Below are 115343 nucleotides of genomic sequence, written 5' to 3' on the forward strand. Positions count from 1 at the left end.
ACCGCCTCAAGGCCATCGAGCGAGAGAACGACGTGGCCTGACACCTGGGGACGTTCGTCCGTACGCAACTGGGGAGAAAAGTCCGTACGCCGACAGCTGATTTCGTGCGGAACGTGGGAAGACATGCTTCGATGCCTCAACTCTGTGTTTTTCACGCAGTGTTGTGAAAGGGAGCCTTCCAAGCGGACAACCCGTGAGGAACTGAGTACCGATGCGAAGTGTGTTGGCGGACCGGTTCGTAGTAGCCGTGAACCTCCTGCTGGGCGCGGTGGGAGCGGAGCGAAGGGACCGGATTGTCCGTGGTTCGTTTGTTCGGTCAACCAGGAGTTCCCTGGGAGGAGCTGCGTGGGCGAGCTGAAGTCACAGATCAAGCCGTTCGAGATATCAAAGAAGGAGGTCTGGGAGGCGTACCTGAAGGTCAAGGCCAATCAGGGTGCTCCGGGGGTGGACGGCTGCACGATCGAGGAGTTCGAGAAGGATCTGAAGGGGAACCTCTACATGATCTGGAATCGAATGTCTTCGGGCAGCTACTTTCCCCCTCCGGTGAAAGGTGTGGAAATCCCGAAGTCGCATGGCGGCGGGGTTCGTTTGCTCGGTGTGCCCACGGTCGCGGACAGAATCGCCCAGACGGTGGTGGCCGCTCATCTGGAGAAGCGTGTGGAACCGGTGTTCCATCCCGACTCCTACGGCTACCGTCCGGGCAGGTCGGCTCTGAACGCGGTCGACGCATGCCGACGGCGGTGCTGGAAGAAGAAGTGGGCCGTCGATCTCGATGTCGCAAGATTCTTCGACAGCGTCCGCTGGGACCTCGTCATCAAGGCGGTGGAAACCCATACCGATGCCGCGTGGGTCGTGTTGTATGTGAAGCGGTGGCTTGCCGCTCCACTGCAACTTCCCGACGGCCATTTGCGGTAGAGAGACCGCGGAACCCCACAGGGATCAGCGGTTTCTCCCGTGCTGGCGAACCTGTTCCTGCACTATGCATTCGACCTGTGGCTCTCCCGGAACTTTCCGGACGTCCAGTTCGAACGCTATGCGGATGACGCAGTCGTGCACTGCGACTCCGAACGCCGGGCCCGTGCGGTCCTGACGGCGATCGGGGACAGGATGGAAGAGGTCGGCCTGCAACTGCACCCGGCCAAGACCCGGATCGTGTACTGCTGAAGAGACGGGCGCCACGATGATGTCGCGGCAACGTCGTTCACCTTTCTCGGTTTCACGTTCCAGCGTCGTCCAGCGCGAGACCGGAACGGAAAGATCTTCACTTCTTTTCTTCCGGCGCCCAGCAAGGACGCCCTCAAGAAGATGAGCACGGAGGTCCGTTCCTGGAGGCTCCACATGCACATCGGCTACACCCTCGGCGAGTTCGCGCGATGGCTCAACCCCATCATTCGTGGCTGGATGCAGTACTACGGTGCGTTCTATCGCACCGAGTTGTATCCCCTCCTCAAGCGCATCAACTACTACCTGATGCGCTGGGTCCGCAAGAAATACCGGCGGCTGAAGACCTTCAAGGATTTCCACCGGCGATGGAAGCAGGTCACCACCGCGTACCCGCTCTTCTTCGCTCACTGGAAATGGGTCCAGTCGATCTGGTGATCAGGATAATAGGAGCCCGGTGACGGGAGACTGTCACGCCGGGATCTGTGGGAGCCCGGGGGTGAATTCCCCCCCGGGCCACCCGACCGCGGGCTGTTTCGCGGTCCACGCGCTCCGAGAGGCGTCGCAAGGCGGTGGCGCCGCAGAGCAGCAAGCCGTCGGCGGCGGCCTTGCGGGCTCCCCGCTCCAGGCAGAACCACAGGCGCGGGTGGCGCACCAGAACCTCGGGGTCGATCTCGGCACGGTTTCCCAGGCGATCGCGCAGCAGGAGCCGTTGAGAGACCCCGTCAAGGCAGCGGACCGACACCAGCAGATCCGTCCGGACCCGGTGCGTGCGGACCAGGCCGCGCGTGGTCAGCCAGTGGTTGCCCGCGGACACGCGCTGGGGGTAGAGCACAGCGTAGAGCAGTCCGGTGAGGGCGGACCACAGCACGGCCCGCCATGGCGTGATCAGGCCGGAGCCCCAGTCGAGGAGGAGGAGGAAGGCCAGCAGTACGCCGGCGTAGTAGGCAGCGCTGCGCAGTTCATGTGCGCGCTCGAGGTCGTTCGTCGCCTCACCGGTTCCGTCGGGGTCCTCCGGCCGGGCGTCGAGTCGTCCTCCGTGTGCATCGTCACGGCGTCCCATGACCTGGACGCTAGTGAGCCCGGGCTGTCGACCGGCGCGCCTTGACGCGGCTCTGACGGATGCCGAACGGCATCTTGCCCCGACGTCGCCTCTCACCGGCCGAGCCGTCAGGCAGCCGGGGCGAGGCGCTCGGTCGTCGCCCACGTCACTCGCGTATCAACATCCCGTCAAAGTTGGCCGCCCGGGCGCGAAGAAGGCGCAAGGAACGGTCGGATGCGATGGGAACCGGACAGAACCTGGGTGCACTCGCACACTTCCCGAAGGAGCACCCGTCCATGACCGCAGTGACCGCCCAGCCGGATGCCGCGCCCGCCGGCGAGGAACCACCCGATACCGGTGAGCGCCACCGGCTGACCGCCGTCACCGGCCTGGCCGCCCTGTCCCTGGACGCCATGGCATCAGTGGCCTACGGGCCCGAGGCCATCGTCCTGGTCCTGGCCGCCGCGGGTGCTCACGGTCTGGGCTTCACCCTGCCGGTCACGCTGGCCATCGCCGCGCTGCTGGCGGTGCTGGTCGCCTCCTACCGTCAGGTGATCGCGGCGTTTCCGGACGGCGGCGGCTCCTACGCCGTCGCCAAGGCGCATTTGGGCGCGCGCACGAGCCTGGTCGCCGCCGCCTCGCTCGTCCTGGACTACGTCCTGAATGTCGCGGTCGCCGTCACCGCCGGAGTCGCCGCCCTGACCTCGGCCTTCCCTGCCCTCCACGACGACCGGCTGTAGCTGTGCCTGGCCGTGCTGACGCTGATCACGGCAGTGAACCTGCGCGGCATCATGGAGTCGGCGAAGGTGTTCATCGTGCCGACCGTCGTCTTCGTCGGCTCGATCGTCGTGCTGATCGCCGTCGGCCTGTTCCGGTCCGAGCCGGTGAGCACGGCGACCGCGGCGGGCCACCCCTCCGTACTCGCCGACAACGCCACCGCCGTGGGTGCCCTGCTCCTGCTGAAGGCTTTCGCTTCGGGCTGCTCCGCCCTGACCGGCGTCGAGGCCATCGCCAACGCCGTTCCCTCCTTCCGCGTCCCCCGTGTCACGCGCGCTCAGCGCGCGGAGGTCGCGCTCGGAGCCGTCCTCGGCGTGATGCTGACAGGGCTGTCGGTGCTGATCACCCGGTTCCACCTCCAGCCGGTCGAGGGCGTCACGGTCCTCGCCCAGCTCGCGGACGCCTCCCTCGGCCACAACGGGGCGTTCTACGTCGTCCAGTTCGCGACCATGATCCTGCTGGCCCTCTCCGCGAACACCTCGTTCGGCGGGCTGCCGGTGCTGCTGAAGCTACTGGCCCGCGACAACTACCTGCCGCACGTCTTCGCCCTGAAGGCGGACCGCCAGGTGCACCGGCACGGCGTGCTCGCGCTCGCCGTGGTCGCGTGCGCGCTCCTGGTCTTCTCGGGCGGTGACACCAACACCCTCGTGCCGCTGTTCGCCATCGGTGTCTTCGTCGGCTTCACCGTCGCCCAAGTCGGCATGGTCCGGCACTGGCGCCTCCAGCGAGGTCCGGGACGGCGGGGCAAGGCACTCCTCAACGGCTTCGGCGGGCTGCTCACCGGAGTCTCGGCCCTCGTCGTCACCGCGACCAAGTTCGAGGAGGGCGCCTGGCTGATCGTCATCGCCCTGCCCCTGCTGGTCGTGGCCTTCCAGACCGTGCACCGCACCTACGCCCGCATCGGTGAGCGTCTCGGCCTGGGCCGGATCCCCGAGATCCCGCACCGCGACCGCTCGGTCGTGATCGTGCCTGTCTCCTCGATCTCCCGTCTGACCTCCGAGGCGCTGACCGCCGCGGCCTCCCTCGGCGACGAGGTCCGAGCGGTGACCGTCTGCCACCCCGACCCGGAGGACCGCGCCGCCCTGTACGCGCTGGAGCTGGCCTGGACGGAGTGGGACCCCGGGGTGCCGCTGGTCAGGCTGAACAGTGAGCACCGGTCACTGGGCCGTCCCATCGCCGCGTACGTCCGCGAGGTAGGCGCCGCCGAGCCCGGCGCGCGCGTCACCGTGCTGATCCCGGAGACCGAGCCGGAGCGGCTGTGGCAGCGGCTGCTGCAGAACCAGCGCGGCGCCGTCGTCGCGCACGCCGTGCGGCGGGAGACGGACGCGGTGATCTGCCGTCTCCGTTTCCGGCTGTTGTGAGGCCGGATCTCCTGCCTCAGGGCGAGTCCGATCGCCCGGTCGGACCGGGCGGCGTCAAGGTTCCGTCAAAGCCGTCGGCCTCGCCGTCAGGGAGGCGTCAACGACCGGCCTGATCCGGCCATCGATGCGCTTTCCTCGGATCGTCCGTATCAACCGAACCTCACTCCAGGAGTTCGCGATGGCCGATCTGGCCTTCGTCGTCGTCACGATCGCGGGTTTCGCACTCGTGGCTCTCGCAGCCAAGGGGGTGACGAAGCTGTGACCGCCGAGAACATCGTCGGCCTCGTCGTGGCCGTCTCCCTGCTGGGTTATCTCGTCCTCGCCCTGATCTTCCCGGAGAGGTTCTGAGACAAGAGATGGGTCCCGTACTCGCCGGCGTGCTCCAGCTGCTCGCGCTCGTAGCGGCGCTGGCGCTCGCTCACAAGCCCCTCGGCACCTACATGGCCAAGGTGTACTCCTCCGACAAGCACCTGCGCGTCGAGAAGTGGATCTACAAGGGCATCGGTGCCGACCCCGACACGGAGATGCGCTGGCCCGCCTACCTGCGCGGCGTCCTCGGCTTCTCCCTGGTCGGCGTCCTGTTCCTGTACGCCCTCCAGCGGCTCCAGGGGGTCCTGCCCGGCTCGCTCGGCTTCGCCTCGATCGACCCGGACCAGGCGTTCAACACGGCCGTGTCGTTCGTGACCAACACGAACTGGCAGTCGTACTACGGCGAGCAGGCCATGGGCCACGTCGTGCAGACCGCCGGCCTGGCCGTGCAGAACTTCGTCTCCGCCGCCGTCGGCATAGCCGTCGCGGTGGCGCTCGTGCGCGGCTTCGCCCGCTCGCGCACCGGTGAGCTGGGCAACTTCTGGGCCGACCTGGTGCGCGGGGTGGTGCGCATCCTGGTGCCGCTGGCGTTCGTCGCCGCGATCGTGCTGGTCGCCTGCGGCATCATCCAGAACTTCTCCGGGATCCACGAGGTCGGCCAGTTCATGGGCGGCACGCAGCAGTGGAACGGCGGTGCGGTCGCCTCGCAGGAGGCCATCAAGGAGATCGGTACCAACGGCGGCGGCTACTTCAACGCCAACTCCGCCCACCCCTTCGAGAACCCCACCCCGTTCTCCAACCTGTTCGAGATCTTCCTGATCCTGCTGATCCCGTTCTCGATCACCCGGACCTTCGGCCTGATGGTCGGCTCGGTCAAGCAGGGCTACGCGATCCTCGCCACCATGGCCACCATCTGGCTCGGCTTCGTCGCGCTGATGATGTGGACCGAGTTCTCCCACCACGGTCCGGCCTTCGAGCTGGCGAACGGAGCGCTGGAGGGCAAGGAAGTCCGCTTCGGCGTCGGCTCCTCGTCGATCTTCGCGGTGTCCACCACGCTGACCTCCACGGGCGCGGTGGACTCCTTCCACTCCTCCTTCACCGGCCTCGGCGGCGGTATCACCATGCTCGGCATGATGCTGGGCGAGATCGCGCCCGGCGGTGTCGGCTCCGGCCTCTACGGCATGCTGATCATGGCGATCATCGCGGTGTTCATCGCCGGTCTGATGGTCGGCCGCACGCCCGAGTACCTGGGCAAGAAGGTCGGCTCCCGGGAGATCAAGCTCGCGGCCTGCTACATCCTGATCACCCCGGCGCTGGTGCTCGTCTTCACAGCGTTCGCGATGGCGCTGCCGACCCCGGCGAACTCGATGACCAACAGCGGGGCGCACGGGTTCTCCGAGATCCTGTATGCCTACACGTCCGGAGCCAACAACAACGGCTCGGCGTTCGCCGGCCTGAACGCGGACACGCAGTGGTTCAACACCACGATCGGCCTGGCGATGCTGCTCGGCCGCTTCCTGCCGATGGTGTTCGTGCTGGCGCTGGCCGGCTCGCTCGCCGAGCAGAAGCCGGTCCCGGCCACCGCGGGGACCTTGCGCACGGACAAGCCGCTGTACACCGGGCTGTTGGTCGGCACGATCATCATCATCACCGGTCTGACGTACTTCCCCGCCCTCGCGCTGGGACCGCTGGCCGAAGGGCTGGCGTGATGACCACCGACGTAAAGAAGCAGGACTCCATGTCCACTCCCACCCTCGCTCCCCACCAGGACGCCCCCACCGGACACAAGCCCGCCGAGGGGCGTGTGGGCGCCGGCCTCTTCGACCCCAAGCAGCTTCTCAAGTCGCTGCCGGACGCCTTCCGCAAGCTCGACCCGCGGGTGATGGTCAAGTCCCCCGTGATGTTCGTGGTGTGGATCGGCTCCGTGCTGACCACGGTCTTCTCCTTCACCGACCCCGGCGACTGGTTCGGCTGGACCATCAGCGCCTGGCTGTGGCTGACCGTGCTCTTCGCCAACCTGGCGGAGGCCGTCGCCGAAGGCCGGGGCAAGGCCCAGGCCGACACCCTGCGCAAGGCCAAGACCGACACGGTCGCCCGCCGCCTGGTGGGCGACCGCGAGGAGCACGTGCCCGGCACCGAGCTGAGGATCGGCGACCCGGTCGTCTGCGAGGCCGGCGACATCATCCCCGGTGACGGAGACGTCATCGAGGGTGTGGCCTCCGTCGACGAGTCGGCGATCACCGGTGAGTCCGCGCCCGTGATCCGCGAGTCCGGCGGCGACCGCTCGGCGGTCACCGGCGGCACGAAGGTCCTCTCCGACCGGATCGTCGTCAAGATCACGACGAAGCCCGGCGAGACCTTCATCGACCGGATGATCAACCTGGTGGAGGGCGCGGCCCGGCAGAAGACGCCGAACGAGATCGCCCTCAACATCCTGCTGGCTTCGCTGACCATCGTCTTCCTGCTCGCGTGCGCCACGCTGCCACCCCTGGCGGACTACGCGGGCACCCACCTGACGATGGTCGTGCTGGTCGCTCTCCTGGTCTGCCTGATCCCGACCACGATCGGTGCCCTGCTCTCGGCGATCGGCATCGCCGGCATGGACCGCCTGGTGCAGCGCAACGTGCTCGCCATGTCCGGCCGCGCGGTCGAGGCCGCCGGTGACGTCTCCACCCTGCTGCTCGACAAGACCGGCACCATCACCCTGGGCAACCGGCAGGCCGCCGAGTTCGTGCCGGTACGCGGCACGACCGAGGCACAGGTGGCCGACGCGGCACAGCTGTCGTCGCTGGCCGACGAGACACCCGAGGGCCGCTCGATCGTCGTCCTCGCCAAGGAGAAGTACGGCCTGCGCGAGCGCCACCAGGGCGAACTGGTGGGTGCCGAGTGGATCGCCTTCACCGCCCAGACCCGCATGTCGGGGGTGGACGTCGACGGGCGCAAGATCCGCAAGGGCGCGGCCGGTTCGGTCATCTCCTGGGTCCAGGAGCAGGGCGGCACCATCGCCGAAGACGCCGACGAGATCGCCAACCGCATCTCCGAGGCGGGCGGTACGCCCCTGCTCGTCGCGGTCGAGGACGCGCCCGGGGCCCGTGTCCTGGGCGTCATCCACCTCAAGGACGTCGTCAAGCACGGAATGCGGGAGCGGTTCGAGGAACTGCGCCGCATGGGCATCAAGACTGTCATGATCACGGGCGACAACCCGCTCACCGCCAAGGCCATCGCCGAGGAGGCGGGCGTCGACGACTTCCTCGCCGAGGCCACCCCCGAGGACAAGATGGCCCTCATCAAGCGGGAGCAGGCGGGCGGCAAGCTGGTCGCGATGACCGGTGACGGCACCAACGACGCCCCCGCGCTCGCCCAGGCGGACGTCGGCGTGGCCATGAACACCGGCACGTCGGCCGCCAAGGAGGCCGGCAACATGGTCGACCTCGACTCCAACCCCACCAAGCTCATCGAGATCGTCGAGATCGGCAAGCAGCTCCTCATCACCCGGGGTGCGTTGACGACGTTCTCCATCGCCAACGACGTCGCCAAGTACTTCGCGATCATCCCGGCGCTGTTCGCCGCGGTCTACCCGGGCCTGGACAAGCTCAACATCATGGGCCTGTCCTCACCGGACTCCGCGATCCTGTCCGCGGTGATCTTCAATGCCCTCGTCATCATCGCCCTGGTGCCGCTGTCCCTGAAGGGCGTGCAGTACCGGCCGGTCAGCGCGGACAGGCTGCTGCGGCGCAATCTGACGATCTACGGCCTGGGCGGACTGGTCGCCCCCTTCATCGGCATCAAGCTCATCGACCTGCTCATCTCCCTCATCCCCGGGCTGTAACTTCTTGAAAGCGTGCTGAAGGCCATGAACAACTCCGTATCGAACACCGCCCGGCTGCTCGGGGCGGGCCTGCGCGCCCTCCTCGTGCTGACCCTGGTGACCGGCGTCCTCTATCCGCTGGTCGTCACCGGCATCGCGCAGGGGCTGTTCAACGACAAGGCGAACGGCTCCGAGATCAAGGCGGACGGCAGGGTCGTCGGCTCGTCCCTCATCGGGCAGGCGTACAACCTGCCGCTGAAGAAGGGGCAGGAGACCCCGGCACCGGACCTGAAGTGGTTCCAGGGCCGACCGCAGAACGGCCTCGGCACCAACAGCGTCAACACCCAGTACAAGCTCATCCTGTCCGGCGCGACCAACCGGTCAGGGGACAACGAAGAGCTCATCCAGTGGGTGAAGGACGCCAAGGCCGCCGTCGTCAAGGACAACTCCACTGGCACCTACCGGGTGAAGCCGTCCCAGGTGCCCGCGGACGCGGTCACCTCCTCCGGCTCCGGACTGGACCCGAACATCTCCCCGCAGTACGCGGACCTCCAGGTCCACCGGGTCGCCGAGAAGAACGGCCTGTCCACCGCCGAGGTGCACAAGCTCGTCGACGAGCACACCGAGGGCCGCACCCTCGGCTTCATGGGCGAGCCGCGCGTGAACGTCCTCGAGCTCAACATCGCCCTCAAGGAACTCGCGGCGAAGAGCTGATGACGTTACGCGATGTCCTCGGGAGCCGGCGGCTTCGGGAACATCCCGGACCCGCCGGCTCCCGCAGCCGCGACGTCGGGCGCCCCGCTTCCGGGCGTGCACGGCACGACGTACAGGAGAGGCAGACACCCATGACCCGGGTGCTCGTGGTCGAGGACGACCCGCAGCTGGTGCGGGCCCTCGTCCTGAACTTGCAGGCACGTCACTACGGCGTGGACGCGGCTCCCGACGGGGCCACGGCCCTGCGGCTCGCCGCCGCACGGCAGCCCGACGTGGTGCTGCTCGACCTCGGTCTGCCCGACATGGACGGTGTCGACGTCATCAAGGGCCTGCGCGGCCGGACCCGCGTGCCGATCCTGGTCCTTTCCGCCCGCCAGGGGTCGGACGAGAAGGTGGCCGCGCTGGACGCCGGTGCCGACGACTACGTCACCAAGCCGTTCAGCATGAACGAACTGCTGGCCCGGCTCCGGGCCGCCGTACGCCGTACCGAGACAACCCCCGCCGGTCCGGCGGCGACGCTCGTCGAGACCGACGACTTCACCCTCGACCTGCTGGCCAAGAGGGCGGTGCGCGACGGGAAGGACGTGCGGCTGACGCCGACCGAGTGGCACCTGCTGGAGATCCTCGTGACGAGTCCGGGCCGGCTGATCACACAGAAGCACCTGCTGAAGGAGGTCTGGGGCGTCTCGCAGAGCAGCAAGACCAACTACCTGCGGGTCTACATGGCCCAGCTGCGGCGCAAACTGGAGAAGGACCCCTCCCACCCCCGCTATCTGATCACCGAGCCCGGCATGGGCTACCGTTTCGAAGGCTGACCGAGGAACGACATGGCACGCGGCAAGCTCCGGATCTACCTCGGCGCGGCACCCGGCGTCGGCAAGACGTACGCGATGCTGTCGGAGGCGCACCGCCGCATCGAGCGGGGCACCGACTGCGTGGTCGCCCTCGTGGAGCACCACCACCGGCCGCGCACCGAGGTGATGCTCCACGGTCTCGAACAGGTTCCGCGCACGGAGCTCGACCACCGTGGCGCCAGGTTCACCGAGATGGACGTGGACGCCGTTCTGCGCCGCGCCCCGGCGGTCGCCCTGGTGGACGAGCTGGCCCACACCAACGTTCCCGGGTCCCGCAACGCCAAGCGATGGCAGGACGTCGAGGAACTGCTCGCCGCAGGCATCGACGTGATATCGACCGTCAACATCCAGCACCTGGAGTCCCTCGGCGACGTCGTCGAGTCGATCACCGGGGTCCGGCAGCGCGAAACCGTACCCGACGAGGTCGTCCGGCGTGCCGACCAGATCGAACTGGTCGACATGTCCCCGCAGGCGCTGCGCCGCCGCATGGCACACGGCAACATCTACAAGCCGGACAAGGTCGACGCGGCGCTGTCCAACTACTTCCGGCCGGGCAACCTCACCGCCCTGCGCGAACTGGCTCTGCTCTGGGTCGCCGACCGGGTCGACGCCTACCTGACCAAGTACCGCAGCGAGCACCGGGTCTCCGCCATCTGGGGTTCGCGGGAGCGGATCGTGGTCGGCCTCACCGGTGGTCCGGAAGGGGGCACCCTGATCCGTCGCGCCGCACGACTGGCCGAGAAGGGCGCCGGCGGGGAAGTCATGGCCGTCTACATATCCCGCAGCGACGGCCTCACCGCCGCTTCCCCGAAGGAGCTGGCTCTCCAGCGCACCCTGGTCGAGGACCTGGGCGGCACCTTCCACCACGTCATCGGCGACGACATCCCCGCCGCCCTGCTCGACTTCGCCCGCGGCGTGAACGCCACCCAGATCGTCCTCGGTGTGTCCCGGCGCAGGAGCTGGCAGTACGTCTTCGGGCCCGGCGTCGGCGCCACGGTCGCCCGCGAGTCCGGCCCCGACCTCGACGTCCACCTCATCACGCACGCCGAGGCCGGCAAGGGCCGCGGCCTGCCCGTGGCGCGCGGCGCACGCCTCGGTCGCACGAGGGTGATCAGCGGCTGGCTGGCCGGTGTTCTCGGCCCCCTCCTGCTCGCCTGGCTCCTGAACAGCGCCGTGCCCGACGTCGGCCTCGCCAACGACATGCTGCTGTTCCTGTCCCTGACGGTGGCGGCGGCCCTGATGGGCGGACTCCTGCCGGCGCTGGCCTCCGCCGTGGTCGGATCGCTGCTGTTGAACTGGTTCTTCACCTCGCCCGTCCACACCCTGACCATCGCCGACCCGCAGAACATCGTCGCCATCGTCGTCTTCGTCGGTGTGGCCGTGGCGGTGGCCTCGGTCGTCGACCTCGCCGCCCGCCGCACCCAGCAGGCCGCCCGGCTGCGGGCCGAGTCGGAGATCCTTTCGTTCCTCGCGGGGAACGTGCTGCGCGGCGAGACCGGGCTGGAGGAATTGCTCGAACGAGTCCGCGAGACCTTCGGCATGGAGTCGGTGGCGCTGTTGGAGCGGACCGGCGAAACAGCACCTTGGACCTGCGCCGGCAGCGTAGGGCCCCGGCCCGCCGGCACACCGGACGACGCGGACGTCGATGTCCCCGTCGGCGACCACATGGCCCTGTCCCTGCGCGGCCGGGTACTGCCGGCCGCCGACCGGCGGGTCCTGGCCGCGTTCGCCGTACAGGCCGCCGTCGTCCTGGACCGTCAGCGACTCAAGGGCGAGGCGGACCGGGCGGAGGAACTGGCCGAGGGCAACCGCATCCGCACCGCGCTGCTCGCCGCCGTCAGTCACGATCTGCGCACCCCGCTGGCCGGAATCAAGGCCGCCGTCTCGTCACTTCGGTCCGACGACGTCGAGTGGTCCGAGGAGGACGAGGCGGAGCTCCTGGAGGCCATCGAGGAAGGGGCCGACCGGCTCGACCAGCTGGTCGGCAACCTGCTCGACATGTCCCGTTTGCAGACCGGCACGGTCACACCCGTACTGCGCGAGACCGACCTCGACGAGGTCGTCCCCATGGCGCTCGGCGGTGTCCCCGAGGACAGCGTCGAGCTGGACATCCCCGAGACACTGCCCATGGTCCAGGTCGACCGGGGACTGCTGGAGCGGGCCGTCGCCAACGTCGTCGAGAACGCCGTCAAGCACAGCCCGCCGGGGGAGAAGGTCCTGGTCTCCGCCAGCGCCCTCGCCGACCGGGTCGAGGTGCGGATCGTCGACCGCGGCCCCGGGGTGCCGGACGAGGCCAAGGAACGCATCTTCGAGCCGTTCCAGCGTTACGGCGACTCACCCCGCGGTGTGGGTGTGGGCCTCGGCCTCGCGGTCGCACGCGGCTTCACCGAGGCCGTCCGCGGCACGGTACACGCCGAGGACACACCCGGCGGCGGCCTCACCATGGTGCTCAGCGTCCCCATGGCCCCCGGGCGGCTGGACCAGCCGGCGCTTCCGGCCACGGCCGGGTCCTGAGGGCCCCGGGGCAGCGAGGTCCCGAGGGCGTGTGACCGGACGGTGTTCCGCCGGGACGGCCGGATGCCGCCGGCGGCACCGTCAGTGACCCCTGAGCAGTCACCGCACCGGCCGCGGTCCGCCGCGCGGCACCGGGCCTTGTGGAGCGCGCGGGGCGCGGCGGTGTCACTGCCCGCTGAGCCGCCAACCCCAGGACGGTCGCGAGCTGCCGAGCGCGGGCGGACCCGCCGACGCTTCCACACTCTGGCTGCCGAGGGGCACCCGTCGGCCATCAAGCGCGCACCCGCCTCCCGCGCCTGTACCGCACGGTGTCCGACGGCCGTTGGGTGACATCCCGGTCCCTCCGCACACCGGCTCCGTGGCCCCTCCCGCCGACCACCGCGTCAGCGATCCGTACGGGTCGACGGCACTGGCGTCAGCGTCCCGTCAGGACCGGACCGGACCGCGTGGCACCGGGCATAACGTCGATGACGGGCCCCGGACCGCCTCCCCGCGTTCCGGGGCCTCCCGGACTCCGCGCTTCGCGCAAACCTCTCAGGAGACACCCCATGGCAGAACTCCTCTCCGACGACGACCCCGACCCCTCCTGTCGTGTTCCGGCCGGACCCCTGTACGTGCCGGTCGGCCGGGGCCCATCGGGTGCGCGATACGGGTTTTCCGCACCTCGATCGGCGAGCGCACCGCCCTCGGCTTCACCTCCTGGCGCCGGCTGAACTAGTCCGGCACAGGCACGGCATGGGACGCCGCGAACTCGGACCCACCCACCACGCCGCATTACGCCACTCGCCCTGCCCCGTGGCCCTCGTGGGCGGCTACTGTTTTTTCCCCTGAAGGTCGGTGTCGTGATCAGGCGGACCCGTGACGCTCGTTTGACGCTCCGAGTCCCGACGGCCCCTCATGCGAGCACGTAGACCGCCTCTGACCTGCTGTTTCCTTATCCGTGCCCAGGGTGACGTGTTTCCGATGACGCATCATGTGGAGTGTGTGGCGATTCTGGAGCCGGTGAAGAAGGACGCCTGACCTGCGGCTTTGCATTTCAGGTGGTCAGCTCGACCTGTTTTCGCTCGCGGAATGCATCGACTGAGGTTCGTTTGTGCAGAACGGTCTGAGCTGCAGCGTCAAGGGCTGGCGCGGGTCTCGCGGCGACGTGGCGATGATCGGATGACGCTCGAGCATCGGAAATCTCCACCTCGCGGACCTCCCCGGCCCTGGGCCGCGCGGACCGGGGCCGTCGGCACGGGCAAGGACTCCGGTTCGGGGGTCCGGCTGCACCTCACCCGCGGCGGCGTGTGCTGCTGCCTCGGCGCACCCACCTTGGAACCGAGACCGCGGCCCGACGAGGCACGAAGGACGGCGTTGTGGTCCGAGCGCTTGAGTGGCTGGTATCACCTCGCCACCCAGATACCAGTCCGGTATCATTCCTGTATGGCGATGACACTCCGACTCCCCGACGACCTTGACGCGAAGCTCACCGAGCGAGCTCGTCGGGAGCGTCGCAGCAAGCAGGAACTTGCCATTGAGGCCATCCGTGACGCCCAGAATCGGGCCGAGCTGAGGGTCGATGACGTCCTGGCCGAACTCATGGACAGCGATGCGGAGATCCTGGACTACCTGAAGTGACCGAAGTGCGCTACATCCAGATCGACGAGATCCTGGCCATCGCTCGCACGGTCAACGATACCGAGCACAGCGTGCGTGACATGGGACTTTTGGTGTCAGCGATCGAACGGCCCCGGACGAACGTGTTCGGGGCCGAGCTGTATCCCACGCTGCACGAGAAGGCGGCGGCACTGCTGCACTCCGTTGCCCGCAATCACGCGCTGATCGACGGCAACAAGCGCACAGCCTGGCTCGCCATGCGTGTCTTCCTGCGGCTCAACGGCGTCAGCGCCGATACCGTCCCGCCACCCGTCTCCATTGCCGGCCCGTTCGTCGAGGAAGTCGCGCAGGACAACATCGATGTACCGGCCATTGCCAAGCGCCTGTCGGCCTGGTTCCCCGTTTCCTGACGTTCGACGTCGTGGGTACGGGACGGGATGCAGTTCCGGGAGCGGTGCTGGCCCCTGGCAGCCCGCCGGGCGGACTGATCCCGTTCTTGTAGGACCCGTTCGTTCAGCGGGCTGATTCGTATGCTTTCGCGAGATGGGGCAGCGGGTCCGATCGGCGCGACATGGCGTCCTGAGAGCGCCTTCCCGTTTGGACGGCAGGCAAGGTCCACATTGGCTACGGCGGTCTCTTCTCAACCAACACCCGCCCCTGCCTTCCCAGCGGTCACGGAACGCGCTGTCCGTGCCCCTCGCGCGCCCCGTGCGCACTGAGCCGGTCCTTTCGCCTCGAACAAGCTGTGTCTGCGGTGATCCACCGTCCACGTCCACAGCTTGGAGGGGGGCAAGATGCCGGAGGAGTGGATACGTGAAGTTTCCCCGTGATCTCGGATACTCGTTCGTTATGCCGCGAGGGCGTGCTGGTGTCGTTGTCTGGTCTCGGCCGGGGTGAGGTAGCCGAAGGTCTTGTGTTTGCGTGGGCGGCGGCGGTTGTAGAAGGTCTCGATGAAGGTGAAGACCTCGGCTCGGGCGGTGGCCCGGTCGGGCCAGGTCCGGGTGCCGATCTCCTCTTTGAGCAGGGCCCAGAAGCTCTCCGCGGCGGCGTTGTCGAAACAGGATCCGGTGCGTCCGCAGCTTTGCCGAAGCCCCAACTCGCGTATGCGGCCGCGGAATTGGGTCGAGGTGTACTCGCTGCCGCGATCGCTGTGGATCACGCAGCCGGGCTCCAGTCCGCTGCGGCCGTGGGCCATGTCGAGGGCGTCGACGACGAGTTCGGCGCGGTGGTGGTCGGCCATGGCATAGCCGACGACCTCGCGGGTGGCCAGGTCCAGCCAGCAGGCGAGGTAGAGCCAGCCCTCGGCGGTGGGCAGGTAGGTGATGTCGCCGACCAGCTTGGTGCCGGGCCGCTCGGCGTGGAAGTCGCGGCCGATCAGGTCCGGGGCCGGCTTCGCCTTCTTGTCCGGCCGGGTCAGCGAGTGGTGCTTGCGGCGGGTGACGCCGCGGATGTCGCGTTCGCGCATGATGCGGGCGATGCGCTTGCGGTTCACCCGCTGCCCCAGGCGCCGAAGTTCGGCGTGGATACGCGGGACGCCATAGGTCTTCCGGGAGGCGATGTGCAGCACGGTGATCTCGTGCGCGAGCGCATCGTCGGCCGCCTGGCGCCTGCGGCGGGCGGCCTCGCCCTCGCGCCAGGCGTAGTAGGAGGAGCGGGCCACGTGCAGCACCCGGCACAGCAGGCTGATCGGGTAGTTCGCCTTCTCCGCATGGATGAACCGGTACAGCTCGCTCACCGGTCGTTCTCCTTCACGAAGAAGGCGGTCGCCTTTTTCAAGATCTCGATCGTCTGCTGCTGTTCGCGGTTCTCCCGCCGCAGCCGCTTGAGCCCCTCACGCTCGGCGCTGGTCAGCTCGCCGGAGGCGCCCTCTCCCCGGTCGGCCTTGGCCTGGCGGTACCAGCCGCGCAGGGACTCGGAGCTGATGCCGAGTTCCCGGGCGACGGCTGTGACCGTCTTGCCCGAGGAATCGACGAGCGCGATCGCGTCCCGCAGGAACTCCTCGGTGTACCGCTTCGTGTACTTGCTTCCCACCTGGTGCTACTTCCTCTGGAACCTCAGATCCCAGTCTCCAGGTGTCCACGATCAAGGGGAAGCTTCAGACTCGCTGATTTCTTGATTCCCCAGGTTGCGGGGCGGGTCGTGCCGACATGTTTCCGTAGGTCCACCGTGTAGAGCATGCTGCGGGTCCCCCGCCTCGTGCCTCACCCGCGGGTTCGCAGCGGGGGCCTGGGCGACGACGCCGTGGTCGTCGCCGACCGCTCCTCGGCCAGGACCTTCTACTCACCGTCCGGCGGCACGCTCTACGCCGGCACCGACGGTGGCGCGACCTTCACCGCTCGCGCCACCGGCCTGCCCTCCGGCCGGCTCACAGCGGTGCCCGGCATCGCCGGAGACCTGTGGATCGCCGGCAGCACCAAGGGGCTGCTGCACTCCACCGACGGCGGCCGCACCTTCACCACGCTCAAGACGGTGCAGGCCGCCTCCGCCCTCGGGTACGGCAAGGCCAAGCCCGGCGCCCGCTACCAGGCCCTGTACCTGGTCGGCACCGTCAAGGACGTCACCGGAGTCTTCCGCTCCACCGACAAGGGCGCCACCTGGCTCCGCGTCAACGACAAGGGCGCCACCTGGCTCCGCGTCAACGACAAGGCACACCAGTGGGGCGCCATCGGCGGCGTCGGTGTCATCACCGGGGACCCCGACACCTACGGCCGCGTCTACGTCGGCACCAACGGACGCGGCCTGCAGTACGGCGACCCGTCCTGACCTTGACACCCGAGCGGGGCCGCAGGCACTACCGTCTGCGGCCCCGCCATGGCCGGTGTACTTCGTGAACCTGCCAAGCCGGCCTGAGCGGTGACGGGTTACGGGAGCGTGGTCCACTTCTGGTTGTTCTGGCCGTTGCAGGTCCACAGGATGACCGGGGTCCCGTTGGCGGAGCCGGCCTCCTTGGCGTCGAGGCACAGCCCGGCGCGGACGTTGCGGACCGACCCGTCGGAGCCGACCGTCCACTTCTGGTTGTCCTGGCCGTTGCAAGGCCAGATGACGACCGGCGTGCCGTTGGTGGTACCCCGGCCGGAGGCGTCCAGGCACTTGTCGCCGTAGACGCGGATCTCGCCTGTGGCCCAGCTGCTCCAGAGCTGGTTGGCGGCGGTGTGGCAGTCCCACAGCAGCGTCTTCGACCCGGCCGCGGTGGCCGCGCCGTCCACGTCCAGGCAGCGGCCGGACCCGCCACCGCGCAGGCGCCCGGTGGTGGAGGCCAGCGGGCTGCCACCGGTCATCTTGTACACGGCGACACCGTGTGCCGGGACGCTCGCGGAGATCTGCCCGGAGGTGCTCGACGTGCCGCCGGTCCACAGGTCGGTGAGGGTGAACGACCCCCCGGTCAGGCCGACCTGCGTGGCCGCGGCCGTGATGGTCGCGGTGCTGCTCCCTCGGTTGAACAGGCCCACGGCGACCGAGCCGTCGGACAGGCGCTTGGCGAACACCTCGGTGTCGCCGTCGTCGCGCACCCGGCGACCGCCCGCGCCCAGCGAGTCCTGGTTCACCGCCAGCAGACGCTGGTTGCGCAGGATCGCGCTCACGTCACCGGACATGGTGCGGATGTCGTTGCCCGCGATGAGCGGGGCGCCCATCAGCGCCCACAGTGCGAAGTGGGAACGGGACTCGGTCAGTGACAGACCGGGGCGGCCGACGACGAGCATGTCGGGGTCGTTCCAGTGGCCCGGGCCCGACTGTGCCGCCAGGGGCGCGGTGATGTCCAGGACGTTGCCGACGCCCATGGGGTAGCTGTTGGTGTTGCCGTTCTGCCAGATGTCGAGCAGGTCCTCGGTCGTCCGCCACAGGTCGGCGACCTGTCCCCAGTCGTAGGTGGCGCCGGTGGGGGAGTGGAAGCTGTTCGGGTTGATGCTGTAGACGATCGGACGGCCGGTGGCACGCAGGGCGTCGCGCATGGTCGTGAACTGCGCGATCTGCTCGCTGAGACTGCCGCTGCCGGAGCACCAGTCGTACTTGAGGTAGTCCACGCCCCAGGAGGCGAACGTGGCGGCGTCCTGGGCCTCATGACCCTTGCTGCCGGTGGAGCCGGGGTAGGTGCCCACGCCCTGGGCGCATGTCTTCTCGTTGGGCGCCTGGTAGATGCCGAACTTCAGGCCCTTGCCGTGGATGTAGTCCCCGAGCGCCTTCATGCCGCTGGGGAACTTGGTCGGGTTGGACCGCAGGTTGCCCGCCGCGTCGCGCTGGGGGTCGAACCAGCAGTCGTCGACGACGACGTACTGGTAGCCCGCGGCCTTCATGCCCGAGGACACCATCGCGTCAGCGGCCTGGCGGACCTGGGCCTCGGTGATCCCGCATCCGAAGCTGTTCCAGCTGTTCCAGCCGAGCGGCGGGGTGAGCGCGGGGCTGCCCGGCGCGGCCTGGGCGGTCGTGCCGACGGAGGCCGTGGCGCAGGCGCTCAGCGTCAGCGCGGTCGCCGTGAGGAGCCGCAGCAGTCGTCTGTGCAGGGGAACCATGGGGGGTTCCTTCCTGGCCCGCAAGCGGTAGCCGCTTTGCGGGCCTGATCGGCGGGTCAGGAGTGTGTGATCACGTGCGCGCGGGTCAGCGTCGCAGGGTGAGGAGCCCCGGCCGGTACGGCAGTTTCAGGTAGTCGGTGCCGTCCGATGCGGGGGTCCTGCCCTGGTAGAGGAACTGCAGGTTGCAGGGGTCGACGGTCATGGTCTGGTCGGGGTTGGCGCGGACCAGGTCACCGTGGCTGATGTCGTTGGTCCAGGTGGCACCGCTGTTGGCCTTGCCTGCGAAGGGGCTGCTCTCGCTGCCGGCCTGCAGTGTCCACGGGCCGTTCAGGCTGGAGGCGGTGAAGGAGCGGAAATAGCGGCCGTTCGCACCCATCGCCTCAACGATCATGAGGAACTGGTTCTGGCCCTTGACCTTGTAGACCTCCGGCGCCTCGAACAGCTTCTCCTTCGTGTCGCTCATGACCGTGGTGTACGACGAGCCGAAGCTGCCCGGGAAGTTCCCGAGCGGCATGGTCGACTTGTAGATCTTGCCGTTGTCATCGGCGAAGAACATGTACATGTTCTGTTCGTCGGCGATCATGGTCGGGTCGATCGGGCCGCTTTCGGGGAGGCTGCCGGTGAACAGCGGCTGCGGGGCGGACCAGCCGTTGGGGTTGGTGGGGTCGCTGGACGTGCGATAGGTGAAGGGCCAGGCGGTACCCCACCCGTTGGAGGTCAGCACCCAGACGTTCTTGGGCGCGAAGTAGAACAGTTTGGGCGCCACCGCCAGGCCCGGGCTCATCCCGGTCTGCGTGGCCGTCGCCATGTCCGACCAGTTCGTGAAGGGACGGAACGCCATCGTGCCCCACGACGATCCGTCAGAGGTGGTCGCGTAGACCAGCTGCTTGCCGTTGTACGGCACGGTGGTGAAGTCCTTCAGCGCGACCCAGCCGTTCGACGGCTGCGCCAACGGGCCGGTCGACGACCAGCGGTACGCCGACGGAAGAGCACACGTGTCGCCCGGTGGCGCGGACAGCCCCGTCCACTTCTGGTTGCTGCCGCCGTTGCAGTTCCAGAGCTGCACCGCCGTGCCGTTGCCCGTGGCACCGCCGCTGACGTCCAGGCAGAGCCCGGACTCCACTCCGACGATCGTGCCGTCGGAGTTCACCCGCCACTGCTGGTTCGCGCCGCCGTGGCAGGCCCAGATCTGCACCCGCGTACCGGCCGAGGTGGCGTGGCCGGGCACATCCAGGCACTTGTTGCCGTACACGGTCAGCTGGTTGTTGTCCGTCAGCGTCCACCGCTGGTTGGTCCCGCCCGTGCAGTCCCAGATCTGCAGGTTCGTGCCGTCCGTCTGGCCGGCGTTCGGCACATCGAGACACCGGCCGGAACCGGCGCCGCGCAACGAGCCGCTGGTGGCCGCCTGAGCCGGGTTGGCGACGAGTGTCGCCGCCGAAGCGACCAGGGCCGCGAGCACCACAGACAGATGCCTGGGGCTGAAACAACGTCCGCGCATAGGGGTCTCATTCCTCGAGTGAGCGGTTCCGGTCGGCCCCGTCAGAGGCTGTCCGGACTGTTGATGCGCTATGACCTGACCTCGGCGTTCGCCGTATCGGACGCCGAACGTCCGATACGTCGAACAGTGGTCGAAGTCTCGCGCAGGCGGGAGCGGAGAGAGTGACCACGATCTGTTTGCGGGGGCGTCAGTTCCGCACGAGGCGCCAGCGGTTGTCGGCGGTACCGTCGTCCGGATCCTGGACCGCGAACGCGCCGACAGCGGTGGAGTTGTTCGCGATCGCGAGCAACTTGCCGCTGTGCACGTTGCGGATCTTGTAGGTCCCGTCTTGCTGGTCGATCAGCGTCCAACGATGGTCGGCGGTGCCGTTGTCCGACCACTGCAGAACGGTCGCGTTGTCCGCCGTGGACATGTCCTGGAGACCGAGCACCTTGCCGCTGTGGGCGTTGCGGAAGCGGAACCCGTTTCCGTCTGGGACCATGTGCCAGTCGTGGTCGGCTGTGCCCGAGTCGTTCCACTGCAGAGCGCGGCCGCCGTCGGCCGTGGACATGTTCTGGATGCCCAGCACGAGACCGCTGCCCACGTTGGCGAGACGGACGGTGCTGCTGGTGCTCCAGTAGACGGTGTAGTTGTGGCCGTGTGCGTCGTGGAAGGGGCCCAGGTTGACGGTGGAGCCGTTGGCGGTGGCGGTGAAGGCGAGCGACGTGTTGCCGGTCCGTCTGATCGAGGACGTGTCCAGTGTCGGCAGGGAGTCGAGCGCGGAGTTGCCGTAGTCGCCGGACAGGATCACCGGACCGTAGGTGATCGCGGCGACGTTCGCGTCGTCGTTGGCCGCTCGCATGACGACCCGCATGGGAAGGCGGACGGTGACCGTGTCGCCGGAGGTCCAGGAGCGACTCAAGGTGGCGTAGCTGCCGGGCGTGGTGGTGATGTTCTGCGCCGCGCCGTTGACGCTGACGGTGGCCCCGGAGGTCCAACTCGGGATGCGGATGCGCATCGCCCAGGTTCCGCTGACGCTCCCGGTGACCCGCAGGGTCGTGGTGTCGCTCACGGGATAGGTCGTCGTCTGGGTGACGGTGATGCCACGCTCCGACCAGTCGAGCACCGAGGGCGCGAACATGTTCACGATCAGCGTGGTGTCACTGCGGTAGTAGAGGGAGTCCATCAACCTGGTGTGCATCTCCAAGCCTGTGCCCTGGCAGCACCAGAAGGTGCTGTAGTCGGTGCTCCACGTGCCGCCGCCCCACGCCGGGCCCACACCTCGTCGGCCTCCAGGGTTGAGCGGGGTGAAGTAGGTGACGTGGCCGTGGTCGTCTGCCGGGTTCTGCTGGCCGATCATCTGGTTCAGCCACGCCCGCTCGTAGTAGTCGAACAAGGCGGCCCGATTCGGGTCCAGCGCGAACAGTTCCCGGGTGAGGGTGAGCATGTTGAAGGTATTGCAGCTTTCGCACGTGTCCTTGTTCAGGTAGTCGGCGATGGCGTTCGGGGCGCGGAAGTGCTCCGCCTGGCTGTTGCCGCCGATGGCATAAGTGTGGTTGCTGACACAGAAGTTCCAGGCATGGGTGGCGATATCCCGGTACCGAGTGGTGCCGGTGGCCTTGAACTCCCGGGCGGCCCCGATCCACTTGGGTACCTGCGTGTTGGCGTGCAGTCCGCTGAGCTGGTCCTGGTTGGACGCCAGAGGGTCGAACACCGCTGCGTGATCGAACCGTTGGGCGACGGTGAGCCACCGCGCGTCGCCTGTCTGCTGGTAGAGATCGGTCAGCACGGCGTTCATGCCGCCGAACTCCGTCTGCAGCATGGCTTGCATCTGCCGGCCGCTGAGCCGGCCGGTACGCCGGTCGACCCACCCTGCCAAGGAGAGCAGGACGTCACGGGCTTGTGTGCTGCCGATGTGGCGCCACACATCCAGCAGGCCGGCCAGGGTCTTGTGGATGGTGTAGTACGGCACGTTGCCGTTGCTCAGTGTCCGCTGCTCGAGAGCGGCGAAGTCGGACTCGGGGTAGCCGGAGAGATACCCGGCGCCGAAGCCGGCGGCACTGTTGTTGGCCTGGCATTTGGATAACTCCGCAACCATATGGGTTGCCTTGTCCCGGCAGACGGTGTCCCCGGTGACGGCGTAGAGCTGTGCCCAAGCCGTGAGGAAGTGCCCTTGGGCGTGGGTGCGGAAGGGGAACGTCGGCGCGTCCCAACCGCCGTTCGCAGTCGCGCCGTTGGTGGACAGACGGTGGTTGGCGCGGAAGTTGTACAGCAGCCGGTCGACATCGACGAACCGCAGGTAGTTCCGCGTACGGTCCTGGTTCTCCAGCCAGCGGCTCGCGGTGAGCCGGACCTGGCCGAGCGCGAAGGGATGCGCGGACACCCCGATGGCGGCCCTTGCGGGAGGGACGGCCGCTCGGGCAGACGATGCGTCGATGAAGGAATCGGTGGCGGAGGCGGCGGCCGTGGCCCCGACTACTTGCAGAAGACGCCGTCTGCTGACGGAGGAAGACATCTCGCACCTCTCGGTGGGGGAAGGTGACTGCTTGGTCTCCGGCGCGTTCGCTCACAGGTCGGGCGGTCGGGCGGTCGGGCGGTCGGGCGGTCGGGCGGTCGGGCGGTCGGGCGCGACGCGTCACGTGCTCATCCGTTGGGGTCTCGGTTCGATCAACCCTCGCGAGTGATACCTGGGATGGATTAACGGATACGGACGTTGCTCCTGTCTAGTCTCGCGACACGGAAGACTTGCCTCCTTGCGGGTTTCGTCTGGCTCACGCCTCTGACGTCGCGTCACATATGGGAGTACCGGGCCGGCCAGGGCGCGCAGCACATGCCACAACTGGAGGAGCAGGTCTGGGCCTGGTTCAGGTAGCGGGGCAGGTCGTCGCGCAGTCCCTCGTGCAGGACAGTGCGGTACAGGCCCATGCGCTGGCGAGGCTTGCTCATGTCATACGAGGTCATCCCCGGCCAGGCCATGTGCGGAGGCGGCTCTACGACCCTGGGCCGTGCAACTCCCCCAGCGACTCCGGCGGGCGCCGCCGGAACTTTTCCCTGTGCAGCGCGAGATCCTCGCCTCTCCGCCCCCGAGAGTTCATGATGAGCCAGCCAAAGCCGGCCAGCCGACCGGCCAGCCGGCCAGCCTCACGAGTGAGCGGAACGGAGCCTGCTGGGGCAACGGGGTCGTGCCAGCTCGGTCTGCCCCGAGTGGGCGGGATGCTGTCGACCGTGACGCTCACTCGACGCTCCGGGAGCACTCACGCTGCGCGGCAACCCGAGTGGCTGACCAACTTCGCCCCCAAGTGCTGAGAGGGTTCAGCAGTTGCTCGACGGCCTCCATATCATCTCGGAGACGACATTCTGGCAAGGGTTACTGGAACATCTGAGATCGGTCCTAGTCGGTGAAGTCACCGGGGAACATTGCTTCGTCAAGGAAGGCGGGGCGGACCCCTCGCGGATCGTCATGGGGCGGCCTTCCGTTTCCGGGGGAGCGGGGGAGGCATCAGATGCCGACGGGCCACGACCGCGAGCAGGACATAGGCGAGCACCGCCAGCACGACCGTGATGATCCACGCGCGTGATCCGGTCGGGTTATAGACCCGCCCCGCGTTGCCCACGTCCACGGCGGGCGCCGTCTGTCCGGCCTCGAACGTGTCACGGCCACTGCCGTACAGCTTGACGCCCTCAAGTTCCACGGTGCCGTCGTCGGACTGGAACGTTCCCAACCACTCGCAGGTGGTGTGCCCAGCGTGCCCGAAGCACATGAGGCGGGTTGCGGTGAAGGTGCCCCGTGGCCCGTCAGTCGTGGCGGCCCTGGCGGCGGTGCCGAGATTCGGCACCGACATCCAGAAGAGAAGGATGCCTGCCAGCAGGAGCAGCAGGGACACGAACCCGGAGGGCTTCCTCCCGTTCGTAGCCATGCGTTCAGTCCTTCGGCGCGCAGGCGCACCGTGCGGTGACGTTGTCCGGCCGGTTTGCGCTGGTGTGCAGGTACATCGCCACCACCATGGGCACCGTCACCAGGGTGTTGTAGAAAAGGTGCAGTTCCACCCGGGGCAGGATCAGCTGAACCAGGCTCGTCGGGGCGGCCTTGCCCAGCAGGTGCGCGCCCGCGAGCACCTGGATCAGGAGCAGCAGGTGCTCCAGGTGGTGCCACACCTGCATGCCGAGCGACACCTTCCACCAGGTGCCCGAGCGGCCGGTGAAGCCAGGACGCAGGAGGAACAGGCCGACCATCATCACCAAGGCGTAGCCGTAGTGCATCCATTCCGAAGTGACGAGCCACGGGAAAGGAACCCCGAGCACGCCGCGTGCTTCCGGGATGGGCCAGCCCAAGACGTAGATCTGGTACGCCTGGACCAGGTGCTCCGCCCAGTGCGCGACGACGATGACCAGGAAGACGCGCAAACCGAGTTGATGATGACGGCTGTTGAGAGAGTCGAGCCCCCCGCGCAGAGTGTGCGGTGACGCTCCCGTGCTGATGGCCATGCCTGAACCTCCGCGGTCAGGGAACGGTGGCTCATTACATCAGGATCGTGCACGGGAGGGCTTCTTCCGCTGTGCTCTCCTTGAGGGACTGGTTCGCGGACACCTGCGCCCTGCCGTACGGCCCGGCGGCACGCCCGCGGTGTGCGCGATGCCGGCCATCCCGACCCTCACCGAACAGGCGCCGCTGCTCAGGGGCTTGAGGGCAGGAGGACCGATCGTCCTGTCCTCTCGGTCGGCCGGAGGCCCGGTCCCGGCACCGGCAGTTTTCCTGCTGCGGCGGGCAGTTGCCACCGACGGGACGGTTCATTAGCTTCCTGGCATCACGAGGCCCCCGTCGTTCCGCGGCCACTCGGCCCTCGCCGGTCGTCTGTCTCCCCCTTCTCCTGGAGGAAGAGCCATGCCTCATATCGCACTGAACAACGACCTCCCCGGAATCATCGGACTGATAGTCCACCGTCCCGACACCGGCGGACCGCTGGGCGACCTCGCGGATGCTCTGCTGCGGGCCCCGTCCTCGCTCGAACCGGGAGAGCGCGAGCTGATCGCGGCGTACGTCTCGCGGCTCAACGGCACCGAGTTCTGCTCCTCCTCGCACGGGGCCTTCGCCGCCGCGCAACTGGCGGGAGGCCAGGAGCTGGTCCGGGACGTGCTGGCCGACCCCGGCACCGCGCCGGTCAGCGGCCGACTGCGTGCGCTGCTGGGCGTGGCGGCCGAGGTGCAGAGCGCCGCGCGGCCGGTCTCCGACAAGGCGGTCGCGGCAGCCCGCGCCGAGGGCGTGGACGACACGGACCTGCACGACACCGTTCTGATCGCCGCGGCGTTCTGCATGTACAACCGCTACGTCAGCGGCCTCGACACTGAGCTGCCCAAGGACGACGGGTACTACCAGCACGCCGCCCGGCGGATCGTGGCCGACGGCTACCGGGCCGGGATCGTCCAGGGCGACTGACACCACCCGCCCAGGAAGGGACGTCGCAGGGGCACCCGGCGCAGCTGGAGCACGGACGACGTTCCGGAGCGGCGCCACCGCGGTGGTCACGGCGCGAGTCTCTGTCGGTGGCCGCCGCGGCGGCGCCGTCGCCCCTTGAAAGGAGTCTGCCGTATGACCGAAAAGACCGCTGAACCGCTGGCGGACGCTGTCCACCACCTCACCTACCGCGCCTGTCGGGAGAACATCACCCGACTCGTCACCTCGGGCCCCTCGGTCGCGGATCTCCCCGTGCCGGCCTGTCCCGGCTGGAGCGTGCGTGATCTCGTCGGACACCTCGTTCTGGTCTGCCGGATGGTCGTCGACGAGGAGCCGGGTGAGATCAGCGAGCCGCCGGCCCCGGCCCCGGGTATCCCCGTCGCTGAACTCGTCTCCACCTGGGTCGAGTTGGAGAAGGAGTTGCCGCGGGCGCTCCCGCGCGCGGACTGGCTGCGCCGCCGCATCCTTCCGCTGGACGCGTTCTCGCACGAGCTCGATCTCCGTACTGCCCTCGGCATACCCCTGCCCGACCGTCACCCCGCCCTCGCCGACGCGCTGGATCTCGCCGTCATGGGCTTCACCCTGTCGCTGCACGAGCACGGCCTGCCGGCGTTGCGTATCCAGACGCCCGACCGGGCGTGGACGGCGGGGGAGAGCGAACCGGCCGCCACGTTGCGCGGAGAGAGTTCGGAGATCTTCCGCGCGCTGACCGGGCGGCGCACGGCCCGGCAGATCGGCGAGCTGTCCTGGAGCGCCTCGTCGGCAATGTGGCTACCCGCTTTCACCTGGGGTCCGTTCACGCCACCGACGCATCCCGTCGAGGAGGCGGTGCCCACCGGTCCGGCAGTGGACCGCCACACCCGTAACTGACGTCGTCGCCACCCGGGAGGCCGAGTGGCGAGGATCATCAGAGCCTGGGGCCGGGTGTTCTCGTCGGCTCTCGCTCAGCCCGCGGTCTCAAGCCGGCGGCGGCGCTCGCCGGCGGGGCGGCCCGACGCGGCGCGGAAGACGATGGGGCGGGCGATGGCCTGGAAGTCCACTTCGGGGTCGAGGCGGCGGACCGTCTGCTCCACCATGAGGAGGGCGAGGAGGGGGAACACGAACTCCGACGAGGCGTAGATGCCGTTGCGCCGCTGGCTGGCGAACAGTTCGGTGGAGAACGCGATCAGGTCGAAGTCGCGGGCGGTGGTGCCGCCGTACCGGTCGACGAGGCGGGTCATGTCCGCGGTGAAGGCGGCGGTGTCGCTGTGCCGGTCGACTTGTTCGGCGCTGGCCAGGACCGCTTCGGCGCACCGGGGGCCGTTGCGGAAGCCGAGGTTGAGGAAGAACAGGGCCAGGTTCTCCCGTACGACTTCGGGGACGCGGTAGACGAACCCGGCGTCGAGCACGACCACGGAGCCGGTACGGGTGAGGCGCAGGTTGCCGGGGTGCAGGTCGCAGTGGACCAGCCCGGTGCAGAACAGCATCTCGAAGATGGCCCGGAGCGTCTGGTCGGCGAGCGCCCGGCGGCGCTCCGGGCTCAGTTCGGCCACCTCGACGTGGTCGCGCACCCCGGGCACGAAGTCCATGACGACGCAGGACTCTCCGCACAACGCCGTGACGGGTGCGGGTACGGCGATGAACTCGAGGGTGGAGAGGTCGTCGCGGAGCAGGGCGAGGTTTTGTGCTTCGGCTTCGAGGTCGAGTTGGCGGAGCACGCTCGCCCCAACGGCGTGCGCCATGTCGGCGAGCGGGGCTCCGCTCAGCCCCGGCAGGCGTCCCGCGAGCGCGAAGACCGTGCTGAGGATGGTGACGTCGCGGCGGACCATGTCGGTGAGGCCGGGCCGACGGAGCTTGACGGCCACCTGGGTCCCGTCGCTCAGACGGGCCGGATAGACGCAGGCGATGCTGCCCGACCCCAGGGGTTCGGGATGGAAGTCCGTCAGCAACTCCGCCCGTTCGGAGCCGAGATGCTCCGTCAGCGCCAGGTGGGCGTCCTGGGGCCGCATGGGTTCGACGTTGTCGTGGAGGCGTTTGAGCGCCGCGCAGGCGCGGGGCGGCAGGACGTCCTCGCGGGTGCTGGCGATCTGGGCGAACTTGATGAAGGCCGGGCCCAGTCGCTCGACGATCCGGCAGAGCTCCTCGGGCCAGTCCGCGGCCGTGGTCGGTCGTCCCTTCAGGCGCCGCCAGGTGTGTCGCGCCAGGTGGCGGGCGGTGCCCGCGGAGACGGTCGACAGGATCCGGCCGAGGCGCAGTAGGGCTGCGGTGGTGGTCACGTAGGGCAGATCAGGACGGTCAGCTCGTTCCATATGGCCACACGTTCCTTAAGTGGATGATCTACGACCCCCAGTATCCGCCAAGGGAAACCAGGAGGCACCGTGCTTGACAGGTAGATCTAACTTAGTTTTCATATAACTACCTCGCATGGGGTGCACTACCTAACTGCGGAGGAAAGATGACCCAATCGATCGAATCCCGGTTGCAGGAAGGGCTGGTGGCTCTCACGCCGCCGCCGGCCGCCCGGTACAACGACCCGGCGGAGTACCTGGACTTCGCCCGGCCGATCACCGAGAAGTTCCTGCCGTACGACACCCGTAGCGACAGTGAACTCCGAGAGGTCTCCGAAGGACACGAGAGCCCCCTGGAGCGCGAGCGCGCGCTGTGGGAGCTCGCCGACCGCAACCCGGAGGAGAGCCTCGCGTTCATCTCCGACACGATCGGCACCGAGAAGGACCGCCTGGTCCGCTCGGGCGCGCTGTGGCTGGCCCTGCGTTCGGCCGGCCCGAGGGCCCTGAGCGTCCTCGAGAAGTACGCGACGGACGACGACCCCGAGGTCGCCGACTGGGCTCGCGTGCTCACCGGCGACATCACGGGCGTGAAGCCGCAGCGGGTGTACAGCGAGGCCGAGGTCGAGGAGACCGGGTACTTCGACCAGACGGTGCCGCTCATCATCGGCGGCCGGGTCGTCATCATGACCCCCGGCGTCGGCGCGGTCCGCGCGGTGCTCTCGCCGCTGTGGTTCGACTCCATCCTCGGCCGTGTGCTCGCGAGCACCAACGTCTCGACGATCCGTACCGACCTCACCGTCGAGAAGGAGCTCAAGGGCCTGAACGAGGACGGCTCGTGCCACTACGAGATCTTCCCGTTCCGCGGGCTGAGCGTCGAGTACGACGGCAACAACCTGGAGCACAACTACCTCTCCGAGACGCTGCGGCCGTTCTACCCGAGCGGCTTCGTCGGCAAGGGCGAGATGGTCGAGGTGCCCGTGTCGCTCGGGCGTATCGCGCTCACCTCGCTCGCCCGCAAGGGTGAGGTGGCCATCCATGGCGACGGTCCGCGTGCGCAGCGCCTGCGCGACGCCGACATGCCGTTCGTGGAGAGCGTGCGCGGCCGGTACTACGGCTGGGCCGCGGTCAACCTGGACCGCACCTTCGACCGTGGCACCGTCGGCGCCGGCGACGTGCAGCTGTCGAACCCGACGGACCCGATCGCGGGCCCGATGACCAACGCGAAGCTGTACGGCACGTTCCGCGGCAAGACGGGCGACCACACCGGCGCGGGCCGCTACACGCTCAACTCGATCAAGTGCCACGGCCGTCCCGACGGCAAGATCGACGTGGTCCAGGGCGGTGCCGAGCTGGCCGCCGAGTGACCTGAGTCGTGACATGACGGTGCGCCCCCACGCGAGTGGAGGCGCACCGTTGCGTCGTGCCCGCCCGGTCCGGACCGGGCGTCGAACGACGAAGCGGGAGGGCGCGTCGGGCGGCTCAGTCCAGGCCGAGCATCACGGAGCAGCGGAGCACGGCCTCCGGGTCGCCCTTGATCCGGACGTCCCCGGTGGCGATGGCCTGAAACGGGGAGAGCATCCGCGCGCCCACCCGGACGAACGTGCCGGCGTCGCACTCTATGGTCAGCGCGGGCTCCGCCACCGCGCCGCGCTCGAAGGACACCCGGCCGTCGCGGACCAGGATCTGGAAGGTCTGCTCGCTGACCCTGAACTCGTAGACCTCGTCCACCTCGGGGACGGCGTCGTCGACGATCATCGCCTGCACGGCGAGGAATCCCCACTCGGCGCGGGTCGCCCCGTCGGCGTCCGACTCGTCGAGGAACTTCAGGCCCCAGCGCGCGAGCGCGAGGACGGGCTCCCGCAGCTCCTGTCCGGACTCGGTGAGCCGGTAGAGCCGGGCGCGCCCGTCGTCGGCCACGGACATCTGCTCCACCAGGCCATGGTCGCCGAGCATCCGCAGCCGGTCGGTGAGCAGGTTGGGGCCGATGCCGGGAAGGTTCTCCAGCAGGCTCTTGAAGCGGGCGGGACCGATCAGCAGCTCCCGCACGATGAGGAGGGTCCACCGCTCACCGATGACGTCCAGCCCGGCGGCCAGACCGCAGAACTGTCCGTATTCACGCTTCACGGCGGCCTCCTTTACTCTCGTTGTCGATAGTAACATTCGTGCTCTTGCAAGGGAGTGCGGGGCGGCCGGTGAAACGGCCGGCCGGGCCGGTGCGGCCGGCCCCCGGGCCGGTGGCGGGTGGGCGGCGCGAGGTGGGGACGGGGCCGGGGGGTGTCGGCCGACCGCGCGGGCCAGGTCCTGACCCCACCGCCCCGATCGCGTGCGGCGGGAGCCTGCGTCCGCCATAACCCCTGCTGAAAAAGGCAGTTCGGAGATTGAGCGGAGGTTGGGTGTGCTCCGGGTCCGGGTCGCCCGAGGCGACCCGGGACGGCGACTCTCCGTCGATCCGCCGCGGCGCGGGCAGGTGACGGCGGACGTCGGCGGGGCGCGTGGAGTCGGCGCGGATGTGGTGCCGCACGGGTCGTGGGGCGCCCGACGTGATCCTTGCCACTCACTACGTATTCGTATAGCCTCCTGCCGGACAGCTCGATTCACAGGACCCTTTTCGGGGGCTCAGATCTCGCTGGGTGGTGGATTCCGTGTATCTCATCTGGTTCCTGCACAGGGTGCCCAGGTCACGCGAAGAGGATTTCCGCGCCGTCGTCTATGACGCCGTCGAGGTGTTCCGCCGGCACGGCGCCATCGGGGGCACCCTCATGGAAGTGAGCGACCCGGCAGCGAAATACGGCTGCTCGGACATCGAATCCGGCGTCGACGTGGCTCCGGACGAGGTGATCTACGCCGAACTCACCTACTTCCACGACCGCGCGCACTACGACGAGGTCATGCCGAAGGTCGACGCCGACCCCGAGTTGGCGGAGCTCTACGAAAATCTCGTGGAAACAGTCGATATCTCGAGAATCCTGCGCAGCGAGATGAGCACTGTATTCGAGCTGATGAACACCGACGAGTACACCAAGTACCGGCGTACTCCGTATAGGCAGTGGCATCCGGCGCACCAGGAGACAGCGTGACGACTGAACACCAGGACGAGGCCGGTTCGGCGAAAGCCGAACCCACATGGAACTTACGGGCCGTCACCTGGCTGTCCGGAACCCAGTTCTTCATGTTCGGCATCGCCATCGGCGTGATGACGGTCGCCTGGGCGGAGGTCATCCGCTCCCTCGATCTGAGTGACGGGTTCTTCGGCACCGCGCACCTGTTGCTGCCGGTCGTCGGACTGCTGACGCTGCTCGCCGCCAAGCGGATCTACCGCTACCTGGACCACCGCTGGATCGGCATCTACGGCCAACTCGCGCTCATCGGACTGCTCGTGATGCTGGCCGTGAGCGACCACTTCGTAGGTCTGCTGATCGCCTTCGTCCTCGCCGGTCTCGGGTCCGCGCTGGTCGACACCGCCGCCAACAGCGTGTTCATGGAGATCCAGTCCCGCGGCGGCCGCGAAGTGATGAACATGATGTACGCGATCAACAGCGGCGGCACGGTCATCAGCGCCCTCGGCGCGGGCGCGCTGATCAGCCTGGGCATGGATTACCGCTGGGTCGCGGTGCTGTTCGCCGTCATCATGACCCCGGTGCTCCTCGCCTCCTTCGTGATCACATACCCGCCGGTCAACCGGGACGAGCCCGAGGGGGCGCCGGTCGGCGCGGAGGCCGAAGGCGACATCGGCCTCATCAAGCTGATGCGCAACCCGCTGTTCCGCGTGGTTTTCGTGATGACCGTCCTCGGCATCGCGGTCGAGAGCATCGTGCAGGTCTGGTCGGTCATCTACGTCGACCAGCTCCTTGAGGCCCCCATCGTCTACGGCGGCGCGGCCTTCGCCCTCTTCAGCCTCACGATGATGATCGGTCGGATGATCAACGCCTGGCTGGTGGCCGCCCTCGGCATCCGCAGGTCGTTCCTGATCTCCGCGGCCGGAACCGCCCTGTCCGGGGCGCTGCTGATGGCCGCGCTCGACCTGTGGCTGTCCGTCTTCGCCTTCCTGCTCATGGGCATCGCCATCGCCGGCGTGCAGCCCACGTGCCTCAGCGCCGCCGCCCGGGTGGCGCCCAGCCGCGTCAACATCGTCGCGGCGGCCATGATGGTGCCCGCGTACGCCGCGTTCATCGCGACGCCGACCGCCTACGGCTGGCTCTCCGACGCCACCTCCCTGAACACCGCCATGGTGCTCGTCGTGGCCGCGGGCGTCGGGGTCGGCGTGCTCGCCCTGGGCCGTCCGATCGCGGAGGCCGACCGGGCGGCGGCGCCGGCCGAGTCCGGGGACTCCACGCTCACCGCCCAGACCTGACCGGCCCGTCCCCGCCGCGTACCGCCCGCACACCTCCACCACGCCCGGCCCCGCGCACTCCCCCTCCCCGCCCACGCACAGAAGCGGAGTCCATGATGAGCGGATCGCTCAGCGCCCTCGGAACGGCATCGCGCACGGCGCGCACGGCGAAGCTGGACCGGGTCCTTCCGGCGACGCCCGACGAGGTGTGGCGGGCCTGGACCGAACCGGACCGGCTGCCCCACTGGTTCGGCCCGGTCCTCAAGGGCATACCGGGGCCCGATGTGGAGTACGTCCTCGAAGGCCGTGGGGAGCACGGCGACACCATCGTCTGCCGCGTCCTTGTCTGGGAACCGGCCACCCGGCTGCGGGTGACCTGGCGCTACACCGGCGAGGCCGAGTCCGAGCTGCGGCTGGACCTGTCGCCCACGGACGACGGCGGCACCCGACTGCTCCTGGAGCACGTGGGGTTCGGCCCGGAGGCCGACCCGGTCGACTACGCGGCCGGCTGGCACATGTACACCGACAACCTGGAAGCACACCTCGCCGGCACACCCGGCCTGGCGGACTCCGACGCGCGCTGGATGGAACTGATGCCCGTCTACGCCGCATCGGCCGACTGAGTTCACAGAACCGAGCAAGGAGAGAGCACGGCATGAGCGCCACCGACGAGAACAGCACCCCCCAAGGCGCTGTTCAGGTCCCCGACATCCTGCATTCCACGCTGGTCCGCGCGGCGCCCGAAGCTGTGTTCGACCTGCTGTCCAGTGGCACCGGCTGGGACAAGTGGTTCACCAACGGCTCGACCTTCGGTCCGTCCGAGGGCAGCCCGGTGCACTTGGTCTGGCGCGGGTGGACCGACGACGGCAGTGATGTCACCGACGACGGGGTGGTCATGGAGTGCGTGCCGAACGAACGCTTCGCGTTCACCTGGGGCACGCCGCCTTCGCTGGTCACCTTCACCACCGCCGAGCACCCGGACGGCACTTGGCTCACGGTGGTGGAGACGGGGCTGCCGCAGACCGCGGCCGGTCTCGCCCGGTTCGGGGAATGCGCGACCGGATGGGGCGAGGCACTGACACTCGTCCGCTGCTACGCCGAACACGGAATCCGCCTGTCCACCTGAGCGGGCACCGCCCCCGCCGACACAGGAGCTGATGTTCATGACAGACCCCCGCATACCTTCGCGCGTCGCTCTGGTCACCGGCGCCAGCACGGGGCTCGGCGAGACCATCGCCGAGTTCCTCGGCGGCGCCGGCTGGCGGCTCGTGCTCACCGCGCGGACCGAGTCCGATCTGACGGCGGTCGCCAAGCGGCTCACCGACCGGGGCGTCACCGTCGTCGCGGTGGCGGGGGACGTGGGGGAGGCCGCCCACCGGGAGCGGCTGATCGCGGAGGCCGGCTCGCTCGGACGCCTCGACTGGCTGGTGAACAACGCCTCCCAGATGGGGGTCAGTCCGATCAGGCCGCTGCTCGACCACCCGGTGGACGTGTTCGAGAAGGTGCTCCGCACCAACGTGGTCGCTCCCGTGGCACTGGCGCAGCTCGCGCTGCCGCTTCTGCGGGAGACCGGTGGGCTGGTGGTCAATCTCTCCAGCGAGGCGGCCGTGGACGTGTTCCCGTGCGCGGGCATCTACGGGGCCAGCAAGGCCGCCCTCGACCAGGCCTCGCGCATCATCGCGGCGGAGCTGGCCGACACCGGCGTAGGGGTCACCTCCGTCGACCCTGGCGGCATACGCACGCGCGGCTACGCAGAGGCGGAGCCTGGATTCGATCTGTCGGGCGTGCCGACACCGGACGTGACGCTGCCGTTCTGGAAGTGGCTGGCACAGACCTCGTCCAAAGAGGTCTCCGGCCAGAGGTACATGGCGCAGGCCGGTCCGTGGGACGCCCGGTGAGCCCCCGGCCGGAGGCGGACGACGGGTACGGGGCTCCGTACAGCGCGCTCGCCCAGGTCTACGACCGGTGGATGGCCGCCGATCGCGTCCCGTACGACCAGTGGCTCAGCTTCACAGAGAAACGATTCGCCGAGGCCGGCCTCGAAGTGCGGAGCGTGCTCGACGTCTGCTGCGGCACCGGTATGACGATCAAGGCACTGCAGGACCGCGGCTACGAGGTTACCGGGGTCGACGCGTCCGCCTCGATGCTGGAGGTCGCCCGCACCCGCACCGCCCCCGGCACCGAACTGCTCTGCCTGGCCGTGCCTGACGAGCGCCTCGCGGAGCTGGGCCCCTTCGACGCGGCCCTCGTTTGCTTCGACGGGGCGAACTATCTGACGGGAGAGGACGCCCTCGCCGCTACCCTGCACCAGCTCGCCCGGGCGCTCCGGCCCGGCGGGGTGCTCGTCTTCGACCTGAGCACCCGGCGCACCTTCGAGGAGATCGCTGCCCTCGGCGAGTTCGGCGAGGACTTCGGCGACTTCGCCTACATCTGGAACACCCGGCACGAGCCGGACACACCCGCGTACGAATACCTCGTGTCCCTCTTCGTGCCCGAGGGAGAGCTGTTCCGGCGATCGGTCGAGCAGCATGCGCAGCGCCACTTCACCCGTGACGAGGTCGGGAACGCGCTCCGCGCCACCGGGTTCACCGACATCGCCGTCTCGGACAACTACACCGAGCGCGAAGCGACCGACACCACCCGGCGGGAGACCTGGAGTGCCCGCCGCTCGACCGGCTCCGTACCACGATGACGCCCAGGGGGCTCTGATGTTGCGCCGTTTGTGCACCGCCACGGTGGCCACCGCCATGTTCTGCGGACTGATGACCGGCGCCGCCTCCCAGGCCGGGGCCGGCGGACGGCTCGACGTGGTCGCCGACAACCTGGTGACCCCGCGTGGGCTCACCTGGGACGCCCGCGCCGGGCGCGTCCTGGTCACCGAGGCCGGCCGGGGCGGACCCAGCCCGTGCGCGCCCGGCGTGGGCGGATACCCCGCCTGCTTCGGCGCCACCGGGGCCATCACCTCGTACACCCCGGGGAAGAAGGGAAGGACCGAGCGCATCGCCACCGGTCTCCCCTCGGTGATCAACGAATTCAGTGTGCTCGGACTCCACGACATCGACGCGAGCCACGGGCGGATCTCCGTCGTCTTCGGTCTCGGCGGCGAGATGGCCACCCGCAACGGTCTGGGCCCGGCTGCGCGGGGGCTCGCGCAGACCGGCACCATCGACCGCCGGGGCCGCCTCCACCCGGTCGGGGACCTCCTCGCGTTCGAGCAGCGGTACAACCCGCACCGCGCGGACGTCAACGCCAACGCATACGGGATCGTCCGGGTGCCGGGCGGAACCCTGGTGGCGGAGGCCGGCGGCAACGACATCCTGTCGGTGACCGATGACGGATCGGTCCGCATGGTGGCCCTGATGCCCGACCAGATCGTCGACGGCAAGCCGCTCGAGTCGGTGCCGTCTGCCATCGTGAAGGGACCCGACGGCGCCTTCTACATCAGCGAGTACAGCGGTGAGCCGACCCAGCTGGGCAAGGCCCGGATCTGGCGCATGGCACCCGGACGGAAGCCGGTCGTCGTGACGAGCGGGTTCACCGGCATCATCGACCTCGCCTTCGACCGCCAGGGACGGATGCTGGTGCTCGAACTGGCCGAGAAGGGCTTCGACTCGCCCGACCGCACCGGGCGGCTGGTGCGCGTCGAGCGGGACGGACGACGGACAATCCTGGCGCGCGAGGGACTGGAGCATCCCGGCGGGGTCACCGTGGCCCCCAACGGCGACATCTACCTGACCAACCACACGACGTCGCTCGGCGAGGCCGACGGCCAACTGCTGCGCCTGCGCCCGGGCCGGTCGTGATGCCGGGGGCACGCCGGGGACGGATCAACCGTCGCAGTGGCCGCAGCCGTCCCGGCCGGTCCGGTCGCCGTAGTCGTCGTGGTGGCGGACCCAGTTCATGATCCCCGCCTCCTCCTGGCGCCCGAGCGGGGTCAGGTCGAGGTAATTGAAGGTACCGTTGAGGAGATCCGTACCGCGCGAGTACGTCGAGTACGTGTGGAACACCCTCTCGTCCTCGCGGAGAAAGACGCTCAGGCCGTGCTGCTCTCCGCTCAGGGCCCAGGAACCGATTCCGGCCTCCCGCAGTTCGTCCTTCGTGCGGAAGTTGAAGAGAACGGGCGCCACAGATTCATCCATGGTGACGTGGAAATCGTAGTTGAACGACGTTCCGTGGGACGAGTACCAGGGGAACGTCCACCCCATGCGTTCACGGAATTTTGTGATGGTCGCGAGCGGTGCGCGGGAAACCGCGGCGAATGATGTACGGGCCGCGTGCAGATGTGCCAAGTGGCCGATGTTGTCGGCGAGGAGCGAACACCCGGTACAGCCGGCTTCCCAGTCGGGGTCCAGCATGAAGTGATAGACGATGAGTTGACGGCGGCCGCCGAACAGGTCGACGAGGGTGGACGTCCCATTCGGTCCGTCGAAGACGTACGGTTCGGTGATCTCGACCATCGGCAGCGCCCGGCGCTGGGCGCTGAGCGCGTCCCGTTCCCGGTCGAACTGCTTCTCCCGTACCAGCAGTTCCTTGCGGGCCGCTAACCATTCTTCTCTGGATACAATCGCCGGACTGTTCATTTCCGATCCTCACCTTCGTCGTGCTTTCCCAGCAGGGGTACCCTACCGGAAGAGCGGCGGCCACAGTGTTCGACGCCTGTGGTGGCACCCGGTGCATTCGCATCCTCCCCGGGCGTCGAGACCCGGGCTCCCCCGATCCGCCGGACCGGGCCTGGAATAGGGTGCGCACATTTCGAGTAGACAGAGGGCCCGAACCGCCGGGTACATTCGGCAGGTCTTTCCGCACCGCTTGAGGCACCCAAACGAGGGGGTACCGAACAGTGACGGCTGCATTACGTGCGCTCCGGCGCCGAATATTGACCCCCGCCCTGTCCAGCACGAGTCTGGATGTACGCGGATTCCGGAAAAAGAATCCGGCGGCACAGGAACTGCTGGAAACCATCGGCCGCAGCTTCCTCGAGGGCTACGGACAGATCGTCTCAGCCTCGGACGTGCAAGCCGTGGAGCCCCGACTGGAAGCGATTCCCAGGCAGTTCCGGGGTTTCGCCTACGAGGGCGCGGCCATGGGCTGCTCCATCATGGACGCGCTGCCCGGCAGCGGGGGACGACGCATGAGCGGTCTGCTGGCCGGACACGGCGACGCGCACAGGTACATGGCCTACGTCGGCATCGGCTGGGCCATGGCGCGGCTGCCGCGAGTCCTGCACCCGGACGTCCAGGAGACGGACCCGCTCCTGAGGTGGTTGATCCTGGACGGATACGGGTTTCACCAGGCCTACTTCCACACCGACCGCTATGTCCATGGGCAGCGGCGCGAGCGGAGGCTGCCGTGGCCGCAGGACCAGGCCTGGTACGCGCACCGTGCGGTGGACCAGGGGATCGGCCGGGCGCTGTGGTTCGTCGGCGGCGCCGACGTCGACGCCGTTCTGGCGCTGGTCGGTGCCTTCGCGCCGGCCCGGCGCGGTGACCTCTTCAGCGGGGTGGGACTGGCCGCGACCTACGCCGGCGGCGCCGGTGCGGACGAGCTGCTGCGCCTGCGGGAGAGCGCCGGGGAGTACCGGCCGCAGCTCCTCCAGGGCTCGGCGTTCGCAGCGGAGGCGCGCGAACGCGCCGGTCTGACGGTGCCTCACACCCAGATCGCCACCGAAGTGCTGTGCGGCATGGAACCGCACGAGGCGGCACATGTCTGCCGGGAGCTGCGGCCGGGCGCGTCCGACCGCGTGGACGCGCCCGCGTACGAGACATGGCGTCAACGCATAGCCGGAGCACTCGTTTCCGAGGGAAGGTGCTAGCCAGGTGACCACCGTGCGATCCCGCCTCTACCTGCAGCTTCCTGGAATCGTCGCCGTCCTGCTCATGGTGGTGACCTACATCGTGGTGCGTCCCGCGACGCCGTCCGCCGCGCAGACGGACGAGCTGGCGAGCGCCTTCGCGTTCGCCCCGAAGACCATCGCCATGCCCGCCGGCCACGACCAGCAGGAGATCCGCAAGGTCAACAAGGCCTACCAGCACATCGAGGCATGGATCTCCTCGGTGGGCGCCGGTATCGCCATGAACGACGTCGACGGCGACGGCTTCTCCAACGACCTGTGCGTCACCGACCCCCGGATCGACCAGGTCGTCCTGACGCCCGCGCCCGACGAACGGGGCGACCGCTACGCGCCGTTCGTCCTCGATCCCGCCCCGCTCCCCATGGACGACGTGATGGCCCCGATGGGATGCGTCGCCGGTGACTTCAACGAGGACGGGAACAGCGATGTGCTCGTCTACTACTGGGGCCGCACCCCGATCATCTTCCAGGCCCGGTCCGGCCGCGACGACATGACCGCCGACGCCTTCGAACCGGTCGAGCTGGTCGCAGACGTGGGCCAGGCGCGCTACACAGGGCCCCGGTGGCACAGCAACGCGGTGACGATCGCCGACTTCGACGGCGACGGCCACGACGACGTCTTCATCGGCAACTACTTCCCCGACAGCCCCGTCCTCGACCCCTCCGTGCGGGGCGGCGTGGTCATGAACGATTCGCTGTCCAACGCCCTCAACGGCGGCGAGGACCACATCCTGCGCTGGACCGAGGACGGCTTCGTCCAGGCCGAGGACTTCATGCCCCGCGACATGCGCATCGGCTGGACGCTCGGCGCGGCCGCCACCGACCTGGACGGCGACCAGCTGCCCGAACTGTACGTCGCCCACGACTTCGGCACCTCGCGACTGCTGCACAACAGGTCGAAGCCCGGCAGCATCGAGTTCGGCGAGGTCAAGGGAGCGCACCACCCGATGGTGCCCAAGTCCAAGCGCTTAGGCGCCAGCTCCTTCAAGGGGATGGGGATCGACTTCGGGGATCTGAACCAGGACGGGCTGTACGACATGTTCGTCTCCAACATCACCACCTCCTTCGGTCTCCAGGAGAGCAACTTCTCGTTCATGAGCACCGTCGACCGGACGGAGGACATGCGCGCCCGGATGAGCCGGGGCGAGGCGCCGTACGTGGACCGCAGCGGTCCCCTCAACCTTGCCTGGTCGGGCTGGGGCTGGGACGTGAAGATGGGCGACTTCGACAACGACAGCCAGCTGGAGATCACCCAGGCCACCGGCTTCGTCAAGGGCCGGAACAACCGCTGGGCCCAGCTTCAGGAGCTGGCCACCGCCAATGACGGTCTGGTCGCCCACCCCGGCTGGTGGCCCCACGTCAGGAAGGGCGACGACCTGGCCGGCTCCCAGACCATGCGGTTCTTCGCCAGGACCCCGGACGGCGACTACGCGAACCTGTCGGACCGGCTCGGCCTGGCCGTGCCCATCCCCACCCGCGGCATGGCCGTCGGGGACTCCAACGGCGACGGCAGGCTCGACCTGGCGGTGGCACGGCAGTGGGGCGAGCCCGGCTTCTACCTGAACGAGAGCCCGACCGCCGGCGACTTCCTGGGCCTGAAGCTGACCCACCCGTCCGGATCACCGGTCGTCGACGCCCAGGTGTCCGTGACCCTGCCCGACGGCACCCGGCGGGTCGGCCGGGTCGACGGCGGCGGCGGTCACTCCGGCAAGCGCAGCCACGACGTACACATCGGCCTGGGCGAGCAGGGCGACGCACCCCTGCCTGTGCGCCTGAGGTGGCGCGACCGCTCCGGCGCGGTCCACGAGAAGGACCTGCGGCTGGCCCCCGGCTGGCACGACCTCCAGCTTGCGTCCGACGTCAAGGAGAAGTGACCGAGATGACCGAGGCACCCACCACACCCCCACGGCACGACCCGAAGATCGTCACCGCGCTGCGTCGGTTCGCCATCTCGATCACCGTGCTCAACGTCGCCGGGTACACCGTGCTCGGTTTCGAACAGCCCTGGCTGTGGCCCTTCATCGCGGTCGCCGTCGGCTACTGCGTCGAAACGGTCCTCGAGTTCATCGGCGCCCGGGTCGAGAACCGCCGGCCGCGCTTTGCTGGGGGCGGGGCGAAAAGGGTCATGGAGTTCCTGTACCCCAGCCACATCACCGCGCTCGCCGTCAACATGCTGCTCTACGTGAACGACCGGCTGTGGGTGATGGTCCTCGGGGTCGTCATCGCGGTCTCCGCCAAGTGGGTCCTGCGCGCACCTGTGCGGGGCAAGCCGCGGCACTTCATGAACCCGTCGAACTTCGGCATCGCGGTGGTGCTGCTGCTGTTCCCCTGGGCCAGCATCGCGCCTCCGTACCAGTTCACCGAGTACACCGACGGGGCGGTCGACTGGATCATCCCCGCAGTGATCGTCACCCTGGGGACCCTCCTCAACGCGAAGCTCACCGGACGGATGTGGCTGATCGGCGGATGGCTGGTCGTCTTCGTCCTTCAGGCCGTGCTTCGAGGGGTCCTCTTCGACACCGCGATCCCGCCGGCCCTGGGCATGATGACCGGGGTGGCCTTCGTGCTGTTCACCAACTACATGGTCACGGACCCCGGGACCACTCCGTCGCGGCCTGTCGCGCAGGTCGCCTTCGGAGGCGGCGTCGCCGCGACGTACGGGATCATGACCGGGCTGGGCATCGCGTACGGGCTGTTCTTCGCCACCGCCGTGGTCTGCCTGGTGCGCGGCGGCTACCTCTGGCTGGTGTACCTGCGCACCGAACCGAGCGGTACGAAACCGGCACCGGAGTCGGCCATCGAGGCCCGGGGCGTCTCCTCGGGGGCGGCCGGGAAGGCACCGGTGGCGGCATGACCCGCGTAGCGATCGTCGGCATGGCCTGCCGGTTCCCGGACGCCGCTTCCCCTCGCGAACTATGGGAGAACGCGGTGGCCGGTCGGCGCGCCTTCCGCCGCATCCCGGACGTACGGATGCGCCTGGACGACTACTGGGACCCGGACCCGGCCGCCCCCGACCGGTTTTACGCGCGTACGGCCGCCGTCCTGGAGGGCTACGCCTTCGACCGCGTCGCGCACCGGGTCACCGGTAGCACCTACCGCTCCACCGACCTCACGCACTGGCTCGCCCTGGAGACCGCCGGCCGGGCGCTCACCGACGCCGGATTCCCCGAGGGCGGCGGACTGCCGCACGCCCGGACCGGTGTCGTCGTCGGCAACACCCTCACCGGGGAGTTCACCCGGGCGGGCGGCATGCGGCTGCGCTGGCCGTACGTACGCCGCGTGCTCGCGGAGGCGCTGCGCGGCCAGGGCTGGGACGACGACCGGCTCGCCGTGTTCCTCGACGGCGTCGAGAAGACCTACAAGCAGCCGTTCCCTCCGGTCGACGAGGACTCGCTCGCGGGGGCCCTGTCGAACACCATCGCCGGGCGGATCTGCAACCACTTCGGACTGGGCGGCGGCGGGTACAGCGTCGACGGCGCCTGCTCCTCCTCGCTGCTCTCAGTCACCACCGCCGCTGGCTCCCTGCTGAACGGGGACCTCGATGTCGCCGTCGCCGGCGGCGTGGACCTGTCCATCGACCCGTTCGAAATCGTCGGCTTCGCCAAGACCGGCGCCCTCGCCCGGTCGGAGATGCGCGTGTACGACCGGGGCTCCAACGGGTTCTGGCCCGGCGAGGGCTGCGGCATGGTCGTGCTGATGCGTGATGAGGACGCCCGCGCTGCCGGCCTGCGCCGCTACGCGACGATCGCGGGATGGGGCGTCTCCTCGGACGGGCAGGGAAGCATCACCCGCCCCGAGTCGGGCGGCTACCGGCTGGCCCTGGCACGCGCCTACGAACGGGCCGGGTTCGGGATCGACACGGTGCCGTTCTTCGAGGGGCACGGCACCGGCACCCCGGTGGGCGACGCGAATGAACTCGGCGCCCTCACCGCCGCTCGCGCTGAGGCCGATCCCGGCGCACCGGCCGCCGCCATCGGCTCCGCCAAGGCCATGATCGGCCACACCAAGGCCGCCGCCGGGGTGGCCGGACTGATCAAGGCAGTGATGGCGGTGGACGCGGGGCTGATGCCTCCCACCATCGGCTGCCAGGAACCGCACGAGCTGCTCACCGGACCGGGAGCGGGCCTGCGCGCGCTGCGCACCGCCGAGCCGTGGCCCCGGGACATGCCGCTGCGCGCCGGGGTCACCGCGATGGGCTTCGGCGGCATCAACACCCATGTCGTCCTCGACAAGGAGGCGCCGCCGCGCCACCGGGCACCCAGTCGGCGCCACCTCACGCTCGCCGCTTCCCTCCAGGACTGCGAACTGCTCCTCCTGGACGGCGCATCGCCGGCCGAGCTGCGCGAGCGCTTGACCAGGGCGGCCGACCTCGCGCCCCGGCTGTCCTACGCGCAACTCGCCGACCTGGCCCATACCCTCCAGCGCGACCTGCGCGAACTGCCATGGCGCGCAGCTGCGGTGGTGACCTCGCCGGAGGACGCCGAGCGCCGACTGCGGCAGTTGACCGACGCGCTGGAGCAGGACCCGGGCCCGCTGGTCACCATAGACGACCGGGTTTTCATCGGATGCGCGGAAGGCGAGGCCGGGCGCATCGGCTTCCTCTTCCCCGGCCAGGGTTCCGGCCGGGGCACCGACGGCGGCGCGCTCCGCCGGCGCTTCGCCCAGGCCGCCGAGGTCTACGAGCGGGCCGGGCTGCCCGGCGACGGCGACCCGGTCGCGACCGACGTGGCGCAGCCGCGGATCGTCACCGCCGCCACCGCCGGACTGCGCGTACTCGACTGGCTCGGCGTGGAGGCCGAGTCGTCGGTCGGGCACAGCCTGGGCGAACTCGTCGCCCTGCACTGGGCGGGAGCCCTGGACGAGGCGCTGCTGTCGGAGGCGGCCCGGGTACGCGGCGAGGCCATGGCCTCGCACGGCGAGCCCGGCACCATGGCGTCGCTGTCGGGGAACCCCGAGCGGATACGGGCGCTGACCGACGGCCTCGACGTGGTCATCGCCGGGTACAACGGACCCGAGCGGACGGTCGTCGCCGGACCGGCCGACTCCGTGGCCGCCGTCACCGAGCGGGCCGCCCGGGAGGGCGTCGCCTGTACGCCGCTCGCGGTGTCCCACGCCTTCCACTCCCCGCTGGTCGCGTCGGCCGCCGACGTCTTCGGGGGCTGGCTGGACGACACGCGGTTCGGGCCGGTGCGGCGCCGGGTGCTGTCCACGGTGACCGGGCAGGAACTGGCCGAGGACACCGACCTCTGCAAGCTGCTGCACCGGCAGATCACCGAGCCCGTGCTCTTCACCCGGGCGGTCCAGGAGGCGGCCCGGGACGTCGAACTCTTCGTCGAGGTGGGCCCGGGGCAGGTGCTCAGCTCCCTGGCCACTGGTGCGACCGGCGTTCCGTCCGTCGCGCTGGACACGGACGAGCGGTCCTTGCGCGGTCTGCTCCGGGTCGCCGGGGCCGCGTACGTGATCGGCGCCCCGCTGATGCATGAGCGGCTGTTCACGGACCGGCTCACCCGGCCCCTGGACCTCGACGCCGAGTTCGACTTCCTGGCGAGCCCGTGCGAGAGCGTCGCGCCGGACGGGTTGTCGGCCGTGCCGTCCGCGGGGGAGCGGGACGCGAACGGAGCCCCGTCGACCGGCGGGGAGACGCAGGCGACCGGCGACGGCGGGCCCGCCGTCGAACCGGACGGCAGACAGGGGCCGTCGGGCATCGAGGTGCTGCGCGCCCTGGTGGCCGAGCGGACCGAACTCCCCGCGGAGCTGGTGCGGGACGACAGCAGCCTCCTGGACGACCTGCACATGAGCTCCATCACCGTAGGGCAGATCGTCAACCAGGCGGCCACCCGCCTCGGACTCGCCACCGCACACGCCCCGGCCAACTTCGCCACCGCCACCCTGGCCGAACTCGGCGAGGCTCTGGACTCGTTGGCCGCCACCGGCCCGGACGGGGGAGCCGGGACGACCCCGGCCGTGCTGGGCGCCGCCTCCTGGGTTCGGGCCTTCGCCGTGGACCTGGACGAGGAGCCGCTCCCAGCGGCCCGGGCCGAAGCATCCGACGGCGACTGGGAATTGTTCGCGGCGGAGGGGCACCCGTACGCCGAGGAGCTGTGCAGCGCGTTGCGCAGCGCCCGAGTGGGGCCCGGCGTCCTGGTGTGTCTGCCGCCGCGGTGCCCCCGCGACCGGCTGGCGCTGGTGCTCGACGGTGCGCGGCGTGTCCTCGCGGGCGAGGCGGGGCAGCGGTTCGTACTGGTCCAGGAGGGTCTCGGCGCGGCCGGTCTCGCCAAGTCCCTTCATCTGGAGGCTCCTCACCTGCGGACCACGGTCGTGGACACCCCGGCGACCGACGGCGTCGTGGACCGGATCGTCGCCGAGGTGGCGGCGACCACGCGGTTCACGGAGGCGTCCTATGACGCCGCCGGGACGCGCCGGGTGCCCGTGCTGCGGGTGCTGCCGGTGCGTGGCGGGCGCACCGACGAGGTGCTGGACTCCACCGACGTCCTCCTGGTGACCGGGGGCGGTAAGGGGATCACCGCGGAGTGCGCGCTCGCGGTGGCAGCACGGACCGGGGCCGCCGTGGCGGTCGTGGGCCGCTCCGACCCGGCCCGCGACGAGGCCCTCGCGGCGAACCTGCGGCGCATGGCAGACCGGGGCGTCCGGGTGGGGTACGCCCGCGCGGATGTCACCGACCCGGAGCGGGTGAGCGCGGCGGTCGCCGAACTGACCGCCGAACTCGGGCCCGTCACCGCGGTGCTGCACGGCGCCGGACGCAACGAACCGGCCGCGCTCGCCGATCTGACCGAGGAGGACTTCGAGCGCACCCTCGCGCCCAAGGTCGACGGGCTGCGGGCCGTCCTTGCGGCGGTCGACCATGGCGCCCTGAAGCTGCTGGTCTGCTTCGGCAGCGTGATCGGGCGTACCGGACTGCGCGGCGAGGCGCACTACGCAACCGCCAACGAGCGGCTCGCCGACCTCGCCGAGCGGGTGGCCGACGCGTCGCCGCACTGCCGTGTGCGGTGCGTGGAGTGGTCCGTGTGGTCCGGTGTCGGCATGGGCGAGAAGCTGTCCGTCGTCGAGTCCCTGGCCCGCGAGGGCATCACGCCGATCTCCCCGGACCAGGGCGTGGAGGTTCTGCTGCGCCTGATCACCGATCCGGACGTGCCACCGGTCACCGTCGTCACCGGCCGTACGGGAGAGCTGGACACGCTGCGCCGGGAGCGCCCCCCGCTGCCCCTGCACCGGTTCACCGTCGCCCCGCTGGTCCGCTACCACGGCGCCGAGCTGGTCACGGAGGCGGAGCTGAACGTGGGCACCGACCCCTACCTCGGGGACCACCTGCTCGACGGCAACCTGCTGCTCCCCGCCGTGATCGGTATGGAGGCCATGTGCCAGGTGGCCGCCGCGGCCACCGGGTGGAGCGGCGTCCCGGTCCTGGAGGACGTGCGGTTCCTGCGCCCCGTCGTGGTGCCGCCCGACGGTACGGCCCGGGTGCGGATCGCCGCCACCGTCACGGACGCGGACACGGTGGAGGTCGTCCTGCACACGGAGGAGTCCGGATTCGTCGCCGAGCACTTCCGGGCGCGGTTGGTGTTCTCCGGCCAACCGGCGCCCGAGGGGCCGCCCACGCTCCGCGGGCCGGGCCTCGGGGACGTACCGCTGGACCCGGCGGCGGACCTCTACGGCGATGTGCTCTTCCAGGGCGACCGGTTTTGGCGGCTGCGCCGCTTCCACCGCGTCTCGGCGCGGCACGTGGACGCGGACCTGTCGGTGGCCGAGGCGTCGGACTGGTTCGCCCCCTACCTCCCGGGCGGGCTGCTGCTGGCCGATCCCGGAATGCGGGACGCGCTGATGCACGGCAACCAGGTGTGCGTGCCCGATGCCACCCTGCTGCCGTCGGGCATCGACCGGTTGTACCCGCTCGCCGCGGGCGCCGACGTACCGAAGGAGCTCCGCTACTGCGCGGTCGAGCGGGAGCGCGAGGGCGACACCTACGTGTACGACATCGCCGCCCACGCCCCCGACGGACGCGTCGTGGAACGGTGGGAAGGATTGCGCCTGACGGCGGTGCGCAAGGGGGTGCGGAGCGGTTCGTGGGCCGCGCCCCTGCTCGCGTCCCACCTGGAACGGACCGTGGAAGAGCTGACCGGGCAGCGGGTGGCCTTCGCGGTGGAGCCGTACGCGGGGCAGGGGCCGGACGAGGCATCGGCGGACAGCGGGGTGCGTCGTTCCTCGACGGCGCGGGCCGCGAGCCGTGCTCTGGGCGCTCCCGCCGCTGTCACCTACCGGCCGGACGGCCGGCCCGAGCTGTCCGAGGGCCTGGTCGTGTCCGCCTCGCACGCGGCCGGGTGGACGCTGTGCGCGGTGGCTGACGCCGCCGCTGTGGGCTGCGACATAGAACGCGTCGTGGCCCGGCCGACGGCCGAGTGGGAAGGGCTTCTCGGCGATCATGCCCCGCTGGCTGCGATGGCGGCAAAGGAGACGGGAGACAGTTACGACACCGCCGCCACCGCCGTGTGGGCCGCTCTGGAATGCATGCAGAAGGCCGGCCTCACCACGCACGCCCCGCTCTCGCTGACACCGCGCACCGTCGAGGGCTGGACGGTGTTCGCCTCGGGTGGGCTGCGCGTGGCGGTCCTGGCGACCCGGCTCAAGGGCGTGCCCGATCCGGTGGCGGTCGCGGTCCTTGTCGCGGCGCAGCCACGCCCATGACAGTGGCCCCGCACACGCGAGTACCTGCCGCACTCGTGCGGCAGGCTCCGCACCGCTCAGGAAGGAAGGACAGGTTCGTGGCGGACCACTTCGAGTACCGGCATGTCGTCGGCTTCGAGGAGACCAACCTCGTCGGCAACGTCTACTACGTCAACTACCTTCGCTGGCAGGGGAGGTGCCGTGAGATGTTCCTGAACGCCCATGCCCCGGAGGTGCTCGCCGACATCCTCGCCGATCTCAAGCTGTTCACCCTGAAGGTCGACTGCGAGTTCTTCGCCGAGATCAGTGTGTTCGACGAGCTGTCCATCAGGATGAGACTGACCGAACTCCGTCAGACGCAGCTGGAGTTCACCTTCGACTACGTCCGACTCGACCCCGAGGGATCCGAGCGGCTTGTCGCCCGGGGCAGGCAACGGGTCGCGTTCATGAGAGGTCCGAACACGGCCACGGTCCCTGCTCCCGTGCCCGAACCACTGGTCCGGGCGCTGGAAGCGTACGCTCCGTCGCCTCGCCCCCGGACCGGGTGGAGCGCATGACCGGTCTTCGCGAGACCGCCCTTCCGCCCCGGCGCGACACGGACGCGAAGGAGCTGCGTCACGCGTTCGCGGAGTTCGCCACCGGAGTCACCGTGGTGACGGTGGGCGGGCCCTCCCCGCGCGGGATGACGGCCAATTCCTTCACCTCTGTGTCCCTGAGCCCGCCGCTGCTGCTCGTCTGCGTCCACAACGACGCCGTCATGCAGCAGGCTCTCCACCCCGCGCCTCACTTCGGGGTGTCGGTGCTCGGCGCTGCCCAGGAGGCCGTGGCCCGGCATTTCGCCGACGACTCCCGCCCTGCGGGTCTGCAGCAATTCGACCCGGTCGGCTGGTCCCCCGGCGCCACCACCTCGGTACCCCTGATCGGCGGTGCGCTGGCGTGCTTCGAATGCGAGAAGTGGCGTGTGTACGACGGCGGCGATCACACGATCCTCGTCGGCGCGGTGGTCGGCTGGACTCGGTCACCGGCGGCGAACGCAGGGAGCACCGGGCCGGGAACGGCCAGGGACGCTCTGCTCTACTTCCGCGGCCGGTTCCAGATGCACGGCTTTGCGGCCGAGGGGCCGCCCCGGTGAAACACAGGCCGGGGCGGGACAGGTCATGAACCGAGCGGGGCCGGGCGTAGTCCCCCGTGGGGCACCGAGCAGAGACGAAGAGTGGCCGGCTTCACCCGGTGCAGGCGGATCGCGACCGGGCCCGGTGCGTGGTCCGCAGACGTGGTGACCGGCCCGACGCCGCCGACCGCCGGGGCGTGCCCCACCTGGCGCCCTTCGCGGGTTCTCTGTGTCACGGAACGTGCCAGGACATGCCAGCTCCCCGTGGGCACGTTGTCGAGTACGAAGGCCCCGGGGCGGAGCAGCACCTTACAGCGCACCGGGTGACCGTCCGGGACGGGGGAGGGGAAGAGTCCCACGAAGACCACCCCGGACTGATCCGCAGAGGGCGCTTGCACGTGTCCGTGAAGCGGCATCAGCGCCGTCGGGGTGCCGTCGCCCCGCTGCGGGCCTGCCGAGGCGAGGGGGTCCGCCGAGCGGAGCCGCCGGTACGCGGACGGGGTGACACCCGTGCAGGACTTGAAACATGAGCTGAAGGTCCCGACGCTGCTGTATCCGACGGCGTGGCTTATCTCGGCTATGTTGAGCCGGGAATCAGAGAGGAGCCGCTTCGCCTCCTCGAAGCGGACGGCTCTGAGGAAACGTCTGGGAGAGACTCCTATCAGGTTCGTGAACTCCCGGGTGAAGTGGAATCTGCTGAAGCCGGCCGCCTGGGCTATGCCGTCAATGGTCAGGTCTTCCCTGAAGTTGTGACACATGTCCGCTATCACATGAAAAGCGGCTCGCGTAATTGCAGTCTCCAAAACCTCTCCCTCACCAGGAATTGCAGTCAGCGACTGGACGACACCAGTCAGCGACTGGACGATGCCAGTCGCAAAAGGGGTGATGCAGTGTCACGGCCGGTGGGGTGACTCATTCACGGACGAGATAGTTGAACATACAAATATATGCTCCTCGGCTCGAGAAAAGAGACGGTGGGTTTCCGGACGATTCCGTTCCTGCACCCGGTCTGGTCGATGTGAACACTCGAATCTCTAACATCGTGAACGGAACGGATCGGCGGCGACAGGCTGCCCCATGGTCGTCGGCTGGTTTCGGTGGGTTCTGTGCCCGGCTCGCCCCGATACGTAGCAGGAATTGGCTGGGAAGCGCCGGGATGCGGAGTCTTCGAGGGCTTTGGGCTCATGTGGCGGGAATGACGGAGGTGGCAGGTGAGGCGGAGGAGTGGAGTAGATATCCGACTACTTCAGGCCGGTGCGCCGGCGGTCGCGCTCCTTGGACGCCCGCTCGACTGACCCTTGTCCTCGCGGCAGCGAGATACCCCTTCGAGGCCGACGGTCGCCGGCGTGAGCCAGTGGCCGCCCCGTACGCAATGCATGCGGAAGGTGTGCGGTGGCCCTGGTCGCCAGGCGATCGGGGCGGGTTGCGTCCTGGGAAGTGCTGTACGGGTTGGACCTGATCCCGGGGTTTGCTCCGGCATCGGGCTGATGCCCGCATGGGCGAACGGCCACCGGCTGATCGTCGAAGTGTCGAAGCCTCGAAGGAGATCAGCACGATGCCGGGCACGCCGCTGCAGGACCGAGCTTTTGAGGCCCTGTCAACTCGAAGCGTGCCCTCTGTGGAGTGTCGGCCGTGCGGTCGCAGGCGCGGAGGGAGGGAAGGGGGGCCTGCGCCGTCTTGCGCCGTAACGCCTGCGTGATGGCGCGCGCTTCGATGCCCGCCTGGTGAAGGACACCCGTGAGGGGATTGGTGTGCCCGGTGAAGTGCAGGCGCGGAGTTGCGGGATGTGGTCTCTGGCGTTGGGGCGAGGGGGTGCCCGTCCTCGTTGATTACGCCCAAGGGCTCGACCAGGTCGTGCAGGTTGGGCTGGTACCCGGTGGCGGCGATGACCGTGCCGGGTCGCCGTGGGCTAGTAAGACGTGACACCGACGGGGCGCGGAAATCACCGACCGTGGTGTCAACCTCATTTGACTGCATCACTGGTTCGGGCGCATCAGGGTCGGGCCGTGCTTAGCGGGTGCGTCTCCCGAAAAGAATCATGTGGACCACACCCTGCCGAAAGGACCAATTCATGCGCTGCGCCTCGGTCTTCATGTTCGCCGCTGCCGGTGCGCTGCTCGCGGCGAGCGCGGCCACCGGCACCGCTGCCGCGGCGGCGCAGGGCGACGTTGTGGTGTTCAGTACGGAAGCGACGCCACTGACGGTCTATCGCGATCCGCACGGGTGCCAGAAGCTTCCGCCCGACGCGCATGTGCTGACGAACCGCACCGACCGTCCGGTCACCGTCTACGCCGACCCGTTCTGTCTGACCCCCGGCCTCACCGTGGAGCCCGGATACGGCTCGCACGTGGCGCCCGGCAGCGGCAGTTTCTCCGCCTGAGCCACCTCAGTTCCCGTTCCCCCCCACACTCAGGAGAACGTACGCACATGGCCGCCGATCTCGTCGTCATCGGGCTGGGGCATGTCGGGCTGCCGCTCTCCAGAGCCGCGGTCTCGGCCGGTATGGCGACCGTGGGGTACGACGTGTCCGGCACGGTGGTGTCCGGACTCGCCGCAGGCCGTTCCCATGTCGGCGGCGTCCGCGACGCTGAGGTCGCGGTCATGCTGGACGCGGGCTTTCATGCCACGACCGACCCAGCGGTCCTGGACGGCGCGCAGACCGCGGTGATCTGTGTGCCGACCGGACTCACACCGGAGGGCTTACCCGACCTGTCCGCGGTCGAGGACGCAGCCCGGGTCGTCGCCGCCCGGCTGCGCCCCGGCATGCTCGTCGTCCTGGAATCGACCAGCTATCCCGGCACCACGGAGGACGTCGTGAGGCCGCTGCTGGAGCAGGGCAGCGGGCTGCGGGCGGGCGAGGATTTCCACCTGGCGTATTCGCCGCAGCGCATCGATCCCGGCAACGAGACGTGGACCATCCGCAACACGCCGAAGGTCGTCAGCGGTTGCAGTTCCCTGTGCGCCAAGTACGCCGTCGCGTTCTACTCCCGGTTCGTGGACCATCTCGTCGTCGCCCGCGGCACGCGGGAGGCGGAGATGGCCAAACTTCTCGAAAACACCTACCGGTACGTCAACGTGGCCTTGGTCGACGAAGTGGCGCTGTTCTGCCACGAGACCGGCATCGACATCTGGGACGTGCTGCACTGCGCCGCGTCGAAGCCGTTCGGCTTCGCACCCTTCAGGCCCGGACCCGGCGTCGGCGGGCACTGCGTTCCCGTCGACCCCCGTTATCTCGCCGCGCGGGCTGAATCCCAGGGCTTCGCCTTCCGTACGCTGGCAGCCGCACACGAGGTTCTCGGCCGTATGCCGAACCATGTCGTGGACCGAGCGCTAGCCCTGCTCACCGAGGTCCGGGGCCGCCCTGAGGGCGCACGGGCCCTGCTGCTCGGAGTCACCTACAAGGCGGATGTGGCCGATGTCCGGGAGACGCCGGCGCACCCGGTGGCGGCAGGCCTGCTCGCCGCCGGTGCCGAGGTGTCCTACCACGACCCGTACATACCCGAGTTCACCGTCGGCGGCCGGTCATTGCCGCGCGCCGAGAACCTCCGGGAAGCCATGGCCCAGGCCGATGTGGCGATCCTGTTGCAGGACCACGCCTGTTACGCGAGGGAAGCACTGGGTCAGGCCCGCTGCGCTCTGCTCGACACCCGCGGCAAGGCCGTGGGCAGCCGGGTCACCCTTCTCTGATCCCCGCGCGCCGGCCTGAGTCGGTGCCTCCTCGCGCCGGCCTGAGTCGGTGCCTCCCCCTGCCGGCCTTCGCCGGCCCCAGAGCCCGCGCAGCGGAACCGCCCTGCGCGGTCGCGGCCCTGCCCAGGTGCCGCGGTCCGTCATCCACCCGACACCACTCGACATCAACGGACACCGTCCGAGACTAGGAGAGACACATGAGCACCGCTGTCGCCAACGACCGCCTGGTGAAGCGCTTCGAGAAGTGGGACACCGACGGCAACGGCGTCCTGGAAGCGAGCGACTTCCAGAGCGAGGCCGCCCGGATCGCCCAGAACCTCGGCAAGAGCGCCGGCTCCCCGGAGGTGCAGGAGCTCCACAGTGCCTTCCAGGGACTGTACGAGCACCTCGCCCAGAAGGCCGGCGTCCCGGCCGGTGGCGCCATCAGCCGGGAGCAGTTCCTCGACGCCACGGGGGAGTTGCTGTTCAAGGAGGGCGAGGCGAGTTTCAACCGTGCGCTCTCTCCCATCGTGAAGGCGTTGGTCCGCCTGTGCGACGACAACCACGACGGAGAGATCGACGCCCGCGAGTTCCAGGCGTGGCTGTCCGCCGTCGGCGTGCCGGCCTCCCAGGCCGGGGAGATGTTCCAGAAGGTGGACACCAACGGCGACGGAAGGCTTTCCGAGGACGAACTGCTGCAGGTCGTCCGTGACTTCCACTTCGGCAGCCTGAAGGTCGACCTGCTCGGCTGATCTGCAGCAGCGGCAGCTGTGACCCGGGTGGGCGACCGCCCGGGTTCCACCGCCACCGGATGGCGCCGCCCGTTGACCGGGCCGGGGCCATCCGGTGCGCCACCAGAGGCCTTCAGGCACCGGGCGGCGCGGGACCCGTGCCCTGGTCCCCGGCCCGGCCCTGGACGAAGGTGACGGCGGTCTCCGGCCGCAGGCCCAGGTCCGTGCCGCTGACCGGACGCGCCGCGTGGATCAGGATGTTGTAGTGGTTCGGTAGGTGGCAGGCGTCGAAGCCGAGCACCGTGCCGACCGTCGTGTCCCCGATCCTGAGCAGATCACCCCGGTCGATCACACCACCGCACAGCAACTCGGTGAAGCCCAGGAAACCGACCCGGTCGATCCGTGCGCCGGGGCGCGGGTCCCACTGGTCCGTGGTGACCAGTTCATGCACCTCGCCCCGGCGTACGCAGCGTGCCTCGTGCTCCTCCACCCGCATGCCGCGGTCCGTGCGGCGGTGCACGAGCACCTTGACCAGTGATCCGCGCACCACACGCTTCGGGCCGTCCTCCGCCGGATTCACCGGGCCGCCTCCGCTGCGGTCGTATCCCGTCCGGACCGGGCGCAGCGGTAGGCCGCCTCCACCAGTTCCAGCGAGGCCAGGCCGCTGTGCGCCCCCGGGCCGGCCGGGACACCGAGACGGACCAGCGAGGCGAACTCGGTGAGGATCGCCTCGTACTCGTGCCACAGCGACGCCTTGAAGCCGGTGTGTCCGGCCAGCATGTCGGCGTGCAGGACCTCTCCGTCGGCCATCTCCACCTCGATGTCCTTGAGTTCCCCCGGGTACGACCAGTCCAGCTCGACCGAGGCCGTGGTTCCCGTGCGGCCGCGCAGGCGGATCACCGCCTGACGGTCGATGCCGGAGCCGTCGCGGCGGATGTCGCAGCCGGTGACGGTGAGTTCGCCGAGCAGCAGCCGCACCAGGTCGAGGGCGTTGGGGCCGTTGTCCGCCACACAGCCGCCGCCGCAGCGGGCCGGGTCCAGATACCAGTCCTCGCCGCCGAGGTGCTCCTCGATGCGCTCCAGATAGCGCACCCGGACGGAGCGGATCTCCCGGCCCGTCGTCCGGCATGCCAGGGCGCGGACGGCGTCGTTGTACCGGCGGTGGAACGCCGTCATCAGCGGGACTTCGGAGCGCCGCGCCAGATCCACCAGCAAGGACCCCTCGGCTGCGGTGAGGGCGAGGGGCTTCTCCACGCAGACCGGGACGCCGGCGGCCAGGGCGTCCCGGCACAGGGGCAGGTGAACGTCGTTGGGCACGGCCACGACGAGGGCGTCCGGTCGCGCCCGGTACAGCAACGTGCGGTGGTCGCTGAAGCGTGCCGCCGGGCCGGGGAACTGCTCCAGGGCTTCGGCCCGGGCGTCGCACACGGCGGTCAGCCGCCACTCGGGCAGCCGCTCCGCGGCGGCCAGGTAGTAGGGGGAGATGGCGCCGAGACCGACGACGCCGAGTCGCAAGGGCCGCGTCATCGCGGGCTCCCGGGACCGCCGAGGAGGCCGAGGTCGGTCAGCTCCGCATGGAGGTGTGCAGGCATGGGGATGCCGTGGCGGCGGCGCTCGGTGGCGAGTTCCGCCTCCCGCCAGCCCGGATAGCGCACCGGTTCACCGCCGGGCACCGGCGGGCAGTCGGCGAGCGTGCCGAACAGGGACCGGGTCGCGGCGGCCACGTCCGCGCCCGGGCGCAGCACCTCCGGGGCGATCGCGAGGAGGAAGAAGCCGATGCCGTCGTCGCTGCCGTGCGGCCGGCCGTCGCCTTCCAGCGCGGCGGGCGCGGGCCCCACGGCCGCGCCGGACACCACGGCGGCCAGCAGTTCCACGGCGATGCCGAGCCCGTAGCCCTTGTGTACGCCCGTCTCGGCCGTGCCGCCCAGCCAGCGTAGGAAGGCCTCGCCGCGGTCGAAGGCGGACGGGTCGGTCACCGGGGCGCCCGCCGTGTCCTCCAGCCAGCCGGCGGGAACCGGCGTACCGCGGCGGGCGGCGACGCGGACCCGCCCGGTGGGGGCGACGGTGGTGCTCATGTCCAGCAGGAAGGGGTGTCCGTCGAGGGCCGGCGCGGCGACGCTCAGCGGGTTGGTGCCGAGCATCGCCACCGCGCCGCCCGGGGGCCGCGCGATGCGCTGGCCGCCGCAGTTGCTCGCGACCACACCGATCATCCCGGCGTGCGCGGCGCGTACGGCGTGGAAGCCGGCGCACCCGAAGTGGGTCGCCCCGCGCACCGAAACAAGCCCGACCCCGTGTCGTCCGGCCCGTGCCACGGCGTCGTCCATGGCCTCGGCCGCGGCCCACAGGCCCAGGGCGCGACGGGCGTCGACGACCACGCAGGCGCCCAGGTCGGTGAGGGTCTCCGGTTGGGCGCGGGGGTCGCAACGGCCGGACTCCAGCAACGGCAGGTAGAGCCGGGTGAGGTTGAACGCGCCGTGCGAGTCGAGCCCGGTCAGATCGCCGTGACACAGCGCGTCCGCGGCGAGCCGGGCCCGCGCGTCGGGGATGCCGTGGCCGGTGAAGAGGCCGGTGAGCGAGGCGTGCAGCTCCGCGTGGTCGACGAGGACGGTTGCGCGCTCGACCGCCGCTCGCGGGGCGGGGGGTGCCGTCATACGGGTTTCCTTACGGGGCGGGCCAGTTGTTTTCGCAGGTCGTTCGGTTGGCGATGTGGTGCTCTACGGAGGTCGCTGCGCCGACGCCGCCGGCAGTGCCTCGGCGAAGAGCGTGACGAGCCGGCGAACCACGCCGGCGAACTCCTCCAGGTCGGCGAGGTCGATGAACTCACCGGGCGCATGGGCGCGGTTGGCGGCGAGACAGCCGGGTCCGAGTACGGTGGTGAAGGCGTTGTCCAGGCCGGCCGCCCAGATGGCGTCGCACGTGAAGCCGGGGTCGCCGGCCGCCGGCCGGGCTCCTGCGCGGGCCAGGAGCTCCTCGGCCCACGGGTCGGAGTCGTCCAGCGCGGGCAGGCCCTGTTTGTCCCAGCCGAGCCGGGTGATCCGTGCCGCGTCCCGCGCCGTGCGGGCGAACTCCCGCGTGGGGGCGAAGCGTTCGGTGAAGTAGCGCACACCGTTGGCGAGATGCCGGGTGACCTCGGTCTTCAGGCGGTCGCCGTCGGCGGTGCGGCGGTACGACAGGTTCAGCAGCAGCGTGCCGGTGCCGTGGACGCGGTTGTGCGTACGGCCGGTGTGCAGTCCGGCGACGCACACCCGCGTACCGGGTACGGTCCCGTCCAGGCGGGCGGCGAGGTGCTGGGCCAGGAACCCGAGCAGCACAGTGGCGTTGTGTCCGGCGTCCGGGTGGTCGTCCACCGCGTCCTGGCCCGCGACCGTGATGCGCGCGGTCATCGCGGCGGTGGCCCGGGGCAGCGCGCGCATCCCGGTCGGTTCACAGAACACGTTGAGGCGGCCGTGGTGCCCGGCCTCCAGCAGCGGGCGGGTGCCGTAGGTGCCCAGGGCGCCCCCCTCCTCCCCGGCGACGGCCTGGAGCAGGACGGTGACGTCCCGTCCGACGGCGGGGTGGGACGCGGCGGCCCGCAGCCCGGCGAGGAGGGCCACGGCGGGTCCCTTGGCGTCGACCGCGCCCCGGGCGGTGAACCGCACGCCGTCGAAGGCGGGCGGGGCGTGTCCGCTGACGGTGTCCAGATGGACGTTGAACATCACGGTGTGCGCACGGGGACGCTCGGGTCCCAGTCGCAGCAGCAGACTGGGTTGGCCCGCGAGGAAGCGCGGATCGCGGGCGGCGGCGCGGACCGTGGACGGCACGCCCGGGCGGTCCAGGCAGGCGGCGGGCGGACTGGCGAGGCGGAGGGTGCGGAATCCGGCTTCGGCGGCGGCCGTCGCATACCGCTGGAGGATCTCGGGCAGCCGGGACGGCGGATCGTCCGGGCCGGCCTCCAGGGGGTTGACGCTCGGTAGGCGCAGCAGGTCCAGCAGCAACTCGCGGTGCCGGCCGGTGAACAGTTCGCTCACACCGGGCCGTCCAGCGGGCCGGTGACCGGCTGTCCGGCGCCCAGCAGCTCGGCGAGCGCCTGTCCGGCCCGTACGAACAGGTCGGCGGCGTCCTCACCGGCCCGAACCAGCCCCTCGTGGGGGCGCACGGCGAGATGGGGTTCCAGGGAGAGCGCTCCTGTGTAGCCATGGGCGGCCAGCAGCTCCAGGCATTCCGCCACGCCGGCCTCACCCTCGCCGGGCAGGGTGTAGGCGGTGCCGCCGTCCGGCGTGCGGACGGCGTCCTTGATGTGCACGTGGACGACGTATGGGGCGAGGTCACGGAGCAGGTCCGGGGCGCGATAGCCGTACGGGACGCCGTTGCCGGTGTCGAACAGCAGCCGCAGGGCCGGACTCTCCACGGCGCGCAGCAGTCGCAGCGCGCGGTCGGCCCGGTCCCCGGCCCAGCCCGCGCAGTTCTCGTGCGCCAGCACCAGGCCGGCGCGCGCGGCGCGGTCCGCCAGGACTGCGGTGCGGGCCAGGGCGCGGTCGGCCCACTCGGTCTCCGTCAGACCGTCGTTGGGGTACGACATGATCCGCACCAGACGGCAGCCGAGGGCGGCGCAGCGCTCGGCCAGGACATCGAGTTCAGCCAGATCCAGGCCGAGGTCGCCGGTGATGGGACGGGACCAGTTGCCGATCCGGGACGCGACGGCGGTCACAGTGACACCGGCGTCCGTGAGCCGCCGGGCCAGTGTGCCGAAGGCGGCCGGGGAGAGGTCGGCGAGGGCCGTGCCGTCGACCGTGCGCAGTTCGATGGCGTTCCAGCCCAGGCGTCGCAGGGCGGCAAGCTGTCCGTCGGTGCCGGTCGCCGCCTCGTCGCCGATACCGGCGAGCGGCCCGAACTCTTGGAAACGGGGTCTGTCGGTGCTGTGCCGGGACATGTCAGAGGCTCCCGGCGCGGGCGGGCGAGGTGACGGCGCAGTGTTCACGGGCCGCGCACAGCAGCCGGGCGGTCGCGCAGGCGAGCTGGAAGTTCCCGGCGTCCTCGGTGCCGGAGACGAAGCCGCGGTAGGCGCCGTCCAGGAAGTCGGTCAAGGCGTCGTCCCGGAAGACGTGGTGCCCGGTCCCGGGCGCTCCGTCCGCATCGCGGACTCCGGCCGACGGGGCCGCCGTACCGCGGTCGAACGGGGCGATCACCAACTGTGCGTGGTCGTCGTCCTCGCTGAGCGGGAAGTGGGCCGTGGCCGTCCCGCCTTCGAACTCGCAGACGACGCTGCGTTGCCGGACGGGTGCGCCGAGGTCGGAGCGCAGCAGCGTCACCACGCCCGAACGGTGCTCCAGTTCGACGTGTGCGCCGCCCAGGCGGGGCAGTCCGCGATCCTCGTAGCGCAGGTCCCAGCAGTGCGCCGACCGGAGTTCGGCCGGTCCGGCCAAGTCGAGGGCGAGTGCCAGGGAGTGGGGGATCTCCACGTCCAGGGCGGACGGATGCCCGTGGGTCGCCAGGGACCGCAGGAAACGAGGTTTGTGCTGGTCGACGGTGATACGGCGCAGGGAGCCGAGCCTTCCGCCGCTCACCAGCCGACGCAACCGGCCGGCGAGCCGGGAGGTGATCCAGTGGGCGACGGTCACGAGATCGAGCCCGGTCTCGTGACGCAACCGGATCAGGGCGTCGAGTTCGTCCATGGATGCGGCGAGGGGTTTCTCCACGATCATTCGGCGAAAGCCGTGTCCGGCCAGCTCCGCGAGGAGGTGGTAGCGCAGCCGGGGTGGTGTGCACACGTGGACCACCGCGGTGGCGGGGTCCACGTACCGCAGGGCCTGTTCCAGCGTGGTGACGGCCGTGACCTCGTGGGGCGTGCCGTGGAGCCGCAGACTGTCGGCGCGTGGGTCGCAGCCGACCGCGGGCAGGGCGACGAGCGGATCTCCCGTGGCCGCGGTCCGTCGGGCCAGACTGCCCAGCGTGTTCAGATGCAGTCCTGATCCGGACCGGCCGAGCCCGACCACGAGGGGCTGCAGCACAAGGCCTCCTGAGAGGGGGAAAGGGAAGGAAACGCGCGTGCTCATTGGCTTCGCCGCGCACAACTTGGGGGCGCTGCACCACAGTTGCGGCTACCCGCGGAAATGGTCAAGACGTCCTGAACGTCATTCCCTAGAACGTGTGAAGATGATCCTTTCCTTTCTCCGGCGACCGGGCGTCTGGTTAGTGTGGGCATTCCGCTGACACGACGGAGACAGGTGAGAGATTGCCTTCCAGTGGACAGATTTCGGCGCGCGCCGTGGGTGCGTTATCGACTGAGTCAGGAACGCCTGATCGAATTCCCTTCTTCTCTCAGGCCGCGACTTTCGAACGCCTGTGGCCGTCCATCGAAACGGCGTTGGACGATGTTTTCCACAGCGGTAAGTTCTCCCACGGAAAACAGGTCGGGCAGCTGGAGGCGGCGCTCACGGACTACACCGGCGCCCGGCATGTGATCGGCGTCAACAGCGGCACCGACGCGCTGGTGTTGCTGCTGCGCGCCTGCGGAGTGCGCCCCGGCGACGGTGTCCTGGTGCCGGCGTACTCGTTCTTCGCCACCGCCTCGGCTGTCGTACTGGCGGGCGGGACACCGCAGTTCGTCGACATCGACCCGGAGACGTACGCGATGGACCCCGCGGCCCTGGAGGCGGCCGTCACTGCGCGGAGCCGGTTCGTGATGCCGGTGCACCTGTTCCACACGATGGCCGACATGGCGGCCGTCACCGCCGTCGCCCGGCGGCACGGCCTGACAGTCGTCGAGGACAGCGCCGAAGCGATCGGCATGCGCCGGCACGGAGTGCACGCAGGCCTGCACGGGGCCGGCGGCGTCCTGTCGTTCTTCCCCTCCAAGACGCTCGGCGCGCTCGGCGACGCGGGAGCCGTGCTCACCGACGACCCGGAGGTGGCGGCCACCGTCGCGGCGCTGCGCCACCACGGCAGGACGGGCCGCACGCTCGACAACTTCCCGGCCATCTCCACCGAGAGCGCCCTGCCCGGCGCGAACAGCAAGATGGACGACATGCAGGCGGCCGTCCTGCTCGTCAAGCTGTCCCTTCTGGAGGAGCACATCGCGCGCCGGGCCGAACTGGCGGAGGCGTACACCGCCCGTCTGCGGGACGCGCCGGGGATCATCCGCCTGCCGCGGACCACCGCGGGGAAACCGGACGACCGCGACGTGTACTACGTCTACCTGATCGAGACCGAGCACCGGGACGCCCTCGTCGGCCACCTCGGCCGGCACGGCATCGGCACCGAGGTCTACTACCCCGTGCCGCTGCCCCACCAGCCCGCCCTCGCGCACCTGGGCCACCGGCAGGGCGAGTTCCCCCGCGCCGAGGCGGCGGCCCGGCACGCCGTCGCCCTGCCCTTCCACCCCGATCTGGGATCAGGCGACCTGGACCGCGTCTGCGACACCATCCGCTCCTTCCTCGCCGGAACGAGGACGACCGCATGACCGCATCGCTCCCTCCCGCCGTCCCGTTCTTCCCTCCCGCCCTCTTCGAAGCCGACCGCTCCGCACTGATCGGGCTGGTCCGCGAGGTGGGACTCGACCCGGAGCAGCGGTTCATCCTGGGCAGGCGCACCGCCGCCTTCGAGGACCTCATGCGCGAGGACCTGGGGGCCGCCGACGTGGTCGCCTGCTCCAGCGGCACGTCTGCGCTCTCGCTGGTGCTGCGGGCCATGGACGTAGGCGCCGGTGACGAGGTGATCGTGCCGGCGTTCGGCTGCGCGCCCCTGGCCGCCTCGGTGGTCGATGTCGGGGCCACACCGGTCTTCGCCGACATCCGGCCGGACACCATGACCATGGACCCGGACGAGGCGGAGCGGCTCGTCACCGAGCGGACCAAGGCGGTGATGCCGGCCCACATGTTCTCCGTCATGGCCGACATGCCACGCTTCGCCGAACTGGCCCGGCGGCACGGACTGCGCCTGCTGGAGGACTCGGCGGTCGCCCAGGGCGGCGTACTGCGGGGCGTCCCGGCCGGACTGTGGGGCGACGCGGGGCTCTACTCCTTCGTGCAGGTCAAGACCTGCGGCATGCCCGGCGAGGGCGGCGTGGTCGTCACCCGGGACCCGGCACTGGGCGAGAAGGTGCGGATGCTGCGCAACCACGGTCAGTACGCCGGGCGGCGGTTCGTCCACCACGCCGTCGGACTCAACAGCCGGTTCGACGAGATCCAGGCCGCCTTCCAGACGCACCGCTACCCCGGTTTCCCGGCGCGGCTGGCGCGGCGGGCAAAGATCGCCGCGTACTACACCGAACGCTTCACGCCCCTGGCCGACCGTGGTGTGGCACCGCCGCCGCCCGGCCCGGACGGCCGGTGCTTCTACGTGTACACGGTCCTTGCCGAGGACCGGGAGGCTCTCGGCGCCCACCTGGCCGAGTGGGGGGTGGCCACGCACGTCTACTATCCGCAGCCCCTCCCCGCCCACCGTGCGTTCGCCCCCTACGCGCCACCCGGTGCCCGCTGGCCGCGCGCCGAACAGGCCGCCCGCCGTCATCTCGCCCTTCCGGTGCACCACCTGCTGACCGACGCACAGGTCGAGCATGTCGCCGACCTCGTGTGCGCCTTCGCCAACGAGCACCGCTGACGCGCGGCTGCCCGCCGCGGCCACCGTCGGCCCGCGACCGCCCGCCTCGCCCATCCCGCTGCCCGGGCGAGCGGCACCCCCCTTCGGACGCAGACACCCCCAAGAGGTCACCCATGACGGACAGCATCGCGGCCGGCCGTCCCGCCGCGACCGCCCACGGCCACAGCCGGCTGCGCACGTACGCGCGGCTCGGCAAGCTGGACGTGTACGACTACTACCTCGGCATCTTCCTCGCCCTGACCGCCGCGCTGTTCCCCGCCGGCGCCTTCACCGCCCGTCAGGCACTGGTGATGGCGGCGTTCCTGGCCGGCGAAGTCGCGGTCCTCATGGCGATGGTCGCCCTGGACGACGTCACCGGGTTCCGGGACGGCAGCGACCTCGCCAACTACGGCCCCGACAACCCGCTGCGCAGCACGGCACGCAAACCCCTGGTCGCCGGGGCCCTGACGGTGCCCCAGGCACTGCGCTTCGCCTGGGTCTGCGCGGCGGCCGGGGCGCTGCTCTGGGCGGGCGCCGCCGCGCTCGCCCCGCACCACCCGCTGTGGGCGCTGGTGACGGCGGGCGCGCTGTTCGCGGTGTCGCTGCAGTACTCGTACGGGTTGAAGATCAGCTACCACGGTTTCCAGGAGGTGTTCCTGGTCGCCCTCGGCGCCGTGCTGGTGGTCGTTCCGTACGGCCTGGTGACGGGGAGCTTCTCCGAATTCCTGATGGTGCAGGCCGTGCTGTTCGGGTTCGGGCCGCTGATGTTCGGCGTCTACTCCAACACCAACGACGTGGCCGGCGACCGGGCTGTGGGCCGTCCGACCGTGGCCGCCCTGGTCTCGGAGCGGGGCAACGCCGTCTTCATCGGAGCCCTGTCGGCCGCCGAGTTCCTCATCGGCGCGGTCGCCTCGGCCACCGGGGTGGCCCCCTGGTGGTTCGTGCTGTTGATGCTGCCGGCGACCGTGCTGCGGGCCCGTCAGTACCTGACCGGATTCGTCCGCGGTGACATCATGACCGCCCGCCGGACGGGCTTCGCCGTGCACCGGCTCAGCGTGGTGCTGATGACCGTGGGCAACGTCGTCGTCGGAACGGGAGCCGCCCGGTGAGGCCCGAACTCGACGTCGCCGTCGTCGGCGCGGGCATCGCCGGTCTGACCGCCGCCCACGAACTGCGCCGCGCCGGGCTGGCCGTCCGGGTGTACGAGCAACTTCCGGATGTCGGCGGCCGGATGCGCAGCATCCGCCAGGAGGGCTGGACGGTGGACACGGGCGCCGAGCAGGTCCCCTCCCGTGGTTACCGCGCGACCTGGGAGCTGCTGCGCCGGCTGCGCGTCGCCCCCGCGGACGTGCCCCGGGTCGGCGGCGCGGTGGCCCTCTGGCGCGGCGGACGAGCCCACCTGGGCGTCGGCGAGAGCACGGCGGTGGTCACCGGAGCGGGCCTGTCCCCCCGGGCGCGGCTCGACCTGGCCGCCTTCTCCGCCCGGACCGGCCGCCGCCGCGCCGGATTCGACGGCGACCGTCCCGAGAACAGCTCGCTGGGCGCCGCCACCGTGCGGGAGATGACCGCCCGCTACCACCGCGACCTGCACGACTACCTCTTCCAGCCGGTCGCCGGCTGCTTCTTCGGCTGGGACACCGCCCGTTCGACGGCCGCTCCCCTGGTCAGCCTGCTTCTGGAGGCCGGTTCCACCGCCTCCTGGCGCACCTACCGCGACGGCATGGACTTCCTGGCCCGCCGCCTCGCCACCGGCACCGAGGTCGTCACCCACCGGACCGTACGCGAGGTCACCGACGCGGGCGGGCACGCCGTACTGCGGTTCGACGACGGGCAGGTCACCGCGCGTGCCGCCGTGCTCGCCGTTCCGGCCCCCGTCGCGGTGGCGCTCCGCCCGGACGCCCCCGCCGACGAGCAGCCGTTCCTCACCGCCTGCACTTTCACGCCCATGATGAAGGTCAGTTGTCTGCTGGACCGCCCCCTGGCCCCAGCCGCCCGGCGGCCGGTGCACATCCTGCTCACTCCGGCCGCCGAGGAAAACGTGCTCTCCGGCGTCGTCGTCGACCACGCCAAGCACCCCGGCCGGGCACCCGCGGGCCGGGGCCTGGTCACCCTCGTGGCCGGTCCGCACCGGGTGCCCGAGCTGCTGGAAGGCCCTCCCGAAGAGGCCGCCGAACTCCTCGTGCGCGCGGCGGAACGCTATGTCCCGGGCATCGGCGACGCCTGCCGCCACCGTCTCGTGCACGCCTTCCGCCACGGCCTGCCGGAAGCCACACCCCAGGCCCTGCGGGAACGCGCCGGCTTCCTCTCCCGGCCGGTGCGCGCGGTGGAGTACGCCGGCGACTGGCTCATGCTGCGACCCGCCTCCGAGGGCGCCGTCCGGGCGGGCGCGCTGTCCGCGTCCCGCGTCCTGAGCAGGCTCGGACGGAACATTCCGGCCGGCCACGACCGAGCGGAGGAGATTCATGCGACCGCATGACATGGGCACCCTGTTCGACGAGGCGGCGGCAGGCGGCGCCCGGACGGTGGTCCACTTGGACCGGCCCTTCGACATCGCCCCGCACGCCGGCACCCGGTGGACCGTCACCGAACTCGCCGGCCTGGTCCGCGCCACCGCGGCCCGCCTCGCCGACGCCGGTGTCGGGCCGGGGGACCGCGTGGCGATCGTGAAGGACAACCACTGGGACTACGACCTGCTCGCCTGCGCCGTGGTCCGCCTCGGCGCCGTACCCGCGCTACTGTCCGCCCGGCTCGACACCGCGGACCTCGTCACCCTGCTGGAGCGGCTGCGGCCTGCCGCGCTGGTCACCACCTCGGCGGTGCTGGCCCGCTGCCGGGACACCGCCGCCCGCGTACCGGCCCGGATCCTCGTCACCGTCGACTCCGCCGCGCCCGGCGCGGTCCACCTGGCCGCGCTGGACGCGTCCCGCCCCGGCGTACCGGCGCGGCGCCACGACGACGAACCCCTGATCATCCACCACACCTCGGGGTCGACCGGCCTGCCCAAGCTGGTGGTCCACTCCACGCGGACACTCGTGCACAAGCTGGCCCGCTTCGAAGCGGTGCGTTACCCGGGCATCGGCATCCGCGGGGACGACGTCCTGGCCAACGCCAGCGCGTACGGCCACGGGCGCACCTTCTGCTGGACGGCCGTCGTCGTGTCACTCGCGCCCGCCGGCATGCTGATCCTCACCGGGAACGACCCGGAGGCCGCCGACCCGCTCCTGCGGGCCCACCCGCCCACCGTCGTCGAGGCCCTGCCCGCCTCCTACATCCGGATGCGGCCGCTCACCACCCGGCTGGACAACCCCTTCCGGGACGTCCGCCTGTACATCAGCACCTACGACGCCGTGCACCCGCCCACCCTGCGCGCGTACCTGTCCGCCAGTCGCCGCGCCCGCCCGCTGTGGATGCAGGGCTGGGGCCAGACCGAGACCGGGCCGCTGACCTTCCGCTTCCACACGCGGCGTTCCGCGCTCGCGCCGGACGCGGAGACCACGGCGCGGCGGCTCGGCCGTCCCGTGCCGGGCCGGACCCGGCTGCGCGCGGTGGACCCGGACACGCTGCGCCCGGTGCCGCGCGGCCGTCCCGGCCTGCTCCTCGTCCGCACCTCCGCCCTCGCTTCGGGGTACGTCGGCGAACAGGACCGCTGGGACGCCAAACGCGTCGGCGACTGGTGGTCCACGGGCGACATGGGCGTGCACCACCGCGACGGCAGTGTCAGCATCCTGGACCGCGCCGTCGACGCCCTGCCCGGTATGAGCTGCCTGCGGACCGAGGACGTACTGGAGCAGCGACTGCCGCAGGCCCTGGAATGCGTGATCCTCGGTGCCCCGGACGGCGACCCGCTGCCCGTCGTGGTCACCGCCGACGGCCGGCTGGACCCCAATGCCTGGAAGCAGGCCACCCATGGACTGCCCGCGCTGCGCGACCCGACCGTCCTCACCTGGGACGAGGTGCCCCGCACCGGGACCGGCAAGGTCCGCCGGGCGACCCTGGCCCGGCAGCTCACAGGCGCCGCACCTGCCGGCACCGGCCGGTGGACGTGACCGGGGCGCCGTCCGACGCTGCCGGCCGGTCCGGGCCGCTCTACGCTGCCGGCCTGCCGGGGCCGCTGCCCGGCGGCGGCTGTCCGGGCCACTCCCTTGACAGGTCTCGCCGGAACGACCGGCTCCCGCCCCGGCCGGCGGTCGCCCACCGGGCGCATGCCGACGGTGTCGACCCCACCGGTGCCGGCCGCAGGGCCCCGTCCGGGCCGACCCTGACGACGCCGGGCCTGACCGGGCAGCGTTCTCACGAGAGGAGCCACACCGTGTCCCAGCCCGCTCCCGTCCGGGAGGGCACCCACGCGGTCTTCCGAAACGGCACCGCGCACAGCCGCGACCAGCACTCCTGCCTGGCTGCCGCCTACGATCCGGTGACCCTGCCGCGCCTGGCGGCCGCCGGTGTCGGCCCGGGCTGGCACTGCCTGGAGGTCGGCGCCGGCGGCGGCAGCATCGCGCGCTGGCTGGCGGGCCGCGTGGCACCGGGCGGCTCGGTGCTCGCCACCGACCTCGACCCGCGCGACCTGGCACCCGGCCCGCGCCTGGAGGTCGCCGCCCTCGACCTGGCTCGCGACCCGCTGCCGGAGGCGGCCTACGACCTGGTGGTGGCCCGCCTGGTCCTGCAGCACCTACCCACCCGGGACGCCGTCCTGCACAAGCTGGTGCGCGCTCTCACACCAGGCGGCCTGCTGCAGATCGACGAGCTCGACGCCTCCTACGAGCCGCCGCTGCTGACCCCGGACGCGGAGGCGGAGGCGCTCTACGTCCGTTTCCTGCGGGCCAAGACTGAGGCGCTGCGCGCCGCGGGCGGCGATCCGCACTGGGGACGGAAAGTGCCGGCGGCACTGCGGGCGGCGGGGCTGACCGCCATCGACGTCCACCTCCACATCGGAGTGCGGCACGCCCAGGACCCCGGCCTCGGACTACAGTTGAACCACACCCGCAACCTCCGGGACCGGCTGACGGAACAGGGCATGACCCAGGGGGACCTGGACCGCGTGGGACGGCTGATGCGGGACCCGTCCTTCCGCGCCGCATCCAGCGTCCTGTACTCGGTGCAGGGCCGCCGGCCCGGCCGGGGGCGATCGTGACGCCACACCTGCGCGCCGCGGCCCGGCCGGACGTCGCTGCCGCGATCGCCGGCCGGCTGCTGCGGCACGCCGCGCGGGACCTGCCGGAGACGAGCGGCCCAGGCCGGGACACGCCGCGGTACACCGTCGACTGGGCGGGGCCGGTCGGTGCGGACCTGCCGGACGAGCGCGCCGTAGAGGCCGCCTGCGGTCTCATGCAGGTCCACGGCCGGGCGACGGGCGGGCCGCTCCCGCTGGCCGTCGATTACGCCTCGGTGGTGGCGGGGGTGCTCGCCGCCCAGGGCGCCACCGCTCTGCGCGTCGCGCGGGCCCGCGGCCTGGACCTGCGCGAAGTGCGGACCTCTGTGGCCCAGGGGGCGCTGCTGGCGGTCGGTCAGTACCTCGCCGCCGAGACGGCCCGCGACAACTCGGGTCCGCCCGAGCCGGGTTCGCCGGCCGCGTCGACGGCCGGACCGGACGCGCTGCGGACGGGCGGTCTGGCGACGCTGGAGACGTCCGACGACGCCCGAGTGGAGGTCGAGACCCTCGACCCCCTGGCGTGGCGGGAGTTCTGGGCCCGGCTCGGCGTGGCCCCCGCGCTCGCCGGCCGTGGCTGGCTGCCGTTCCAGCAGCGGTTCGCCACCGCCGTCTGCCCGCTGCCCGACGAACTGCGCCGGGCCGCCCGCCGCCGCACGCTGGCGGAGCTGCGGGCCGCCGCGCACCATACCGGCGTCAGCCTCCTCACCGTCGGCTCCGACCCGGCCCCCGCGGTCCGCCCGGCCGCCTGGTGCCTCACTCCGGGACCGGCACCGTTCCCCAGGGCCCGGGCGCACCCTGACATCGCCGTGCCCGGCCCACGCCCGGCCGTCCCGCCCTCCGGTGCCGTCCTGCCGCTGACGGGCCTGCGGGTGGTGGAGTCCACCCGCAGGGTGCAGGGCCCGCTCGCCGGGCACGTCCTGCGGATGCTGGGTGCCGAGGTGGTCCGGATCGAACCGCCCGGCGGTGATCCGATGCGCTGGCTCCCTCCGCTGGCAGGGGGCTGCTCGGCCCGGTTCTCGGCTCTCAACGCGGGCAAGCCGGTGGTCGAGGCCGACCTCACCACCGCGCCGGGCCGGGACACGGTACGCGCGCTGACCGCCGAGGCCGACGTCTTCCTGCACAACTGGGCCCCCGGAAAAGCCGCGCGGATCGGCCTGGACGCGTCCGACCTGCTGCCCGGCCACCCCGCCCTGGTGTACGCCTGGGCATCCGGCTTCGGGGACGCCTTCGGCGACCGGCCGCCGCCCCTGGGCACCGACTACCTCGCCCAGGTGCACAGCGGCCTCGCCGCGGCGGTACGGCCGGCGGACCAGCCCCCGGCCCCCTCCCTGATGACCCTCACCGACGTGCTCGGCGGGTTGGTGTGCGCCCAGGGGGTGCTGGCCGCGCTGGCCGCTCGGGAGGCGACCGGCCGGGGCAGCCGCGTCGACTCCTCCCTGGTCTCGGCGGCCGCTCTCGTCCCCCGTCCCGCGCACCGGCCCCGCTGGACGGCACTGGACCGTCCGCTGCGCACAGTGGACGGCCATCTGTACCTCGGTCCCGAGGCACGGGCGTGCCCCGAGGCGGTGCTCCGCGTGGCGGACGGCGCCGGCCCCACAGCCGCCGAGGACCTCGCGGCTCGCTTTGCCCGCCGTACCACGGAGGAGTGGACGGCACGGCTGGCCGAGGCCGGGCTGACCGCCACCCCCGTACTCACCGACCTGACGGCTCTGGCCCGCGACCCGGCCTTCCGGGCGGCCGTCACACCACCTGATCCGTCCACCGGCCACGCACGCCCGTACGCTCCCTGGGAGTTCGCATGACAGCCGCCCCCGCGACCCGGCACCGTACTGCCCCGTCCGCGAGCCGGGCCGGGCAGCCGGTGTGGACCTCACGCGCCGGAGTGCGCTTCTCGGATCTGGTGCCCCGCGCCCGACGACGTGCCTGGGTGAGAGCGGGCCTGTGCCCCGACACCGACCTCTACGCACTGTTCACCGCTCAGGTCCGCGAACACCCGGACCGCCAGGCGTTGGTGGACGACGTCGGAGTGCTCTCCTACGCGGCACTGGACGCCGAAGTGCGCCGGATCGCCGCCCTGTTCGCCCAGGAGGACCTGGGAGACGGGGACGTGGTGGCGCTTCTGCTGCCCAACGGACGCGACGCCGTGGCCGCGGAACTGGCCGTCTACGCGATCGGCTCGGTGGCCCTCCCGATCCCCGCGGGCGGCGACGACCGGGACGTCCGGGCGCTGCTCGCCCGCTCGCGGGCCCGTGGCGCCGTCCTCCCATCGGCCCGCCGGGCACGGACCGTCGCGGATCTTCCGCATCTGCGCACCGTGTTCGCCCCCGGCCCGGGTGACGGACGGACGCACGTGCTGCACTCCGCGCCGACCCCGGCCCGCCCCTGGCGGCCGCGGCAGGCCGACCCGTACGGGCCCGCCCGCATCCTGGTGTCGTCCGGTTCAGAAGCCGAGCCGAAGATGGTCGCCTACAGCCATCACGCCCTGGCCGGCGGCCGGACCCGGTACGTCGGGAGCCTGCACCCCGACACCACGGTGCCGCCCCGCCACCTGGTCCTCGTCCCGCTGGCCTCCTCTTTCGGTTCCCTGGGCACACCGGTCACCCTCGCCGCCCTCGGCGGCACCCTCATCGTCCAGTCGGCCTTCGACCCGGCCGGAGCGCTGCGGATGGTCGCCGAGCATCGTCCCACCCACCTCTTCGCGGTGCCCACCATGCTCCGCCGCATCACCGACCTCCCAGCGCGGCCGGACGAGGACACATCGTCGTTGCGTGCTGTTGTCTCCAGTGGCGCCCCTCTGCCGGCGGCCACCGCCCAGGCGTGCCGTGAACGGTTCGGCAGCCCGGTGGTGACCGTGTACGGCTCGTCGGACGGGGTGAACTGCCACACGGCCGGAGAACGCACCCCGCCGGGCGACAGCGCCGGCACTCCGGACCCCGCGGTGGCCCGCATCCGGATCACCGGACCCGACGGCGCGCCGCTCCCCGCCGGGCGGACCGGTCAGATCGAGGCACTGGGCCCCATGACGCCGCTGTGTTACGTCAACGCGCCTGAACTGGACACCCGTTACCGCACCTGTGACGGCTGGGTGCGCTCGGGCGACCTCGGCCGGCTGGACGAGCACGGAAGACTGCATGTCCTGGGGCGGCTCAAACGCATCGCCGTGCGCGGCGGTCTCAACATCAGTCTCGCCGAGGTCGAGCGCGAACTGGACACCCATCCGGCGGTGGCCGAGGCGGTGTGCGTCCCGGTGCCCGATCCGGACCTCGGAGAACGACTGTGCGCCTGCATCCGCCCGGTCCCGGGCGTACCCGTTCCCACGCTGTCCGACCTCACGACCCACTTGGGCAGCCGTGGCCTGGCCCGACGGAAACACCCCGAACACCTCCTGGTGGTGGACGAGATGCCTCTCGCCCACAGCGGGAAGGTCTGCTACCGCACCCTGATGTCGTTGTGTGGACAGGCGGCGAGCCAGTTCGGTGATCGTGTCCCGGCTGAGACCCGTGATCCTCGCTGCCCAGGCGGCATCCTTGGCAACGCCGTCGAATGCGCCGGTCAGGCAGGAGGCGAAGCGGTCGAACCCGACGCAGCAACGGCGAAGGAAGTCCTCGTCGTGCCAGCCGTTGACCAGCATGGTGTGTGCGATGCCGAGCACCACGGCGGTGTCGGTGTCCACGTCCCCCTCGCCGGCCCCTACGACCTGAAGATCGTCTGACAGACCGCCGAAACCTGCGGCGCCCGGCAACCGCTCCCGCCGACCGCAGCCGCCGAACGGGCAAGGCAGGTCAGGACGGTGAGGGGAAGCGGACGGTGAGCAGGGCCCGGTCGTCGGGGAACGCCGCCTCGGGCTGGTGGTGCAGGAATCGGTCGCACAGCTCGGCGATGCCCAGGCCGCTGGTGATGCGGGCGAAATCGGTCAGTCGCCGCATCCCGATGGCGAGGTCTTCGCGACGGCGCTCGATCAGCCCGTCGGTGTACAGCAGCAGCGTGTCGTTCTCGGCCACGGTGGTGTCGGCCTGCCGGTAGCGGATGCCCCGGACGGGGCCGAGAGGCGGGGAGGTGGCGTGGTCGAGGAAGGTGCTGGAGCCGTCGGCGTGGATGAGCAGCGGCGGCGGGTGGCCGGCGGTGGCGTACAGCAGGGTGCGGGTGCGGCGATCGAAGACCAGGTAGCAGGCGGTGGCCATCCGCTCCGGGTGATAGCGGCCGAGGAAGGTGTTGACTTCGTCGAGGACGGCGGCAGGGTCGGTGCCGCAGCGCGGCACGATGTTGCGCAGGGCGGCGGTGACCTGGGCCATGACGGTCGCTTCGGGCAGTCCGTGGCCGGCGACGTCGCCGATGCTCAGGCCGATGTGATCGGCATCCACGTCGTAGACGTCGTACCAGTCGCCGCCGACCGAGAGCAGGTCACTGCCCGGGGCGTAGCAGGTGGCCGTCTCCAGGCCGGGAAGCTGAGGCAGCTGGGGCAGGAGGCTGAGCTGCAGGCGTTCGGCGACCCGATGCTCGTGTTCGTGCAGGCCCGCCCGGCGCAGGGCCTGGGCGATCTGCTGCGCCACGGCCGTCACATGCTCGGGAGCGGTGGAGCTGTCCGAGCCGTAGACGATCAGCATGCCCAGGTGGACGCCGTCCGCCTCCAGGGACAGGGCCAGGGGAACCGCGTCCCCGGTTTCACGAGTGAGCGGGCCGTCCGAGGAAGAGGGCCGGTCCAGGTCGGTCCAGCCGCCCGCGCCGACCGGAGGGCTGCTGTCCTCCGGCTGGAGGGGCGGTACCAGCCGTGCCGCGTGCAGATAGAGCTCCGCCGCGGTGGCCCCCAGGGCAGCCGGCGCCACCTCGCTGACAGCGCGGGAAACCTCCGCGAGAGTGATCGCTCCGGCCAGGGCGGCGGTCAGGTCGTACAGGTGCTGCAACCGGGCACGGGCGGCCTGTTCAGCGGCCAGCAGCCGCGCCCGGTCCACTTCGGTGGCCCGACGGAAGGCCACCTCCCGGTTCAGTGCCTCCACCTGCTCGCTGAGCGCGACGAACTTGTCCGACGCCCCGGCCTCGACGAGATGCAGCTGCAGAGCCGGCTGCGGGCCGTCCCACCACGTGGCCCGCGCCCCGTGACAGCGGAAGCGCCGCGTACGGCCGTCGGCGTCCTTGAGGACCAACGCGCCGGGCACGGGAGTGCCGCTGCGCAGCCACACAGCCAGCTGCTGACGCAGCTTCGGGGTGTCGTCCGGCCGTAGATCGAACACGCTGGTTCCCGGGCGCAACCGGTCGTCACAGCGGACGGCCGCCAGATTGGCGGCCAAGACGCGGCCGTCGGCCCCGCACAACAGCACCGGATGGGGCAGTGGTCTGGTGATGGCCCGGAAGAGGCCAAGGGTCATGGGGTCACAGCCCGGTCGCCGAAGTACTCACGGCCACTCACCGTGTCGACATCCACGTCGGGCACCAGGTGCACCACCACCCGGCAGCCCGTGTCGCCGCGCGCGATGGTCTCCTCCAGCTCCACCCGCGCGTAGCCCAGATTGCGGGCGGCCACGGTGCCGAAGACGTTGGACGTCATCATGCACATCGACTCCCGGCCCACCACCTTCTCCGCGAACGGGCAGACCCGGTTGCCCAGCACGATCTTCGTCTCGTCGTGCTCGATGACGTAGAAGTCACCGTTGATACGGCGCTTGAGGTCCACGAGTGCCTCGGCGACCTGCTCACCCGTGAGCCGTTCGATGTCCAGTGCCGTGAGGTACATCTCGTCGATCTGCGTGCCGACGGCCTGCCCCACGAGACTGACGTAGCCGGACGCCTCCTCCAGGCCGATCACCGACTCCAGCGACGTCGCCAACTCGCGTACCAACGTCCGCAGGAACACGTCACGGTCCAGGGGAATCTCCACATCCGAGACCTTTTCCATGCCGGCTCCCTCACCCTCGGGCCCCGGCGACAACGCCACCGGCGTGACCTCATGTCGTGTGACGGGATGATTCTGCCAGCGCCCTTCAGCCCTCCACCACCAGTCCCGTCGACAGCGGCGGTCGACCCTTTCACAGGATCAGCCCGTCACCCGACGGACACGGATGGTTCACCAGGCAGGCAGTGGTAACCCGACAGACGACTGCGACCGGCTGTACGCAGCGCCGGCCGGCGGCAGAGCAGGGCTCCCAGGCTGGAGGAACCTCAGGAACGTCGATCCGGCCATCCCGTCCAGCGAGTCGCGTTTCCCCGCCGTCACGGCGAGCATCGCGGCCGCCCGGCACTGGGGCCCGCGACCGCGTGGAAGGTTTCGGCGGCCCGCTGCACCAGCACCGGATGAGCCAGACCGCCGAACCGCTGTCTCGAAAATGATCACCAACGCCCATCCGCCACGGCGCCGCCTCACCCCTGGTCCGACTCACCTGGAACGGCCGGCTGCGCGCATCGCGGTCAGTGACTACGGCGACCGCCGGCCACGCATGCGTGTCACCAGGAACACCGAGCCCGGCGGTTTCGGCATGCAGCTCCTCGAACGGCTGGCGCACCGCTGGGGCGTCACCCCGCGCCACCCCGGCAAAACGGCCTGGGCCGAACTCAGCCCCGCTCCCTGAGATCGCCCCTCTGGGCGTGCGCCGGCACGGGCGGCTACCTCGGGAGGACACCGACTCGGTCGCATCAGCTCCACCGACTCGCCTCACCGGGCCCGTGGGCCCGGCCCGACTCCCTCGCTCGGCCGGACTGGGCGTGCGCGGTGCCTGACCGAGTATCGTGCAAGGTGACCGGTAGAGCCGCCGTGCGGCCGAGGCCGGGGAGCTGGGGGCAAGAGCGTGGATGCCGTACCCGGCGAGGGCGGGACCCCCGTCGCGCCGTCGCGTGACGCGGTACTGCAGATCGATCCGTTGCCTGACAGTTCGGGGCTGGGGGCGACAGGGGAGATCAGCATGAACACACGGTCCGTATGGCAGCAGGCGCTGAACCAGCTGGTCGAGCGACGCGCGGACGTGCTGCATGTGGATCTGTCCCGGGTGCGGTTCGTGGATGTGGCCGGCGTGACAGACCTGGCGGTCACCGCCCAGCGTCTCCCCCAGGGGCACCGGATCCTGCTGCACCGGCCACCGCCGCAGCTGCCGCGCATCCTCGAGCTCTTCTGGCCCGGTATCGCCGCGATCGAGGTGGCTGCGTGATGAGTACGGCCACCTCGCACGAGCCATTCGTCCACCCCGCACTGTTCTACGAGGGGGCGGACCAGTACATCGAGGGCACGGTTCCCTTCTTGCAGGAGGGGCTGGATGCCGGTGAGCCCGCAGCCGTAGCCGCGCCGCCGGATCGACTGGAACTGATCCGCGAGGGGCTGGGTGAGCGAGCAGCGCAGGTGCGCTTCATCGACATGACTCAGGCCGGCCGCAACCCCGGCCGCATCATCCCCAACGTGCTGCGCAGGTTCGCCGACGCCCAGCCGGGTGCCCGCCGGGTCCGCATCATCGGCGAGCCGATCTGGCAGGGTCGATCCGCCGTCGAGTACCCGGCCTGCGTCCAGCACGAGGCGCTGATCAACACCGCTTTCACCGGGCGCGCGGTAACCATCCTGTGCCCCTACGACGCCGGGCAGCTGGACGAGCAGGCCCTCAGCGACGCCCTGGCGACCCACCCGGTCGTCATCGACGCCGACGGCCAGACGCATTCCACCGCCTATGGCCCCGAGCAGATCATCGCCCGCTACAACGAGCCACTGCTCGCCCCCCTCGAAGCAGCGGCCCGCCCGTTCGCCGTCCGGACACTGCCCGAGACACGCGACTTCGCCGTGTCCCAGGCGCGGTCCCTGGGCGTGTCCGAAGCGAGCCTGGGAGATCTGGAACTCGCGGTGGCGGAGCTGACCACCAACAGCGTCGTCCACGGCGCCGGCTCGGGGACAGTGCGGATCTGGGCCGAGAGCGGCCGGGTCGTCTGCGAGGTACACGACGGCGGGCAGCTGACCGATCCGTTGGCCGGCCGCCGCCCGCCGAATCCCACCCAGCCCGGCGGCCGTGGACTGCTGCTCGTCCACCAGCTCGCCGACCTCGTCCGTGTCCATACCGGCCCCGACGGCACCACCATTCGCTGTTACCTCCCCGGCTGACCGCGACGATGTGCCGGGCCCGCTCGGCACAGCACAGGTATAGGTGCGGGAGGACGGGGTAGGCGCTGCGCCGTCGGCCGTTTTGCAAGCGGTAGCGGTCGGCTCGAACCTTGGGAGGGCACAGCATGGCGCTCATGAGCATTCCGGCGGCACTGGACGCACGAACGAACGAGCTGCCGGAGGTCGCCGACCCCTCCCGGGTGGCGCCCAAGGACGCTCGGCAGCTCTCCCGGCTCTTCTTCGAACAGCTGACGGTCCTGGAAGAGGGCACCTCCGAGTACAGCTACGCCCGCGCAACGCTGATCGAGATGAACATGTCCCTGGTCCGATACGCGGCCGGCCGTTTCCGCAGCCGCGGCGCGGAGGAGATGGAGGACATCGTCCAGGTCGGCATGATCGGCCTGATCAAGGCCATCGACCGGTTCGAGCTGACGCGCGGAGTGGAGTTCACCTCGTTCGCGATCCCCTACATCGTGGGTGAGATCAAGCGGTTCTTCCGCGACACCACCTGGGCCGTGCACGTGCCGCGCCGGCTGCAGGAAGCCCGCGTCGAACTCGCCCGCGCCACCGAGGAACTGCGAAGCCGGCTCGGCCGCACGCCCACGGTCCAGGAGCTGTCGGAGCTGATGAGCCTGTCCGAGGAAGAAGTGCGGGAGGCCCGGCTGGCCGCCAACGGCTACAACTCCTCCTCCCTGGACGCCGCGATCGGCGGGAGCGAGGACGGGGAGAGCGCCCTGCAGGACTTCATCGGCGCCGATGACCAGGCGCTGGAACTGGTGGAGGACTTCCACGCTCTCGCCCCGCTGCTCGCCGAACTCGATGACCGGGACCGGCAGATCATCCACATGCGGTTCGTGGAAGAACTCACCCAGGCCCAGATCGGCGAACACCTGGGCGTGTCCCAGATGCACGTCTCCCGGCTCCTGTCGCGGACCCTGAACCGCCTGCGTGAAGGCATGCTCACGCACCGCTGAGGCCCACCGGTGTTCCCCCGGACCTGCTGTGGGCAGGCGGGAGCCGACGGCTGCGCTCAGTACGCCGTCGCCCGCATCCTCGTGGCCCGTCGCCACCAGTCGGCAGGTAACCGCTGCCGGGCGCACAAACCGGTTCCGGTCGGCCCCTCCTGGCGGGCCCGGTGGGCGTGACCTGCTCCGGTTGGTCCACGTCAGTGGTGGAAGGCCAGAAGCTTGGCGATGCCGTTGCGCTGGATCTCGGATGTGCCGGTGAGGATGCGGAACATGCGGATCTTGCGGAAGAGGTACTCGATCTCGTTGCCCTGGGTGAGCCCTTCCTTGCCGTGGATCTGCACGGCCTCGTCGAGGATGCGGAAGGCGGACTCGGCGACGAACAGCTTGCACATGAACGCCTCCGCGTGGACCTCGCGCCCTTCGTCCAGAGCGGCCAGAGCGGCGTATGTCATGGAGCGCGCGGCGTAGAGCTCGGTGGCCATGTCGGCGACCTTGTGCTGGATGGCCTGCAGCATGAGCAGGGGCTGGCCGGCGACCTGACGGGTGCGGGTCCGGTCCAGGGTCAGCTGGACGGCGCGGCGGGTGGCGCCGAGCACCGTGGGGCAGTGCAGCAGGCGGTTGGTGGTGACCCGGCCGAGCGCGATGCGCATGCCCCCGCCCTCCTCGCCCAGGAGGTTGGCGGCGGGGACGTAGCAGTCCGCGAGGACGATATCGCTCTCGATGTGCTCGCCGGACATCGGAGTCGCCCCGTCCTCGACGTGGCAGCCGGGGCTGTCGAGGTCCACGAGGAAGGCGGAGAACCTCGGCTTGTCGCTTCCCTGTTCGCCGGTGCCGGCCATGCGGGCCACGACGATCGCGAAGTCGGCGAACGGTCCCGCGGAGGAGAAGACCTTGTGCCCGGTCAGCCGGTAGCCGTCGCCGTCGCGCACGGCGACCGTGCGCAGGGAGCGCACGTCGGAGCCGGCGTCGGTCTCGGTGAGGGAGAAACAGCAGGCCCGCTCACCTCGGATCAGCGGCAGCAGGTACGTGTCGAGCTGATGCTCGGTGGCGTGCCGGAGGATGTCGCCGGCCCGTAGCGGGCCGCCCATGTCGCCGAGCACGCTGTGCGCCAGGACACGGCCGCTCGCGCCGATCTCCTCCTTCAGGGCGGCCAGCTGGGAGTACGTGAGGACGCCAGCACCGCGCCACCGGGCGGCGGCCCCGACCTGCCCCGCCTCGACCGCGCGGCAGTCCTCGCCCACGGGGGCCGGCCCTTCACCGTGCCCGCACGTGAGGGCGAGGACAGCTGGCGGGTCATCGCCCTGACCCAATCCGCCCAGGTCTTCGCACCGGACCGTTCCGAGACCCGCGGGAGTGTCGTCGTGGCCACCTCGCTGGAGGAGGTCGACCGCGCCATCACCCAGACCCGGAACCTCTTCCTGACGGCAGGCGTCGTCCTGATCGCGGTCCTGGCCGCCGCCGGCTGGTTCGCCGTCCGCTCCGGACTGCGCCGACTCCGCCCGGCGGCGGCCCCATGCCGCGTCCACGGGCTCCGCATCCGCTCTTCGAGTGCCGCCTCCGATTCCGGCCGGTCAAGCTGCCTACGGCTTGGCCGCGGGTTGCTCGCCCGAGCCTCGGACGATCAGGCGGGTGGGGACGGTGATGGTGCGGGCGCGGGTGCGGTCGCCGTCGAGTCGGGACAGTGCGGTGGTCGCCGCCGTTCTGCCGAGTTCTTCCGGGTCCTGGGCGACGACGGTCAGGGCGGGTTCGAGTGCTTCGGCGAGTGAGACGTCGTCGAAGGCGACGACAGCGACGTCCTTGCGCTTGCTGCGGGCGAGTTCGGCGACTATCCCCAGCGCCATGATGTTGTTGCCGGCGAACAGGGCCGTGGGGGTATCGGCCAGGCCGAGGAGTTGGGCGGTCGCGGCCTCGGCGCCTTGCTGGTCGTGGGCGTTGGAGACCAGCGGGCGGTCGTAGGGAATGTCGGCTTCCTGCAGCGCCGAGCGGTAACCGGCCAGACGTTCGCGGCGGGTGTAGAGCGTGGTGGGCAAATCGCCGATGAAGCCGATGCGCCGGTGGCCGTGGGCGATGAGGTGGGCGACACCGTCGTGGGCTCCGGCACGGTTGGAGCTGACGATGCTGTCCGCGGCGAGGCCGACTCCGGGCCGGTCGAGGAAGACCACGGGCAGTCCCGCCGTACGGTGCGGCTTGAGGTGGGAGTGGTCGGCGCCGACGGACGGCACGACCATCAGGATGCTGACGCGGCGGGCCAGGAACTTGTCCGTCAGCGACCGCTCGCGGTCGGGATCGTCCGCGGAGGAGCCCATGAGCAGGGTCAGGCCGCGGTCGCGGACCGTGTCCTCGATGCTCCTGGCCACGGCTCCGAAGAAGGGGTTGGCCAGGTCGGGGATGACCAGACCGATCGTGGTGTCGGGCCCGCCCACCCGGATGTTGCGTGCCATGAGGTTCGGCTGGAAGCCGAGCTTGGCCACCGCGGCGAGCACCTGTTCCCTGGTCTCGGCCGAGGCGGGGCCGTCCTCGTTGAGGACGCGGGAGACGGTCTTGGCGCTGACGCCCACTTCTCGGGCGACGTCTGCCAGTGTCGGGCGGCGGTTCGCTGCCATCGAGGAAACAGTCTCCTGTGCTCGTCGGTCCCGGCCGCGGCCACGGCCGGAACCTGTGAGTGCGTCAGTTGGCCTGGACTCCCGCGGCCTTCGCCGCCTCGGAATCGGCTACGACAGTACCTCCGGCCGCGTCGACGGTGAGCGCGCCGGTCATGATGGCCACGACCTCCGCCATGGAGTAGTCGGAGGGCTTGATCACGGCAGCGCGCCGGCCGAGGCGGTGGACGTGGATCCGGTCGGCGATCTCGAAGACGTGCGGCATGTTGTGGCTGATCAGGACGACCGGCATGCCCTTGTCCCGGACCCGGCGGATGAGGTCCAGGACCTGACCGGACTCCTTGACGCCGAGGGCGGCGGTGGGCTCGTCCATGACGACGACACTGCGGGCCCAGGCGACGGAACGGGCGACCGCGACGGCCTGCCGCTGTCCGCCGGAGAGCGTCTCGACCGCTTGCGTGAGCGAGTGCAGTCCGATCTTCAGGTCGGCCATGTGCTCGGCGGCCTCCTGGCGCATGCGCTTCTTGTCCAGCATGCGGAAGACACTGCCGAGGACGCCGGGGCGGCGGAGCTCCCGCCCCAGGAACATGTTCGAGGCGATGTCCATGGAGGCTGCCACGGCGAGGTCCTGATAGACCGTCTCGATGCCGTGGGCGCGGGCGCTCTGCGGCCCGGAGAACTGGATCGGCTTGCCGCCCAGGCGTATCTCGCCCTCGTCGGGAACCAGCGCGCCGGTGAGCGCCTTGATCAGGCTGGTCTTGCCGGCACCGTTGTCGCCGATGACGGCCAGGACCTCGCCGGGCATCAGGTCGAAGTCGGCACCGTCGATGGCGGTGACGTGGCCGTAGCGCTTGACCAGACCGCGAGCCTGCAGAACGGGGGTCTCCGTGGTGGTGGTCATCGGGCCTTCTTCCGGGAGATCTGGTCGACGGTCACCGCGAGGATCACCAGGACGCCGGTGATCAGGGTCTGGTAGATGGAGGCGACGCCCATCAACTGCAGGCCGTTGCGGAACACGCCGACGATGAGGACGCCGATGAAGGTGCCCAGCACCGACCCGCGTCCGCCGAAGAGGCTGGTGCCGCCGAGGACCACGGCGGTGATGCTGTCGAGGTTGTCGGTCTGGCCGGCCTGGGGGTCGCCGACACCCGTGCGGGAGATGAGCAGCAGGGCGGCGATGCCGTAGAGGAGACCCGCCGCGGTGTAGACGCCGATGGTCAGGCGGGAGGTGCGGATGCCGTTCAGCCGTGCCGCTTCCGGGCTGTTGCCCAGGGCGTAGACGTGCCGTCCCCAGCCCGTGCTGCTCAGGGCGTAGGCGAGGAGCAGGAACAAGGCGATGGTGACCAGGGAGCCGTAGGTGATGTCGGTGTGACCGAGCGGGAAGGTCTCCCCGAGGGCCGTCAGCGGGCCGGGCAGGTTGGTGACCGTCTGCTCCTCGGAGTAGATGTGGGTCAGCGCGAACGCCACATTGAGCATGCCGAGGGTGACGATGAACGGCGGCAACGGGATCTTCTGCACCAGCGCCCCGTTGAGCAGCCCGAATCCGCCGCAGACGGCGATGCCCAGGGCGATGGCCACGAGCGGGGGCAGGGAGCCCTCCGCGGCCATCCTGGCGATCACGATGCTGCCGAACGCCATCACGGCGCCGCACGACAGGTCGATGCCCGCGGTGAGGATGATCAGGGTCTGACCGATGGCGAGGGTACCGACGACCATGACCTGCTGCACGATCAGCGAGAAGTTGCCGCCGGTGAGGAACTGGTCGGTGGAGAAGGAGAAGAAGGCGCAGGCCAGGAGGAGCGCGACCAGCGGGCCGGTGGTCGGTGCCGTGAGCAGCCTGCGGGCCGCGGTCGGCGCTTTGAGCCCGGCGTACGGCGAGGACGTGCTCGGGGGCGTGGACGTGGCGGTCATGCGAAGTCCTTGTCGGAAGACAGAAGTCCGTGTCTCTCCTTGCCGGAGGACAAGGGAACGAGGGGGCGGCCGTCCCCCGGCCGGGGAGAAAGGGGCCGACCGCCCGGCTTGGGGGCGTACGGTCGGTCGGGGGCGGCTCAGCCCCAGCAGTTGTCCAGGCCGTAGGCGGTGTCCTTGGACGTGACTCCGTCCTGCGCCTTGTCGGTGATCAGGGTGACGCCCGTGTCGGTGTAACCGGACGCCTTCTTGCCGTCCTTGGCGTACGTCACGACGGCCTTGACGCCCTCGGCAGCCATCTTCAGCGGGTACTGCTGGGACGTCGCGGCGATCTTGCCGTCCTTGACGGCTCGGGTGCCGGTGCAGCCGCCGTCGACGGAGACGATCAGGACGTCCTTCTCCCGGCCCTTGGCCTTGAGCGCGGTGTACGCGCCCAGCGCGGCCGGCTCGTTGATGGTGTAGACGACGTTGATGCCGGGTTCCTTCTGGAGGCAGTTCTCCATCGCCGTCTGCCCCTTGGCCTGGTCGCCGCCGGTGTCCTGGGCGCAGGCGACGTCCTTGTCGGTGGCGCCGAAGCCCTTGAGGAATCCGTTGTGCCGCTGGACGCCGACGGAGACGCCCGGCGCGAGGTCGAGGGCGGCGATCTTCGCGGTCTTGCCCTTCATCGCGGCCTTGGCGTACTCGCCGATCAGCTCGCCGGCCTTGAGGTTGTCGGTGGCGAAGAGGGCGTCGACCGCGCTCTGCGGCTCGGTGGGGGTGTCCAGGGCGATGACCAGAACGCCCTTGGCCTTGGCCTTCTCGATCGCGGGCACGATCGCCTTGGAGTCGCTCGGGGTGATCAGGATGCCCTTCACGCCGGAGGCGACCATGTTCTCGATGGCGGTGACCTGACCGGCGTTGTCGCCGTCGAACTTGCCCGCCGCGGTCATGAGCCGCACGCCCTCGGCCTTCGCGGCCTTCTCCGCGCCCTCCTTCATCTTCACGAAGAACGGGTTGGTGTCGGTCTTGGTGATCAGGCCGACCTTCACGTCGCCCGACCCGGCGCCGGCGGAGCCCGACCCGGAGCCGGAACCGGAGCCGCAGGCCGTCAGGGTGAGGGCCGCGACGCCGGCGACGGCGGCCGCTCTGAGGAGGGAGGAGGACAGACGAGTGGTGCGAGGCATGATCGACTCCTGAGGTATGGCGAGCGGCACGGGGTTGATGTCAGAGCAGGCCACCCGCGGTGTCATCGTTGACTTATGTCATCGTTGACACTGCATGGCGAGGATGATGGACTCCGTCTCCCGGAAACGTCAATGCCTTGCGCTCGTCACAAATCGACAATGCGCGTGGCCGCCCCCTTCGTGGCAGTCCGGCAGCCGCACCCCGACGCCCCGGTGTGCCCGCACGTTCGTCAGAGAAGAGCAGCCCATGAGCCCGCGTCAGATCACGGTCCTGGGAGAGTGCGTCGCGGACGCGTTCGCCGAACCCGCAAGTGCCTCGAACGAACTCGCCCTGCGTGTGCTGCCCGGCGGCGGACCTGCGAATACGGCGGTGGCCCTGGCCCGGCTCGGCACCCCGGCCCGCTTCCTCGCGCGTTTGTCGGGTGATGTGTTCGGGCGGCTGTTCCGCGCCCACCTGGAGACATCGGGAGTGGACCTGTCGAGCGCCGTCCGGGCTGCTGAGCCCAGCACGCTGGCCGTGGCGGAACTGGACGACCAGGGGCGGGCGGCGTTCTCCTTCCACGCGCAGAACACGGCCGACTGGCAGTGGACGGCCGAGGAGCTGGCGCGGGTGGATCTGTCGGAGACCGCCTGCGTGCACACCGGATCCCTGGCCCTGGTCCAGGAGCCCGGAGCGTCGGTGGTGGAGGACTTCCTGGCGGCGGCAGCCCCGCACGCGACCATCAGCATCGACCCCAATGTCCGGCCGCTGCTGGTGCATCCCGACGTCTACCGTGCCCGGCTGGCGCACTGGTGCGGCCTCGCCGACGTGCTGCGGCTGAGCGAGGACGACCTGGAGCTCCTGCTGCCGGGCACGCCGCCCGAGGAGGCGTGCGACATCTGGCACGCCGCCGGGGCGCACCTCGTGGTGATCACACGAGGCGCCGACGGCGCTCTGGCCTCACTCGCCGGCGACCGGATTCAGGTGCCCGCCGTGTCGACGAGCGTCGCCGACACGGTCGGGGCGGGGGACTCCTTCACGGCCGGGCTGCTGCACCACCTCGGCATCCGCGGCCTGCTCGGTCGCCGGCTGACCGAACTCCGTCTCGACGACGTCGCGGAAGCCTGCCGGTTCGCCGCCCGCGTCGCCGCCCTGACCTGCTCGGTCGCCGGTCCCAACCCTCCGTGGCGGAACCGGCTGGAGCAGCTCACCGCAACCGATCGCGCATGACGGACGGACGGGTCGCGCAGCGGACATCGCGGCCGAACCGTTGACGCGCTGGCCGGCTTGCCTCCATCATCAGGCCCACCCGGTGTCATCGATGACACAAGTCAACGATGACACCGCTTCTGGATGCCGTGGACGACGGCGTCGAGAAGGCGTCACCTATCGGTCGGTTCCGCTCCGGGCATCAGGCTTCGCCGCGCGGACGCAGCACAGGAGACACCATGAGCTCAGGACGTGTATCCCGGCATGCCCGCATACGGATGATCGCGGCGGTGGCGACCGTCTGCGCCCTGTCCGCAGCTCCGCCGGCCCCGCAGGCCGTCGCCGCCGACACCTCGCCGTACTCCGAGACCTACCGGCCCCAGTTCCACTTCACTCCGGAGAAGAACTGGATGAACGACCCCAACGGTCTCGTGTACCACAAGGGCGAGTATCACCTCTTCTACCAGTACAACCCGAGCGGCGACTCGTGGGGTGACATGTCCTGGGGGCACGCGGTGAGCAAGGACCTCGTGCACTGGAAGGAGCTGCCGCTCGCCCTGTCGCACGACGCCAAGGAGATGGTGTTCTCCGGCAGTGCGGTCGTCGACTGGAACAACACCACCGGCTTCGGCACCAAGACGAACCCGCCCATGGTGGCGATCTACACCGGCTTCGACAAGGGCACCGGCATCCAGGCCCAGTCGCTCGCCTACAGCACCGACCGCGGCCGCACCTGGACCAAGTACCAGGGCAACCCGGTCCTCGACATCGGCTCCAAGGAGTTCCGCGACCCCAAGGTCCAGTGGTACGAGCCGACCAAGAGCTGGCTGATGACGGTGTCGCTGTCCACCGAGCACAAGGTGCGGTTCTACTCGTCCAAGAACCTCAAGGACTGGAACCTGCTCAGCGAGTTCGGGCCGGCCGGCGCGACGGGCGGCGTGTGGGAGTGCCCCGACCTGTTCCCCCTCGCGGTCGACGGGGACAGGAAGAGAGTCAAATGGGTCCTGGTCGTCAACATCAACCCCGGTGGTGTCGCGGGAGGTTCGGCCGCCCAGTACTTCGTCGGCGACTTCGACGGCAAGAGGTTCACCGCCGACGACAAGGGCACCTACACCCCGCCCGCCGGCACGGTGATGCAGGACTTCGAGAGCACCGGCTTCGGCGCGTGGACGGCCACCGGCGCCGCGTTCGGTGATGGGCCGACAGCCGGTGCGGTGGCCGGGCAGGGGACCGTCGAAGGCTTCGACGGCAAGGGCCTCGCCAACAGCTTCCACGGAGGTGACGCGGCCACCGGCATCCTCACCTCACCCGAGTTCACCGTCGACAGCCGCTATCTGAACTTCAAGGTCGGTGGCGGACGGCACCCGCACGAGTCAGGGACGCTTCTGGAGCGGGGAGACCCGCCTGCGGGGACGGTCCTGGCCGACTTCGAGGGCGGCAGCTACGGCGACTGGACGACGACCGGAGCCGCCTTCGGCTCGGCACCGGCCACCGGCACCCTCCCCGACCAGCAGGAAGTCTCCGGATTCCTGGGCGACGGCCTGGCCAACAGCTACCTGAACGGCGACTCCACCACCGGCACCCTCACCTCGCCGGAGTTCACCATCGACAAGGACTACGTCAACTTCCTCGTCGGCGGCGGCAACCACCCCGCCGGCTCCGCCGACCGCACCGCCGTCGAACTCCTCGTCGACGGCCACGTGGTGCGCAGCACGACCGGAAAGGACGCGGAGGCGCTCAACTGGGCTGCCTGGGACGTCGAGGACCTCGCCGGGAAGAAGGCCCGGATCAGGATCGTCGACGACAACACCGGCGGCTGGGGCCACCTGAACGTCGACCACATCATGCTGTCCGACACCAAGGCCCGGCCCGTCTCCCAGGAGACGTCCGTCAACCTGATCGTCGACGGCCAGGTCGTCCGCAGCGCCACCGGCGCCAACAGCGAGACCCTGGACTGGGCGTCCTTCGACCTGCGCCCCTACGCCGGCAAGAAGGCGAAGATCCAGATCGTCGACATGAACACCGCCGGCTGGGGCCACGTCCTGGCCGACCGGTTCACCGCCGCCGACGCCCCCGCCAAGTCCGTCGTACAGCGCGCCGACTGGGCCGACTACGGCAAGGACTACTACGCGGCCGTGTCCTGGGAGAACGCCCCGGGCGGCAAGCGGTACATGGTCGGCTGGATGAACAACTGGGACTACAGCGGCGCCATCCCCACCTCCCCCTGGCGCGGCGCGCAGAGCGTTCCACGGGACATGGCGCTGCGTACCGTCGACGGCCAGGTCCGGCTGACCAGCCGGCCGGTCGACAGCCTGGAGTCGCTCCGCCAGAAGCGCCCGGCGAGGGTGTCCGGCGTCACCGTCAAGAGCGCCACGAAGCCCCTGATCGGCCCTGCGGCCAAGGGCAAGGCCCTCGACATCGAGGCGACCTTCTCCCTCGAGGACGCCGAACGCTTCGGCCTGAAGGTACGCACCGGCTCCGGGGGCGAAGAGACCGTCATCGGCTACGACACCACGACCCAGGAGCTGTACGTCGACCGCACCCGCTCAGGGGCCGTGGACTTCAACAGCACCTTCCCCGGCGTCCAGACGGCACCGCTGAAGGCCGAGAACGGCAAGGTGAAGCTGCGGATCCTCGTGGACTGGTCGTCCGTCGAGGTCTTCGGCGGCAGCGGTGAGGCAGTGATCACCGACCAGATCTTCCCCGACCCCGCCAGCCAGGGAGTGCAGATCTTCGCCGAGAACGGCTCGGTGAGGCTGGACCAGGCCCGCGTCTGGCACCTCGACTCCGCTCACGACTGACAAGGACACCAGAGCATGACGAAGACCCTGCTCGCCGAGTTCACCGCCCGCGAGGGTGCCGAGGACGAGGTCGCCCGCATGATCGTGGAGTACGCCGAGAAGGTGCGCCAGGAAGACGGCAACCTCGCCTTCGACGTCTACACCAAGGAGGCCAACCCTCGCGCCTACTGGATCTTCGAGGCGTACCGGGACGAGGACGCCTTCCAGGCGCACCTGAAGGCCCCGTACGGCGGCCCCTTCAACACCGCCCTCTCCCCGCTGATCGAGGAGGACGCCTCGGTGCTGACCTTCCTCGATGCGGTGGCCTGACGGATTCTCGACGCGGCAACGGCCGGGTTCACCCAGCGAGCCCGGCCTCGTACGTCGGCGGAGTGAACGGCCACGGGTGGGGCGCCGCGTACGCGCGGCTGTACGCCTGGGAAAGTCTCTACGCGCTCATGTCCGGCGTAACGGAACCCTCTGCTGGTCCGGACCGGCTCATCCGGAGCCGGGCCGCTGCCGACCTGCGCGGCGGATGCGGATCGGCCCGCGGGCCTCGGCCTCCGTGACGGGCCGGCCGGACTGGGTCACCTCGACCTTGCCGGCCGTCACCAGACGCCAGGCCGCTCGCCGGGCCGGTTCCATCAAGGCTCGCCAGCCCTCGTCGTCACCTTCGTAGGCCTCGCGGGCGGCGTCGGACGGACAGATCGAAGACGTGGCCGCACGTCGGTCCAGCAGGTTCATGATGACCTGCTCCAGCCGCTGAGCGAGCTGCCGATCCGTCTCCGCCACGCAGTCCAGTGTGGCACCGTTCGCAAGGGGACGACGCTCGCCCATCCCGGGAACGTCAGGTCGGAGGCGACAGCAGACGGGCCGACGTGACGTGGCGGAGGTGGAAGAGGGCGTCGTGGGAGTCCGCGGGGGCGATCCGGTGCGGGCGTTCCGGGTAGGACGTGCCGATGCCGCGCCCCTGGATCCGGGGACGCTGGCGTTCGACTTCCGTGTCGCGCCCCGCCACGACGAGGCACCCGGCGCTCCTCGATAGCGGCCCGGCCCGGTGGCTGCCGTGCCGCCCGCCCGTCACTCGCGGTGGGGCGGTGCCACCGCGTCGACTCGCTCGTCGTGCCAGGGCAGCGCGTCCGTCATCACGAGATCCCGATCCCCCGGGAGGGCCTGGTCATCGCTCCGTCGCTGTTCGCGCCCGGGCCGATGGTCCTCGACGCGGAGACGGGCGGCCAGGACGCCCCCGTCCTCGTCTACAACGTCAGCCCCACCACCGACACTGCCGCCGGACTCCGGCAACAGCAGGAGGAGGACCGGACCGCCGCCCTGAGTGATCTGCTCGGGCACACTCGCGCGAACGTCCTCGAATCCCTGCGGTCGCCCGTGTCCATCAGCGAGATGTCCCGCCGTCTCGACCTCTCCCACCCCTCCGTCAGCAGACATCTGGGTGTCCTGCGCAGCTCCGGGACGGTCGCGGCCGAACGCCGGGACAACCTGACCCCGCACCGCCTGACACGTCTCGGCGAGGCGGTACTCGGCCGCAAGGACTGACCGGCCCCGGCGACGGCCGGGACGGCCGGACCCTTCACGGCCTCACGGTGCCCGCGGGCCCCTCTCCGCCAGGACCTCCGCCTCGTGGGTGCGTCGGGTGCCCGCGGTGAACTCGCGCGTGTACGTCGCCTCGTCCATCGTGGCGCGCAGGCGGGCCGCGATGCGTTCCACGTCGCCCCGTTCCGCCGGGGGATGCGGAGCGCCCGCCCGTTCCCGGGTCGCCGCCGCCGTGCCGAGGAGGCGGGTCGCGCGGTGCGGGGCGCCGGCCAGGGAGTAGGCGCCGGCCAGCCCTTCGAGGGCCAGGGCGACCGAGCGGGGATCCTTGGTCGTCGCGGCGGCGGCGAGGCCGTCCCGGTGGTGGGCCAGGGCCCGGTCGGCGTCGCCGCGCTGTTCGGCGATGAAGCCCAGTTCCGCCAGGACCAGCGCGAGGCCGGGGCCGTCACCGCGGCGGCGGTTCCAGGCGAGCCAGGGACGCAGCCACTCCTCGGCGGCGTCGAGGCTGCCCTGGCGGCGGGCGCTCAGTGCCAGGCCCAGCGCGGCGAACTGCTCGGCCGGCTGGTTGCCCTGCCCGACCGCGATCCGCAGGGCGCGCCTGTGCAGGTCGTCGGCCTCGTCGTAGCGCTGGGTGAGCAAAGCGATCCTGCCGAGACCCGACAGCTTCGTGGACATCTCGGGCCAGGTCTCCAGGGCCTGGGCGATCCGCAGGCTCTCCCGGTGCAGCTGGGCCGCGAGGTCGTAGTCGCCGTTGATCTCGGCGAGCCTGCCGAGCACGTCCGTCGTCTTCAACCGGCCCCACAGATCGCCCAGTTCGGCGAAATGGGCGCGGGCGTCCTCGGCGTTGCCGCGCAGCGACTCCAGGTCCCCGCGCGCCAGGGCGAAGCACGCGCGGGTGGTCAGCGCGGCGGCGGTGCCCCACACGTCGCGCAGGGTGCGGAAGCGGACCAGGACACGCTCGACCCGCTGCTCGCCCTTGGCCAGGGCCCCCACCGTCCACTGCGCGTGCGCCAGGAACCACTGCGCCCTGGTCGACTCCAGGGTGGACTCGGGCGGGTACTCCTCCAGGACGGCGCACTCCCGGTCGTGCTCGCCGAGCAGCAGCCGGATGCCCGTGTACCAGAACTCCGCCTCCACGCGCTCCTCGTGCGCGGCCTCGCCCGCCGTGTCCAGGGCCGTCGCCAGCGCCCTGCGGGCCTCGCCCAGCCGGCCGCGGACGTACCAGTACCAGGTCAGCGAGTTGACCAGGCGCAGTGCCTCCTGCGCGGCCCCGGCCCGGTCGGCCTCGGCCAGCGCCCGCTGCACATTGGCCGCCTCCAGGTCCAGGTACTGGAACCAGCGGGACTGCTCCCGCTCGTGCAGATGCGGCCGGGCCCGCTCGGCGAGGCGGACGCAGTGGCGCAGGTGCCGGGCGGCGGTCGCGGCGTGCTCACCGGACTCGGCGAGCTTGTCACGCGCGTAGACCGCGACCGACTCCAGCAGCCGGTAGCGCGGGCCCTGCGGTCCTTCGGTGCGGACGGCCAGCGAGCGCTCCACGAGCAGGCTCAGCGCGTCGAGGACGTCGGCGGGGGACACGCCGTCACCGGAGCACACCTCCTCCGCGGCCCGCAGCCCGCATCCCTCGCCGAACACCGACAGCCTGCGCAGCACGGTCCGTTCGCGGTCGTCGAGCAGCCCCCAGCTCCAGTCCAGCGTGGCCTGCAGTGTCCGGTGGCGTGACGGGGCGTCCCGGTAACCGCTGTTGAGCACCTTGAAGCGGTCGTCGAGCCGGTCGTGCAGCTCCCGGATGCCCAGCGAACGCACGCGCGTGGCGGCCAGTTCCAGGGCGAGCGGGATGCCGTCGAGACGCCGGCACACGTCGGCGACCAGGGGAGCGGTGGTGGCGTCGAGCACGAACTCCGGGTCCGTCGCCCTGGTCCGGTCCACGAAGAGACGTACGGCGCCCGCACTCGTCAGCGCGTCGAGGTCCGGGTGGTCCTCCGGGGGCAGCGACAGCGGCGTCACCGGGTACACCGTCTCGTCCCGGGTGCGCAGGGGCTCCTGGCTGGTCGTCAGGATGTGCAGATGCGGGGCCCGGCCCAGCAGCAGGCCCGCCAGGCGCGCGACGCCCTCCACGACATGTTCGCAGTTGTCCAGCACGAGCAGCAGCCGCCGCCCGGCCAGGGCGTTCGCCAGGCGGTCCGCCGGGCCCCTGGCGTCGTCGTCCGAGCTGTTCTCCCGGATGCCCAGCGTCGCCATCACCTGCTCGGCCAGCGCCTCCGCGCCGGCGAACCGCTCCAGGCCCCCTGCGTCCGCGAGCTCCACGAGCCAGGTGCCCTCGCCGAACGCGCCCGCCAGACTCTCCGCCGTGGCCTGGGCGAGCCGGGTCTTGCCGACGCCGCCCGGGCCGGTGAGCGTCACCAGGCGCCGCTGTAAGAGCAGCGCCCGGATCGCCCGCAGGTCCTGCTCGCGGCCCACCAGGGGCGAGGCCGAACCGGCGGGACCCGGAGTCGCCTGCGCCCCCGCGGCGGACGGCGCCACAGGCCCCGGTCTCGCCAGGACCGGGTCGTGGCGCAGGATGGCCTGCTGCAGCGCCTCCAGGGACGGGCCGGGGGTCAGCCCCAACTCCTCGTCGAGCCGGCGCCGCAGATCGTTGAAGCAGTCGAGCGCGTCGGAGGAACGCCCCGCCTGGTACAGCGCCCACATCAGCGCGCCCCGCAGCCCCTCGCGCAGCGGATGCTGCTCCACCAGCTCCGTCAGCTCGCCCACCAGCAGGCTGTGCTCCCCCAACTCCAGCCGCACCGCGGCGTGTTCCTCCACCGCCGTCAGGCGCTCCTCCTCCAGACTCGCCGCGGTCGGCCGCACCGACGGCTGGTCGGCGAACTCGGCGAAGGCCGGCCCCCGCCACAGCGCCAGCGCCTCGGTGTACAGCGCCGCCCGTGTCACCGGGTCCGCGCCGGACCTGGCCCGGGCGACCAGTTCGCGGAACCGCCCGGCGTCGAGCGCCGCGGCGGGGACGTCCAGGACGTATCCGGGCGGCCGGTGCGCGATCAGTTCACGGCCGCCCGCCTCCGCGTCCTCCAACGCCCGCCGCAACTGGGAGACTTTGGCCTGGAGCGACGCCGTCGGCCGGGCCGTGAACGTCGAGCCGCCCCACAGGTCCTCGATGAGCCGCGCCGCCGGGACGACCTGCCCGTGATGGGCGAGCAACTCGGCGAGGAGCATGCGCACCTTGACTTCGGGTACCCGCACGACCCGACCCTCGTCCGTGCGCACCTCCAGCGGCCCCAGCACCCCGAATTCCATGATCTCAGCGTAACCGGCCGACGACCGGCGTGACGTGCGACGAAAAGGGCTCGGCCACCGGCCCCGAAGGGCGCCCCGCAGCGCTTCCGAAGCCGTCCGAAGCGAATCCGAAGGGGCATATGCCAGGGTTCCTCGAGGAATGCGGTTCGGCGCTGGGGCGGAAGGCGGGGGCAGGTGGCCGAGAATGAACGACTGCGGCTGGTGGTCATCATCGGCAGCATCAGGAAGGGCCGGTTCGGGCACGTCGCGGCGGAATGGCTGGCCTCGCGGGCCCGGTTGCGGCCCGACTTCGACGTGGACGTCATAGACCTCGCCACGGCCTGGCTGCCCGACGTGATGTCCGCCGACCCGTCCGCGCCCCGGCCCCAGGCCGTCAAGGACCTCGCGCCCTGGCTGCGGGCGGCCGACGCGTTCGTGGTGGTCACCCCCGAGCACAACCAGACCTTCCCGGCGTCCCTGAAGAACGCCATCGACTGGTACGACACGGAATGGCACGCCAAGCCCGTCGGATTCCTCTCCTACGGCGGCCCCTCCAGCGGATTGTGCGCGGTGGCGGCCCTGCGCCAGGTCTTCGGCGACGTCCACGCCGTCCCGGTGCGCGAGACCGTGAGCTTCCACAACTACTGGGAGCGGCTCGGCCCCGACGGCACCCTGGCCGCCTCCGACGACTGGGACGTGTCGGCCCGGCTGATGTTCGACCGCCTCAGCTGGTGGGCCGGTGTGCTGCACCGGGCCCGGGCCGAGCGCGGCTACCACGTACCCCAGCTGAACAGACAGGAGCGCAACGCGCCATGGACGGCCAGTGGTTCCGACGATTCGCCGATCCCGAGCCCGACGCTCTCCGGCTGATCTGCTTCCCGCACGCCGGGGGCGCGGCCAGCGCGTACCAGCCGCTGTCCCGGCGGCTGCGACCGCACGTCGAGGTGCGGGCGGTGCAGTACCCCGGCCGCCAGGACCGCCGGCTGGAGACGCCGGTGGCGGACATCGGGGAACTCGCCGCGGTCGTCGCCCGGAAACTTCAGGACGACGAAACGGCGGCGCCCTTCGCGTTCTTCGGCCACAGCATGGGCGCGCTGGTCGCCTACGAGACCGCCCGGATCCTGGAGGAGCGCGGCGCCCCGTCGCCCCGCAGGCTCTTCCTGTCGGCCCGGGGGGCGCCGGGGCCGGGGCGCAGTCCGCACGACGTCCTCCCGGACGACGACGCGATTCTGACCGCCGTACGCCGGCTCGGGGGGACCGGCGTGAGCCTGCTCGACGACCCCGAGCTGGTGGCAATGGTGCTGCCGGCTCTGCGAGCGGACTACGCGGCCCTCGCCGCGTACTCCTGGACACCCCGGGAGCCGCTGCACACGCCGGTCACCGTGCTGTGCGGCGACGCCGACCCGGTCGTCTCCGTCGAGGAGGCAGCCCGCTGGCGGGCGTTCACCCGCGCCGAGACCGAGGTGCGGGTCTTTCCCGGCGGTCACTTCTATGTGGACCAGCGTCTCGACGACGTGGCCGAGGTGGTACTGCGCGGCGTCCGCTCGGCGAGCGCCGCTCGGGCGGGCAACGACGCCTGCCATGACTGATCACGGGTGTGCGACGTACGGGGGTAGGCGTGGAATTCAAGGTTCTCGGACCACTGGACGTGGTGAGCGGCGGGCGCAGTCTGCCGCTGGGCGGCGTCAAGCAGAGAGCGGTCCTCGGACTGCTCCTCCTCCATGCCAACCAGGTGGTCGCCACCAGCCAGCTCCTGGAGGCCCTGTGGCCCGAGGACGCCAGGCCGGTCACGGCCCGCAAGATGGTGCAGAACGCCGTGTGGGGGCTGCGCGCCCTGCTGGAGAGCGGTGACGGCGAGGGGCACGCGGCGCCCCGGCTGCTCACCCGGGCACCGGGATACGTCCTGCGCGTCGACCCCGAGCAGCTCGACGCGACCCGCTTCGAACGTGCCGTCGCCGCCGGCCGGGCACGCCTGGACGCGGGTGAGGCGGCCGAGGCCGCCGAGCTGCTGGGGGAGGCCCTGGCCGAATGGCGCGGCCCGGCCCTGTCCGACCTGGCCGAACAGGGCGTGGAGTGGGCCGAGCTGACGGCACTGCGGCAGCTGCGCCTGGACGCCATGGAGGACCGCTTCGAGGCGGAGCTGGCGTGCGGCCGGCACCACGCCGTGCTCGGTGAACTCACCTCGCTCGCCGAGGCCGAACCCCTGCGGGAGCGGCTGTGCGGGCAGTTGATGCTCGCCCTGTACCGCTGCGGGCGGCAGGCGGAGGCGCTGAGCGTGTTCAGCAGGGTGCGACTGGCCCTGGTGGAGGAGTACGGCCTGGAGCCGTCCGCCGCCCTGCAGACTCTGCAGCACCGCATCCTGCGCCACGACCAGGCGCTGGCCTGCCCCACGGAGGTCCGCGCGGAGCCGGGCGCCCCCGAGGCGAGCGCCCCGGGACGCCACGCGGCCGGGGAGACGGGTGCCGAGCGGGCCCCGGTCCGGATCACCACGGACACCGGGTTTCCCGGGGCGGCCGGGCCGGACGTCATGGCACCGGAACCCCTGAGGGCACCCGCCCTCCTGTCCGTCGGTGCAGCGGAGGGCGGGGACCGTCCCGGCACGGCGGCCACGTACGGCGTCGCGCAGCGCGGCGAACAGCCGGGCGTCACCACGGGATTCGGCGTCGCCGTGGGGGGCGCCGTCGCCGAGCGGCGGGACGTGTGCGTGCTCGTGGTGTGCACCGAGTCCGCCGGGGACGCCGCGGCCATGGCGAGCGAACAGCTGGACACCTCCCTGCACGACGCGGTCACCGTGCTCACCGAGAGCGTCGAGGACCGCTCCGGCACGGTCGTCGGCTCCATGGGCGGGCTGTGCGCCGCGCTGTTCGGGCTGCGGTCCGAGCGCCCCGAGGCGTCGCTCGACGCGGTGCGCGCGGCCTTCGCGGCCCGTGACCGGCTGACCTCACGGGCGGGCATGGTGATGCGTGCCGTGGTGATCTCCGGCAAGGCGATCGTGCGGCACGACCCGCACGACCCGAGCGCCGCCGTCTCGGTCGTGGGCACCCTGCTCGACAAGGCGCACGGGCTGCTCTCCGGCGTCCCGGAGGGCGAGCTCTACGTGAGCGAGGACGTGGCCGGCGACACCGGCGCGTGGGTGAGTTACGACGAGACGACCCGCGCCGCCGACGGCGCTCCCGGCATCCGCCGGGCCCGGGCCCTGCACCCGGACGAGCCCGCCGGGCACGGCACCGACGCCCCGCGCCGACCCGAACTCGCCCTGCTGGAGAACCTGCTGGAGTACTCGCGCCACCATGACGTGCCCTCCCTGCTGACGGTGCTCGGCGATCACGGGGTCGGCAAGTCCCGCCTGCTCGCCCAGTTCGCGCACCGCGTCGCGGGCGACGCCGACGGGGTGCGGGTCGTACGGCCGCGCCTTCCGAGGGACGGCCAGGACGCCGCGGGTGTCGCGGCGGCGCTGCTGGAGGCATGGGCGCCGCGGCACGGGGCGCGGCACGACCCGCCGGAGCAGCGGATCAGGGCAGTGGTCCGCTCCGCCGTCGACTCCGACGTGGACGCCGCACGGCTGCTGCGCGTGCTGTGCGCCGCACCCCATCCCGGCCCGGCCGGACGCGGGGTCGACCTGCTCGCCGCCTGGGGCGAGGTGATCGAGCACGAGGCACGCCACCGCACCGTGGTGCTCTGCCTGGACGACCTCCACCTCGCCGACGACGCTGTGCTGGACTGGGCGGAGAGTCTGGGCGGCACGGGCACCGGGGCGTTGCTGGTCGTCGCGTGCGGCCACTCGGACCTGCTGCGCCGCAGGCCCATCTGGGGCAGTGCCTGCGAACACGCCGGCCGGCTGACCCTGCCGCGCCTGCGCGAGGCGGCCGCCGCTCCGCCGCCGCGGCGCATGCTGCCCTTCCTGGACTGCCGCCCCCGCCGCCCGGAGGAGCGGGCGCGGCCGTCCGGCCGGATCCACGCCGGGTTCCGGGGCAAGGCGGCCGAGCCGGTCGAGGTCCGACCCGGGCGACGGGCGGTGTGAGGGCGGAGTCGGCCGGGTGGCGCCGCCCGCCATGACCGCCCGGCCTGCGACAGCGGCCGCCCCGGTGCTCACACGCCCGCCACGCGGCGTCGGGCGGTCGTGGCGGGGTCCGGGGCGGTCGTGGCGCGGTCTGGGCGGTCGTGGCGCGGTCTGGGCGGTCGTGGCGCGAGGCGGGCGGTCGTGGCGCGAGGCGGGCTCATGGCGGGGGCCGTGGCGGTCATGGCGCGGGCCAGGGCGGTCATGGCCAGGTCCGGGGCGGTCGTGGCGCGGTGATGACCGGGCCGAGGAGTCGCGAATGGGTGGGGTGTGGGCGGGACTTGGTGTGCTGTCCGTATGGACATCGCATCCCCACAGACCCGCCGTCCCGCGCACGCCTCCCCTCGCCCCGGGCGCGGATCCGCCGCCGAGATGGACACCCCGATGGCCGTCTTCGTCGGCGAGCGGTTCGCCGCGGCCCTGCACGAAGGACTGAGCCGGGCCGGCCGCCCCCGGCAGACCGGCCCGGCGCGGCCGGGCGACGCCGAACCGCTCGCTCGCCCGCCCGGGCACACCGTGGCACGGCAGGACGCCCTGCTCGCCGAGCACGCGGCGGAGATCCTGGCCCGCTTCGGCGTCGGGCTCCGGGCCGTGCCGGGCGTCACCGCGGCGGACCGGGCCAGAATGACCGCGTGGGCGCGGCGGGTGCTCGGCGAGGCCGGGCCCGCCGGACCGGTGGGGGCGGGCAAGCCGGCCCCCTGGGCGGCCCTGGCCGGGTCCCTGCTGGTCGAATCGGCCGCGGACGTCCTGCCCGACGGGTCCGTGGACGGTACGCGGGCCCTGGGCGCCCTCGCCCGTGCCATACGCCTCAGCGGCACGGGCCAGGCGCGCTCAGGCGACCTCGGACTCCCGGACCGGCGGAAGCAGGGACTCCAGTAGCCGGTCCAGGGCGTCGCCCGTCTCCGGGCTGAGGCTGAGGGTCACCGTGCGCGGGTGCGCGGTGGCCCAGCCCGGCCGCCGGTCCGGCAGCCGGGAGTCCGCGCCGACGACGGCGAGCAGCGGCACGCCCGCGTGGGTCTGCGTGAGCCGCTCCACCATGTCCAGCAGAGTGTCGTCGGCGTACTGGAGGTCGTCCCAGATCAGCACCAGCGGCTGCTCGCGCGCCGCCCGCCCCAGGAACGCCCCCCACGCCCGGAGCATCTCGCCGGGCCTCTCCCGCTCGTGCGCCGCCCGTTGCGGCGACAGCAGCCGGGCCAGGGGCGCGAACAGATCCGCCGCGCCGGCCGCGTCGCCGCCGAGACGGTTCAGGGTGGCCCGCAGCCGCGCCGCGGTGTGGGGTTCGGAGCAGGCGGGGTCGATGCCGCAACAGGCGGCGAGGATCTCCGCCGGCACCGACAGGGCGGAGCCGGTGTGCGGCGCCGGAACCGTGCCGGCCAGCACCCGCACCGGGCCGCCGTGGCTCTCCTCGACCCGCCGCTGAAACTCCATCAGCAGGCGTGTCCGGGCGCGGCCGGACCCTTCGATGAGGGTGATCAGATGCGCCGTCGAGCGCTGCCGGGTGTGCTGCAGCGTGTGGTGCATCAGCTCCAGTTCGCTGCCGTGGACGGCGGCGCCCGCCGGGCCCCACGCCAGGTCCGTGACGTCGTCGTGCAGGGCGTGCAACTCCCACGGGGCCATGGCGGACGCGCAGGCACGCCGGAACGTCGCCGCCCGCTCGACCTGCCGGTGCGTCTCCTCGCAGACGTGGATCTCCCCGGCCTGCACATGGGCCAGCATCGTCCGGCAGGTGTCGACGAGCCTGCCGCCGCTCCAGGGCGGGGGCGGGTCGTCCGATCGCCGGGGCGGAAGCATGGCCTCCCCGGACGCCACGGCCGCGTGCACGGTGAGGCCGCGCACGGCGGCCTGCGGCGGTGCGAGCGTGCCGGTGGGGACGCTGAGGCTGTCGCGGACGGCGGCCGCGGTGCGGACGGCGCGCTCGGCGCGGTCGGCCGCGTCGGCCCCGTCGGCGAACACCGAGAGCACCGTCGAACCGAGCATGGCCGTGACCCGGCCGCCGTGGAGTCCGGTCTTCTCCCGGGCGATCTGGGTGAGCGCGTCGACCACCCGGTCGCGGTCCTCGGCCAGCACTCGCCCCAGTTCCGCACCGAGCCCGAAACGGAACATGACCACGCTGGCGGTACGGGAGGCGTGCCGAGCAGGGGAAGGGACCTCGGCGGCGGAGTCGGCCGGCCCGCCGCGCGCGGGCGGATCGGTGCATGCGGCCCGCATCGCGGGGGTGACGGTGGCCGGGACGGCGCGTGCGCCCGGCTGTGCGGGTGCGGCCGGTGTGGTGGGTCCGCCCGGCTCCGTGGGTGTGGCCGCTGTGGGTGGTGCGGCCGAGCCCCCGGGTGTGCCCGGGCCCGTGGACGTGCCCGGGCCCGTGGACGTGCCCGGGCCCGTGGATGTGCCCGGGCCCGTGGATGTGCCCGGGCCCGTGGACGTGCCCAGGCCCGTGGACGTGCCCAGGCCTGTGGATGTGCCCGGACCGGTGTGTGCGGCGGCCGGTGCGGTGGGGATGCCCGGCCCGGTGTGTGCGGCCGGTGCGGTGCGTGTGCCGGGCTGTGGGGGTGCGGCCGGTGCGGTGCGTGTGCCGGGCGGTGGGGGTGCGGCCGGTGCGGTGCGTGTGCCCCGCTCCGTGGGGGCTTTCGGAGCCGCCGATTCCACGGCAGCGACCGACGCGCCGCGTGCGGCCGGACCCGCGGAGGCCGTCGCCGCCGCCGCGGGTGCGGGGGCCGCGCCGGGCAGAGGCGGGGACGGCGCGGGCCGGGCGGCCGGGGCGAAGTCGGCCGGCTCCCTGCCGCCCACCGTGCGAGGCACCTCCAGCGTCGGGTCCTGGGTGAGGATCGCCTGCTGGAGCCGGTGCAGTTCGCGCCCCGGCTCCAGCCCCAGCCCCTCCACGAGCGCGGTGCGCACCCGGCCGAAGACCGCCAGGGCCTCGGCCTGCCGCCCGCACCGGTACAGGGCCACCATGAGCTGACCCGAGGCGCGTTCCCGCAAGGGCTCGGCGGCCACCAGACTCTCCAGGTCGGGCAGGACCAGCTGGTGCCGGCCGCAGGCCAGGGCGGCCTCGAAGTGGTCCTCCATGACATCGAGCCGGCGATTCTGCAGGGCCGTCAGCTCAGGCCAGCAGATACCTTCCTCCACCAGGTCGGACAGGACCGGCCCGCGCCACAACGCCAGCGCCTCGCCCAGCGAGCGGCGGGCGGGTTCCACCTCGCCCGCCGCCAGGGCGGCGCGGCCCGTGACCACCCGCTGCTCGTAGTCGAGCAGGTCGACCCGCTGCTGGGGCACCCGCAGCAGGTAGCCGGGCGCGCGGGTCAGCAGCTCGGGACCCTGCTCGCCGCGCGGCGGCCTGGACAGGACGCCGCGCAGCTTCCAGACGGCGTTCTGCAGGATCTTGCGCGCGGTCATGGGCGCTTCGTCGTCGGCCCACAGGGCCGACAGCATCTGGCTGGTGGACACCACCTTGTTCGCGTGCAGCAGGAGATACGCCAGGACGGCGCGCTGCCGGTGCCCGCCCAGGTCCACCAGGCTGCCCGGCGGTCCTCCCGCCGGCTCGACTTCAAGTGGCCCCAGTAAGCGGAACTGCATGAACTCCCCCGTTTCGCTTGCTCCGGCGTACTGCGTATCCCGGGACCGGTGTGTCGCCCGAGGCTCGTCGACGCGGTCCGCTTCCCGTGATGCCTCCGGTCGGGTGGGCCGGCCCGGTCATGGCCGGCACCCGGCCGGAATGCCCTGGGAGTCCGCCGGTGGGGGGAGGCGGCGGACCCAGGGTGGATCAGCGGCCCGCGGCGGTGAGTTCGTCGCCGGCCTGCTTGCGCAACAGTGTGCACACGTCGTGCAGTCCGGCGTACAGCTGTCCCAGTTCGGCGTCTGTGACATGAATCGACGGTTCGAAGCGCAACGTGCCGACCGCGCTGGCCGTCGGGAACGTCCGCACCCGGTGCCGGCGCAGCAGATGGCCCGCCAGGAAGTAGCCGAACAGGCCGCTCTGCGCGATCTGCCGCAGCTCCGGCGAGGACGCCTCGGACTGGTCGTGGAACTCCAGGCCCTGCATCAGCCCCTGTCCGCGTACGTCCGCCACCACGTCGGGGAATTCCGCCCGCAGCGCGTCGAGTTTCGCGCGCAGCGCCGCGCCGCGCTCCTCGGCCTGCCGGTAGGCTGCGCCGCCGTCCCGCTCCAGCAGTTCGAGGACCTTCAGGGCGATGTGGCAGGAGAAGCTGTCCTTGGCGAAGGTCGAGCTGTGCACGATCTCGAAGTCCCGGCGGTAGCGCTTCTCGCGCACCAGCATCACGGACGCCTTCGCGATGCCGCCGCCGAGCGTCTTGGCCAGGGTGTAGTAGTCACCGCGCAGGCCCGTCCGGGAACTGGCGAGCAGGGTGCCGGTGCGGCCCATTCCGCTCTGGATCTCGTCGACGACGACGGGGCAGTCGATCCGGGCGCAGAACTCCTGGATCTCCCGGGCGAACGCGCGGGACAGGACGCGGATTCCGCCTTCTCCCTGGATCGGCTCGACGAGGAAGGCGCAGAACACGGGGAATTCGTGCTCCGTCACCGTGATCCTGCCGCTCTCCGTGCTCAGGCCGAGCAGGGTCCGGCATTCACGCGCGTAGACCGCGTTCAGGTCCTCGGGGCTGTCCTGCGGGACGAACCGCGCCTGTGCGGCGAGGGACTTGAAGGGCAGCCGGTAGCCCTCGTTGTGGGTCAGCTGCACACTGCCGGCGAGCTTGCCGTGGAAGCCGCCCTCCAGGGCGAGGAAGAGCGGCGGGGCCGCGGCGACCTCGTCGTTGTGGCGCCTGATCGCCGCCTCCAGCAAGCGGAGGGCGTCGTTGTCGTCGGCGGCGAGGGCGACCCCGAGGCGGGCGGCGGCCTCCCCGTGGACGGTGGCGGACCCGTCGGCCACCGCGGCCCGCGCCCGCACGAGTCCGGCGTCGACGGAGCCGAGCAGTTCGGACACGCGTATGCCCCGGTCCAGTTCGGCGTGCTTCACAGCGGCTTCCACCGCTTCCGCGCCACTGTTCCCGAAGATGGCGTAATAAGGCTCGTCGTCGGAGAGTTCACGCGCGATGATGCGGTTGAGTTCGGCGGCCAAGCGGTTGGCGTACGGGTGGCGAGAGAACTGGGCGTGCACCGGTGTATGTTCGGCGAGCAGTTCACGGGCGTACGCGGTGATCTCGGGGTGGTGATGGCCGAGCAGCACCGAGCCGTAACCGCCGGCGAAGTCCACGACCGGGAACTCGGTGCCGTCGTCGTCCCGTACGTACAGCGTGTTCCGCTCGGCGCGCACGTACTCCACCGCCAGTCCCGCGGTGTCGAGTACCTGGCGCAGATAGGGCTCGGCGAGTTCGCGTTCCGCGGCTGCGGCGGAGGTCTCAGTCATGTCCTCAGGGTCCGATGGACGGGTAAACATCCGGTCATTGAAAGGTCATCGGTGACGGTCGGTCACTGAAGGCCCCCCGGTTACCCGGGCATGAAGGATCCGCGAGACGCCGCGACTACGTTGATCGAGCCGGCTGCCCCTTTTCGTGCGGACGGCACTGACGTGTCCCGTGACCCATCGGAGAGTGGCATGAATTCCGCGTCCGCCGAACTCGAACACGCTGCCGTGCGTTCCGGGCACGAGCCGGTACGCCCGGACCGGCTACGCGGGGTGATGTCCCGCTTCGCCACCGGCGTCACGGTCCTGACCGTGGGCGGGGAGCACCTGCACGCCATGACGGCGAACGCCTTCAGCTCGGTCTCCCTCGACCCCCCGTCGGTGTTGTGCAGCGTGGGCCACAGCGCGGTCATGCACGGCGCGCTCACCGGGGCCGGGCGCTTCGCCGTGAACATACTCGGCGCCCACCAGGAGCCGCTCGCCCGGCACTTCGCCGACAAGAGCCGCACGCTGGGTGCCGCCCAGTTCGAACGCGTCGACTGGCGCGCCGGTGAACACACGGGGGCGCCGCTGCTCGACGACTCCGTGGCGTGGCTGGAGTGCGAGCTGACCGAGTCGCACGCGTTCGGCGACCACACCATCTTCATCGGCACCGTGCTGGCGGCGGGCGAGGGCGGGAGCGTTGACGAACTGCTCTTCGTCAACGGCCGCTTCGGGAAGCCGGCCACCGGCTCCTGACGGCCACGGCCGGCCCGCCGCCGGCCAGGCGGGCGGACAGCCACAGCAGGGCGGCACCACCCACCGGTGGTGCCGCCCTGTCGTGTGTCATGAACTGCTGTGTCATGAACTGCTGTGTGTCATGAACTGCGGTGTGTCATGAACTGCCGTGTGACATGGCCTCCCGCCGCCGCGGGAGGCCGGACGTCACAGGAAGTACGTGCCCGGGTCCATCCCGACCAGGACCCGCCCCTGGACCTCCAGGTTGGCGTCCCGCTGGACCAGGGCGTGCAGCGAGAAGCCCTGGATGTCGCGGTGGAACCGCTGCAGGGCGACCTCGCGCCGGATGACCGAGCCGCCGCTCGCCGCGTACAGCAGCTCGACGGCCTCCTTGGCGAGCTGTGCCGCGTACGCCGTCCGGCCGCGGATCACCGCCTTCTGCTCGTCCGTGGGCTGCTCGCCGGCGTCGGCGCTCGTCTGCAGGACCTTCAGCCACAGGTCCGCCAGGCCCTCGGCGGCGTCGATCTTGTTGGCGGCCGTGGCGACCTGGATCTGGGTGAGCGGGTGCAGCTTCTGGTCGGTCCAGTCGGTGTACGTGATCCCCCGGCCGGGCAGGCGCTCGAGGAACAGCTCGTACGCGCCGCGCGCGATGCCGGTGAGGGCGGCCGCGACGCCGGACAGGACATAGCCGAGCAGACCGTAGTTGCGGCCGGTGGCGCCCGTGTTCTCGCGGTCACCGGTCGCGCTGACCATGGCCTCCTCCAGGGAGACCACGCGATGGGCGGGCACGAACAGGTCCTCGGCGGTGGTGGTGCAGCTGCCGGTGGCGGCTCCCGCGCTGACGTGCCAGTCGTCGATGACCTCCAGCTCGGAGACCGGGACCAGCGCGACGAGTTCCTCGTGGGCCCCGTCGGGGTGCTCCACCATCGCGGCGAGCAGGTCCCAGCCGGCGCCCCGGACACCGGAGTTGTAGCGCCACGTGCCGTTGAGGCGGTAGCCGCCGTCGACGGGGGTGAGGGTGCCGGTCGGGGCGAAGACGATGGACACCCGGGTGTCGCCGCCCTCGAACACCTCCTTCTGCGCCCGGTCGGGGTAGAGGGAGGCGCACCAGGTGCTGGTGAGCCAGACCATGGCCAGCCAGCCGGTGGACGGGCAGCCGCGCGCGACCTCGGCGATGACCTTGAACTGGTCGGCCACGCCGAAGTCGAGCCCGCCGTGGGCGCGGGGCACCGCGGCGCGGAACACCCCGGCCTTCTCCAGCAGTCGGATGTTCTCCTCGGGGATCCAACGCCGTTCCTCCGCCTGCGCGCCGTTCGCGCGCAGCGTGGGGACGGCATCGCGTACGGCGTCCAGTACGGACGCCAGTTCCTTCTGGTCGGTCACTGTCTCTCCGTCTCTCGTCGGGCCAGTTGGGGGGTTCCGGCACGGCGGAGCCCCCCTGGCGCACCAGGGGGGCTCCCTCCAGGGCTAGTCCGCGACGAGGCCGGTCGCGGCCACCGGGCGGTCGATGGCCATCAGCCAGCGGCCGTCGTCGGTCTTGCGGAGCACATCGGTGCAGACGCCCTCCAGCAGGACCGGCTCACCGTCCGGGCCGGTGGTGGCGATGGAGTACTCGACACCGATCAGCGCCACGTCACCGGCCACGTACGAGTGGGTGACGCTCGCCTTGAGGGTCGGCTTCGAGGCAAGGAACTCCTTGAAGAACGCCAGCCGGTCGGCGCCGGTCAGGGGCTCACCGGAGAAGTTCGAGACGGAGTCGTCGAGGTAGAGGCGGTTGAACAGCTCGCCGTCGCCCGAGTTGAAGACCTGGATGAAGATCTCGTTCTGGATGTCGGTGTCGGCGGTGAGGTCGGGGCGTTCCGGGTCGAAGGGGACGGTGAAGGACGTGGCTGACATGGGGATGCGGTTCCCTTCCGGGGGGTGGGTGGGTGATGCCTCGGTGGTCATTCCTCGCCCGCTGCCTGCCGGGCGGCACGCAGACCGGACTCGATGGCGCCGTCGATGTAGCCGCTCCAGCCGTTGGCTATGTCGCCGCTGGCGAAGGAGAGCCGCCCGCTGGTGTAGGTGACCTCCGGGTAGAGCGTGGTGAGCTGCTTCGGCTTGCGGAACGCCCAGCCGCCGCGCGCGTAGGGGTCGCGGCCCCAGTCGTGCGCCTTGACGCCGATGATGTCCAGGTTCACGCCGAGCTGCTGCACGGCCTTCTTCACCTGGGCGGTGTTGGCCGGGTCGAGCCCGGGATCGGTGCTGAAGGCGATGTAGAGCATGCCGTCGGACGTTTCCTTGAACGGCAGCAGCATGGGGATCTGCGAGCCGCCCTCGGCGCCCTGGCCGTAGACCCGGCCGGCTCCCTTGCGGGCGTGGATCCACAGCTTCACCGCGTTCTTCACGGCGATGCCCTGAGTCGTCGCGGCGGTGAGAGCCGCGGGCAGGGACGGGCTGAACTTGACCGTGCTCAGGGCGTTGACCGGCATCGCGACGACGACCGCGGTGGCGCTGTAGCGGGTGCCGGAGGTGGTGGTGACGTACACCAGGGATCCGGTGTCGTTCACCGAGGCGACCGGCGAGCTGAGCTTGATCGTCGGCTGTGCCTCGTTGACCATCGCCTGCAGCAGGGCCTTGGTGCCCTTGGCGATGCGCCAGCGCATGGTGTCGTTCCAGCCCGCGTTGGTGTGGCCGGCCAGGGCCCACCAGTGGGCGAACATGGTGAAGGCACCGGCCGTGCTCGAGCCGCCCGCGTAGACCGCCGTCTGCCCGTTGACGAGGAGTTCCTCCTCGGGCGTGAGGGAAAGCTGGGTCAGGCGGTCGCGCAGCGTCAGCTGGTCCAGGCTCTGCAGCAGGTCGGCCCGGTGCAGGGGCTGGAAGGGCTTCTCGAAGTACGTCCGCGTGCCGTCGAACATGCGCTCGAAGACGGTGCCCATCCGGCCGAAGCCGTCCTCGGGCGTGAACTGCCGCGGGCCGGCCGGCGTCGGCAGCCATGTGGTCGAGATCGGCTCGTCCTCCTCCAGCGCCAGCTTGTAGCGCGTGAGTTCGGCGCCGAGGTAGGGCTGGGTCGGCTCGACCCAGGTCCCGCCGCGCTCGATCAGCTGACCGCCGTAGGTGTCCGTCCAGGTGCGGCCGCCGATGCGGTCGCGGGCCTCCAGGACGAGCACCCGCTTGCCGCGGGCGCGCAGTTCGCGGGCCGCGGTGATGCCGGCGAAACCCGCGCCGATGACGATGACGTCCCAGTCCGCCGCGGCGCCGCGGCCGGCGGCCGCGGCGGCCGGGGCGAACGGAGTCAGGGCGGGTACCGCGACGGCGGCCGCCCCGGCCGCCTTGAGCAGGGTGCGGCGCGTCGGCCGCCGCCCGCCGATGGGTCCGGTGCTGTGCATGGTGCTGTGTGTCCCCCGTGTACTCGGTGCGGGCCCGCTGTGCGGAACCGGCATCTCACTCATGAGCCAAGGTGTTTTCGGGTGCTGCGTGCCGTGGCGCTCGCGCCGGTCAGCTCGCCTGGCCGTACGGGTCGTCGATGGCGTAGCGCCACACCCCGTCCTCGCCCCGGGTCAGCACGTCCACCCCGACACCGGCCAGGTGGTCGGTGGTGCCGTCGGCGCCGGGAATGTCGATCGTCCAGTCGACGATCATCAGTGCGGTCTCGCCGGTCACGAACACCTGCCGGGGCTTGGCCGCCATGCGCGGCCCGGCCTCGAGGAATTCCCGCTGGTACGTACGGCGTTCGTCACCGCTGAGCGGCTTGCCCGGTTCCCAGACGGCGACAGCGTCGGCGGTGTAGAACTTCTCGACCGTCTCGTAGTCGCCGGCGTTGACGGCCTCGACGTAGCGGGCGGTGTGGTTTTCCAGTTCCGCGACGATCTCGGACATGGCGGAAATCGACCTGCCTTCTTGGCTGGAGAAACGTTTGAGGGGAACGTCCAGGGAAAGGAACGTCCACGTGGCTGCTGCACGGGCGGTGCGGGTGCTCGTGCATTTCCGTGGCCGACACTATTCGGGCGGGTTCAACGTTCCAGCCACGCTGCGGTAATGCCGTGGTCTCCCCGCGGGCGGGGCGCGACATGACAGTGCCGCCGGGCGACTCGGTCCGAGTCGCCCGGCGGCACGTGATCCGGTGAGCGGGGGAGGGGCGGCGGTCTCAGGCCTGGCGCTCCCGGGCCTGCGGCGGTCTCAGGCCCGGCGCACCCGGCCGTCCCAGCGCCAGGCGCCGCGGCGCGGCAGTCCGGGCAGCGCGGCGCGCCCGGTGCACCACAGCAGGGTCTCGGCGGGGGAGTGACCGGTGGGAGCGTCGGGGAAGAGCCGCTCGACCACGGGCGCCGCCAGGGCGTCCGACGGGGTGTACTCCACGCCTACCGCCTGCGCGATGTCCCGCCCGTGGACGACGAGTTCGAGCACGCCCATCGCGGCGAAGCCGGCCGCGTCGGAGTGGCCGTAGGGGTGCCAGGCGCGGACCTCCGGCGGGGTGTCGCGGACGGTGCCGGCAAGCAGCGTGCCCGCGATCCGGATGCCCTCCAGGGCGGCCGGGACCGGGGCGTGACCGTCGATCGAGGAGAACAGGGTGATGTAGCGGTCGGTGGGGCGGGCGATGAGCAGACCCGCGTACCCCACGACGCCGAGCGCGATGTGCGAAAGGGTCTCCCGACAGCTCCAGTCCAGATCACCCGCCTTTCCGTGCCAGTCCTGATCTGCTCCCTTTTCCAGTGCCGAGGTCGTGTCCTCGGCCGCCGTCCTTACGAGTTCGGGCCATGAAAGATTCATGCTGGGATGTTCCCATACGGGCCTTTGCGAGCACCGTCCGATCATTTCTCGGTCAGCGCCCGGTAATTGTCAGGTAATTCTGCTTCAGATCGGCTCCGGTTTCCGGAGGTACGGCAGTGATGACCAGGCGATGAGTGTGCTCTTACTCATTTCTCCGGGCCCTTCGTTAAGGTTTTGAACTGCCGGGGAGCGTATGGGTTCTCACGCCTCTCGACCGGCAGTAGGAATCACAACCGAGGAGCCGGAATGGCCACGAACGACGACCTGGCAGCCGTACTGGAAGCCGTGGACAGCATCGTCCCGACCCTGCGCGAGAACGGCCGCGCCGCCGAGGACCGCGGCTGGCTGCTCGACGAGAGCATCGAACTCCTGGAGAAGGCCGGGGTGTTCCGCATGGCCGTGCCGCGCCGGTTCGGCGGGCTCGACCTGCCGCTCGCCGACCAGGCCCGGGTCATCACCGAGATCGGCCGCGGCTGCCCCGCCGCGGCCTGGGTGACGATGGTGTGGGTGACGAGCACCTGGACGGCGACGCTCTACCCCGACCGGGCCCAGGAGGAGGTCTTCGCGTCCGGCTCCGTCAAGATCTCCAGCGCGTTCGCGCCGACCGGCGTCGCCGTCCCCACCGAGGGCGGTTACCTCCTCAACGGCACCTGGAAGTTCAACACCGGCTGCAAGGGCGCCGACTGGGACTTCACCGCCGCGATGGTGCGCAACCCCGACGGCACCGAGGGCGAGATCATGGCCCTGGTCCCCATGTCGGACCTCAGGATCGTCGACGACTGGGACGTCTCGGCCGGCGCCGCCACCGGCAGTGCCACCGCGGTCGCCGAGGACGTCTTCGTACCGGCCCACCACGCCGTGTCCTTCGAGGAGGTCATGGTCAGCGCGACCGGCGACCGCTCCAACATGGGCGCCACCGGCCGCAACTACGGCCTGCTCAGCTTCGTCATGGCCGAGTGCGCCGCCGTGTTCATCGGCATCGCCCGCGGCGCCTACGAGCTGTTCCTCGAGCGCCTCCCCGGACGCGGCATCACCTACACCGACTGGACCGACCAGAAGCTGCACCCGCTCACACAGATCCAGGTCGCCACGGCCGCCAACAAGATCGACGCCGCCGAGGCGCTGTCGGCCCGCTGGCTCACCCTCCTCCAGGAGCGCGCCGACGCCGGGGAGCAGCCCACCGACGAGGAGAAGGCCATCGTGCGCGGCCAGACGGGCTTCGCCGCCCAACTGGCCAAGGAGGCCGTGGAGATCCTCCACAACGCCAGCGGCGGCTCGGTCATCCGGCGCGATGTCCACCTGCAGCGCTTCCACCGCGACATCCAGGGCTTCTCGCTGCACGCGCTCGCCAACGCCGACGTCAATCTCGAACTCCAGGGCCGCGTCCTGGTCGGCCTGGAGCCCGGCACCGTCTTCCTCTGAGTCGACGCCCCGGGCCCCCTCTTTCACCGGCGCGCCCCGCGTGCCGGTTCGCTCAGCACACCACTTTCGTACTGGAGGAACTGATTCATGGGTGACAACCACACCTCGGTGTCGGTGCTCGGCCTCGGCCTGATGGGGCAGGCCCTGGCCGCCGCCTTCCTGAAGGCGGGTCACGCCACCACCGTGTGGAACCGGTCCGCGGACAAGGCCGACGGCCTCGTCAAGGACGGCGCCGTCCTCGCCGCGAAGCCCGCCGACGCCGTCGCCGCGAGCGACCTCGTGATCGTCTGCGTGTCGACGTACGACGTGGTGCACGACGTCATCGGCTCGCTCGGCGACGCCCTGCGCGGCAAGACCGTCGTCAACCTGACCACGGGCTCCTCCGAGCAGGCCCGGCAGACCGCGGAGTGGGCGGAGAAGAACGGCGCCAAGTACCTGGACGGCGCCATCATGATCACCCCGCCCGGCATCGGCGCCGAGACCTCCGTCCTCTTCTACGCGGGCGACCAGGCCGTCTTCGACGCGCACGAGCCCGTGCTGAAGCTTCTCGGCGGCGGCACCACCTACCTCGGCACCGACCACGGCAAGCCCGCCCTGTTCGACGTGTCGCTGCTCGGCCTGATGTGGGGCGCCCTCAACAGCTTCCTGCACGGCGTGGCCATCGTGGAGACCGGCGGAGTCAAGGCGCAGGAGTTCCTGCCGTGGGCCCACATGTGGCTCGACGCCATCAAGATGTTCACGGCCGACTACGCCGCGCAGATCGACGCCGGCGACGAGAGGTTCCCGGCCAACGACGCCACCCTGGAGACGCACCTGGGCGCGCTCAAGCACCTCGTCGAGGAGTCCGAGGCGCTCGGCGTCGACACCGAACTGCCCAAGTACTCCGAGGCGCTGATGGAGGGCATCATCGCCCAGGGCCACGCCAAGAACAGCTACGCCAGCGTCGTGAAGGCGTACCGCCGCCCGAACCAGTGAGCACCGGGCCCGGTATTCGCTGCACCCCCTGACGAAGGGGCCGGTTCCGAATCCCCCGTCGGAACCGGCCCCTTCCCCATGCCCAAAACACCGGCGCCCCGGAATCGGACGCGCCCTTCTTCCTTCGTTTCCGGCACCTCTTTCCCGGGCCCTGTTTCCGGGCCTCGTTTCCGGACCTTGTTCTCGTCCGCCGATCACGTCGATCCCGTGCGCTTTCCGCCCCGCAATTCCCGCTCTTCGCGAAAGGTGTGTTCCATGACCGAGAACGGCGACAGCACGACTCCCCGAGCCCACGGACGCGTCACCAGAAGATCCGTCCTCAAGGCGGCGGCGGGCGCCACCGCACTCGCCGCCGGCGCCGTCACCGCGACGGGGTCCTCCGCCGCGGCGGAGGACGGCAAGCCCTACGACGCCATCGTGGTCGGCGCCGGATACGCGGGCGGCACGGTCGCCCGCGAACTGGGCGCCCGCGGCATGAAGGTCCTGGTGCTGGAAGCCCGCGGCCGGATCGGCGGACGCATCGAACCCGGCACCCTGGCCGGCCAGCACATCGAACTGGGCGGCGGCTGGTTCGGCCCCGGCCAGGACCTCGTGGCCCGCGAACTGAAGCGCTACTCGCTGACCACCACCGAGGACGTCCACGCCACCCGCATGGTCATGCCCGGACCGAACGGCTACGCCAGCCACTCCCCGCAGGAGGCGGGCGCCCGCCTCAACAGCCTCTTCGCGGACTTCTACGCCGGCTCCGAGCAGTACTTCGAGCGGCCCTACGAGCCGCTCCACCGCAAGGACCTGCTGGCGTCCGTGGACCGGCTCTCCCTCGCCGACCGCATCGCCCAGCTCCAGCTGAGCGGGGTCGACCACGACTGGGTGAGCGGCGCCACGTCGGTGTTCGCCGGCGGCAACAAGACCGGCTCCCTCACCGGCCTCGCCCAGTGGTACCAGCTCGCCGGCGGCACCTACGACAAGTTCCTCTCGGTGATGAGCGAACTGCCCCAGGGCGGCATGATCTCCATCCTGGAGCGCATGCTGAGCGAGTCCGGCGCGACCGTCAGCCTCAACTCGCCGGTCACGGCCATCCGTGAGCGCGGCGGCCTCACCCACGTCGAGGTCCGCGGCGGCCGGGTGTACCAGGCTCCGGTCGTCGTGCTCGCCACGCCCGTCAACATGTGGTCCACGCTCACCTTCGAGCCGGGCCTGCCCGAGGTGTACGCCGACGCCGCCCGCGAGGGTCTCGGCGTCCCGCACGCCACCAAGCTGTGGCTGCGCGTGAAGGGCACCTCCGAGGCGGTGTCCGCCCAGGCCCCGGAGGGCGCCCCCCTCCTGCTGCTGATCCCGCAGAAGCAGCTGCCCGACGGACGCATCTTCGTCGCCTTCACCGGCCCGGCCCTCGACGTGTCCGACCCGCAGGCGGTACGCGCCGCCGTCCGCGGACTGCTGCCGGAGGCCAGGGTCGCCGAGTACCGGGCGAAGGAGTGGCACAAGGACCCGTACGCGCGCGGCGGCTGGGGCCTGCGCCGACCGGGCCAGCTCCTGCGTCAGCTGCCGGACATCCAGCAGCCGTTCGGCCGCATCGTCTTCGCGGGCGGTGACATAGCGAGCGGCTGGAACGGGGCCTTCGTCGAAGGCGCCCTGGAGTCCGGCTTCCGAGCCGCGGAACAGGCCGCGACCCTCGCGGGCTGACCGACGGCAGCGCCATGACCGGGCGGTGGAGAACGAGGAGTGCGGTCCCCGACCACCGCCCGGTCATGGCGCCTTCTCCTTTTCCCCTCCTTTTCGTCCGGACCGAATTACCGAAGCGAGGCCGGACACTGAGAAGGGTGAGAGACCCCCCTGCCTACGATCGGGCCGAACATTCCCCCACTCAGCAGTCTTGCGGTAATTCGGCCGAAAGGGCAGTCGAGCGCGATGACGAATCAGCACCAGTCCGAATCGATCGGGACGCGCCGTGCACGGAGCGAGGACATCGCGGTCGTCGGCCTTTCCTGCCGTCTGCCCGGAGCGGAGAATCCCGAGGCCTTCTGGGACCTGCTCAGCACCGGCACCTCCGCCATCACCCCGGTCCCGGCGGACCGCCTGAAGCCCACGACCTCCGGCGAGGCCGCGTCCGAGGGCACCGGACCCGGCCTGCGCCACGGGGGCTTCCTGGAGACCGTCGACACCTTCGACGCCGGCTTCTTCGGCATCGCCCCGCGCGAGGCCCGCGTCATGGACCCGCAGCAGCGCCTCGTGCTCGAACTGGCCTGGGAGGCACTGGAGAACGCCGGGATCGTCCCGGCCACCCTGCGCGGCAGCCGCACCGCCGTGTTCGTCGGCACCCTGCGCGACGACTACGCCGCTCTGCTCTACCAGCACGGCGCCCGTGCCGTCACCCAGCACACCATGACCGGCGTCAACCGCGGCGTGATCGCCAACCGGGTCTCCTACCACCTCGGCCTGCGCGGCCCCAGCCTCACCGTCGACTCGGCCCAGTCCTCCTCGCTGGTCGCCGTGCACCTGGCGTGCGAATCCCTGCGCGCCGGAGAGTCCGACGCCGCCATCGTCGCCGGAGTCAACCTCAACATCCTCGCCGAGGCCGCGATCGCCGGAGAGCGCTTCGGCGGCCTCTCGCCCGACGGCACCACTTACACCTTCGACGCCCGCGCCAACGGCTTCGTACGCGGCGAGGGCGGCGGCGCCGTCGTCCTCAAGCCGCTGTCCCGGGCCCTCGCGGACGGTGACGGCGTCCTCGGCGTCATCCACGCCAGCGCCGTCAACAACGACGGATCCACCACCCCCGGACTGACCGTGCCCGGCCAGGAGACCCAGGAGCGGGTCCTGCGCGAGGCGTACGAACGCGGCGGCCTCGCCCCCGACGCCGTCCAGTACGTCGAACTGCACGGCACCGGCACCCCGGTCGGTGATCCCGTCGAGGCCGCCGCACTGGGCGCGGTGCTGGGGACGGCCCGCTCCGACGCGGGCCCGCTGCGGGTCGGGTCCGCGAAGACCAACGTGGGCCACCTGGAGGGCGCCGCGGGCATCGTGGGCCTGATCAAGACCCTGCTGGCCCTGCGCCACCGCCGCCTGCCCGCCAGCCTCAACTTCGACACCCCGAACCCGGAGATCCCCCTGGCCGAACTCGGCCTGGAGGTGCAGCGCGAGACGGGCGACTGGCCCGCCCCCGACCGGGCCCTCATCGCCGGTGTCTCCTCGTTCGGCATGGGCGGCACCAACGCCCACGTGGTCCTGGGGGAGGGGCCGGCCACACCGGCACCGGCCGAGGCCCCGGACGGGGACGGCGTCCTGCTGCCCTGGGTCGTCTCCGGCCGCGACGCCGCCGCCCTCGCCGCGCAGGCGGACCGGCTGAGCGCCGCCGTGAACGCCGGGCCCGGGCCCCGCCCCGAGGACATCGGCCACTCCCTGGCCACCACCCGCACCGTCTTCGACCACCGGGCCGTCGTCCTCGCCGACGACCGGGCCGGCATGGTCGCCGGCCTGACCGCCCTGGCCGGGGGCCGCGCCGCCGCTCAGGTCGTCACCGGAGCCGTCCGCCCCGGTACGACGGCCTTCCTGTTCACCGGGCAGGGCGCCCAGCGCGCCGCCATGGGACGGGAACTGCGCGACGCCTTCGCGGTGTTCCGCGCCGCCTTCGACGAGGTGTGCCGGGCCTTCGCCCCGCTGCTCGACCGGCCCCTCGCCGAGGTGGTCGACTCCGGGACCGGCCTGGACGACACCGCCTGGACCCAGCCCGCGCTCTTCGCCGTCGAGGTCGCCCTGTACCGCCTCGTCACCTCCTGGGGCGTCACCCCCGGCCACGTGGCCGGGCACTCCATCGGGGAGATCGCGGCCGCCCATGTCGCGGGCGTGCTGTCCCTCGACGACGCCGCCCGGCTCGTCGCCGCCCGGGGCCGCCTGATGCAGGAGTTGCCCGCCGGCGGCGCCATGGTCGCCGTGGAGGCCACCGAGGACGAGGTGCTGCCCCTGCTCGCCGCGCAGGACGGGCCGGTGGCCGTCGCCGCCGTCAACGGGCCCCGCGCGACGGTGCTCTCGGGCGCGCTCGACAGCGTCACGGCCGTCGCGGAGCAACTCGCCGCGCAGGGCCGCAGGACCCGCCGTCTCACGGTCAGCCACGCCTTCCACTCGCCGCTGATGGACCCGATGCTGGAGCCCTTCCGCGCGGTCGTGGAGGAGCTGACGTTCCACGAGCCGCGGATCGCCGCCGTGTCCACGGTCACCGGCACCGCCGTCGCACCGGGCGAGTGGACCTCGCCCGCCTACTGGGTCGAGCAGGTGCGCCGTCCGGTCCGCTTCCTCGACGCCGTCCGCACCCTGGAGGACCTGGGCGCCGCCACCCTGCTGGAACTGGGCCCCGACGGCGTCCTGACCGCGCTGGCCGCCGCGAGCGCCCGCGACACCGGGGCCACCGCTCCCGTCGCCACGCTCCGTGCCGGACGCGCCGAGGTCCGTTCCCTGCTCACCGGCGTCGCCGCCGCGTTCGTCCGCGGCACGCCCGTCGACTGGGCGGCCGTGCACGCCGGCGGCCCGGGCCGCCGCGTCCCGCTGCCCACCTACGCCTTCCAGCGCGAGCGCCACTGGATCGACGGCCCGGCCGCCCCCGCAGCACAGGCGTCCGCGCCGGGCCTGCCCGACGCCGGGACCGCCGCCACAGGAGCCGAGATCACCGCCGCGGCCCCGGCCGCCCCGGGCCCGTACGCCCCCGACGCCACCGCCCTCGTGCTGGAGCAGGTCGCAGCCGTCCTGGAGCACACCGACGTCCGGCGCGTCGATCCGCACGCCGCGTTCAAGGACCTCGGCTTCGACTCCCTGATGACGGTCGAGCTGCGCGACGCCCTCGCCGCCGCCACCGGCCTGAAGCTGCCCAGCGGCCTGCTGTTCGACCACCCCACCCCGGCCGCCCTCATCGCCCACCTCACCACCCTCCTCGCCGGCCCGGACACGGCCGCCCGCACCGAGGACCGTCCGGGCGGCACCCCCGACATGGCGCACGAACCCATCGCCATCGTCGGCATGGCCTGCCGCTACCCGGGCGGCGTCACCTCTCCCGAGGAGCTGTGGAACCTGGTCGCCGACGGCCGGGACGCCATATCCGGCTTCCCCGGCGACCGCGGCTGGGACGCGGGCCTGTACGACGCCGACCCCACGCACGGCGGTCACAGCACCGTCCGCGAGGGCGGCTTCCTGCACGACGCCGCCCTGTTCGACAACGAGTTCTTCGGGATCTCGCCCCGCGAGGCCCTTGCCATGGACCCGCAGCAGCGCCTCCTGCTGGAGACCGCCTGGGAGGCCGTCGAGCGGGCCGGTCTGGACGCCGCCGCCCTCAAGGGCAGCCGTACCGGCGTGTTCGTGGGCGCCACCACCCTCGACTACGGGCCCCGGATGCACGAGGCCCCCGACACCGTCGAGGGACACCTCCTCACCGGCACCACGCCGAGCGTCATGTCCGGCCGCATCGCCTACCAGCTCGGTCTGCTCGGCCCGGCCGTCACCGTCGACACGGCCTGCTCCTCCTCGCTGGTGGCCCTGCACATGGCGGTGCGCTCCCTGCGCTCGGGCGAGACCGACCTGGCCCTCGCGGGCGGCGCGACGGTCATGTCGTCGCCCGGCATGTTCGTGGAGTTCTCCCGCCAGCGCGGCCTGGCGGCGGACGGCCGCTCCAAGTCCTTCGCCGCCTCCGCCGACGGCACCTCCTGGGCCGAGGGCGTCGGCCTGCTGGTCGTGGAGCGCCTGTCGGACGCCCTCCGCAACGGGCACCGGGTGCTGGCGGTGGTGCGGGGCAGCGCGATCAACCAGGACGGCACGGGCAACGGCCTCACCGCCCCGGTCGGCCCCTCGCAGCAGCGCGTCATCCGCGACGCCCTCTCCGACGCCCGTCTCACTCCGGCCGAGGTGGACGCGGTGGAGGCGCACGGCACGGGCACGCGGTTGGGTGACCCGATCGAGGCGCAGGCGTTGCTGGCGACGTATGGCCAGGATCGTGAACAGCCCTTGCTGTTGGGGTCGTTGAAGTCGAACATCGGGCACGCTCAGGCCGCCGCGGGTGTGGGCGGTGTGATCAAGATGGTGCAGGCGATGCGGCACGGTGTGCTGCCCCGGACGCTCCACGTGGACGAGCCGTCGCCGTTCGTGGAGTGGGACACGGGTGCGGTCGAGCTGCTGACCGAGGAGCGGGAGTGGACCGCCCGGGACGGCGTGCCGAGGCGTGCGGGTGTCTCGTCCTTCGGGATCAGCGGGACCAACGCGCATGTGCTGGTCGAGGAGTTCGTCACCGTGCAGGACGAGGCCGAGCGTCCGGAGCCGTCCGGGCCCGTTCCGTTCGTGCTGTCCGCGCGGGACGAGGCGGCGCTGCGCGCCCAGGCCCGGCGCCTGCACGACGTCGTCACGGAGAGCGGCACGCACCCCGCCGACCTCGGCGCGTCCCTCGCCGTCACCCGCACCGCACTGCCGCACCGCGCCGTGGTCACCGCCACGGACACCGACACCCTTCTCGCCGGTCTCGCCGCCCTGGCCGACGGCGAGGAGACCTCCCAGGTCGTCACCGGCAGCGCCGCGGGCGCGGGACGCACCGCCTTCCTGTTCACCGGGCAGGGCGCCCAGCGCGCCGGCATGGGCCGCGAACTGTACGCAGTGTCCCCGGTGTTCGCGGCGGCCCTGGACGAGGCGTGCGCGGCCCTGGACGAGCACCTCGAACTGCCGCTGCGCACAGTGATGTTCGCGGAAGCCGACACCGAGCCCGCCCGGCTGCTGCACCGCACCGCCTACACCCAGCCCGCCCTGTTCGCCGTGGAGGTCGCCCTGTTCCGGCTCCTCGCCCACCACGGCACCACACCGGACCTGCTCGCCGGGCACTCCATCGGCGAGCTCGCGGCGGCCCATGTCGCGGGCGTGCTGACCCTGGCCGACGCGGCCCGGCTGGTCGCGGCCCGGGGAAGGCTCATGGAGGCGGCACGCGCGGGCGGAGCCATGATCGCCGTGGAGGCCACCGAAGCCGAGCTCGCCGACGACCTGCGGAAGGCGGCGGGCCGGTTCGACCTCGCCGCCGTCAACGCCCCCGACTCCCTCGTGATCTCGGGCGACGAGGACGCCGTGGAGGAACTGGCCGGACAGTGGCGCGCCCGGGGCCGCCGCACCCGCCGGCTCAAGGTCAGCCACGCCTTCCACTCGCCGCACATGGACGAGATCCTCGACGAGTTCCGCACGATCGCCGAAGGCCTCACCTTCCACGCGCCGCGCATCCCGATCGTCTCCACGGTCACCGGCGAACTCGCCACCCCGGACGAGCTGACCTCGCCCGACTACTGGGCGCGGCAGATCCGCCGGCCCGTACGGTTCGTCGACGCCGCCCGGGCCCTGCACCGGCACGGCGCCACCGTGTTCGTCGAGACCGGCCCCGACGCCGTGCTCGCACCGCTGACCCGGGCCGCCCTGACCGACGCGGACGCCGTCGTCGTCCCGATGCTGCGGGCCGGGCGCGCCGAGGGCGAGACCTTCCTCGCCGGGATCGCCGCGGCCTGGACCGGCGGCGCGCCCCTCGCCGCCGAGACCTTCCACCCCGGCGCCCGCCTCGTCGACCTGCCGACCTACCCCTTCCAGCGCGAGCGCTACTGGCTCACGCCCGAACGCCCCCTCGACGCCCGGGGTCTGGGTCTGGACCCGGCCGGGCACCCGCTCCTGCACGCCTCGATGGAACTGGCCGGCAGCGACGGGCTGGTGCTCACCGGCCGCCTCGCCGTCGCCGACCAGCCCTGGCTCGCCGACCACACCATCACCGGCACGGTCCTCGTGCCCGCCACCGCGTTCCTGGAGCTGGCCTTGACGGCGGCGGGCCGCCTGGGCATCGACCAGATCGACGAACTGACCCTGGAAGCACCCCTGGAGCTGCCGGAGCAGGGCGCCGTGCGCGTCCAGGTCGCCGTCGGCGCACCGGACGCCTCCGGCAGCCGGCCCGTGGAGATCCACGCCTGCCCGGACAGCGGCCCGGACGCCGCGCAGCTGTGGACACGGCACGCCTCCGGCACCCTCGGCGGCACCCTGCCGACCGCGCCCGACCTGAGCCAGTGGCCGCCCGCCGACGCCGACGAGATGCCCTTGGACGACGCCTACGAACGCCTCGCCGGACTGGGCTACACCTACGGCCCGGCCTTCCAGGGCCTGACACGCCTGTGGCGCACGGCCGACGCGCTGTACGCCGAGGTCGCCCTGCCCGACGCCCACAAGAGCGGCGCCGACCGGTTCGGACTGCACCCCGCCCTCTTCGACGCGCTCCTGCACCCGGTGGTGCTGCACGCCGCCGGGGACGACACCGCCGCGGACACCATCCGGCTGCCGTTCGCCTGGTCCGGCGCGTCCCTGCACGCCGGCGGCGCCGACACCCTGCGGGTGCGGATCGAGCCCGGCGGGTCCGGCACCTACGCCCTGCACGCCGCGGACGCCGTCGGTGCTCCCGTCATCAGCGTGGAGGCCCTCGCCCTGCGCCCGGTCGCCAAGGACCGGATCCGCTCCGCACCACGGCTCGACGACGCCCTGTACGCCGTGGAGTGGACGCCGGTCGCGAGGCCCGAGGGCGATGCGCCGAGTGTCGTGGAGGCGACCGACCTCACGCAGGTGGACGGCACAGCCGATGTGGTGCTCGTACGCGCCCCGGCCGGTGACGGACACGTCGATGTGGCGGCC

The 115343-nt window shown here is 71.1% G+C and carries 90 protein-coding genes and 3 pseudogenes (1 of these 93 running past the window's edge); 57 read left to right on the forward strand and 36 right to left on the reverse strand.

Annotation, left to right across the window (positions count from 1 at the left end; genetic code table 11):
• Positions 1–513: 513 nt before the first annotated feature.
• Positions 514–1164 (forward strand): annotated as a pseudogene (locus HDC93_RS38895) (reverse transcriptase domain-containing protein).
• A 141-nt stretch (positions 1165–1305) separates the two neighbouring features.
• Positions 1306–1599 carry a group II intron maturase-specific domain-containing protein gene (locus HDC93_RS38900; RefSeq protein WP_260419863.1) on the forward strand — a complete coding sequence of 98 codons (294 nt, stop codon included), beginning with the start codon at positions 1306–1308 and terminating at the stop codon, positions 1597–1599.
• On the opposite strand, the gene HDC93_RS38905 is transcribed toward HDC93_RS38900, so the two are convergent.
• Positions 1541–2224 carry a hypothetical protein gene (locus HDC93_RS38905; protein ID WP_260419864.1) on the reverse strand — a complete coding sequence of 228 codons (684 nt, stop codon included), beginning with the start codon at positions 2222–2224 and terminating at the stop codon, positions 1541–1543. The genes HDC93_RS38900 and HDC93_RS38905 overlap by 59 nt on opposite strands.
• A 275-nt stretch (positions 2225–2499) precedes the next feature.
• Here HDC93_RS38905 and HDC93_RS31575 point away from each other — a divergent pair.
• From HDC93_RS31575 to HDC93_RS31620, 10 genes and pseudogenes are all read left to right on the forward strand, one after another.
• Positions 2500–4341 (forward strand): annotated as a pseudogene (locus tag HDC93_RS31575) (APC family permease).
• Positions 4342–4465: 124 nt separating this feature from the next.
• On the forward strand, positions 4466–4603 hold the full coding sequence (locus HDC93_RS31580; protein ID WP_185014254.1) for a hypothetical protein: 138 nt from the start codon (positions 4466–4468) through the stop codon (positions 4601–4603).
• Entirely contained in the window at positions 4600–4689 is a 90-nt protein-coding gene (gene kdpF / locus HDC93_RS31585; protein WP_037722934.1) for a K(+)-transporting ATPase subunit F, read from the forward strand. The genes HDC93_RS31580 and kdpF overlap by 4 nt, the downstream gene beginning before the upstream one ends.
• An 8-nt stretch (positions 4690–4697) precedes the next feature.
• Positions 4698–6359 (forward strand): potassium-transporting ATPase subunit KdpA, encoded by a 1662-nt coding sequence (gene kdpA / locus HDC93_RS31590; RefSeq protein ID WP_185014255.1) that lies wholly within the window; start codon positions 4698–4700, stop codon positions 6357–6359.
• Positions 6359–8479 (forward strand): potassium-transporting ATPase subunit KdpB, encoded by a 2121-nt coding sequence (kdpB, locus tag HDC93_RS31595; protein WP_185014256.1) that lies wholly within the window; start codon positions 6359–6361, stop codon positions 8477–8479. Before kdpA ends, kdpB begins: the two co-directional genes overlap by 1 nt.
• Positions 8480–8503: 24 nt before the next feature.
• On the forward strand, positions 8504–9172 hold the full coding sequence (locus HDC93_RS31600; protein ID WP_185014257.1) for a potassium-transporting ATPase subunit C: 669 nt from the start codon (positions 8504–8506) through the stop codon (positions 9170–9172).
• A gap of 131 nt (positions 9173–9303) precedes the next feature.
• The gene (locus HDC93_RS31605) at positions 9304–9987 is read left to right on the forward strand and encodes a response regulator (RefSeq protein ID WP_185014258.1); all 684 of its coding nucleotides are present in this window, start codon (positions 9304–9306) and stop codon (positions 9985–9987) included.
• 12 nt (positions 9988–9999) lie between these two features.
• Positions 10000–12540: a DUF4118 domain-containing protein gene (locus HDC93_RS31610; RefSeq protein WP_185014259.1), complete on the forward strand. Its 2541-nt coding sequence runs from the start codon at positions 10000–10002 to the stop codon at positions 12538–12540.
• A gap of 1425 nt (positions 12541–13965) precedes the next feature.
• On the forward strand, positions 13966–14160 hold the full coding sequence (locus HDC93_RS31615) for a ribbon-helix-helix protein, CopG family (RefSeq protein ID WP_185014260.1): 195 nt from the start codon (positions 13966–13968) through the stop codon (positions 14158–14160).
• On the forward strand, positions 14157–14549 hold the full coding sequence (locus tag HDC93_RS31620) for a type II toxin-antitoxin system death-on-curing family toxin (RefSeq protein ID WP_185014261.1): 393 nt from the start codon (positions 14157–14159) through the stop codon (positions 14547–14549). The genes HDC93_RS31615 and HDC93_RS31620 overlap by 4 nt, the downstream gene beginning before the upstream one ends.
• 437 nt (positions 14550–14986) lie before the next feature.
• On the opposite strand, the gene HDC93_RS31625 is transcribed toward HDC93_RS31620, so the two are convergent.
• Together HDC93_RS31625 and HDC93_RS31630 are read right to left on the reverse strand one after the other, a co-directional pair.
• A complete protein-coding gene (locus tag HDC93_RS31625) occupies positions 14987–15874 on the reverse strand; it encodes an IS3 family transposase (RefSeq protein ID WP_185014331.1) in 888 nt (295 codons plus the stop codon).
• The gene (locus HDC93_RS31630; protein ID WP_185014262.1) at positions 15871–16170 is read right to left on the reverse strand and encodes a transposase; all 300 of its coding nucleotides are present in this window, start codon (positions 16168–16170) and stop codon (positions 15871–15873) included. Before HDC93_RS31630 ends, HDC93_RS31625 begins: the two co-directional genes overlap by 4 nt.
• 183 nt (positions 16171–16353) lie before the next feature.
• Here HDC93_RS31630 and HDC93_RS31635 point away from each other — a divergent pair.
• Positions 16354–16902: pseudogene (locus HDC93_RS31635) on the forward strand (WD40/YVTN/BNR-like repeat-containing protein); the annotation flags it as partial.
• A 98-nt stretch (positions 16903–17000) separates the two neighbouring features.
• Here the strand turns inward: HDC93_RS31635 and HDC93_RS31640 are convergent.
• The 6 genes from HDC93_RS31640 to HDC93_RS31665 form a co-directional block, all read right to left on the reverse strand.
• Entirely contained in the window at positions 17001–18647 is a 1647-nt protein-coding gene (locus HDC93_RS31640; protein WP_185014263.1) for a ricin-type beta-trefoil lectin domain protein, read from the reverse strand.
• Positions 18648–18732: 85 nt separating this feature from the next.
• Complete coding sequence (locus HDC93_RS31645; RefSeq protein ID WP_185014264.1) at positions 18733–20145, reverse strand: non-reducing end alpha-L-arabinofuranosidase family hydrolase; 1413 nt, start codon at positions 20143–20145, stop codon at positions 18733–18735.
• Between the two features lie 187 nt (positions 20146–20332).
• On the reverse strand, positions 20333–22639 hold the full coding sequence (locus tag HDC93_RS31650; RefSeq protein ID WP_185014265.1) for a beta-L-arabinofuranosidase domain-containing protein: 2307 nt from the start codon (positions 22637–22639) through the stop codon (positions 20333–20335).
• Between the two features lie 275 nt (positions 22640–22914).
• Positions 22915–23070 carry a hypothetical protein gene (locus HDC93_RS38910; RefSeq protein WP_260419865.1) on the reverse strand — a complete coding sequence of 52 codons (156 nt, stop codon included), beginning with the start codon at positions 23068–23070 and terminating at the stop codon, positions 22915–22917.
• Positions 23071–23582: 512 nt separating this feature from the next.
• The gene (locus tag HDC93_RS31660; RefSeq protein ID WP_185014266.1) at positions 23583–24041 is read right to left on the reverse strand and encodes a hypothetical protein; all 459 of its coding nucleotides are present in this window, start codon (positions 24039–24041) and stop codon (positions 23583–23585) included.
• A gap of 4 nt (positions 24042–24045) precedes the next feature.
• Positions 24046–24609, reverse strand: coding sequence for a hypothetical protein (locus HDC93_RS31665; RefSeq protein ID WP_185014267.1), 564 nt, complete (start codon positions 24607–24609; stop codon positions 24046–24048).
• 397 nt (positions 24610–25006) lie between these two features.
• Between HDC93_RS31665 and HDC93_RS31670 the strand changes: the two genes are divergently transcribed.
• Positions 25007–25558 carry a carboxymuconolactone decarboxylase family protein gene (locus HDC93_RS31670; protein ID WP_185014268.1) on the forward strand — a complete coding sequence of 184 codons (552 nt, stop codon included), beginning with the start codon at positions 25007–25009 and terminating at the stop codon, positions 25556–25558.
• A 153-nt stretch (positions 25559–25711) separates the two neighbouring features.
• Positions 25712–26446 carry a maleylpyruvate isomerase family mycothiol-dependent enzyme gene (locus HDC93_RS31675; protein WP_185014269.1) on the forward strand — a complete coding sequence of 245 codons (735 nt, stop codon included), beginning with the start codon at positions 25712–25714 and terminating at the stop codon, positions 26444–26446.
• Between the two features lie 74 nt (positions 26447–26520).
• On the opposite strand, the gene HDC93_RS31680 is transcribed toward HDC93_RS31675, so the two are convergent.
• Positions 26521–27864, reverse strand: a complete 1344-nt coding sequence (locus HDC93_RS31680; protein WP_185014270.1) for an AarF/ABC1/UbiB kinase family protein — start codon at positions 27862–27864, stop codon at positions 26521–26523.
• A 146-nt stretch (positions 27865–28010) separates the two neighbouring features.
• Here HDC93_RS31680 and HDC93_RS31685 point away from each other — a divergent pair, with 146 nt between their 5' ends.
• The gene (locus HDC93_RS31685) at positions 28011–29207 is read left to right on the forward strand and encodes a HEAT repeat domain-containing protein (protein WP_185014271.1); all 1197 of its coding nucleotides are present in this window, start codon (positions 28011–28013) and stop codon (positions 29205–29207) included.
• Between the two features lie 115 nt (positions 29208–29322).
• Here HDC93_RS31685 and HDC93_RS31690 read toward each other — a convergent pair whose 3' ends face one another.
• Positions 29323–29967, reverse strand: a complete 645-nt coding sequence (locus HDC93_RS31690; protein ID WP_311774671.1) for a winged helix-turn-helix transcriptional regulator — start codon at positions 29965–29967, stop codon at positions 29323–29325.
• A 518-nt stretch (positions 29968–30485) separates the two neighbouring features.
• On the opposite strand from HDC93_RS31690, the gene HDC93_RS31695 reads away from it, so the two are divergent.
• The 7 genes from HDC93_RS31695 (at position 30486) to HDC93_RS31725 (ending at position 35976) form a co-directional block, all read left to right on the forward strand.
• Positions 30486–30920, forward strand: a complete 435-nt coding sequence (locus HDC93_RS31695; protein ID WP_185014273.1) for a DUF1428 family protein — start codon at positions 30486–30488, stop codon at positions 30918–30920.
• Entirely contained in the window at positions 30917–32194 is a 1278-nt protein-coding gene (locus HDC93_RS31700) for an MFS transporter (protein WP_311774672.1), read from the forward strand. The genes HDC93_RS31695 and HDC93_RS31700 overlap by 4 nt, the downstream gene beginning before the upstream one ends.
• Positions 32195–32289: 95 nt before the next feature.
• Positions 32290–32796: an SRPBCC domain-containing protein gene (locus HDC93_RS31705; RefSeq protein ID WP_260419866.1), complete on the forward strand. Its 507-nt coding sequence runs from the start codon at positions 32290–32292 to the stop codon at positions 32794–32796.
• A gap of 32 nt (positions 32797–32828) precedes the next feature.
• Positions 32829–33299: an SRPBCC domain-containing protein gene (locus HDC93_RS31710; protein ID WP_185014274.1), complete on the forward strand. Its 471-nt coding sequence runs from the start codon at positions 32829–32831 to the stop codon at positions 33297–33299.
• Between the two features lie 37 nt (positions 33300–33336).
• Entirely contained in the window at positions 33337–34071 is a 735-nt protein-coding gene (locus HDC93_RS31715) for an SDR family oxidoreductase (protein ID WP_185014275.1), read from the forward strand.
• Complete coding sequence (locus HDC93_RS31720; RefSeq protein ID WP_185014276.1) at positions 34068–34865, forward strand: class I SAM-dependent methyltransferase; 798 nt, start codon at positions 34068–34070, stop codon at positions 34863–34865. Before HDC93_RS31715 ends, HDC93_RS31720 begins: the two co-directional genes overlap by 4 nt.
• 28 nt (positions 34866–34893) lie before the next feature.
• Positions 34894–35976: a ScyD/ScyE family protein gene (locus tag HDC93_RS31725; RefSeq protein ID WP_260419867.1), complete on the forward strand. Its 1083-nt coding sequence runs from the start codon at positions 34894–34896 to the stop codon at positions 35974–35976.
• 24 nt (positions 35977–36000) lie between these two features.
• Here HDC93_RS31725 and HDC93_RS31730 read toward each other — a convergent pair whose 3' ends face one another.
• Complete coding sequence (locus tag HDC93_RS31730; protein ID WP_185014278.1) at positions 36001–36753, reverse strand: DUF899 domain-containing protein; 753 nt, start codon at positions 36751–36753, stop codon at positions 36001–36003.
• A gap of 260 nt (positions 36754–37013) precedes the next feature.
• Between HDC93_RS31730 and HDC93_RS31735 the strand changes: the two genes are divergently transcribed.
• The 6 genes from HDC93_RS31735 (at position 37014) to HDC93_RS31760 (ending at position 47834) form a co-directional block, all read left to right on the forward strand.
• A complete protein-coding gene (locus HDC93_RS31735; protein WP_185014279.1) occupies positions 37014–37985 on the forward strand; it encodes a DUF1702 family protein in 972 nt (323 codons plus the stop codon).
• Positions 37986–38049: 64 nt separating this feature from the next.
• Positions 38050–39897 (forward strand): VCBS repeat-containing protein, encoded by a 1848-nt coding sequence (locus HDC93_RS31740; protein WP_185014334.1) that lies wholly within the window; start codon positions 38050–38052, stop codon positions 39895–39897.
• Between the two features lie 5 nt (positions 39898–39902).
• Positions 39903–40877 carry an enediyne biosynthesis protein gene (locus HDC93_RS31745; protein ID WP_221517396.1) on the forward strand — a complete coding sequence of 325 codons (975 nt, stop codon included), beginning with the start codon at positions 39903–39905 and terminating at the stop codon, positions 40875–40877.
• The gene (locus HDC93_RS31750) at positions 40874–46723 is read left to right on the forward strand and encodes a type I polyketide synthase (protein ID WP_185014281.1); all 5850 of its coding nucleotides are present in this window, start codon (positions 40874–40876) and stop codon (positions 46721–46723) included. The genes HDC93_RS31745 and HDC93_RS31750 overlap by 4 nt, the downstream gene beginning before the upstream one ends.
• A gap of 77 nt (positions 46724–46800) precedes the next feature.
• Positions 46801–47259, forward strand: a complete 459-nt coding sequence (locus tag HDC93_RS31755; RefSeq protein ID WP_185014282.1) for a thioesterase family protein — start codon at positions 46801–46803, stop codon at positions 47257–47259.
• Positions 47256–47834, forward strand: coding sequence for a flavin reductase family protein (locus HDC93_RS31760; RefSeq protein WP_185014283.1), 579 nt, complete (start codon positions 47256–47258; stop codon positions 47832–47834). The genes HDC93_RS31755 and HDC93_RS31760 overlap by 4 nt, the downstream gene beginning before the upstream one ends.
• A 23-nt stretch (positions 47835–47857) precedes the next feature.
• Here HDC93_RS31760 and HDC93_RS39810 read toward each other — a convergent pair whose 3' ends face one another.
• Complete coding sequence (locus HDC93_RS39810) at positions 47858–48571, reverse strand: helix-turn-helix transcriptional regulator (protein WP_398987206.1); 714 nt, start codon at positions 48569–48571, stop codon at positions 47858–47860.
• A gap of 1313 nt (positions 48572–49884) precedes the next feature.
• On the opposite strand from HDC93_RS39810, the gene HDC93_RS31770 reads away from it, so the two are divergent.
• The 3 genes from HDC93_RS31770 to HDC93_RS31780 all read left to right on the forward strand — a co-directional run bounded on the left by HDC93_RS31770 (position 49885) and on the right by HDC93_RS31780 (position 52231).
• A complete protein-coding gene (locus tag HDC93_RS31770) occupies positions 49885–50193 on the forward strand; it encodes a hypothetical protein (RefSeq protein ID WP_221517397.1) in 309 nt (102 codons plus the stop codon).
• Between the two features lie 47 nt (positions 50194–50240).
• Positions 50241–51500 carry a nucleotide sugar dehydrogenase gene (locus HDC93_RS31775; protein ID WP_185014285.1) on the forward strand — a complete coding sequence of 420 codons (1260 nt, stop codon included), beginning with the start codon at positions 50241–50243 and terminating at the stop codon, positions 51498–51500.
• 197 nt (positions 51501–51697) lie between these two features.
• Positions 51698–52231 carry an EF-hand domain-containing protein gene (locus HDC93_RS31780; RefSeq protein ID WP_185014286.1) on the forward strand — a complete coding sequence of 178 codons (534 nt, stop codon included), beginning with the start codon at positions 51698–51700 and terminating at the stop codon, positions 52229–52231.
• Between the two features lie 112 nt (positions 52232–52343).
• Here HDC93_RS31780 and HDC93_RS31785 read toward each other — a convergent pair whose 3' ends face one another.
• From HDC93_RS31785 to HDC93_RS31810, 6 genes are all read right to left on the reverse strand, one after another.
• Positions 52344–52790: a DUF6917 domain-containing protein gene (locus HDC93_RS31785; RefSeq protein WP_185014287.1), complete on the reverse strand. Its 447-nt coding sequence runs from the start codon at positions 52788–52790 to the stop codon at positions 52344–52346.
• A complete protein-coding gene (locus HDC93_RS31790) occupies positions 52787–53737 on the reverse strand; it encodes a Gfo/Idh/MocA family protein (protein ID WP_185014288.1) in 951 nt (316 codons plus the stop codon). The genes HDC93_RS31785 and HDC93_RS31790 overlap by 4 nt, the downstream gene beginning before the upstream one ends.
• Positions 53734–54861 carry an Ldh family oxidoreductase gene (locus tag HDC93_RS31795; RefSeq protein ID WP_185014289.1) on the reverse strand — a complete coding sequence of 376 codons (1128 nt, stop codon included), beginning with the start codon at positions 54859–54861 and terminating at the stop codon, positions 53734–53736. Before HDC93_RS31795 ends, HDC93_RS31790 begins: the two co-directional genes overlap by 4 nt.
• A 63-nt stretch (positions 54862–54924) precedes the next feature.
• The gene (locus tag HDC93_RS31800; RefSeq protein ID WP_185014290.1) at positions 54925–56217 is read right to left on the reverse strand and encodes a M20/M25/M40 family metallo-hydrolase; all 1293 of its coding nucleotides are present in this window, start codon (positions 56215–56217) and stop codon (positions 54925–54927) included.
• Positions 56214–57119 carry a sugar phosphate isomerase/epimerase gene (locus tag HDC93_RS31805; protein ID WP_185014291.1) on the reverse strand — a complete coding sequence of 302 codons (906 nt, stop codon included), beginning with the start codon at positions 57117–57119 and terminating at the stop codon, positions 56214–56216. The genes HDC93_RS31800 and HDC93_RS31805 overlap by 4 nt, the downstream gene beginning before the upstream one ends.
• 1 nt (position 57120) lies before the next feature.
• Entirely contained in the window at positions 57121–58197 is a 1077-nt protein-coding gene (locus HDC93_RS31810) for a Gfo/Idh/MocA family oxidoreductase (protein WP_185014292.1), read from the reverse strand.
• Between the two features lie 356 nt (positions 58198–58553).
• On the opposite strand from HDC93_RS31810, the gene HDC93_RS31815 reads away from it, so the two are divergent.
• The 8 genes from HDC93_RS31815 (at position 58554) to HDC93_RS31850 (ending at position 69627) form a co-directional block, all read left to right on the forward strand.
• The gene (locus HDC93_RS31815; RefSeq protein ID WP_260419868.1) at positions 58554–59648 is read left to right on the forward strand and encodes a DegT/DnrJ/EryC1/StrS aminotransferase family protein; all 1095 of its coding nucleotides are present in this window, start codon (positions 58554–58556) and stop codon (positions 59646–59648) included.
• Positions 59645–60787: a DegT/DnrJ/EryC1/StrS aminotransferase family protein gene (locus HDC93_RS31820; protein ID WP_185014293.1), complete on the forward strand. Its 1143-nt coding sequence runs from the start codon at positions 59645–59647 to the stop codon at positions 60785–60787. The genes HDC93_RS31815 and HDC93_RS31820 overlap by 4 nt, the downstream gene beginning before the upstream one ends.
• 113 nt (positions 60788–60900) lie before the next feature.
• Positions 60901–61875 carry a UbiA family prenyltransferase gene (locus HDC93_RS31825; protein WP_185014294.1) on the forward strand — a complete coding sequence of 325 codons (975 nt, stop codon included), beginning with the start codon at positions 60901–60903 and terminating at the stop codon, positions 61873–61875.
• Complete coding sequence (locus HDC93_RS31830; protein ID WP_185014295.1) at positions 61872–63242, forward strand: FAD-dependent oxidoreductase; 1371 nt, start codon at positions 61872–61874, stop codon at positions 63240–63242. The genes HDC93_RS31825 and HDC93_RS31830 overlap by 4 nt, the downstream gene beginning before the upstream one ends.
• Positions 63229–64812 (forward strand): class I adenylate-forming enzyme family protein, encoded by a 1584-nt coding sequence (locus tag HDC93_RS31835; RefSeq protein ID WP_185014296.1) that lies wholly within the window; start codon positions 63229–63231, stop codon positions 64810–64812. Before HDC93_RS31830 ends, HDC93_RS31835 begins: the two co-directional genes overlap by 14 nt.
• A gap of 263 nt (positions 64813–65075) precedes the next feature.
• Entirely contained in the window at positions 65076–65897 is an 822-nt protein-coding gene (locus HDC93_RS31840) for a methyltransferase (protein WP_185014297.1), read from the forward strand.
• Positions 65894–67717 carry a CoA transferase gene (locus HDC93_RS31845; RefSeq protein WP_311774673.1) on the forward strand — a complete coding sequence of 608 codons (1824 nt, stop codon included), beginning with the start codon at positions 65894–65896 and terminating at the stop codon, positions 67715–67717. Before HDC93_RS31840 ends, HDC93_RS31845 begins: the two co-directional genes overlap by 4 nt.
• A complete protein-coding gene (locus HDC93_RS31850) occupies positions 67714–69627 on the forward strand; it encodes a class I adenylate-forming enzyme family protein (protein WP_311774674.1) in 1914 nt (637 codons plus the stop codon). Before HDC93_RS31845 ends, HDC93_RS31850 begins: the two co-directional genes overlap by 4 nt.
• Positions 69628–69697: 70 nt before the next feature.
• On the opposite strand, the gene HDC93_RS31860 is transcribed toward HDC93_RS31850, so the two are convergent.
• Both HDC93_RS31860 and HDC93_RS31865 read right to left on the reverse strand, forming a co-directional pair.
• On the reverse strand, positions 69698–71278 hold the full coding sequence (locus HDC93_RS31860; protein ID WP_185014298.1) for a SpoIIE family protein phosphatase: 1581 nt from the start codon (positions 71276–71278) through the stop codon (positions 69698–69700).
• Complete coding sequence (locus HDC93_RS31865; RefSeq protein WP_185014299.1) at positions 71275–71805, reverse strand: methanogen output domain 1-containing protein; 531 nt, start codon at positions 71803–71805, stop codon at positions 71275–71277. Before HDC93_RS31865 ends, HDC93_RS31860 begins: the two co-directional genes overlap by 4 nt.
• Before the next feature lie 538 nt (positions 71806–72343).
• Between HDC93_RS31865 and HDC93_RS38915 the strand changes: the two genes are divergently transcribed.
• The 4 genes from HDC93_RS38915 to HDC93_RS31880 all read left to right on the forward strand — a co-directional run bounded on the left by HDC93_RS38915 (position 72344) and on the right by HDC93_RS31880 (position 74954).
• A complete protein-coding gene (locus HDC93_RS38915) occupies positions 72344–72475 on the forward strand; it encodes a hypothetical protein (RefSeq protein WP_260419869.1) in 132 nt (43 codons plus the stop codon).
• 216 nt (positions 72476–72691) lie between these two features.
• Positions 72692–73048: an STAS domain-containing protein gene (locus tag HDC93_RS31870; protein ID WP_311774675.1), complete on the forward strand. Its 357-nt coding sequence runs from the start codon at positions 72692–72694 to the stop codon at positions 73046–73048.
• Positions 73048–73980, forward strand: coding sequence for an anti-sigma factor RsbA family regulatory protein (locus HDC93_RS31875; RefSeq protein WP_185014301.1), 933 nt, complete (start codon positions 73048–73050; stop codon positions 73978–73980). The genes HDC93_RS31870 and HDC93_RS31875 overlap by 1 nt, the downstream gene beginning before the upstream one ends.
• A 125-nt stretch (positions 73981–74105) precedes the next feature.
• Positions 74106–74954: an RNA polymerase sigma factor SigF gene (locus HDC93_RS31880; RefSeq protein ID WP_185014302.1), complete on the forward strand. Its 849-nt coding sequence runs from the start codon at positions 74106–74108 to the stop codon at positions 74952–74954.
• A 191-nt stretch (positions 74955–75145) separates the two neighbouring features.
• On the opposite strand, the gene HDC93_RS31885 is transcribed toward HDC93_RS31880, so the two are convergent.
• From HDC93_RS31885 to HDC93_RS31905, 5 genes are all read right to left on the reverse strand, one after another.
• Positions 75146–76189: an acyl-CoA dehydrogenase gene (locus tag HDC93_RS31885; protein WP_311774676.1), complete on the reverse strand. Its 1044-nt coding sequence runs from the start codon at positions 76187–76189 to the stop codon at positions 75146–75148.
• A gap of 339 nt (positions 76190–76528) precedes the next feature.
• Entirely contained in the window at positions 76529–77551 is a 1023-nt protein-coding gene (locus HDC93_RS31890; RefSeq protein WP_185014303.1) for a LacI family DNA-binding transcriptional regulator, read from the reverse strand.
• Between the two features lie 64 nt (positions 77552–77615).
• Positions 77616–78449, reverse strand: a complete 834-nt coding sequence (locus tag HDC93_RS31895; RefSeq protein ID WP_185014304.1) for an ATP-binding cassette domain-containing protein — start codon at positions 78447–78449, stop codon at positions 77616–77618.
• Complete coding sequence (locus tag HDC93_RS31900) at positions 78446–79459, reverse strand: ABC transporter permease (protein WP_185014305.1); 1014 nt, start codon at positions 79457–79459, stop codon at positions 78446–78448. Before HDC93_RS31900 ends, HDC93_RS31895 begins: the two co-directional genes overlap by 4 nt.
• A gap of 137 nt (positions 79460–79596) precedes the next feature.
• Positions 79597–80619, reverse strand: coding sequence for a sugar ABC transporter substrate-binding protein (locus tag HDC93_RS31905; RefSeq protein ID WP_185014306.1), 1023 nt, complete (start codon positions 80617–80619; stop codon positions 79597–79599).
• A gap of 247 nt (positions 80620–80866) precedes the next feature.
• On the opposite strand from HDC93_RS31905, the gene HDC93_RS31910 reads away from it, so the two are divergent.
• The 3 genes from HDC93_RS31910 to HDC93_RS31920 all read left to right on the forward strand — a co-directional run bounded on the left by HDC93_RS31910 (position 80867) and on the right by HDC93_RS31920 (position 84918).
• Positions 80867–81829, forward strand: a complete 963-nt coding sequence (locus tag HDC93_RS31910; RefSeq protein WP_185014307.1) for a carbohydrate kinase — start codon at positions 80867–80869, stop codon at positions 81827–81829.
• A 218-nt stretch (positions 81830–82047) separates the two neighbouring features.
• Positions 82048–84609 carry a GH32 C-terminal domain-containing protein gene (locus HDC93_RS31915; RefSeq protein WP_185014308.1) on the forward strand — a complete coding sequence of 854 codons (2562 nt, stop codon included), beginning with the start codon at positions 82048–82050 and terminating at the stop codon, positions 84607–84609.
• 15 nt (positions 84610–84624) lie between these two features.
• A complete protein-coding gene (locus HDC93_RS31920; RefSeq protein ID WP_185014309.1) occupies positions 84625–84918 on the forward strand; it encodes a putative quinol monooxygenase in 294 nt (97 codons plus the stop codon).
• A 168-nt stretch (positions 84919–85086) separates the two neighbouring features.
• Here the strand turns inward: HDC93_RS31920 and HDC93_RS31925 are convergent, their stop codons facing one another.
• Entirely contained in the window at positions 85087–85380 is a 294-nt protein-coding gene (locus tag HDC93_RS31925) for a DUF3253 domain-containing protein (protein WP_185014310.1), read from the reverse strand.
• Between the two features lie 55 nt (positions 85381–85435).
• Entirely contained in the window at positions 85436–85606 is a 171-nt protein-coding gene (locus tag HDC93_RS31930) for a hypothetical protein (RefSeq protein WP_185014311.1), read from the reverse strand.
• Positions 85607–85710: 104 nt separating this feature from the next.
• Between HDC93_RS31930 and HDC93_RS31935 the strand changes: the two genes are divergently transcribed.
• Positions 85711–86142: a helix-turn-helix transcriptional regulator gene (locus HDC93_RS31935; protein WP_185014312.1), complete on the forward strand. Its 432-nt coding sequence runs from the start codon at positions 85711–85713 to the stop codon at positions 86140–86142.
• A gap of 42 nt (positions 86143–86184) precedes the next feature.
• Here the strand turns inward: HDC93_RS31935 and HDC93_RS31940 are convergent, their stop codons facing one another.
• Positions 86185–89421 (reverse strand): BTAD domain-containing putative transcriptional regulator, encoded by a 3237-nt coding sequence (locus tag HDC93_RS31940; protein ID WP_185014313.1) that lies wholly within the window; start codon positions 89419–89421, stop codon positions 86185–86187.
• Positions 89422–89595: 174 nt separating this feature from the next.
• Here HDC93_RS31940 and HDC93_RS31945 point away from each other — a divergent pair, with 174 nt between their 5' ends.
• The 4 genes from HDC93_RS31945 to HDC93_RS31960 all read left to right on the forward strand — a co-directional run bounded on the left by HDC93_RS31945 (position 89596) and on the right by HDC93_RS31960 (position 94336).
• Positions 89596–90270, forward strand: a complete 675-nt coding sequence (locus HDC93_RS31945; RefSeq protein WP_185014314.1) for an NADPH-dependent FMN reductase — start codon at positions 89596–89598, stop codon at positions 90268–90270.
• A complete protein-coding gene (locus tag HDC93_RS31950; protein ID WP_185014315.1) occupies positions 90213–90989 on the forward strand; it encodes a thioesterase II family protein in 777 nt (258 codons plus the stop codon). Before HDC93_RS31945 ends, HDC93_RS31950 begins: the two co-directional genes overlap by 58 nt.
• A gap of 29 nt (positions 90990–91018) precedes the next feature.
• Entirely contained in the window at positions 91019–93421 is a 2403-nt protein-coding gene (locus tag HDC93_RS31955; protein WP_185014316.1) for a BTAD domain-containing putative transcriptional regulator, read from the forward strand.
• Positions 93422–93754: 333 nt separating this feature from the next.
• On the forward strand, positions 93755–94336 hold the full coding sequence (locus tag HDC93_RS31960; protein ID WP_185014317.1) for a hypothetical protein: 582 nt from the start codon (positions 93755–93757) through the stop codon (positions 94334–94336).
• On the opposite strand, the gene HDC93_RS31965 is transcribed toward HDC93_RS31960, so the two are convergent.
• A complete protein-coding gene (locus tag HDC93_RS31965) occupies positions 94289–97027 on the reverse strand; it encodes a BTAD domain-containing putative transcriptional regulator (RefSeq protein ID WP_185014318.1) in 2739 nt (912 codons plus the stop codon). The genes HDC93_RS31960 and HDC93_RS31965 overlap by 48 nt on opposite strands.
• A gap of 187 nt (positions 97028–97214) precedes the next feature.
• Positions 97215–98816 carry an aspartate aminotransferase family protein gene (locus HDC93_RS31970; protein ID WP_185014319.1) on the reverse strand — a complete coding sequence of 534 codons (1602 nt, stop codon included), beginning with the start codon at positions 98814–98816 and terminating at the stop codon, positions 97215–97217.
• Positions 98817–99005: 189 nt separating this feature from the next.
• On the opposite strand from HDC93_RS31970, the gene HDC93_RS31975 reads away from it, so the two are divergent.
• On the forward strand, positions 99006–99551 hold the full coding sequence (locus HDC93_RS31975; RefSeq protein WP_185014320.1) for a flavin reductase family protein: 546 nt from the start codon (positions 99006–99008) through the stop codon (positions 99549–99551).
• A 186-nt stretch (positions 99552–99737) separates the two neighbouring features.
• Here the strand turns inward: HDC93_RS31975 and HDC93_RS31980 are convergent, their stop codons facing one another.
• The 5 genes from HDC93_RS31980 to HDC93_RS32000 all read right to left on the reverse strand — a co-directional run bounded on the left by HDC93_RS31980 (position 99738) and on the right by HDC93_RS32000 (position 104276).
• Positions 99738–100913 (reverse strand): acyl-CoA dehydrogenase family protein, encoded by a 1176-nt coding sequence (locus HDC93_RS31980; RefSeq protein WP_185014321.1) that lies wholly within the window; start codon positions 100911–100913, stop codon positions 99738–99740.
• Between the two features lie 84 nt (positions 100914–100997).
• Positions 100998–101426 (reverse strand): DUF4440 domain-containing protein, encoded by a 429-nt coding sequence (locus tag HDC93_RS31985; protein WP_185014322.1) that lies wholly within the window; start codon positions 101424–101426, stop codon positions 100998–101000.
• A 47-nt stretch (positions 101427–101473) separates the two neighbouring features.
• Complete coding sequence (locus HDC93_RS31990) at positions 101474–102898, reverse strand: NAD(P)/FAD-dependent oxidoreductase (RefSeq protein WP_260419870.1); 1425 nt, start codon at positions 102896–102898, stop codon at positions 101474–101476.
• Positions 102899–103007: 109 nt separating this feature from the next.
• Entirely contained in the window at positions 103008–103388 is a 381-nt protein-coding gene (locus tag HDC93_RS31995; RefSeq protein ID WP_185014324.1) for a nuclear transport factor 2 family protein, read from the reverse strand.
• 300 nt (positions 103389–103688) lie between these two features.
• Positions 103689–104276, reverse strand: coding sequence for a maleylpyruvate isomerase N-terminal domain-containing protein (locus HDC93_RS32000; protein WP_185014325.1), 588 nt, complete (start codon positions 104274–104276; stop codon positions 103689–103691).
• 246 nt (positions 104277–104522) lie between these two features.
• On the opposite strand from HDC93_RS32000, the gene HDC93_RS32005 reads away from it, so the two are divergent.
• The 4 genes from HDC93_RS32005 to HDC93_RS32020 form a co-directional block, all read left to right on the forward strand.
• Positions 104523–105698: an acyl-CoA dehydrogenase family protein gene (locus tag HDC93_RS32005; RefSeq protein WP_185014326.1), complete on the forward strand. Its 1176-nt coding sequence runs from the start codon at positions 104523–104525 to the stop codon at positions 105696–105698.
• An 87-nt stretch (positions 105699–105785) separates the two neighbouring features.
• Positions 105786–106673 carry an NAD(P)-dependent oxidoreductase gene (locus HDC93_RS32010; RefSeq protein ID WP_185014327.1) on the forward strand — a complete coding sequence of 296 codons (888 nt, stop codon included), beginning with the start codon at positions 105786–105788 and terminating at the stop codon, positions 106671–106673.
• A 255-nt stretch (positions 106674–106928) separates the two neighbouring features.
• Positions 106929–108356: an NAD(P)/FAD-dependent oxidoreductase gene (locus HDC93_RS32015; RefSeq protein ID WP_185014328.1), complete on the forward strand. Its 1428-nt coding sequence runs from the start codon at positions 106929–106931 to the stop codon at positions 108354–108356.
• 225 nt (positions 108357–108581) lie between these two features.
• Positions 108582–115343 carry the 5' end (the start) of a type I polyketide synthase gene (locus HDC93_RS32020; RefSeq protein WP_185014329.1) on the forward strand. Its footprint extends 6936 nt past the window's final position, so the window shows 6762 of its 13698 coding nt (coding positions 1–6762); its start codon is at positions 108582–108584; its stop codon lies off the right edge, out of view.

The sequence above is a fragment of the Streptomyces sp. AK010 genome (assembly GCF_014207295.1).
Classification (GTDB): Bacteria; Actinomycetota; Actinomycetes; order Streptomycetales; family Streptomycetaceae; genus Streptomyces; species Streptomyces massasporeus.

Coding starts and splice junctions, on each gene's coding strand:
- kdpA (WP_185014255.1), top strand. CDS start 4,698: ATGGGTCCCGTACTCGCCGGCGTGCTCCAGCTGCTCGCGCTCGTAGCG.
- HDC93_RS31715 (WP_185014275.1), top strand. CDS start 33,337: ATGACAGACCCCCGCATACCTTCGCGCGTCGCTCTGGTCACCGGCGCC.
- HDC93_RS31900 (WP_185014305.1), bottom strand. CDS start 79,459: ATGACCGCCACGTCCACGCCCCCGAGCACGTCCTCGCCGTACGCCGGG.
- HDC93_RS38910 (WP_260419865.1), bottom strand. CDS start 23,070: ATGAGCAAGCCTCGCCAGCGCATGGGCCTGTACCGCACTGTCCTGCAC.
- HDC93_RS38900 (WP_260419863.1), top strand. CDS start 1,306: ATGAGCACGGAGGTCCGTTCCTGGAGGCTCCACATGCACATCGGCTAC.
- HDC93_RS31920 (WP_185014309.1), top strand. CDS start 84,625: ATGACGAAGACCCTGCTCGCCGAGTTCACCGCCCGCGAGGGTGCCGAG.
- HDC93_RS31615 (WP_185014260.1), top strand. CDS start 13,966: ATGGCGATGACACTCCGACTCCCCGACGACCTTGACGCGAAGCTCACC.
- HDC93_RS31880 (WP_185014302.1), top strand. CDS start 74,106: ATGGCGCTCATGAGCATTCCGGCGGCACTGGACGCACGAACGAACGAG.
- HDC93_RS31995 (WP_185014324.1), bottom strand. CDS start 103,388: ATGTCCGAGATCGTCGCGGAACTGGAAAACCACACCGCCCGCTACGTC.
- HDC93_RS31940 (WP_185014313.1), bottom strand. CDS start 89,421: ATGGAATTCGGGGTGCTGGGGCCGCTGGAGGTGCGCACGGACGAGGGT.
- HDC93_RS31705 (WP_260419866.1), top strand. CDS start 32,290: ATGAGCGGATCGCTCAGCGCCCTCGGAACGGCATCGCGCACGGCGCGC.
- HDC93_RS31600 (WP_185014257.1), top strand. CDS start 8,504: ATGAACAACTCCGTATCGAACACCGCCCGGCTGCTCGGGGCGGGCCTG.
- HDC93_RS31865 (WP_185014299.1), bottom strand. CDS start 71,805: ATGGAAAAGGTCTCGGATGTGGAGATTCCCCTGGACCGTGACGTGTTC.
- HDC93_RS31670 (WP_185014268.1), top strand. CDS start 25,007: ATGCCTCATATCGCACTGAACAACGACCTCCCCGGAATCATCGGACTG.
- HDC93_RS31730 (WP_185014278.1), bottom strand. CDS start 36,753: ATGAACAGTCCGGCGATTGTATCCAGAGAAGAATGGTTAGCGGCCCGC.
- HDC93_RS31665 (WP_185014267.1), bottom strand. CDS start 24,609: ATGGCCATCAGCACGGGAGCGTCACCGCACACTCTGCGCGGGGGGCTC.
- HDC93_RS31975 (WP_185014320.1), top strand. CDS start 99,006: ATGAATTCCGCGTCCGCCGAACTCGAACACGCTGCCGTGCGTTCCGGG.
- HDC93_RS31990 (WP_260419870.1), bottom strand. CDS start 102,898: ATGCACAGCACCGGACCCATCGGCGGGCGGCGGCCGACGCGCCGCACC.
- HDC93_RS31685 (WP_185014271.1), top strand. CDS start 28,011: ATGACCCAATCGATCGAATCCCGGTTGCAGGAAGGGCTGGTGGCTCTC.
- HDC93_RS31660 (WP_185014266.1), bottom strand. CDS start 24,041: ATGGCTACGAACGGGAGGAAGCCCTCCGGGTTCGTGTCCCTGCTGCTC.
- HDC93_RS31795 (WP_185014289.1), bottom strand. CDS start 54,861: ATGACGGCACCCCCCGCCCCGCGAGCGGCGGTCGAGCGCGCAACCGTC.
- HDC93_RS31645 (WP_185014264.1), bottom strand. CDS start 20,145: ATGCGCGGACGTTGTTTCAGCCCCAGGCATCTGTCTGTGGTGCTCGCG.
- HDC93_RS31985 (WP_185014322.1), bottom strand. CDS start 101,426: ATGTCAGCCACGTCCTTCACCGTCCCCTTCGACCCGGAACGCCCCGAC.
- HDC93_RS31820 (WP_185014293.1), top strand. CDS start 59,645: ATGACCGCATCGCTCCCTCCCGCCGTCCCGTTCTTCCCTCCCGCCCTC.
- HDC93_RS31675 (WP_185014269.1), top strand. CDS start 25,712: ATGACCGAAAAGACCGCTGAACCGCTGGCGGACGCTGTCCACCACCTC.
- HDC93_RS32010 (WP_185014327.1), top strand. CDS start 105,786: ATGGGTGACAACCACACCTCGGTGTCGGTGCTCGGCCTCGGCCTGATG.
- HDC93_RS31775 (WP_185014285.1), top strand. CDS start 50,241: ATGGCCGCCGATCTCGTCGTCATCGGGCTGGGGCATGTCGGGCTGCCG.
- HDC93_RS31835 (WP_185014296.1), top strand. CDS start 63,229: ATGCGACCGCATGACATGGGCACCCTGTTCGACGAGGCGGCGGCAGGC.
- HDC93_RS31680 (WP_185014270.1), bottom strand. CDS start 27,864: ATGGAACGAGCTGACCGTCCTGATCTGCCCTACGTGACCACCACCGCA.
- HDC93_RS31950 (WP_185014315.1), top strand. CDS start 90,213: ATGGACGGCCAGTGGTTCCGACGATTCGCCGATCCCGAGCCCGACGCT.
- HDC93_RS31780 (WP_185014286.1), top strand. CDS start 51,698: ATGAGCACCGCTGTCGCCAACGACCGCCTGGTGAAGCGCTTCGAGAAG.
- HDC93_RS31850 (WP_311774674.1), top strand. CDS start 67,714: ATGACAGCCGCCCCCGCGACCCGGCACCGTACTGCCCCGTCCGCGAGC.
- HDC93_RS31965 (WP_185014318.1), bottom strand. CDS start 97,027: ATGCAGTTCCGCTTACTGGGGCCACTTGAAGTCGAGCCGGCGGGAGGA.
- HDC93_RS31580 (WP_185014254.1), top strand. CDS start 4,466: ATGCGCTTTCCTCGGATCGTCCGTATCAACCGAACCTCACTCCAGGAG.
- kdpB (WP_185014256.1), top strand. CDS start 6,359: ATGACCACCGACGTAAAGAAGCAGGACTCCATGTCCACTCCCACCCTC.
- HDC93_RS31970 (WP_185014319.1), bottom strand. CDS start 98,816: ATGACTGAGACCTCCGCCGCAGCCGCGGAACGCGAACTCGCCGAGCCC.
- HDC93_RS31875 (WP_185014301.1), top strand. CDS start 73,048: ATGAGTACGGCCACCTCGCACGAGCCATTCGTCCACCCCGCACTGTTC.
- HDC93_RS31890 (WP_185014303.1), bottom strand. CDS start 77,551: ATGGCAGCGAACCGCCGCCCGACACTGGCAGACGTCGCCCGAGAAGTG.
- HDC93_RS31745 (WP_221517396.1), top strand. CDS start 39,903: ATGACCGAGGCACCCACCACACCCCCACGGCACGACCCGAAGATCGTC.
- HDC93_RS31960 (WP_185014317.1), top strand. CDS start 93,755: ATGGACATCGCATCCCCACAGACCCGCCGTCCCGCGCACGCCTCCCCT.
- HDC93_RS31750 (WP_185014281.1), top strand. CDS start 40,874: ATGACCCGCGTAGCGATCGTCGGCATGGCCTGCCGGTTCCCGGACGCC.
- HDC93_RS38905 (WP_260419864.1), bottom strand. CDS start 2,224: ATGGGACGCCGTGACGATGCACACGGAGGACGACTCGACGCCCGGCCG.
- HDC93_RS31770 (WP_221517397.1), top strand. CDS start 49,885: ATGCGCTGCGCCTCGGTCTTCATGTTCGCCGCTGCCGGTGCGCTGCTC.
- HDC93_RS31610 (WP_185014259.1), top strand. CDS start 10,000: ATGGCACGCGGCAAGCTCCGGATCTACCTCGGCGCGGCACCCGGCGTC.
- HDC93_RS31790 (WP_185014288.1), bottom strand. CDS start 53,737: ATGACGCGGCCCTTGCGACTCGGCGTCGTCGGTCTCGGCGCCATCTCC.
- HDC93_RS31605 (WP_185014258.1), top strand. CDS start 9,304: ATGACCCGGGTGCTCGTGGTCGAGGACGACCCGCAGCTGGTGCGGGCC.
- HDC93_RS31910 (WP_185014307.1), top strand. CDS start 80,867: ATGAGCCCGCGTCAGATCACGGTCCTGGGAGAGTGCGTCGCGGACGCG.
- HDC93_RS31860 (WP_185014298.1), bottom strand. CDS start 71,278: ATGACCCTTGGCCTCTTCCGGGCCATCACCAGACCACTGCCCCATCCG.
- HDC93_RS39810 (WP_398987206.1), bottom strand. CDS start 48,571: ATGTGTCACAACTTCAGGGAAGACCTGACCATTGACGGCATAGCCCAG.
- HDC93_RS32000 (WP_185014325.1), bottom strand. CDS start 104,276: ATGAATCTTTCATGGCCCGAACTCGTAAGGACGGCGGCCGAGGACACG.
- HDC93_RS32005 (WP_185014326.1), top strand. CDS start 104,523: ATGGCCACGAACGACGACCTGGCAGCCGTACTGGAAGCCGTGGACAGC.
- HDC93_RS31650 (WP_185014265.1), bottom strand. CDS start 22,639: ATGTCTTCCTCCGTCAGCAGACGGCGTCTTCTGCAAGTAGTCGGGGCC.
- HDC93_RS31905 (WP_185014306.1), bottom strand. CDS start 80,619: ATGCCTCGCACCACTCGTCTGTCCTCCTCCCTCCTCAGAGCGGCCGCC.
- HDC93_RS38915 (WP_260419869.1), top strand. CDS start 72,344: ATGCGTGTCACCAGGAACACCGAGCCCGGCGGTTTCGGCATGCAGCTC.
- HDC93_RS31710 (WP_185014274.1), top strand. CDS start 32,829: ATGAGCGCCACCGACGAGAACAGCACCCCCCAAGGCGCTGTTCAGGTC.
- HDC93_RS31915 (WP_185014308.1), top strand. CDS start 82,048: ATGAGCTCAGGACGTGTATCCCGGCATGCCCGCATACGGATGATCGCG.
- HDC93_RS32015 (WP_185014328.1), top strand. CDS start 106,929: ATGACCGAGAACGGCGACAGCACGACTCCCCGAGCCCACGGACGCGTC.
- HDC93_RS31760 (WP_185014283.1), top strand. CDS start 47,256: ATGACCGGTCTTCGCGAGACCGCCCTTCCGCCCCGGCGCGACACGGAC.
- HDC93_RS31825 (WP_185014294.1), top strand. CDS start 60,901: ATGACGGACAGCATCGCGGCCGGCCGTCCCGCCGCGACCGCCCACGGC.
- HDC93_RS31740 (WP_185014334.1), top strand. CDS start 38,050: ATGGTGGTGACCTACATCGTGGTGCGTCCCGCGACGCCGTCCGCCGCG.
- HDC93_RS31640 (WP_185014263.1), bottom strand. CDS start 18,647: ATGGTTCCCCTGCACAGACGACTGCTGCGGCTCCTCACGGCGACCGCG.
- HDC93_RS31805 (WP_185014291.1), bottom strand. CDS start 57,119: ATGTCCCGGCACAGCACCGACAGACCCCGTTTCCAAGAGTTCGGGCCG.
- HDC93_RS31895 (WP_185014304.1), bottom strand. CDS start 78,449: ATGACCACCACCACGGAGACCCCCGTTCTGCAGGCTCGCGGTCTGGTC.